At 71.1% G+C, this 114,201-nt stretch carries 97 protein-coding genes, 1 pseudogene and 1 riboswitch (1 of these 99 running past the window's edge); of the genes and pseudogenes, 46 read left to right on the forward strand and 52 right to left on the reverse strand.

Annotated features, from left to right (window positions below; genetic code table 11):
- A protein-coding gene (locus tag AB0I82_RS14800) for a carbon starvation CstA family protein (RefSeq protein WP_363257746.1) crosses the window boundary here: on the reverse strand, nucleotides 1-614 show its start. Its footprint begins 1,429 nt before the window's first position; only the first 614 of its 2,043 coding nucleotides appear in the window; it begins with the start codon at nucleotides 612-614; the stop codon falls past the left edge of the window.
- A gap of 221 nt (nucleotides 615-835) precedes the next feature.
- Nucleotides 836-1,441, reverse strand: coding sequence for a class I SAM-dependent methyltransferase (locus tag AB0I82_RS14805; RefSeq protein ID WP_363257607.1), 606 nt, complete (start codon nucleotides 1,439-1,441; stop codon nucleotides 836-838).
- 172 nt (nucleotides 1,442-1,613) lie between these two features.
- Between AB0I82_RS14805 and AB0I82_RS14810 the strand changes: the two genes are divergently transcribed.
- On the forward strand, nucleotides 1,614-1,829 hold the full coding sequence (locus AB0I82_RS14810) for an EF-hand domain-containing protein (protein ID WP_363257608.1): 216 nt from the start codon (nucleotides 1,614-1,616) through the stop codon (nucleotides 1,827-1,829).
- 167 nt (nucleotides 1,830-1,996) lie between these two features.
- A complete protein-coding gene (locus AB0I82_RS14815) occupies nucleotides 1,997-2,794 on the forward strand; it encodes an IclR family transcriptional regulator (RefSeq protein ID WP_363257609.1) in 798 nt (265 codons plus the stop codon).
- Nucleotides 2,795-2,866: 72 nt separating this feature from the next.
- On the opposite strand, the gene AB0I82_RS14820 is transcribed toward AB0I82_RS14815, so the two are convergent.
- Nucleotides 2,867-3,229, reverse strand: a complete 363-nt coding sequence (locus tag AB0I82_RS14820) for a bifunctional 3-phenylpropionate/cinnamic acid dioxygenase ferredoxin subunit (RefSeq protein WP_363257610.1) — start codon at nucleotides 3,227-3,229, stop codon at nucleotides 2,867-2,869.
- A 308-nt stretch (nucleotides 3,230-3,537) separates the two neighbouring features.
- Between AB0I82_RS14820 and AB0I82_RS14825 the strand changes: the two genes are divergently transcribed.
- The 3 genes from AB0I82_RS14825 to AB0I82_RS14835 all read left to right on the forward strand — a co-directional run bounded on the left by AB0I82_RS14825 (nucleotide 3,538) and on the right by AB0I82_RS14835 (nucleotide 9,455).
- Nucleotides 3,538-4,959 carry an MFS transporter gene (locus AB0I82_RS14825; RefSeq protein WP_363257611.1) on the forward strand — a complete coding sequence of 474 codons (1,422 nt, stop codon included), beginning with the start codon at nucleotides 3,538-3,540 and terminating at the stop codon, nucleotides 4,957-4,959.
- A 142-nt stretch (nucleotides 4,960-5,101) separates the two neighbouring features.
- On the forward strand, nucleotides 5,102-7,873 hold the full coding sequence (locus AB0I82_RS14830; RefSeq protein ID WP_363257612.1) for a SpoIIE family protein phosphatase: 2,772 nt from the start codon (nucleotides 5,102-5,104) through the stop codon (nucleotides 7,871-7,873).
- Nucleotides 7,874-8,072: 199 nt separating this feature from the next.
- Entirely contained in the window at nucleotides 8,073-9,455 is a 1,383-nt protein-coding gene (locus AB0I82_RS14835; protein WP_363257613.1) for an L-serine ammonia-lyase, read from the forward strand.
- A 71-nt stretch (nucleotides 9,456-9,526) separates the two neighbouring features.
- On the opposite strand, the gene AB0I82_RS14840 is transcribed toward AB0I82_RS14835, so the two are convergent.
- The 3 genes from AB0I82_RS14840 to AB0I82_RS14850 form a co-directional block, all read right to left on the reverse strand.
- A complete protein-coding gene (locus AB0I82_RS14840) occupies nucleotides 9,527-10,651 on the reverse strand; it encodes an aromatic ring-hydroxylating dioxygenase subunit alpha (protein ID WP_363257614.1) in 1,125 nt (374 codons plus the stop codon).
- Between the two features lie 63 nt (nucleotides 10,652-10,714).
- Nucleotides 10,715-11,569: a bifunctional methylenetetrahydrofolate dehydrogenase/methenyltetrahydrofolate cyclohydrolase gene (locus AB0I82_RS14845; RefSeq protein ID WP_363257615.1), complete on the reverse strand. Its 855-nt coding sequence runs from the start codon at nucleotides 11,567-11,569 to the stop codon at nucleotides 10,715-10,717.
- Between the two features lie 28 nt (nucleotides 11,570-11,597).
- The gene (locus AB0I82_RS14850) at nucleotides 11,598-14,051 is read right to left on the reverse strand and encodes an FAD-dependent oxidoreductase (protein WP_363257616.1); all 2,454 of its coding nucleotides are present in this window, start codon (nucleotides 14,049-14,051) and stop codon (nucleotides 11,598-11,600) included.
- Between the two features lie 316 nt (nucleotides 14,052-14,367).
- Between AB0I82_RS14850 and purU the strand changes: the two genes are divergently transcribed.
- The gene (gene purU, locus AB0I82_RS14855) at nucleotides 14,368-15,240 is read left to right on the forward strand and encodes a formyltetrahydrofolate deformylase (protein WP_363257617.1); all 873 of its coding nucleotides are present in this window, start codon (nucleotides 14,368-14,370) and stop codon (nucleotides 15,238-15,240) included.
- A gap of 173 nt (nucleotides 15,241-15,413) precedes the next feature.
- On the opposite strand, the gene folP is transcribed toward purU, so the two are convergent.
- The 5 genes from folP to AB0I82_RS14880 form a co-directional block, all read right to left on the reverse strand.
- Nucleotides 15,414-16,244 carry a dihydropteroate synthase gene (gene folP, locus AB0I82_RS14860; protein WP_363257618.1) on the reverse strand — a complete coding sequence of 277 codons (831 nt, stop codon included), beginning with the start codon at nucleotides 16,242-16,244 and terminating at the stop codon, nucleotides 15,414-15,416.
- 77 nt (nucleotides 16,245-16,321) lie between these two features.
- Entirely contained in the window at nucleotides 16,322-17,503 is a 1,182-nt protein-coding gene (locus AB0I82_RS14865) for an FAD-dependent oxidoreductase (protein ID WP_363257619.1), read from the reverse strand.
- Nucleotides 17,500-17,868, reverse strand: a complete 369-nt coding sequence (locus tag AB0I82_RS14870; RefSeq protein WP_363257620.1) for a bifunctional 3-phenylpropionate/cinnamic acid dioxygenase ferredoxin subunit — start codon at nucleotides 17,866-17,868, stop codon at nucleotides 17,500-17,502. The genes AB0I82_RS14865 and AB0I82_RS14870 overlap by 4 nt, the downstream gene beginning before the upstream one ends.
- A gap of 168 nt (nucleotides 17,869-18,036) precedes the next feature.
- Nucleotides 18,037-19,131 (reverse strand): ACR3 family arsenite efflux transporter, encoded by a 1,095-nt coding sequence (gene arsB / locus AB0I82_RS14875; RefSeq protein ID WP_363257622.1) that lies wholly within the window; start codon nucleotides 19,129-19,131, stop codon nucleotides 18,037-18,039.
- Nucleotides 19,131-19,442, reverse strand: coding sequence for a metalloregulator ArsR/SmtB family transcription factor (locus tag AB0I82_RS14880; protein WP_363257623.1), 312 nt, complete (start codon nucleotides 19,440-19,442; stop codon nucleotides 19,131-19,133). Before AB0I82_RS14880 ends, arsB begins: the two co-directional genes overlap by 1 nt.
- A 78-nt stretch (nucleotides 19,443-19,520) precedes the next feature.
- Between AB0I82_RS14880 and AB0I82_RS14885 the strand changes: the two genes are divergently transcribed.
- Nucleotides 19,521-19,940: an arsenate reductase ArsC gene (locus AB0I82_RS14885; RefSeq protein WP_363257625.1), complete on the forward strand. Its 420-nt coding sequence runs from the start codon at nucleotides 19,521-19,523 to the stop codon at nucleotides 19,938-19,940.
- Between the two features lie 25 nt (nucleotides 19,941-19,965).
- Here AB0I82_RS14885 and AB0I82_RS14890 read toward each other — a convergent pair whose 3' ends face one another.
- Nucleotides 19,966-21,486, reverse strand: coding sequence for a SulP family inorganic anion transporter (locus AB0I82_RS14890; RefSeq protein ID WP_363257626.1), 1,521 nt, complete (start codon nucleotides 21,484-21,486; stop codon nucleotides 19,966-19,968).
- A gap of 192 nt (nucleotides 21,487-21,678) precedes the next feature.
- Between AB0I82_RS14890 and AB0I82_RS14895 the strand changes: the two genes are divergently transcribed.
- From AB0I82_RS14895 to fdhD, 3 genes are all read left to right on the forward strand, one after another.
- Nucleotides 21,679-22,608 (forward strand): LysR family transcriptional regulator, encoded by a 930-nt coding sequence (locus tag AB0I82_RS14895; RefSeq protein WP_363257627.1) that lies wholly within the window; start codon nucleotides 21,679-21,681, stop codon nucleotides 22,606-22,608.
- An 83-nt stretch (nucleotides 22,609-22,691) separates the two neighbouring features.
- Nucleotides 22,692-25,001 carry an FdhF/YdeP family oxidoreductase gene (locus AB0I82_RS14900; RefSeq protein ID WP_363257628.1) on the forward strand — a complete coding sequence of 770 codons (2,310 nt, stop codon included), beginning with the start codon at nucleotides 22,692-22,694 and terminating at the stop codon, nucleotides 24,999-25,001.
- A complete protein-coding gene (gene fdhD / locus AB0I82_RS14905) occupies nucleotides 24,989-25,825 on the forward strand; it encodes a formate dehydrogenase accessory sulfurtransferase FdhD (RefSeq protein WP_363257630.1) in 837 nt (278 codons plus the stop codon). The genes AB0I82_RS14900 and fdhD overlap by 13 nt, the downstream gene beginning before the upstream one ends.
- Before the next feature lies 1 nt (nucleotide 25,826).
- Here fdhD and AB0I82_RS14910 read toward each other — a convergent pair whose 3' ends face one another.
- A complete protein-coding gene (locus tag AB0I82_RS14910; RefSeq protein ID WP_363257631.1) occupies nucleotides 25,827-26,729 on the reverse strand; it encodes a LysR family transcriptional regulator in 903 nt (300 codons plus the stop codon).
- Nucleotides 26,730-26,884: 155 nt separating this feature from the next.
- Here AB0I82_RS14910 and AB0I82_RS14915 point away from each other — a divergent pair, with 155 nt between their 5' ends.
- The 6 genes from AB0I82_RS14915 to AB0I82_RS14940 are packed head-to-tail and all read left to right on the forward strand — an operon-like array spanning nucleotide 26,885 to nucleotide 32,878.
- Nucleotides 26,885-27,889 carry a fumarylacetoacetate hydrolase family protein gene (locus tag AB0I82_RS14915; RefSeq protein WP_363257632.1) on the forward strand — a complete coding sequence of 335 codons (1,005 nt, stop codon included), beginning with the start codon at nucleotides 26,885-26,887 and terminating at the stop codon, nucleotides 27,887-27,889.
- A complete protein-coding gene (locus AB0I82_RS14920) occupies nucleotides 27,889-28,845 on the forward strand; it encodes a cyclase family protein (protein ID WP_363257747.1) in 957 nt (318 codons plus the stop codon). The genes AB0I82_RS14915 and AB0I82_RS14920 overlap by 1 nt, the downstream gene beginning before the upstream one ends.
- 33 nt (nucleotides 28,846-28,878) lie before the next feature.
- Nucleotides 28,879-30,009, forward strand: coding sequence for an FAD-dependent oxidoreductase (locus tag AB0I82_RS14925; RefSeq protein WP_363257633.1), 1,131 nt, complete (start codon nucleotides 28,879-28,881; stop codon nucleotides 30,007-30,009).
- Entirely contained in the window at nucleotides 30,006-31,007 is a 1,002-nt protein-coding gene (locus AB0I82_RS14930) for an amidohydrolase family protein (protein ID WP_363257635.1), read from the forward strand. Before AB0I82_RS14925 ends, AB0I82_RS14930 begins: the two co-directional genes overlap by 4 nt.
- Nucleotides 31,008-31,011: 4 nt before the next feature.
- Nucleotides 31,012-31,944: a VOC family protein gene (locus AB0I82_RS14935; protein WP_363257636.1), complete on the forward strand. Its 933-nt coding sequence runs from the start codon at nucleotides 31,012-31,014 to the stop codon at nucleotides 31,942-31,944.
- Between the two features lie 7 nt (nucleotides 31,945-31,951).
- Nucleotides 31,952-32,878, forward strand: coding sequence for a fumarylacetoacetate hydrolase family protein (locus tag AB0I82_RS14940; protein ID WP_363257637.1), 927 nt, complete (start codon nucleotides 31,952-31,954; stop codon nucleotides 32,876-32,878).
- An 18-nt stretch (nucleotides 32,879-32,896) separates the two neighbouring features.
- Here AB0I82_RS14940 and AB0I82_RS14945 read toward each other — a convergent pair whose 3' ends face one another.
- Nucleotides 32,897-33,718, reverse strand: a complete 822-nt coding sequence (locus AB0I82_RS14945) for a DMT family transporter (RefSeq protein ID WP_363257638.1) — start codon at nucleotides 33,716-33,718, stop codon at nucleotides 32,897-32,899.
- Between the two features lie 103 nt (nucleotides 33,719-33,821).
- Between AB0I82_RS14945 and AB0I82_RS14950 the strand changes: the two genes are divergently transcribed.
- Entirely contained in the window at nucleotides 33,822-35,270 is a 1,449-nt protein-coding gene (locus AB0I82_RS14950) for a PLP-dependent aminotransferase family protein (protein WP_363257639.1), read from the forward strand.
- Nucleotides 35,271-35,301: 31 nt separating this feature from the next.
- Here AB0I82_RS14950 and AB0I82_RS14955 read toward each other — a convergent pair whose 3' ends face one another.
- Nucleotides 35,302-37,917, reverse strand: coding sequence for a hypothetical protein (locus tag AB0I82_RS14955; protein ID WP_363257640.1), 2,616 nt, complete (start codon nucleotides 37,915-37,917; stop codon nucleotides 35,302-35,304).
- Nucleotides 37,918-38,188: 271 nt separating this feature from the next.
- Nucleotides 38,189-39,640 (reverse strand): cytosine permease, encoded by a 1,452-nt coding sequence (locus tag AB0I82_RS14960; protein WP_363257748.1) that lies wholly within the window; start codon nucleotides 39,638-39,640, stop codon nucleotides 38,189-38,191.
- Nucleotides 39,641-39,710: 70 nt separating this feature from the next.
- Between AB0I82_RS14960 and AB0I82_RS14965 the strand changes: the two genes are divergently transcribed.
- Both AB0I82_RS14965 and AB0I82_RS14970 read left to right on the forward strand, forming a co-directional pair.
- Nucleotides 39,711-40,355, forward strand: a complete 645-nt coding sequence (locus AB0I82_RS14965; RefSeq protein WP_363257641.1) for a TetR family transcriptional regulator C-terminal domain-containing protein — start codon at nucleotides 39,711-39,713, stop codon at nucleotides 40,353-40,355.
- Nucleotides 40,356-40,375: 20 nt separating this feature from the next.
- Entirely contained in the window at nucleotides 40,376-42,001 is a 1,626-nt protein-coding gene (locus AB0I82_RS14970; RefSeq protein WP_363257642.1) for an amidohydrolase, read from the forward strand.
- A 68-nt stretch (nucleotides 42,002-42,069) separates the two neighbouring features.
- On the opposite strand, the gene AB0I82_RS14975 is transcribed toward AB0I82_RS14970, so the two are convergent.
- A complete protein-coding gene (locus tag AB0I82_RS14975) occupies nucleotides 42,070-42,792 on the reverse strand; it encodes a GntR family transcriptional regulator (RefSeq protein ID WP_363257643.1) in 723 nt (240 codons plus the stop codon).
- A gap of 200 nt (nucleotides 42,793-42,992) precedes the next feature.
- Here AB0I82_RS14975 and manD point away from each other — a divergent pair, with 200 nt between their 5' ends.
- From manD to AB0I82_RS15000, 5 genes are all read left to right on the forward strand, one after another.
- Nucleotides 42,993-44,201 carry a D-mannonate dehydratase ManD gene (manD, locus tag AB0I82_RS14980; RefSeq protein WP_363257644.1) on the forward strand — a complete coding sequence of 403 codons (1,209 nt, stop codon included), beginning with the start codon at nucleotides 42,993-42,995 and terminating at the stop codon, nucleotides 44,199-44,201.
- Nucleotides 44,202-44,206: 5 nt separating this feature from the next.
- Nucleotides 44,207-45,670, forward strand: coding sequence for a mannitol dehydrogenase family protein (locus tag AB0I82_RS14985; RefSeq protein WP_363257645.1), 1,464 nt, complete (start codon nucleotides 44,207-44,209; stop codon nucleotides 45,668-45,670).
- Nucleotides 45,671-45,760: 90 nt separating this feature from the next.
- Nucleotides 45,761-47,158, forward strand: a complete 1,398-nt coding sequence (locus tag AB0I82_RS14990; protein WP_363257646.1) for an MFS transporter — start codon at nucleotides 45,761-45,763, stop codon at nucleotides 47,156-47,158.
- Nucleotides 47,155-48,201: an L-idonate 5-dehydrogenase gene (locus AB0I82_RS14995; RefSeq protein WP_363257647.1), complete on the forward strand. Its 1,047-nt coding sequence runs from the start codon at nucleotides 47,155-47,157 to the stop codon at nucleotides 48,199-48,201. Before AB0I82_RS14990 ends, AB0I82_RS14995 begins: the two co-directional genes overlap by 4 nt.
- Before the next feature lie 75 nt (nucleotides 48,202-48,276).
- The gene (locus AB0I82_RS15000; RefSeq protein WP_363257648.1) at nucleotides 48,277-48,768 is read left to right on the forward strand and encodes an ATP-binding protein; all 492 of its coding nucleotides are present in this window, start codon (nucleotides 48,277-48,279) and stop codon (nucleotides 48,766-48,768) included.
- A gap of 18 nt (nucleotides 48,769-48,786) precedes the next feature.
- On the opposite strand, the gene AB0I82_RS15005 is transcribed toward AB0I82_RS15000, so the two are convergent.
- The 3 genes from AB0I82_RS15005 to AB0I82_RS15015 form a co-directional block, all read right to left on the reverse strand.
- Nucleotides 48,787-49,461: a DUF6766 family protein gene (locus AB0I82_RS15005; RefSeq protein WP_363257649.1), complete on the reverse strand. Its 675-nt coding sequence runs from the start codon at nucleotides 49,459-49,461 to the stop codon at nucleotides 48,787-48,789.
- Nucleotides 49,462-49,605: 144 nt separating this feature from the next.
- A complete protein-coding gene (locus tag AB0I82_RS15010) occupies nucleotides 49,606-50,016 on the reverse strand; it encodes a hypothetical protein (protein WP_363257650.1) in 411 nt (136 codons plus the stop codon).
- Nucleotides 50,017-50,090: 74 nt separating this feature from the next.
- Complete coding sequence (locus AB0I82_RS15015) at nucleotides 50,091-50,846, reverse strand: IclR family transcriptional regulator (RefSeq protein WP_363257651.1); 756 nt, start codon at nucleotides 50,844-50,846, stop codon at nucleotides 50,091-50,093.
- A gap of 98 nt (nucleotides 50,847-50,944) precedes the next feature.
- On the opposite strand from AB0I82_RS15015, the gene AB0I82_RS15020 reads away from it, so the two are divergent.
- From AB0I82_RS15020 to AB0I82_RS15030, 3 genes are read left to right on the forward strand one after another with little or no spacing between them, the layout of a single operon-like run.
- Entirely contained in the window at nucleotides 50,945-51,889 is a 945-nt protein-coding gene (locus AB0I82_RS15020; RefSeq protein WP_363257652.1) for a dioxygenase, read from the forward strand.
- Nucleotides 51,886-52,716 carry a fumarylacetoacetate hydrolase family protein gene (locus AB0I82_RS15025; protein WP_363257654.1) on the forward strand — a complete coding sequence of 277 codons (831 nt, stop codon included), beginning with the start codon at nucleotides 51,886-51,888 and terminating at the stop codon, nucleotides 52,714-52,716. The genes AB0I82_RS15020 and AB0I82_RS15025 overlap by 4 nt, the downstream gene beginning before the upstream one ends.
- Entirely contained in the window at nucleotides 52,713-54,368 is a 1,656-nt protein-coding gene (locus tag AB0I82_RS15030) for an FAD-dependent monooxygenase (protein WP_363257655.1), read from the forward strand. Before AB0I82_RS15025 ends, AB0I82_RS15030 begins: the two co-directional genes overlap by 4 nt.
- Here the strand turns inward: AB0I82_RS15030 and AB0I82_RS15035 are convergent.
- Nucleotides 54,328-55,257 (reverse strand): alpha/beta hydrolase, encoded by a 930-nt coding sequence (locus tag AB0I82_RS15035; protein WP_363257657.1) that lies wholly within the window; start codon nucleotides 55,255-55,257, stop codon nucleotides 54,328-54,330. The genes AB0I82_RS15030 and AB0I82_RS15035 overlap by 41 nt on opposite strands.
- Nucleotides 55,254-55,811, reverse strand: a complete 558-nt coding sequence (locus AB0I82_RS15040) for a quercetin 2,3-dioxygenase (RefSeq protein WP_223731639.1) — start codon at nucleotides 55,809-55,811, stop codon at nucleotides 55,254-55,256. Before AB0I82_RS15040 ends, AB0I82_RS15035 begins: the two co-directional genes overlap by 4 nt.
- A 72-nt stretch (nucleotides 55,812-55,883) precedes the next feature.
- Here AB0I82_RS15040 and AB0I82_RS15045 point away from each other — a divergent pair, with 72 nt between their 5' ends.
- Nucleotides 55,884-56,324, forward strand: coding sequence for a MarR family winged helix-turn-helix transcriptional regulator (locus AB0I82_RS15045; protein WP_363257658.1), 441 nt, complete (start codon nucleotides 55,884-55,886; stop codon nucleotides 56,322-56,324).
- Nucleotides 56,325-56,547: 223 nt separating this feature from the next.
- Here AB0I82_RS15045 and AB0I82_RS15050 read toward each other — a convergent pair whose 3' ends face one another.
- The 17 genes from AB0I82_RS15050 to AB0I82_RS15130 all read right to left on the reverse strand — a co-directional run bounded on the left by AB0I82_RS15050 (nucleotide 56,548) and on the right by AB0I82_RS15130 (nucleotide 76,439).
- Complete coding sequence (locus tag AB0I82_RS15050; RefSeq protein WP_363257659.1) at nucleotides 56,548-58,746, reverse strand: helix-turn-helix transcriptional regulator; 2,199 nt, start codon at nucleotides 58,744-58,746, stop codon at nucleotides 56,548-56,550.
- Nucleotides 58,747-58,814: 68 nt separating this feature from the next.
- Complete coding sequence (locus tag AB0I82_RS15055) at nucleotides 58,815-59,663, reverse strand: alpha/beta hydrolase (protein WP_363257749.1); 849 nt, start codon at nucleotides 59,661-59,663, stop codon at nucleotides 58,815-58,817.
- Between the two features lie 215 nt (nucleotides 59,664-59,878).
- Nucleotides 59,879-61,171: a pectate lyase gene (locus tag AB0I82_RS15060; protein ID WP_363257661.1), complete on the reverse strand. Its 1,293-nt coding sequence runs from the start codon at nucleotides 61,169-61,171 to the stop codon at nucleotides 59,879-59,881.
- Nucleotides 61,168-61,995 carry a rhamnogalacturonan acetylesterase gene (locus AB0I82_RS15065; RefSeq protein ID WP_363257663.1) on the reverse strand — a complete coding sequence of 276 codons (828 nt, stop codon included), beginning with the start codon at nucleotides 61,993-61,995 and terminating at the stop codon, nucleotides 61,168-61,170. Before AB0I82_RS15065 ends, AB0I82_RS15060 begins: the two co-directional genes overlap by 4 nt.
- Nucleotides 61,992-63,341: a sugar ABC transporter substrate-binding protein gene (locus AB0I82_RS15070; RefSeq protein WP_363257664.1), complete on the reverse strand. Its 1,350-nt coding sequence runs from the start codon at nucleotides 63,339-63,341 to the stop codon at nucleotides 61,992-61,994. Before AB0I82_RS15070 ends, AB0I82_RS15065 begins: the two co-directional genes overlap by 4 nt.
- 34 nt (nucleotides 63,342-63,375) lie before the next feature.
- Nucleotides 63,376-65,358: a pectinesterase family protein gene (locus AB0I82_RS15075; protein WP_363257665.1), complete on the reverse strand. Its 1,983-nt coding sequence runs from the start codon at nucleotides 65,356-65,358 to the stop codon at nucleotides 63,376-63,378.
- 37 nt (nucleotides 65,359-65,395) lie between these two features.
- Nucleotides 65,396-66,943, reverse strand: a complete 1,548-nt coding sequence (locus AB0I82_RS15080; protein ID WP_363257666.1) for a family 43 glycosylhydrolase — start codon at nucleotides 66,941-66,943, stop codon at nucleotides 65,396-65,398.
- Nucleotides 66,940-67,794, reverse strand: coding sequence for a PmoA family protein (locus AB0I82_RS15085; RefSeq protein ID WP_363257667.1), 855 nt, complete (start codon nucleotides 67,792-67,794; stop codon nucleotides 66,940-66,942). Before AB0I82_RS15085 ends, AB0I82_RS15080 begins: the two co-directional genes overlap by 4 nt.
- Nucleotides 67,791-68,978 (reverse strand): Gfo/Idh/MocA family oxidoreductase, encoded by a 1,188-nt coding sequence (locus AB0I82_RS15090; RefSeq protein WP_363257669.1) that lies wholly within the window; start codon nucleotides 68,976-68,978, stop codon nucleotides 67,791-67,793. Before AB0I82_RS15090 ends, AB0I82_RS15085 begins: the two co-directional genes overlap by 4 nt.
- Entirely contained in the window at nucleotides 68,975-69,823 is an 849-nt protein-coding gene (locus AB0I82_RS15095; RefSeq protein ID WP_363257670.1) for a carbohydrate ABC transporter permease, read from the reverse strand. The genes AB0I82_RS15090 and AB0I82_RS15095 overlap by 4 nt, the downstream gene beginning before the upstream one ends.
- 26 nt (nucleotides 69,824-69,849) lie before the next feature.
- Nucleotides 69,850-70,788: a sugar ABC transporter permease gene (locus AB0I82_RS15100; protein WP_363257671.1), complete on the reverse strand. Its 939-nt coding sequence runs from the start codon at nucleotides 70,786-70,788 to the stop codon at nucleotides 69,850-69,852.
- A 42-nt stretch (nucleotides 70,789-70,830) separates the two neighbouring features.
- Complete coding sequence (gene araD, locus AB0I82_RS15105; protein WP_363257673.1) at nucleotides 70,831-72,549, reverse strand: L-arabinonate dehydratase; 1,719 nt, start codon at nucleotides 72,547-72,549, stop codon at nucleotides 70,831-70,833.
- Nucleotides 72,546-73,457, reverse strand: a complete 912-nt coding sequence (locus AB0I82_RS15110; protein WP_363257674.1) for a dihydrodipicolinate synthase family protein — start codon at nucleotides 73,455-73,457, stop codon at nucleotides 72,546-72,548. The genes araD and AB0I82_RS15110 overlap by 4 nt, the downstream gene beginning before the upstream one ends.
- Nucleotides 73,454-74,122, reverse strand: a complete 669-nt coding sequence (locus AB0I82_RS15115; protein ID WP_363257675.1) for a GntR family transcriptional regulator — start codon at nucleotides 74,120-74,122, stop codon at nucleotides 73,454-73,456. The genes AB0I82_RS15110 and AB0I82_RS15115 overlap by 4 nt, the downstream gene beginning before the upstream one ends.
- Nucleotides 74,123-74,284: 162 nt before the next feature.
- Nucleotides 74,285-75,097, reverse strand: coding sequence for a pectate lyase (locus tag AB0I82_RS15120; RefSeq protein WP_363257676.1), 813 nt, complete (start codon nucleotides 75,095-75,097; stop codon nucleotides 74,285-74,287).
- A gap of 86 nt (nucleotides 75,098-75,183) precedes the next feature.
- Nucleotides 75,184-75,891: a hypothetical protein gene (locus AB0I82_RS15125; RefSeq protein WP_363257677.1), complete on the reverse strand. Its 708-nt coding sequence runs from the start codon at nucleotides 75,889-75,891 to the stop codon at nucleotides 75,184-75,186.
- Nucleotides 75,888-76,439, reverse strand: coding sequence for a SigE family RNA polymerase sigma factor (locus AB0I82_RS15130; protein WP_363257678.1), 552 nt, complete (start codon nucleotides 76,437-76,439; stop codon nucleotides 75,888-75,890). The genes AB0I82_RS15125 and AB0I82_RS15130 overlap by 4 nt, the downstream gene beginning before the upstream one ends.
- Nucleotides 76,440-76,591: 152 nt before the next feature.
- On the opposite strand from AB0I82_RS15130, the gene AB0I82_RS15135 reads away from it, so the two are divergent.
- A complete protein-coding gene (locus tag AB0I82_RS15135; RefSeq protein ID WP_363257679.1) occupies nucleotides 76,592-78,469 on the forward strand; it encodes a rhamnogalacturonan lyase in 1,878 nt (625 codons plus the stop codon).
- Between the two features lie 2 nt (nucleotides 78,470-78,471).
- Here AB0I82_RS15135 and AB0I82_RS15140 read toward each other — a convergent pair whose 3' ends face one another.
- Complete coding sequence (locus AB0I82_RS15140) at nucleotides 78,472-81,198, reverse strand: Tat pathway signal sequence domain protein (protein WP_363257680.1); 2,727 nt, start codon at nucleotides 81,196-81,198, stop codon at nucleotides 78,472-78,474.
- Between the two features lie 186 nt (nucleotides 81,199-81,384).
- Between AB0I82_RS15140 and AB0I82_RS15145 the strand changes: the two genes are divergently transcribed.
- The 4 genes from AB0I82_RS15145 (at nucleotide 81,385) to AB0I82_RS15160 (ending at nucleotide 87,032) form a co-directional block, all read left to right on the forward strand.
- Entirely contained in the window at nucleotides 81,385-83,616 is a 2,232-nt protein-coding gene (locus AB0I82_RS15145; protein WP_363257681.1) for a prolyl oligopeptidase family serine peptidase, read from the forward strand.
- A gap of 33 nt (nucleotides 83,617-83,649) precedes the next feature.
- The gene (locus tag AB0I82_RS15150) at nucleotides 83,650-84,552 is read left to right on the forward strand and encodes a LysR family transcriptional regulator (RefSeq protein ID WP_363257682.1); all 903 of its coding nucleotides are present in this window, start codon (nucleotides 83,650-83,652) and stop codon (nucleotides 84,550-84,552) included.
- 170 nt (nucleotides 84,553-84,722) lie between these two features.
- Complete coding sequence (locus tag AB0I82_RS15155) at nucleotides 84,723-86,417, forward strand: acyl-CoA dehydrogenase family protein (RefSeq protein ID WP_363257683.1); 1,695 nt, start codon at nucleotides 84,723-84,725, stop codon at nucleotides 86,415-86,417.
- Between the two features lie 111 nt (nucleotides 86,418-86,528).
- A complete protein-coding gene (locus tag AB0I82_RS15160; protein WP_363257684.1) occupies nucleotides 86,529-87,032 on the forward strand; it encodes a Rieske (2Fe-2S) protein in 504 nt (167 codons plus the stop codon).
- 22 nt (nucleotides 87,033-87,054) lie between these two features.
- On the opposite strand, the gene AB0I82_RS15165 is transcribed toward AB0I82_RS15160, so the two are convergent.
- On the reverse strand, nucleotides 87,055-87,726 hold the full coding sequence (locus AB0I82_RS15165; protein ID WP_363257685.1) for an isochorismatase family protein: 672 nt from the start codon (nucleotides 87,724-87,726) through the stop codon (nucleotides 87,055-87,057).
- A gap of 130 nt (nucleotides 87,727-87,856) precedes the next feature.
- On the opposite strand from AB0I82_RS15165, the gene AB0I82_RS15170 reads away from it, so the two are divergent.
- The gene (locus AB0I82_RS15170) at nucleotides 87,857-88,327 is read left to right on the forward strand and encodes a pyridoxamine 5'-phosphate oxidase family protein (RefSeq protein ID WP_363257750.1); all 471 of its coding nucleotides are present in this window, start codon (nucleotides 87,857-87,859) and stop codon (nucleotides 88,325-88,327) included.
- Between the two features lie 9 nt (nucleotides 88,328-88,336).
- Here AB0I82_RS15170 and AB0I82_RS15175 read toward each other — a convergent pair whose 3' ends face one another.
- Nucleotides 88,337-89,047 carry a FadR/GntR family transcriptional regulator gene (locus AB0I82_RS15175; RefSeq protein WP_363257686.1) on the reverse strand — a complete coding sequence of 237 codons (711 nt, stop codon included), beginning with the start codon at nucleotides 89,045-89,047 and terminating at the stop codon, nucleotides 88,337-88,339.
- 208 nt (nucleotides 89,048-89,255) lie between these two features.
- On the opposite strand from AB0I82_RS15175, the gene AB0I82_RS15180 reads away from it, so the two are divergent.
- From AB0I82_RS15180 to AB0I82_RS15190, 3 genes are all read left to right on the forward strand, one after another.
- Nucleotides 89,256-90,548: an SLC13 family permease gene (locus AB0I82_RS15180; RefSeq protein ID WP_363257687.1), complete on the forward strand. Its 1,293-nt coding sequence runs from the start codon at nucleotides 89,256-89,258 to the stop codon at nucleotides 90,546-90,548.
- 101 nt (nucleotides 90,549-90,649) lie between these two features.
- Nucleotides 90,650-92,107 carry an acyl-CoA synthetase gene (locus tag AB0I82_RS15185; RefSeq protein WP_363257688.1) on the forward strand — a complete coding sequence of 486 codons (1,458 nt, stop codon included), beginning with the start codon at nucleotides 90,650-90,652 and terminating at the stop codon, nucleotides 92,105-92,107.
- Between the two features lie 526 nt (nucleotides 92,108-92,633).
- A complete protein-coding gene (locus tag AB0I82_RS15190; RefSeq protein WP_363257689.1) occupies nucleotides 92,634-93,887 on the forward strand; it encodes a carboxyl transferase domain-containing protein in 1,254 nt (417 codons plus the stop codon).
- Between the two features lie 189 nt (nucleotides 93,888-94,076).
- On the opposite strand, the gene AB0I82_RS15195 is transcribed toward AB0I82_RS15190, so the two are convergent.
- Entirely contained in the window at nucleotides 94,077-94,982 is a 906-nt protein-coding gene (locus tag AB0I82_RS15195; protein ID WP_363257690.1) for a LysR family transcriptional regulator, read from the reverse strand.
- 75 nt (nucleotides 94,983-95,057) lie between these two features.
- Here AB0I82_RS15195 and AB0I82_RS15200 point away from each other — a divergent pair, with 75 nt between their 5' ends.
- Entirely contained in the window at nucleotides 95,058-96,053 is a 996-nt protein-coding gene (locus tag AB0I82_RS15200; protein ID WP_363257691.1) for a DMT family transporter, read from the forward strand.
- An 88-nt stretch (nucleotides 96,054-96,141) separates the two neighbouring features.
- Nucleotides 96,142-96,528, forward strand: coding sequence for a DUF4180 domain-containing protein (locus tag AB0I82_RS15205; RefSeq protein WP_363257692.1), 387 nt, complete (start codon nucleotides 96,142-96,144; stop codon nucleotides 96,526-96,528).
- A 95-nt stretch (nucleotides 96,529-96,623) separates the two neighbouring features.
- Here the strand turns inward: AB0I82_RS15205 and AB0I82_RS15210 are convergent, their stop codons facing one another.
- Complete coding sequence (locus tag AB0I82_RS15210) at nucleotides 96,624-97,955, reverse strand: aminotransferase class I/II-fold pyridoxal phosphate-dependent enzyme (RefSeq protein WP_363257693.1); 1,332 nt, start codon at nucleotides 97,953-97,955, stop codon at nucleotides 96,624-96,626.
- Between the two features lie 37 nt (nucleotides 97,956-97,992).
- Between AB0I82_RS15210 and AB0I82_RS15215 the strand changes: the two genes are divergently transcribed.
- Together AB0I82_RS15215 and AB0I82_RS15220 are read left to right on the forward strand one after the other, a co-directional pair.
- Nucleotides 97,993-98,742 (forward strand): pyridoxamine 5'-phosphate oxidase family protein, encoded by a 750-nt coding sequence (locus tag AB0I82_RS15215; RefSeq protein ID WP_363257694.1) that lies wholly within the window; start codon nucleotides 97,993-97,995, stop codon nucleotides 98,740-98,742.
- Nucleotides 98,743-98,750: 8 nt separating this feature from the next.
- Nucleotides 98,751-99,392 (forward strand): FMN-binding negative transcriptional regulator, encoded by a 642-nt coding sequence (locus AB0I82_RS15220; protein ID WP_363257695.1) that lies wholly within the window; start codon nucleotides 98,751-98,753, stop codon nucleotides 99,390-99,392.
- A 120-nt stretch (nucleotides 99,393-99,512) separates the two neighbouring features.
- Here AB0I82_RS15220 and AB0I82_RS15225 read toward each other — a convergent pair whose 3' ends face one another.
- Both AB0I82_RS15225 and AB0I82_RS15230 read right to left on the reverse strand, forming a co-directional pair.
- Nucleotides 99,513-100,550, reverse strand: coding sequence for an EamA family transporter (locus AB0I82_RS15225; protein ID WP_363257696.1), 1,038 nt, complete (start codon nucleotides 100,548-100,550; stop codon nucleotides 99,513-99,515).
- Nucleotides 100,551-100,708: 158 nt separating this feature from the next.
- Complete coding sequence (locus AB0I82_RS15230; protein WP_363257697.1) at nucleotides 100,709-101,257, reverse strand: Clp protease N-terminal domain-containing protein; 549 nt, start codon at nucleotides 101,255-101,257, stop codon at nucleotides 100,709-100,711.
- Between the two features lie 362 nt (nucleotides 101,258-101,619).
- On the opposite strand from AB0I82_RS15230, the gene AB0I82_RS15235 reads away from it, so the two are divergent.
- Nucleotides 101,620-102,048, forward strand: coding sequence for an SRPBCC family protein (locus AB0I82_RS15235; protein ID WP_363257698.1), 429 nt, complete (start codon nucleotides 101,620-101,622; stop codon nucleotides 102,046-102,048).
- 104 nt (nucleotides 102,049-102,152) lie between these two features.
- Here AB0I82_RS15235 and AB0I82_RS15240 read toward each other — a convergent pair whose 3' ends face one another.
- Nucleotides 102,153-102,746, reverse strand: a complete 594-nt coding sequence (locus AB0I82_RS15240; protein WP_363257699.1) for a PadR family transcriptional regulator — start codon at nucleotides 102,744-102,746, stop codon at nucleotides 102,153-102,155.
- A gap of 267 nt (nucleotides 102,747-103,013) precedes the next feature.
- On the opposite strand from AB0I82_RS15240, the gene AB0I82_RS15245 reads away from it, so the two are divergent.
- Entirely contained in the window at nucleotides 103,014-103,847 is an 834-nt protein-coding gene (locus tag AB0I82_RS15245; protein ID WP_363257700.1) for a PhzF family phenazine biosynthesis protein, read from the forward strand.
- A gap of 135 nt (nucleotides 103,848-103,982) precedes the next feature.
- Here AB0I82_RS15245 and AB0I82_RS15250 read toward each other — a convergent pair whose 3' ends face one another.
- Both AB0I82_RS15250 and AB0I82_RS15255 read right to left on the reverse strand, forming a co-directional pair.
- On the reverse strand, nucleotides 103,983-104,777 hold the full coding sequence (locus tag AB0I82_RS15250; protein ID WP_363257701.1) for a CPBP family intramembrane glutamic endopeptidase: 795 nt from the start codon (nucleotides 104,775-104,777) through the stop codon (nucleotides 103,983-103,985).
- Nucleotides 104,778-104,963: 186 nt separating this feature from the next.
- Entirely contained in the window at nucleotides 104,964-106,466 is a 1,503-nt protein-coding gene (locus AB0I82_RS15255) for a glutamate-cysteine ligase family protein (protein ID WP_363257702.1), read from the reverse strand.
- A gap of 534 nt (nucleotides 106,467-107,000) precedes the next feature.
- Between AB0I82_RS15255 and AB0I82_RS15260 the strand changes: the two genes are divergently transcribed.
- A complete protein-coding gene (locus AB0I82_RS15260; protein ID WP_363257703.1) occupies nucleotides 107,001-107,585 on the forward strand; it encodes a hypothetical protein in 585 nt (194 codons plus the stop codon).
- A gap of 371 nt (nucleotides 107,586-107,956) precedes the next feature.
- Nucleotides 107,957-108,163: a DUF5999 family protein gene (locus tag AB0I82_RS15265; protein ID WP_030263889.1), complete on the forward strand. Its 207-nt coding sequence runs from the start codon at nucleotides 107,957-107,959 to the stop codon at nucleotides 108,161-108,163.
- A 157-nt stretch (nucleotides 108,164-108,320) separates the two neighbouring features.
- Here the strand turns inward: AB0I82_RS15265 and gcvP are convergent, their stop codons facing one another.
- Entirely contained in the window at nucleotides 108,321-111,206 is a 2,886-nt protein-coding gene (gene gcvP / locus AB0I82_RS15270; protein WP_363257704.1) for an aminomethyl-transferring glycine dehydrogenase, read from the reverse strand.
- A gap of 187 nt (nucleotides 111,207-111,393) precedes the next feature.
- A riboswitch (glycine riboswitch) is annotated at nucleotides 111,394-111,491 on the reverse strand.
- A 113-nt stretch (nucleotides 111,492-111,604) separates the two neighbouring features.
- Here gcvP and AB0I82_RS15275 point away from each other — a divergent pair.
- Nucleotides 111,605-111,913: pseudogene (locus AB0I82_RS15275) on the forward strand (PRC-barrel domain-containing protein); the annotation flags it as partial.
- On the opposite strand, the gene AB0I82_RS15280 reads toward AB0I82_RS15275, so the two are convergent.
- Complete coding sequence (locus AB0I82_RS15280) at nucleotides 111,898-113,454, reverse strand: DNA polymerase IV (protein ID WP_363257705.1); 1,557 nt, start codon at nucleotides 113,452-113,454, stop codon at nucleotides 111,898-111,900. The pseudogene AB0I82_RS15275 and the gene AB0I82_RS15280 overlap by 16 nt on opposite strands.
- 90 nt (nucleotides 113,455-113,544) lie before the next feature.
- Nucleotides 113,545-114,162, reverse strand: coding sequence for a MerR family transcriptional regulator (locus AB0I82_RS15285; protein WP_363257706.1), 618 nt, complete (start codon nucleotides 114,160-114,162; stop codon nucleotides 113,545-113,547).
- Nucleotides 114,163-114,201 lie beyond the last annotated feature (39 nt).

The following is a 114,201-nucleotide window of genomic DNA, read 5'->3' on the forward strand; positions in this document are numbered from 1 at the left end:
ACGACACCGATGACACTGGTCTCGATGACGCGTCCCGGGCGCAGATAGCGCAGGTAGAAGCCCATGAACAGGGCTATCGGTATGGTCATCGTCACCGAGAAGGTGCCCCAGGGCGAGTGGGCCAGGGCGTTGACGACGACGAGCGCGAGCACGGCCAGCAGGATGACCATGATGGCGAGGACGGCGATCAGTGCCGCGACGCCGCCCACCTTGCCGATCTCGTCACGCGCCATTTGGCCGAGGCTCTTGCCGTCCCGCCGCATGGAGAGGAAGAGGACCACCATGTCCTGGACCGCGCCGGCGAAGATCACGCCGACGACGATCCAGATGGTGCCCGGAAGGTAACCCATCTGTGCGGCCAGGACCGGGCCGACGAGCGGGCCGGCGCCCGCGATGGCGGCGAAGTGGTGGCCGAACAGGACCCGCCGGTCGGTGGGTTGGAAGTCAATGCCGTCGTCCAGCCGCTCAGCGGGGGTGGCACGGCGGTCGTCGAGTTCGAGGACGCGGCGGGCGATGAAGCGCGAGTAGAAGCGGTAGGCGATCGCATACGAACCGAGTGCCGCCGCGACCAGCCAGACAGCGGAGATCTCCTCGCCCCGGGCCAGCGCGATCATCCCCCAGGCGACTGCGCCCGCCAAGGCAACACATGTCCAGATCAGGATCGTTTTCGGACTGCTCACGCTGCGAGGAGTGTGACGTGGCACGGTGACTCCAGTTCCTTGGGAAGCGGTTCACCGAAGGGTTGCCCACACTCGCGTTTCGGTTGACAGCAAGTTGCGGGCAACGGAGATGTGCAACGTGGGCGGCACTCAGGGCGGCGGGAGCCGAGCGGTCCTCAGCGGCGGTGGACGCTGACGGCGTAGCCGCCGTTGTCGTACGGGTCGGCGTCCCAGGTGGCGAAGCGGTCGACGAGGGTGAGGCCGGCCGCGGCGCAGTAGTCGTCGTATTCCGGCAGTGTGATGCTGGGCGGCACCGGCAGGTGGGCCGCGTCCAGGCCGAAGCCGGCGACCAGCAGACCGCCCGGTCGCAAGGCGGCGGCCAGGCGCTCGACCACCGTGGCCTCGGTGCCGGCGGCGAGCAGCGGGAAAATGTTGCCTGCGGCGACCACGAGGTCGAAGTCCGCTGCGATGCCGAGCCGGTCCGGCTCGAACTCGGTCAAATCGACCTGGTACCAGGGCAGGTCCGGCGCCTGCTCCCGCGCCACTGCCAACATCGACGCGTCGAGATCCACTCCGACGCAGTCGTACCCGAGCTCCGTCAGCCGGATCATGACCCGGCCGGTACCGCACCCGGCGTCCAGCACCCGCGCTCCGGCAGGCACGAGAGCCGCGCAGAACCGCGCCTCACCGTGCACATCCTTCCCACTGCGGGCCAGCGCCGCGAACCGCGCGGCATAGTCGTTTCCGGACTTCTCTCCGGTCAGATCTTTCCAACGGCTCATGAGATCAACTATAGGTCGCCGGGGTGTCGCCGGCCGGGTCACAACTGATCACGTACGCCACCCACTCCGGCCGATTCGGGCAGGTGGGACAGCACACCCACCGCGCTCCGGACGGTCGGCGGCGGACGTATAGCCTGGGCACGTCAGTGAAGATCACAGAAGGGTGCAGCACATGGCAGACATCGTGGAGACGGCGGCGCGCAAGGTCTTCGGGCGCTACGACCTCGACGGGGACGGCCTGGTCAGCGCGGACGAATACCGCAAGATCGTGTCGGAGTTGGGTTCGCAGATAACCGAGGCGGAGGCCCGGGAACTGATCGACTCGGTCGACACCGACGGCGACCGCCAGATGTCCTTCGAGGAGTTCTGGGCAGCCCTGAATGGCTGACACCGCCGGGTCCGGCACGTGAGCGTGCCGGACCCGCCCCTCATCGCACCGGTGCCGCAACACGGCAACACCGGATACGCGCGTGAGGTTGCAGTACACGCAACATCCACATCAATGCTGCAACACAGCCCTATGGCGGCGTTGGTTACTGTGCGTATAGTTTCACCATGAGCAACTACCGTCCGGAGAATGAAGCGACAGGTTCGCCGGCCGGCGGCGTGCAGTCCGTCGACCGTGCCATCACCGTGCTGGAGGTGCTGGCACAGCGCGACGAGGCCGGGGTCAGCGAGGTGGCCGCCGAGCTCGATGTGCACAAGTCCACCGCGTTCCGGCTGCTCGGCGCCCTGGAGGCGCGCGGCATGGTGGAGCAGGCGGGCGAGCGCGGCAAGTACCGGCTCGGCTTCGGCATCGTACGCCTGGCCGGCGCGGTCACCGGACGCATCGACATCACCCAGCAGGGCCGCCCGGTCTGCCAGCGGCTCGCCGAGGAAATCGGCGAGACCGTCAACATCGCTGTGATGCAGGAGCACTACGCGATCAACTTGTACCAGGTGCGCGGCCCGGGAGCCATCACCGCGCACAACTGGGTCGGCCAGCTGACCCCCTTGCACGCCACCTCCAGCGGCAAGATCCTGCTCGCCCACATGCCCGCCGAGGAGCGCGCCGCGCTGCTGTCCGAGGCCGGCATGCGGAAGGTGACCCCGCACACGCTGACCGCGAAGACCAAGCTCGAGAAGGACCTCACCGAGGCGCGCAAGCGTGGCTACTCCATGACCCTGGAAGAGTTCGAACTGGGTCTCCACGCCATGGCCGCGCCGGTCTGGGACCGAGACGGTGAGGTCATCGCGGCGCTCAGCGCCTCCGGTCCCGGATACCGGTTCACCGAGGAGCGCATGCAGGAGCTCGCCCCGATGCTGCTCAAGGGCGCGGAAGAGATCAGCTACCGGATGGGCTATCTGGGCTGAGCAACACCACTGAGTGGCACCACCTCTACACCCCCTCCTGTACGTCTCCTCCGGTACGCCCCCTCGCGCTGATCACGCAGAGCGTGCGGTGAGACGGGCCGCAACGCAGGGCGGCAGGTTGGGAGCTTCCGTGGACGGCTGGACGTAGATCATGCCGTCCGCGACGAGGACCTCGTGCGTACGGACCGGACGCCTGGCCGGTGGAGCGTCGACGGCTCCGGTCCGCAGGTCGAACTTCGAAGAATGCAGCGGGCATTCCACCTCGCAGCCCTCCAGCCAGCCGTCGGCGAGCGAGGCGTCCTGGTGCGTGCAGGTGTCGTCGATGGCGAAGATCTCGCCGTCCTCCGTGTGGAACACGGAGATGGGCGGATCGTTGTCGAGCCGGTAGGCCTCGCCTCGCGGTAGATCCGCGAGATGGATTGCGGGAATCATCATGACACCCCGGTGCGTATAGCGAAACGGATTGCGACGCGCGCAACAGCGCAACGTCAGTTTGCGGGTGCCCCAAATCGCTGTCAAGACACCCGGAACTCGGACTTTCCATGCCTCTTTTGGTGCGTAGTACGCAACGAGGTGCGCTTGGAGAGATCTTCGGTGACCGGTCTTGACGTGAACGGCCTCTCAAGGTTCCGTTGCGTCTGCAGAAACCTGTGCCCTTATACGCAACACAACGCCTCCCCAGCGTGATCCACCGGCTGCACCACGGCCCGCACGGCCCCCCGTCCCCTGTCCCAGGAGGTCACATGTCCATCCGTGCCATCGACGAGGCGCCGCTGAACGCGTTCCACCGAAAACTCACCTGGGCCTGCGCCGGCGGCCCGTTCCTGGACGGTTACCTGCTCAGCATCATCGGCGTCTCGCTGATCGGTATGAGCAACGAACTGCACCTGACCACGTCGGAAGAGAGCCTCATCGGCGCCGCCGCCCTGGTCGGCATCTTCATCGGGGGTCTGTGCTTCGGCGCCGTCACCGACAAGCTCGGCCGCGAGGCGATGTACACCATCGACCTGGCGGTACTGGTCGGCGGATCGGTGCTGTCGGTGTTCGCCGACGAGACCTGGCAGATCGTCATCCTGCGATTCATACTCGGCGTTGCCATCGGAGCCGACTACCCCATTGCCACGTCCCTGCTGGCCGAGTGGGTGCCGAACAAGCACCGCGGCCGGCTGCTCGGCATCCTCATCCTCGCCTGGTACATCGGCGCGGCGGCCGCGTACGTGGTCGGATATGTGATGGCCGAGATCGGCGGCAACGGCACCTGGCGCTGGATGCTCGCCTCCTCCGCCGTACTGAGCGCACTGATCCTGCTGATGCGTATCGGCACGCCCGAATCACCACTGTGGCTGGTGAACAAGGGCCGCACCGAGGACGCCCAGAAGGCCATCAAACGTGCCCTCGGCCGCACCGTTTCGACCAACGAGCTGCTCTCCGCCGCGGCCACCGAGCAGGCACTGCAGCAGCACCGGTTCCGCGATCTGTTCCAAGGCACGTATCTGCGGCGGACGTTGTTCTGCGGTCTGTTCTACATGTGTCAGATCACGCCGATGTTCGCCTTGCTCACCTTCGGACCCTCCATCCTGGGCTCCTTCGGCCTCGACAAGGGCAACGCCGGCAACCTCGGATCGGCCCTGATCAGCATCGTGTTCGTACTGGGCTGCATCCCCGCGCTGCGGATGGTGGACCGGATCGGACGCCGCCCGGTCATCGTCTGGTCGTTCGCCCTGATGGCGGTCCCGCTGGTGGTCCTCGGCGGCGGCTCCGCGGTGCCGTTCGCGGTGGTCATCGCCTGCTTCTGCGCCTACGCCCTGTTCTCCGGCGGGCCCACGGTGCTTGAGTGGACCTACCCCAACGAGCTGTTCCCCACCAGCATCCGGGCAACGGCGGGCGGCGTGGCCACCTCCATCAGCCGCGTCGGGGCCGCTGCGGGCACCTACCTGCTGCCGATCTCCCTCAGCCGGCTGGGCATCGGCCCGACCATGCTCATCGGCGCCGGCATCACGCTGGTGGGCTGGCTGGTCTCCGTGCTCTGGGCCGAGGAGACCCGCGGCCGGACCCTGGCGGAGACCAGCTCCCTCCCCGCCACCTCCAAGCAGCGCTCGCCGGCCGGTGAAGAGCGCCGCGAGGAAGTCGTCCGGGAACGGGAAGGGGAACTGGAAGGCCACTGACTGAGCAACGCACGACGCGGCAGGCAGCCGGCCGGTCTCTGGAGAGGCCGGCCGGCTGCCTGCCGGACCCATTCGCCTCGCCACGGCGCCGTCCACCTCGTGGCGCACCGGCCCCCTCAGCCCCGCCGAGCATACTGGATGTATGGATATGTCCAAGTTCCGACTGTCCTCCGCCAGACGGGACGGACGGCGCCGGTCGTCGCCGGGCGGGCGGTTGCGCTCCCTGGTGAGTCCGCGGACCGTCGCCGGCCAGGTGTTTCTGCTGCACCTGGTCGTCGTGCTGCTGCTCGTCTGCGCGGCCGTGACGGCCCTCGTACTGCAGGCCCGGGGCTCGAGTCTGCAGGAGGCCCGGGACCGCTCGCGCGTCGGCGCCGAGACCTTCGCGCACGCTCCGGGGACGCTGAGCGCCATGAAATCCGCCGACCCCAGCGCACTGCTGCAGCCGCGTGCCGAGGAAGCCCGGAAGCAGTCCAAGGTCAACTACATCATCGCGTTCAATACGTCCGGCATCCGCTGGACCCACCCCGACCCGGACCGGATCGGCAAACACGTCGTCGGCAGCTATGCCGAAGCGCTGCGCGGCAAGGTGCACCAGACCACCTCCTACACGCCCGGGGTCGGCCGCGCCGTGGACACGATGGTTCCCGTCCGCGACACCGACGGGAAGGTGGTCGGGCTGGTGTCCGTCGGCATCACCGTCGAGAGCGTGAACGCGAAGGTGATGGACCAGCTGCCGCTGCTGTTCGGCTCCGCGGCAGGCGCGCTGGTGCTGCTCACCGGCGGGTCGGCGTGGGTGAGCCAGCGGCTGCGGCGGCAGACGCACGGCCTGGAACCGGCCGAGATGACGCGGATGTACGAGCACCACGATGCGGTGCTGCACTCGGTCCGGGAAGGCGTACTCGTCATCAGCGGTGAGGGCCGGCTGCTGCTGGCCAACGACGAGGCGCAGCGCCTGCTGGAGCTGCCCGCGGACGCGGAGCTGCGACAGGTCTCCGAGCTGGGACTGGAAGCAGCCACCTCCGAGCTGCTGACATCGGGCCGGACGGCCACCGACGAGGTGCATCTGGCCGGGGACCGGCTGCTGGCGGTCAACCTGCGGCCCGTCGACGATCACGGCGGCCGGGCCGGCAGCGTGGCCACACTGCGCGACACCACCGAACTCCGGGCGCTGGCGGGCCGTGCCGAGGTGGCCAGGGAGCGACTGCAACTGCTCTACGACGCCGGGGCGCGGATCGGCACCACGTTGGATGTGGTGCGTACCGCGGAGGAGCTGGCGGAGGTCGCGGTCCCCCGGTTCGCCGATTTCGCCACCGTCGAGCTGCTGGAGGCCGTCGCGCGCGGGGAGGAGCCGGACGGCACGGACACCGAGATGCGCCGGACGGTGATCCGCGGCATCCGTGACGACCAGCCCCTCATTCCGGTCGGCGAGCTGATCAGTTTTGTACCCACGCACCCGATCGCCACCGCCGTGGCGAGTGGTCACGCCGTAGTGGAGCCGGACCTGGCCGCTTCCGAAGGCTGGCGCGCCCAGCACCCGGAGCTCGCCCAGCAGGTCCTGGACTACGGCATTCATTCGCTGATTTCGGTACCGCTGCGGGCGCGCGGGGTGCTGTTGGGTACGGCCAATTTCTGGCGCTCGGAGAACGGCCCCTTCGAGCCGGAGGAACTGTCCTTCGCCGAGGAGCTGGCCGCCCGCGCCGCGGTGTCCATCGACAACGCCCGCCGTTACACCCGCGAGCACACCATGGCGGTCACACTGCAGCGCAGCCTGCTGCCGCACGGACTGCCCGAGCATTCCGGCATCGAGGTGGCGCATCGCTATCTGCCGGCACACGCGGGGGTGGGCGGCGACTGGTTCGATGTCATCCCGCTGCCCGGTGCCCGAGTGGCGCTGGTGGTGGGGGACGTGGTCGGGCACGGGCTGCACGCCGCGGCCACGATGGGCCGACTGCGCACCGCGGTACACAACTTCTCGACGTTGGATCTGCCGCCCGATGAGCTGCTGAGTCACCTGGACGAGCTGGTCACCCGCATCGACCAGGACGAGAACCCCAATGGTGCCGACGCCGGGGTGACGGGCGCGACCTGTCTGTACGCGATCTACGACCCGGTCTCCGGAAAGTGCTCACTGGCCAGGGCCGGCCATCCGGGACCGGCGCTGGTGCACCCGGACGGCACCGTGGAGTACCCGGAGGTACCGGTCTCCCCGCCGCTGGGCCTGGGCGGCAGCCTGCCCTTCGAAACAGCCGAACTGCACCTGTCTGAAGGTTCCCAACTGGCCCTGTACACCGACGGACTCATCGAGGACCGCGACCGCGACATCGACACCGGCCTCGCTCTCCTGCGTACCGCACTGGCCCACCCGGGCCGGGACCCCGAGCAGACCTGTCAGGCCGTCTTCGACGCGATGCTGCCTGCCCGGCCCCGGGACGACGTGGCGCTGCTCATCGCCCGCACCCGGCTGCTGAACCCGGACGACGTTGCCGAGTGGGACGTACCGAGCGACCCCGCCGCCGTCCCCCGGGTCCGCGCCGACGCCACTCGTCGGCTGGAAGCCTGGGGGCTGGACGAAGTGGCGTACACGACCGAGCTGTTGATCAGCGAGCTGGTCACCAACGCCGTCCGCTACGGCGCCGACCCCATCCGGCTCCGGCTGCTCCACGACGACGACAGCCTGATCTGCGAGGTCGCCGACGGCAGTAACACCTCCCCGCATCTGCGCCGCGCGAAGACCGGCGACGAGGGCGGGCGCGGCCTCTTCCTGGTCGCACAGTTCGCCCAACGCTGGGGCACCCGCTACACCGCCCGCGGCAAGGTCATCTGGACCGAACAGTCGCTGAGCGGCCCGGCGGCCGAACCCGGTGAAGACACGGACGAAGCGCTGCTGGCTCAGTGGGACGACTCGGCGTTCTGACGGCGAACCGAGGGACGCAGCGCAGCGGCTGGTAGCGCGCCATCCCCCTTGACAACCCATGACCCGCAAGAAAAGCTGTTGCGCATAAAGATAATAGTTGCGTAGTCCGAAACAGTGTGGCCGACACGGCGATCTCACATCCCCGGCCTGCGGGCGCCCGCGGCCACACCCACCCACGCACAGACAAGGGAGCCCGCCCGTGGCCATCTCTGTGTTCGACCTCTTCTCCATCGGCATCGGCCCGTCCAGCTCGCACACCGTGGGCCCGATGCGAGCCGCCCACATGTTCGTCGGCCGCCTGAAGGAAGAGGGACTGCTGGCCCGAACGACATCGGTACGAGCCGAGCTCTTCGGCTCCCTCGGCGCCACCGGCCACGGCCACGGCACCCCCAAGGCCGTACTGCTCGGCCTGGAGGGCAATGAGCCGCACACGGTCGATGTCGCCGAGGCCGAGCGGGACGTCGAGCGGATCACAACGACCGGACGACTGCGGCTGTTGGGCCGCGACCTCGGCGACGCCCACGAGATCGGCTTTTCCGCGGACAGCCACCTGGTCCTGCACCGCCGCCGTTCCCTGCCGTACCACGCCAACGGCATGACGCTGTCCGCGTACGACGAGCACAGCGCACCGCTGCTGGAGAAGACGTACTACTCGGTCGGCGGCGGATTCGTCGTCGACGAGGAGGCGGTCGGCGAGGACCGCATCAAGCCGGACGACACGGTGCTCAAGTACCCCTTCAGCAGCGGTGACGAACTGCTGCGCCTGACCCGCGAGACGGGGCTGTCGATCTCGGCCCTGATGCTGGAGAACGAGACGGCCTGGCGCACCGAGGCCGAGGTCCGCGCCGGCCTGCTGGAGATCTGGCGGGTGATGCAGGAGTGTGTGGCCCGCGGCCTGGCCAGCGAGGGGATACTGCCGGGCGGCCTCAAGGTCCGCCGCCGGGCCACCGCGGCGGCCAAGGCGCTGCGCGCCGAGGGCGACCCGCAGGCACGCGCCATGGAGTGGGTCACGCTCTACGCAATGGCCGTCAACGAGGAGAACGCGGCAGGCGGCCGCGTCGTCACCGCACCCACCAACGGCGCGGCCGGCATCATCCCCGCCGTCCTGCACTACTACCTCAACTTCGTCCCCGGCGCCGATGACGACGGCATCGTCCGCTTCCTCCTCGCCGCCGGCGCCATCGGACTGCTCTTCAAGGAGAACGCCTCCATCTCCGGCGCCGAGGTCGGCTGCCAGGGCGAGGTCGGCTCCGCCTGCTCCATGGCCTCCGGCGGCCTCGCCGAGGTACTCGGCGGCTCCCCCGAACAGGTGGAGAACGCCGCCGAGATCGGCATGGAACACAACCTCGGCCTGACCTGCGACCCGGTCGGCGGCCTGGTCCAGATCCCCTGCATCGAACGCAACGGCATGGCAGCGGTCAAGGCCGTCACCGCCGCCCGCATGGCCCGCCGCGGCGACGGCCGCCACCACGTCTCCCTCGACAAGGTCATCAAGACCATGAAGGAGACGGGCGCCGACATGAAGGTCAAGTACAAGGAGACGGCGCGGGGCGGCCTCGCGGTGAACGTCATCGAGTGCTGAACGTCGGATGCCGGGTGGTGAGCAGACTCTGCTCACCACCCGGCATCCGCTTATCAGAGGCGATGACCGGCTCAGTAGGTGCCGAGGCGCCCCTGGACCCAGTCGTGGAATTCGCCGATGTGGTGTTCGCTCGGGACCAGGACGCCGCCCTTGGCGTACAGGCGCGAGCTCATTGCCGGCTGGCAGCGTTCGCAGGCGTCGAAGTCCTGGCGGTTGACGCGGTCGAAGAGTTCCACCGAGCGGCTGACGTCCTTGCCGCTCTCGATGACGTGCGGCAGGTACAGCCAGTCGCATTCGACGATTGTGCGGTCGGCTGCCACGGGGTACATGCGGTGGAAGATGACGTGGTCGGGGACCAGGTTGATGAAGACCTGCGGGCGCACCGTGATCGCGTAGTACCGGCGGTCCTGGTCCTCCGAGACCCCCGGAATGCGGTCCAGGCCCTCCGAGCCGTCAACGGTGAAGCCCTTGACGTCCTCGCCGAACTCCGCACCGTGGCCCACGTAGTACTGCGCCGCGAAGCCGTCGGCGAACTCCGGGAGTACTTCGGTCAGTTCGGGGTGGATCGTGGCGCAGTGGTAGCACTCCATGAAGTTCTCGATGATGAGCTTCCAGTTCGCCTGCACGTCGTAGACGATCCGCTTGCCGAGCTCCAGGTTCTCGATGTCGTACGCGCTGATCGACTCGGCGTCGCCCAGGCGTGCCACCACGTCCTGGATCACCGACTCCTCGAACGAGGGCGGGTTCTCGGCCAGGCACACCCACACATAGCCCAGCCACTCGCGCACCGCCACGTTCGCCAGGCCGTACTCGGTCCGGCCGATGTCCGGCATCTTCGTCAGGTTCGGGGCCGCGACGAGCTTGCCCGTGAGGTCGTACGTCCAGGCGTGGTACGGGCATTGGAACGCCCGCTTCACCTCGCCGGACTCCTCCGTGCAGAGCTTGGCGCCCCGGTGCCGGCACACGTTGAAGAAGGCCCGGACGGAGTTGTCCCGCGACCGGGTCAGCAGGACGCTCTCGCGCCCGACATCCACGGTTTTGAACGCACCGGGCTTGGCCAGGTCCGCGGAGCGGGCCGCGCAGAACCACATCGTTTCGAAGATGCGTTCCTGCTCCAGGCGGAAGATCTCCGGGTCCGTGTAGTGGTCACCGGGGAGAGTCGCGATCAGGCTCTCCGGAAGTCCGGTCGTGGTCATGGTTCACCTCGAAGAGAAGTGCCTTGGAAAGGCAAGGAGGTAGGTAAATTCGGGGCTTGCTCGTCAGAGGCCGGCGGTGCGTTCGGCCGCCTCGACGACGTTGGCGAGCAGCATTGCCCGCGTCATGGGGCCGACGCCGCCGGGCATCGGTGCCAGCCACCCGGCGACCCCCGCGACGTCCGGATGCACGTCGCCGAGCAGGCCCTCTTCCGTGCGGGTGATGCCGACATCGAGGACGGCGGCGCCGGGGCGGACCATGTCCGGAGTGATCAGGCCCGGTGAACCGGCCGCCGCGACGACGACATCCGCCTCGCGGACGTGCCAGGGCAGGCCCTTGGTGCCGGTGTGGCAGAGCGTCACCGTTGCGTTCTCGGATCTGCGGGTGAGCAGCAGGCCGATGGGGCGGCCGACCGTGACACCGCGGCCGATCACGCAGACCCGGGCGCCGGCGAGCGGCACGTCGTGGCGCCGCAGCAGTTCGACGATGCCGCGCGGGGTGCAGGGCAGCGGGCTCTCGACACCGAGGACCAGGCGCCCCAGGCTGACCGGGTGCAGGCCGTCGGCGTCCTTCGCCGGGTCCATCCGCTCCAGTACGGCGTTGGCGTCGAGCCCGCGCGGGAGGGGCAGTTGGACGATGTAACCGGTGCACGCGGGGTCGGCGTTGAGTTCGTCGATGACTGCCTCGACCTGCTCCTGCGTGGCGTCGGCCGGCAGCTCGCGGCGGATGGAGGCGATGCCGACCTGCGCGCAGTCGCGGTGCTTGCCGCCCACGTACGCGTGGCTGCCGGGGTCGTCACCGACCAGTACGGTGCCGAGGCCGGGTACGACGCCGTACTCGGCCAACTTCTTTACACGTACGGTGAGTTCGGCACGGATGGCGGCCGCGGTGCGACGGCCGTCAAGAATGTTCGCGCTCATTTTTCTCCCCTGTGTGGATGGACCCGGCTCAGCCGCGAAGGCGCTGCATCTTGGGGTCGAACAGTGGTTCCTCGGTGACGACCGCCGGGATGGCCCGGTCGAAGTAGCCGATGTGCAGGGTGCGGCCGGGAGTGGCCAGTTCCGCGGGCAGCCAGGCGTAGGCGATGGCCTTGCCGATCGTGTATCCGTACGCGGCGCTGGTGACATAGCCGACGGCACAGTCCCCGTCGTGGACCGGCTCCTTGCCCATGACCACGGCAGTGGGGTCGTCGATGGTCAGGCACGCCAGGCGGCGGGTGACGTCGGCGGCGCGGCGCTGCAGCGCTTCGCGGCCGAGGAAGTCGCCCTTGTCCATCTTGACCGCGAATCCCACGCCGGCCTCGTACGGGTCGTGCTCGTACGTCATGTCGGTGCCGAAGGACCGGTAACCCTTCTCCAGCCGGAGGCTGTTGAACGCGCCCCGGCCGGCCGCGATGCCGCCGTACGGCCGGGCCGCCTCCCAGAGCGTGTCCCAGAGCTTCAGGCCCATGTCGGCGGTGGTGTACAGCTCCCAGCCGAGCTCACCGACGTACGACAGTCGCATCGCGGTGACGGGGACGGAGCCGATGTACGCCTCCTTCGCGCGGAAGAACTTCAGGCCCGCGTTGGAGAAGTCCTGGCTGGTCAGCGGCTGGAGCACGTCCCGTGCCTTCGGCCCCCACAGGCCGATGCAGCAGGTGCCCGCGGTGATGTCACGCACCTGCACCGAGCCGTCCACGGGCAGGTGCCGGTGGAACCAGTCCAGGTCCAGGTTGCCGTTCGCGCCGACCTGGAAGCGGTCACGCGCCAGTCGGGCCACCGTCACATCGCTGCGGATCCCGCCGTCCACGTCCAGCAGCAGCGTGTACGTGACCGAACCCACCGACTTGTCGATGTTCCCCGTCGTCAGGTGCTGCAGGAAGGCCGCGGCGCCGCGGCCTGTGACCTCCAGCCGCTTCAGTGCGGTCATGTCGTACAGTGCGACGCTCTCGCGGGTCGCCTGGGCCTCGGCGCCCACGATCGGCGACCAGTAGCGGGCCGCCCAGTCGTTCGGTGTGGGGATCTCCCGCCCCGCCAGCAGGTGCTCATTGGCCGCGTACCACTGGGGCCGCTCAAAGCCCGATGCTTCCAGGAAGTACGCGCCGAGCGCCTGCTGGCGGGGGTGGAAGGGGCTGGTGCGCAGGGGTCGTGGCGCACCAGCCGGCTGGAGGGGGTGGAGGATGTCGTAGACCTCGTCGAAGTTCTGGCAGTCCCGCGCCAGGACGTACTCGGGGGCCAGCTGGTGCGGTTCGAAGCGGTTGACGTCGCACTCGTGCAGATCGAACGAGGAGCAGTACCCGTCGACCAGCCACTCGGCGACGGCCCGGCCCACGCCCGCGGAGTGGGTCACCCACACCGCTTCCGCCACCCAGAAGCCCTTCACCTGCGGCGACTCGCCCAGCAGTGGCATTCCGTCGGTGGTGAAGGAGAACAGTCCGTTGATGCCTTCTTCGACCTTGGCGTCCTGCGTCGCCGGGAGCAGCGACTGCGTCTCGGTCCAGGCGTCGGCGAAGTCCTCGGGGGTGAAGCGCAGGACGGACGGCATCTCTTCGGCTTCGTTCACCGAGACGATGTCATCGGCCGACACCGGCATCGCGCGGTGCCCGTAGTAGCCGATGCCCAGCCGGTCGTAGCGGTCCCGGTAGTAGAGATCGGCGTCCTGGTGCCGCAGGATCGGGCGTACGGCCTCCTCGTCCTGACCCGCCAGCGCCGGCACCGGTCCGGTCCAGGCCAGCTGGTGGGCGAGCGGGGTCAGGGGGAGGTCCATGCCCACCATGCGGGCGACCTTCGGGCCCCAGATGCCGGCACAGCACACGACGATGTCCGCCGCGATCTCGCCCTGGTCGGTGACCACGGAGGTCACCCGGTCGCCGCCGGTGCCGTCGTCCTCGGTGCGGACGTCCAGGACCTCGCGGTCGCCCAGGAGGCGTACTCCACGGTCCTCGGCCGCCTTCAGCTGCGCCTCGACGGCCAGTACCGCCTTCGCCAGGCCGTCGGTCGGGATCAGCATGCCGCCCAGTACCCGCTCGGCGTTCACCAGCGGATGCAGCCGGACACACTCCTCCGGACCCAACAGCCGCGCCTCGACACCCCACGACGTCACCCAACCGTGCCGGCGCTGCAACTCCGCCAGCCGTTCCGGTGTCGTGGCGATCTCCAGTCCGCCCACCGGCAGGAAGCACGGCTCCCCGGCCACCTGCAGCGAGGAGAACTTCTCCACCGTGTAGCGGGCCATCTCCGTCAGGGCTTTCGAGGCGTTGGTCTGGAAGACCAGGCCCGGAGCGTGTGACGACGAGCCGCCGGTGGCCGGCAGGGGCCCCTGGTCGACCACCGTCACCTCGGTCCAGCCCCGGACGGACAGCTCATCGGCCAGCGCCGCCCCCACGACACCCGCACCGATGATGACCACGCGCGGTCCCGCCATCGTCACACCCTCCCATCGAAAAGTTACTTATCGAAAAGTCGCCGCATGAAAGTTGCTTCATGCGCAACGCGCATCGGGTTGCGCAACACACAGTGCAGTCCGTCCAGACCCGTGTCAAGAGGTGATCCGAGAGCATCGAGAGCACGTCGCCCGGCGGGCCGGAGAGTGGGCGCCCGGCGGGATCGGCCGTGCAACTCCCTGATCAGCAAGGTCGATCAGAGCCCTTGACCGCAGGCCGTCACGTACGGACTATGTTGCGTATCAAACACGCTGTTGCGTAATGCGCACTCACTTGCGCACCCCTTGGGAGGTCTCCGTGTCCGCTCGACCGCAGCCCGATCGCGAGTTCGTCCTCACCGTCTCGTGCCCCGACACCCCCGGCCTGGTGCACGCCGTCACCGGCTTCGTCGTCCAGTACTCCGGAAACATCCAGGAGAGCCAGCAGTTCGACGACCGGCTGCAGGGCCACTTCTTCCTGCGCATGCGCTTCGACGTCCCGGATCCCGACATCTCGCTGGACGACCTGCGCTCCGGCTTCGCGCCGGTGGCGGAGGCGTACCGGATCTCCTGGAACCTGTACGACGCGTCGACTCCGACCCGTACGCTGATCATGGTGTCGAAGTTCGGCCACTGCCTGAACGACCTGCTCTTCCGACGCAGCACCGGCGCGCTCAACATCGAGGTGCCGGCGATCGTCTCCAACCACCGGGACTTCGAACCGCTCGCGGAGAGCCACGGGATTCCGTTCCACCACATCCCCGTGACGCGGGACACCAAGCCCGAGGCGGAGGCGCGGCTGCTGGAACTGGTCGACGAACTCGACATCGACCTGGTGGTACTCGCCCGCTACATGCAGATCCTGTCGAACGATCTGTGCAAGCAGCTCGAAGGCCGGGCGATCAACATTCACCACTCGTTCCTGCCGAGCTTCAAGGGCGCCCGGCCGTACAACCAGGCGCACGAGCGCGGGGTCAAGCTCGTGGGCGCCACGGCGCACTACGTGACCCCGGATCTCGACGAGGGTCCCATCATCGAGCAGGGCGTCGTCCGCGTGGACCACTCGCAGAGCCCCGACCAGCTGGTCACCCTCGGCCGGGACGTCGAGGCGCAGGTCCTCGCCCGGGCCGTGGAGTGGCACAGCGAGAGCCGGATCATGGTCAATGGGAACCGGACGGTGGTTCTTCGCTGACGGGGGTGCGTCGCCGCTTCCGGACGCCCGGCGGGGTCCGGAAGCCGGGCGGCGGACGCCACGCGCGCAGGGTTGCCGGACGCCATCCACGCAGGGTTGTCGGACGCCCTGCGCGCACGGCTGAGAGCCGCCCGGCAGGAGCGCCGTGGTCGACGGCGCTCGTGGGGCGGCTCTCAGATCAGCGAAGCGTGCAGCGGCGCGGCAGTTGCTTCGAGGCCCCAACGGGCCGTCACCCGCACCGCGTCCGCCGTCGAGGCGACATCGTGCACACGCACGCACCAGGCCCCCTGCGTGGCAGCCAGGACGGACACCGCGGAGGTGGCCGCGTCCCGCTGGTCCGCCGGACGGGGCAGGCCTGTCAGCGGGTCCGCGAGCAGCTGCCCCAGGAATGACTTACGGGCAGCACCCACGAGTACCGGATGGCCGAGCGCGGCGACCTCCCCCAGCCGCCCCAGCAACTGCCAATTGTGTTCAGGGGACTTGGCGAATCCCAGCCCCGGATCGAGGATCAGGCACTCCGGCCGGATGCCTGCATGCAACGCCGCCTCGACCCGCAACCGCAACTCGTCCACCACATCGCCGACCACATCGTCGTACACGGCGTTGGCCTGCATGCCGGCGGAGTGCCCGCGCCAGTGCATGGCCACGTACGGCATGCCGGTACGGGCCATCAGTGGCAGCATCGCGGGGTCGGCGAGACCGCCGGAGACATCGTTGACCAGCGTCGCACCGGCCTCGATGGCGCGAGCGGCCACCTCGGCCCGCATGGTGTCCACACTGACGGGCGCGCCTGCGGCGGCGAGCTCGCGGACGACGGGCAGTACGCGGCGCAGCTCCTCCTCCGGTGACGGACGCGTCGCACCGGGACGGGTCGACTCACCGCCCACGTCCAGGATGTCCGCGCCCTCGTCGAGCAGCGCGAGGCCGTGCGCGACGGCCTGCTCGGAGCCGTACCAACGCCCGCCGTCGGAGAACGAGTCGGGCGTGACGTTCACAATGCCCATGACCAGCGTCCGCGCCGGTCGGGGAAGCCCTCGCGGATACAGCGCGGGGGCTCCCTGGTTCGGTTGTGTTGCGGTGCTCATCCGGTACCGCCCGGTGCCACCGCGGTGGCGAGCTGCCGGCGCCAGCGGGTGAAGAGCTTGGTGCGGTCCACGCCCAGTACGGCAACCGGCTCTCCGGCGCGGCGGTACACCGCGAGGAAGCTACGGTCGGCCGGGCTGCCGTCCTCGACGGTCACACTGTCGGCCCGCGCCGCGTGCCCGACGAACTGGATCTTCACTCCGTACTGATCGGACCAGAAGTACGGCGGGCGGGACGGGCCGGAGGGCGCGGTGCCACCGGACAGCAGGGCGGCCACGGCCGCCGCCGGGCGCTCCTTGGCGCCGGTCCAGTGCTCGATACGGCGATGGGTACCGAAAGCCGGGTCGTACCAGGCGGCGCAGTCGCCGACCGCGACGACGCCGGGGACGCTCGTGATGCCGTCGGTCCCGCAGCGCACACCACCGTTGTCGAGCGCGACGCCCGACCCCTCCAGCCAGTCGGTGCAGGGGTTCGCGCCGATGCCCACCACGACGATGTCGGCGGGCAGGCTGCGGCCGTCGTCGAGCACGACCGCCTCTACCCGCTGCTTGCCCGCCACCCCTCGCACGCCGGTGCCGCACACCAGGCGAACGCCGTGATCGGCGTGCAACTCCGAGACGGCGGCCGCCATTTCGGGCCCCAACGGACCGGCGAGCGGCGTGGGCCCGGACACAACAAACGTCACGTCCAAGCCCATCACAGCGGCAGTCGAGGCCACTTCGGCACCGACGAAGCCGCCACCGATGACGACCAGCCGGCCACCGTGCGCCAGGTCGTCCCGAAGCGCTCGGGCATCATCGAGCGTGCGCAGTACGTGCACACCGCTCAAGCCCTCGCTACCGGGCAACCTCCGCGCCGCGGCCCCCGTGGCAATCACCACACCGTCCGCGCGCACGGCTCTCCCATCGGCGAGCCGCACCGAGCGCTCCTGCGTCTCCAGCCCGACGGCTCGCGTCCCGAGAACCCACTCGGCGGCGAGCTCCTCACCCTCCGCCTCAAGGGCGAGCTCGCCCTCCTCCACCTTCCCGGTGAGGAACTCCTTCGACAGCGGTGGTCTGTCGTAGGGCCGGTGGGTCTCCTCACCGATGAGGACGAGGCGTCCGTCATAGCCCTGCTTGCGCAGGGCGCGGGCGGCGAAGAGTCCGGCGAGCGAGGCACCGACGACGGCCACGGTCTTCATGCCACCACACCTCCTGCCAGGCGAGCCGCGACGCAGGAGGGCGGCAGGTTCGGCGGGGCGTCGGACAGTGCGACGTAGACCATGCCGTCCTCGATGAGCACCTGGTGCGTACGTACGGGGAGCCTGGCCGGCGGGGCGTCCACGGTGCCGGTACGCAGGTTGAACTTCGAGGCGTGCAGCGGACACTCGACCTCGCACCCCTCCAGCCAGCCGTCGGCCAACGAGGCGTCCTGATGGGTGCAGGTGTCGTCGATCGCATAGACCTCGCCGTCCTCGGTGTGGAACACCGCGACGGGCGGGTCGATCTCGAGCCGGTAGGACTCGCCTCGCGGGATGTCGGTGAGACGACACGCGGGAATCATCATGGCACCTCGTTGCGTATAAAGAAACGGGCTGCGCCTTGCGCAACGAGTCTGCGGCCGCCCTGAACGCGTGTCAAGGCGCTCAAACGAACAACGGATCACCTTTCTTGAGTTGCGCATCACGCAACGCGAATCACTATGCGAAGCACGGGGTCACGGGGTGGACGTGCGTCACCGCGCAGCCGTGAACTTCTTGCGCCAGGCCAGTGCGACGTACACCAGCGCCACCAGCACCGGGACCTCGATCAGCGGGCCCACGACGCCGGACAGGGCCTGGCCGGAGGTGACGCCGAAGGTGGCGATGGCGACGGCGATGGCCAGCTCGAAGTTGTTGCCGGCGGCGGTGAAGGCGAGGGTGGCGGTGCGGTCGTACGCCAGGCCGATGCCCTTGCCGAGGAGGAACGTGCCGAAGAACATCACGGCGAAGTAGACCAGCAGCGGCAGTGCGATCCGGGCGACGTCCAGCGGCTGCGTGGTGATCGTCTTTCCCTGCAGGGCGAAGAGGATGACGATCGTGAAGAGCAGGCCGTACAGGGCCCAGGGGCCGATCTTCGGCAGGAAGTTCGACTCGTAGCGCTCGCGGCCGAGCTTGTTCTCGCCGATGCGGCGGGTGAGGAAGCCGGCGAGCAGCGGGATGCCGAGGAAGACGATCACGTTGAGAGCGATGTGCCAGACCGGGACGTCCAGGCCCTGCCCGTTCCCGAGGCCCAGCCACTGCGGCAGCAGGTCGAGGTAGAACCAGCCGAGCAGGCCGAACGCGATGACCTGGAAGACCGAGTTCAGGGCGACGAGGACGGCGGCGGCCTCGCGGTGGCCGCAGGCCAGGTCGTTCCAGATGATCACCATGGCGATGCAGCGGGCGAGGCCGACGATGATCAGGCCGGTGCGGTACTCGGGCAGGTCGGGCAGGAAGACCCAGGCCAGCGCGAACATGACCGCCGGGCCGACGAGCCAGTTGATGACCAGGGAGGAGAGCATCAGCTTGCGGTCGCCGGTGACGGCGTCCAGCTTGTCGTAACGGACCTTGGCGAGGACCGGGTACATCATGATCAGCAGGCCGAGGGCGATCGGGAGGGAGATGCCGCCGATCTCGACCTTGCTGAGCACGTCACCCAGGCCCGGGATGGCCCGGCCGAGGCCGAGGCCCGCGGCCATGGCCACCAGGATCCAGACCGCCAGGAAGCGGTCGAGCGTGGAGAGCTTGGCGACGATCGAGGCATCCTCACCACTTGGGGGTGCGGTGGTGCCGGGTTCGGTCGCGGTCATCAGCAGGCTCGCTTTCGGTCGGTCTTGATCGTCGTACGTGCAGTGGCGGCCAGCTCACCGAACATCGCCCCCAGCGACTCCAACGCCGCGGGGCGGAGCTTGTAGTAGGTGAAGCGGCCGCACGGCTCGGTCTCCACCACGCCCGCCTCGCGCAGGACGCGGAGGTGGTTGGAGAGATTCGTCTGCCGGGCTCCGGTCTCTGCCACCAGGTGCGTCGTGCACAGGGTCTCGTGAGCGAGGAGGGACACGATCTGAAGCCTGAGCGGGTCGGCGAGGACCCGGATCAGATCAGTATTGGCTGACGTCATCATGGGCTGATACTGTCACATCAGTTACCGCTGACGCCACTGGCTGCTGATATCAACGGCCACTGATGAGAGAGTTCACCGATGCCCGAGCCCGCCAAGCCCTCCGTCCTGTTCGTGTGTGTCCACAACGCCGGGCGCTCTCAGATGGCCGCCGCGTGGCTGTCCCACCTGGCCGGGGACCGGGTCGAGGTACGCTCCGCCGGCTCCGCCCCCGCCGACCGGGTCAACCCGGCCGCCGTCGAGGCCATGCGCGAGGTCGGTATCGACATGTCGGCACAGCAGCCGAAGGTACTGACCGTGGAGGCGGTCCAGGAGTCGGACGTGTGCATCACCATGGGCTGCGGCGACGCCTGCCCCGTCTTTCCCGGCAAGCGCTACCTGGACTGGCAGCTGGACGACCCGGCGGGGCAGGGCGTCGAAGCCGTGCGTCCGATCCGCGATGAGATCAAGCGCCGGGTGGAGAGCCTGATCGCGGAGATCGCCCCGGAGGGGCAGAAGTAGGCGACGCGCGTACCCGGGGGGCGGGTCAGTGGCTGTCCGCCAGCTCCCCGCTCAGCGTCTTGTGCAGGCGGGCGCTGGGCTCGTTCAGGCCGACGATCTCGACGGTCTTGCCGCGCTGGGTGTACTTGGTCTCGATCGCGTCCAGTGCGGCGACGGAGGACGCGTCCCAGACGTGGGCGGCGGTCAGGTCGATGACGACCTTGTCCGGGTCGCCGGCGTAGTCGAACTGCGTGACCAGGTCGTTGGAAGAGGCGAAGAAGAGCTCGCCGGTGACGGAGTAGACGACCTGACCACCATCGGGGTCGGTGACCGCGGTGACGTTCGCCAGATGGGCGACGCGGCGGGCGAAGATGACCATCGCGGTGACCGTGCCGACGACCACGCCGATGGAGAGGTTGTCCGTGGCCACCACCACGATGACCGTGATCACCATGACGGCGGTCTCGCCGACCGGCATCCGCTTGAGCGTGGCGGGCTTGACCGAGTGCCAGTCGAAGGTGCCGACCGAGACCAGGACCATCACCGCGACCAGCGCGGCCATCGGGATCTTCGATACGACCGGGCCGAGGACGATGCAGAGGATCAGGAGGAAGAAGCCGGCCAGGAACGTCGACAGACGAGTACGGGCGCCGTTCTTCACGTTGATCATCGTCTGGCCGATCATCGCGCAGCCGCCCATGCCGCCGAAGAAGCCGGCGGTGATGTTGGCGATGCCCTGGCCGATGGACTCACGCGTCTTGTTGGAGCGGGTGTCGGTGATCTCGTCCACCAGCTTCGCCGTCATCAGCGACTCCATGAGCCCCACCAGGGCCATCGCCAGCGCGTAGGGGGCGATGACGGTGAGGGTGTGCACGCTGAACGGCACGTCCGGCAGGCCCGGGACGGGCAGTGAGGACGGCAGCTTGCCCTTGTCGCCGACGGTGGGGACCGCGATGCCGGCCGCCACGGTGATGACCGTGAGGATGACGATGGAGACCAGCGGCGCGGGCACGGCCTTGGTGACCCTCGGGAAGAGGATCATCAGGACGAGACCCGCGATGACCAGCGGGTAGACCGCCCACGGTACGTCGCGGAGGTTGGGGATCTGGGCGGTGAAGAGCAGGATGCCCAGCGCGTTGACGAAGCCGACCATCACCGAGCGCGGCACGAACCGCATCAGCTTGGCGACCCCCAGCGCACCGAGGGCGATCTGGAAGACGCCGGCGAGGACGGCGGTGGCGAGCAGATAACCCAGCCCGTGCTCGCGGGCGACGGGCGCGACGACCAGGGCGACGGCACCGGTGGACGCGGAAATCATGGCCGGGCGACCGCCGACGAAGGCGATCACCATCGCCATGACACAGGCGGCGAAGAGTCCCACCGTCGGATCGACCCCGGCGATCACCGAGAAGGAGATCGCCTCGGGGATCAGGGCCAGACCGACGACCAGACCGGCCAGGACTTCGGTACGGAAGACCTTGGGCGAGGACAACCAGGCGGGGCGGCCGGCGGCCTGCAGCCGCGCACGGGCGGACGGAAGTGAAGACAACAACGCAGAACCTGTCATGCTCGGGCACGCCCGCTCGGCAGTCGGGAGGGCGTACGAAAGGGGAAACTCTACCCTCCGAGGAATTCGCCGCCACGCTCCGCGCTCGCCTCGAACACAACACGTCGGTCGCTCGGCCCTGAGCCGAGCCCGGCCGGACGCCGTACGCAACGCCGACTGGCGCTCCGGCGGTCCGTCGGGTAGACCCTTGACGTGCTGTTTCGCCAACTCGAATATCTGGTGGCGCTCTCCCGGGAGCGCCATTTCGCGCGTGCCGCCCAGGCGTGCTACGTCTCCCAGCCCGCCCTCTCGGAGGCGATCCGGAAGCTGGAGGAGGAGCTGGATGTACCGCTGGTCCGGCGCGGGCGTACGTATGAGGGGCTCACGCCGGAGGGCGAGCGCATCGTGGTGTGGGCGCAGCGGATCCTCGCCGACCGTGACGCCCTCAAGGACGAGGTCGGCGCGCTGCGCACCGGACTGAGCGGACGGATAAGGATCGGCGCCGTCCCGACGGCGACCGGTGCCGTCTCCCTGCTCATCGACCCGTTCTGCGCGGCGCACCCGCTGGTCACCGTGGACGTCCAGGCGGACCTCCGGTCGGAGGACATTCTCCGGCGGCTGCAGAATTTCGAAATCGATGCCGCCATCAGTTATCTGCGCGAGGGCATTTCCGAGAGTTTCCGGACGGTTCCGCTGTACCAGGAACGGTATGTACTGCTGACCTCGACCGCCGACAATCTGGGCCGTCGGACGACGGCGACCTGGGCGGAGGCGTCGCGGCTGCCGCTGTGTCTGCTGACGGGGACCATGCAGGGCCGCAGGGTACTGGACGAGCTGTTCGCCGAGGCCGGGGTGCGGCCCACGCCCCGCGTGGAGACCGACTCGGTGGCCGCGCTCTTCGCGCACGTCAGGACGGGCCGATGGGCCAGCATCGTGCCGCACGCCTGGTTGCATGTCTTCGGCATCCCGCCCGGCATGCGCGCCGTACCGCTGGTCGAACCCGCCCGGACGGTCCCCATCGGGCTGGTGATGACCGCCCGGGAGCCGGGCTCCGTCATGGCCCGCGCCCTGACGGAGATCGCCCGCCGAACCGACCTCGCCACCGCACTGGAACGACTCCCCGGCGATCCCGTATCGCAATAACCTGTCCCCAATAAGCGGCGCCTATCAAGCAATCGGAAACCCCTCTTTGACTCGTCTCCGTGGATTACCGGAAGGTGATTCGCATGAGCCGCACCGAGATCGAGGATCCCAGCGACGACCTGTCGGTCACCCCGCCGAAGACCTGGGCGACCGGTCTGCCCGCCGTGACGCACGCGCTGGAGTACTCGCTGGGCCAGACGTCCGTGCGGCGCACCGCGTTGACTCTGCTGAACATCAATCAGCCCAAGGGCATCGACTGCCCGGGTTGCGCCTGGCCCGAGCCCGCGCCGGGCGAGCGGCACATGAACGAGTACTGCGAGAACGGCGCCAAGCACATCAACGACGAGGCCACCTCGCGCCGCGTCACCCGGGACTTCTTCCACGAGCACTCGATCGCCGAGCTGGACACCAAGTCCGACTACTGGCTCAACCAGCAGGGCCGGCTGACCGAGCCGATGGTCAAGCGGCCCGGTGCGACGCACTACGAGCCGATCGGCTGGGACGAGGCGTTCGGCCTGCTCGCCGAGGAACTCAAGGCACTGGCCTCCCCCGACGAGGCGCTCTTCTACGTATCGGGTCGGCTCAGCAACGAGGCCGCGTTCCTCCTCCAGCTCTTCGCCCGCGCGTACGGCACCAACAACCTGCCGGACTGCTCCAACATGTGCCACGAGTCCAGCGGATTCGCGATGACGGAGACGTTGGGTATCGGCAAGGGCACCGTCTCGCTGGACGACCTCCACCACTCCGACCTGGTCTTCGTCGTGGGGCAGAACCCGGGTACCAACCACCCGCGGATGCTCTCCGCGCTGGAGGAGACCAAGCGCAACGGCGGTCGGGTCATCGCGGTCAACACACTGCCCGAGGCCGGGCTGATGCGCTTCAAGCACCCGCAGAAGGCGCGCGGTGTGATCGGTCGCGGCACACCGATCGCCGACCAGTTCCTGCACATCCGCGCCGGTGGCGACCTCGCCCTCTTCCAGGCCCTGAACAGGCTGCTGCTGGAGGCCGAGGACGCGGCGCCCGGCACCGTGCTCGACCACGACTTCATCCAGGAACACACCATCGGCAGCGCCGAGTTCGCCGAGCATGTGCGGAAGGTGTCCTGGGAGCACGTCCTCGAAGCGACCGGGCTCACGCGCGAGGAGATCGAGCGCGTGCACGCCCAGGTGCTGAAGAGCAAGAAGATCATCGTGTGCTGGGCGATGGGCCTGACCCAGCACAAGCACGGGGTGCCCACCATCCGCGAGGTCATCAACTTCCTGCTGCTGCGCGGCAACATCGGCAAGCCCGGCGCGGGCGCGTGCCCGGTGCGCGGCCACAGCAACGTCCAGGGCGACCGCACCATGGGCGTGTGGGAGAAGATGCCGCAGAAGTTCCTCGATGCCCTGGAGAAGGAGTTCGGCTTCACGCCGCCCGCCCACCACGGCGTGGACGCGGTGAACGGCATCCACGCGATGTACGAAGGCCGCGCCAAGGTCTTCCTCGGTGTCGCGGGCAACTTCGTACGGGCCACCCCCGACAGCGCGGTCACCGAGGAGGCGATGCGCAAGTGCCGGCTCACCGCGCACATCTCCACCAAGCTCAACCGCTCGCACACGGTCTGCGGTGACACCGCGCTGATCCTGCCCACGCTGGGCCGCAGCGACAAGGACTTCCAGAACGGCGTCGAGCAGTTCATCACCGTCGAGGACTCGATGAGTGATGTCCACGCCTCGCGGGGGAAGCTGCCGCCCGCCTCCCCGCACCTGCTCAGCGAGGTCGCGATCATCAGCAGGCTGGCGCACCGGACCCTGGGGGACGACCCGTTCATTCCCTGGGAGCAGTTCGAGGGCGACTACGGCACCATCCGCGACCGGATATCCCGTGTCGTACCGGGCTTCGAGGACTTCAACGCCCGGGTGGCGAAGCCCGGCGGCTTCCATCTGCCCAACCCGGCCAGCGAGCGGGTCTTCCGCACCCCGAGCGGCAAAGCAGTGTTCACCTCCAACGAATTCACGATGCCGCACGTCCCCGAGGGACATCTGCTGCTGCAGACCCTGCGCTCGCACGACCAGTGGAACACCGTCTGGTACGCCCCCAACGACCGCTACCGCGGCATTCACAACGCCCGCCGGGTCGTACTCGTCAACCCCGCCGATCTGACGGAACTAGGCATCGCCGACCGCGAGTTGGTGGATCTGGTGAGCGTCTGGCACGACGGGAAGGAACGCCGCGCGGAGGACTTCCGCGTCGTCGCTTACCCCGCCAGCCGCGGCTCCGCAGCGGCCTACTACCCGGAAACCAACGTCCTGGTCCCGCTGGACAGCGTCGCCGACTTCAGCAACTGCCCCACCTCCAAGGGCGTGGTGGTCCGCCTGGAGCGCAAGGAGGGGAGCGCGGCGTGGGACGCGTGACCGCACGGCGGCGGGTGCTGCGCATTCGGGACGGGGTGCCCTCGTACCGCCCGGACACGCTGGCCGCCGAGGAGCCGATGGAGATCCGGGTCGGCGGCCGGCCGCTCACCGTGACCATGCGCACCCCGGGCGACGACTTCGACCTCGCAGCCGGTTTCCTGGTCAGCGAGGGGGTGGTGCACGCCGCCGATGACGTTGCAGGCATCCGTTACTGCGCGGGCGCCACGGATGGGGGATCCAACACGTACAACGTGGTCGATGTCGTCCTGGGCCAGGGGGTGGCAGCGCCGGACGCCTCACTGGAGCGCAATTTCTACACCACGTCCTCGTGCGGGCTGTGCGGCAAGGCCAGCCTGGACGCGGTACGTACCTCGGCGGCGTGGTCCGTGGCCGAGGATCCGCTGTGCGTCGGGGCGGAGGTGCTGACCACTCTCCCTGACCAACTGCGGGACGCCCAGCGGGTGTTCGACGTCACGGGCGGGCTGCATGCCGCCGGACTCTTCTCGGCCGACGGCGAGTTGCTTTGTCTGCGTGAAGACGTAGGCCGCCACAACGCCGTCGACAAGGTGCTCGGGCACGCCCTGCGGTCGGGGCTGCTGCCGCTGCGCGGGACGGTACTGATGGTCAGCGGCCGGGCCTCCTTCGAGCTCGTGCAGAAAGCCGTCATGGCCGGCATCCCGATGCTGGCGGCCGTCTCGGCGCCGTCCTCGCTCGCCGTGGACCTGGCGGCGGAGAGCGGGCTGACGCTCGTCGGCTTCCTCCGAGGTACGTCGATGAACGTCTACACCGGGTCCGAGCGCCTGCAACTCCAGCCGGTGGGCTGACTCACGGGAGGCGCGAAGCGACCTCCTGGGCCTTTTCCCGGAGCCAGACATGCGCGGCGTCGTGCGTGTGGACGGGGTGCCACCACAACGCCTCCTGGAGTGGGACCGCCTCGTAAGGGCACTCCATGACCCGGAAGGGTGCGACGCCGCGCAGCAGCTCGGCGAGGCGTTCCTGGACCAGTGCGATGCGGCGGGTGCCCGCCACCAGGTGCGGAATCGCCTGGAAGCTGTCGACGGAGACATCCACCCTGGGCTCGATGCCGAGCATCCCGAGCTGGCGGACGGCGGGCGCGTCGTAGGTGCGTTGGTACGTCACCCACGGCAGCCGGACCAGGTCTTCTCCCCGCAGCCGGTCGCCCACCTCCGGATTGTCCGCGGAGACGAGGAAGACCCACCGGTCACCGTACAGATCCGTCGCGGGGAAGTCGCTGATGATGCCGTGCGGCATGAACAGCCCGTCGACACCGCTCAGCAGGGGGCCGGTGCGCTCGACGATGTCCATGGGGGTCTGCCGGAAGCTGAGGCGCACGTGCGGGGCCTCGCGGTGGACGGTCCGGGCGAGTTCGGCGCCGAAGACGGCGAGCGCGTAGTCGGACGCGATGAAGGTGAAGGTGTGTTCTTCCGTGGCCGGGTCGAAGTCGGCGCGGCTGGTGAAGAGCCGGTCGAGCAGATCGCAGACGGTCGCGGTGCGGTCGAGGAGTACCTGCCCCAGCGCCGTCAGCTCGTACTGACCGCCGGAGCGCGCGAGCAGGTCGTCATCGAAGTGGCGGCGCAGTCGGGCGAGGGCCGCGCTCATGGCGGGCTGGCTCAGGCCGATCCGGCGGCCGGCGTTGGTGACGTTGCGTTCCTCCAGCAAGGCGCGGAGCGCCACCACGAGGTTGAGGTCCAGGCTCGCGAGGTTCATTTTCTGCCTCCGTTTTTATGTGGCTTATGCGCCGTCGTGGTCCGCGCTCACCTGCGGTAATTTACCTGCTGGATGTAGTGCATCCAGGAAATCGATTTCCCGGATCCTGCTGGTCGGGGCCAGATTGGCCGTACGACTTCGGGAGGACATCCAACGTGACAGCCGTAAGCGGTTCGGCCCTGTTCGACGGGCCCTTTGCTCTTGCCACCCTCTCGGCCGCCGACGACTCGGCCGGTGGCCCCTTTCCCGCCCTGGTGACCCCGGACGGCCGGGCGCTGGACCTGCGTGCGGCGCTCGGCGAGCCGGGGCTGACGGTGCGTTCGCTGCTGGAGCGCTGGGACGCGGTACTGCCGCGGCTGACCTCGCTCGCCCATGAACGGGCGGGCGCCTGGCGGCCGTTGGCGGGGCTCCGCGTGCACGCGCCCGTCGAACCGCGGCAGGTCTTCCAGTCCGGTGCGAACTACCGGCAGCACGTCATCGACCTGGAGGCGGCGCACCGGCCCGCGGACGATCCCCGTACGGAGGCCGAGGCCCGCGCCGAGATCGCCGGGCAGATGGACCGACGGGCCGCGGAGGACCTGCCGTACGTGTTCATCGGACTGCCGAGCGCGCTCACCGGCCCGTACGAGGATGTCGTCCTCCCGGCGGGGTGCGCGCAGCCGGACTGGGAGCTGGAGCTGGCCGTGGTGATCTCCCGGCCCGCGTACCGGGTCCCGCTGGAGCGGGCCATGGAGCACGTCGCGGGCTACACCATCGCCAATGATCTGACGGATCGGTCGACGGTCTTCCGCCGGGACATGCCCGCCATCGGCACCGACTGGCTGGCCTGCAAGAACGCCCCGGGCTTCACGCCACTCGGCCCCTGGCTGGTGCCCGCAGGTACCGTCGGCGACCCGGGCGACCTCCAGGTCACACTGAAGCTGAACGGCGAGACCATGCAGGACGAGTCGACCAAGGACATGCTCTTCGGCGTGGCGCGGCTGGTCTCGTACATCTCGCAACGCGCGCGGCTGCTGCCGGGCGACCTGGTGCTGACGGGCAGCCCGGCCGGGAACGGCATGCACTGGGGGCGGCTGCTGCGCGACGGCGATGTCATGGAGGGTTCGGTCACCGGGCTGGGCAGCCAGCGCACCCGTTGCGTGGCGGAGGGCGCCGCGTGATCGACCGTACCGACCCCGAGGGCGCCATAGCCCGCGCCGCCGAGGCGTACTCGAACTGGGGCCGCTGGGGCGCGGACGACGTGCTCGGCACCCTGAACTTCCTCGACGAGGCCAAACGGCGCGAGGGCGCGGCGCTCGTCCGACGCGGCGTCAGCTTTTCGCTGTCGCAGCGGTTCGACATGGACGGCCCGCAGCGGGGCTGGCGGCGCCGCACCAATCCGGTGCACACGATGCTCGACACCGGTACCGACGCGGCCCTCGGCCACCAGGGCTTCCCGCACGGCCTCGGCGGTGCCGACGATGTGATCGCCATGCCGTTGCAGTGCTCCACGCAGTGGGACGGGCTGGGCCACATCTTCGACCACGGCAAGGCGTGGAACGGCCGGGACGCCGCCAAAACCGTCACCTCGGACGGCGATCTGGTCACCGGGATCGAACACATGGCGCCGTACGTGGCCGGGCGCGGCGTCCTTCTCGACGTCGGCCGGGTCGTGGGCACGGACGGTGAACTCCCGGACGGATTCGCCATCTTGGAGGAGCACTTGGTGCGCACCGCCGAGGCGCACGGCGTCCGGGTCGGGCGGGGTGACCTCGTACTCGTACGGACCGGACAGCTGAGCCGCGCGCGCCGCGACGGCTGGGGCGACTACGCGGGCGGCCCGGCCCCCGGCCTGTCCTTCACCACGGCCGGCTGGCTGCATCGCACGGAGATCGCCGCGATCGCCACCGACACCTGGGGCTTCGAGGTCCGGCCCAACGAGTTCGACCATGCCTTCCAGCCGCTGCACCAGGTGACCATCCCCAACATGGGCCTGCTGATCGGCGAGATGTGGGACGCGGATGCGCTCGCCGCGGACTGCGCGGCGGACGGGGTGTACGAGTTCTGGCTCACCGCCGCTCCCCTGCCGATCACCGGAGCCGTCGGGTCGCCCGTCAACCCGATCGCCGTCAAGTAGCCCACGCGGCCCGACCAGGGGAGGAACCCCGCTATGACCCCCACCCGTTCCGTCCTCGTCATCGGCGGCGGAGTCGCCGGCAACGGCATCACCGTACTGCTGCGCCGCGCCGGAATCGACGTCGATCTGATCGAGGCCAAGGCCGACTGGAACGCCACCAAGGGCTCCGGCATCACCCTCCAGGGCACCGCCCTGCGCGTCCTGCGCGAGATCGGCGTCTGGGAGCGCGTACATGAACTGGGCTATGCCTTCGACGACTTGGGGTTCATCGCCCCCGACGGTACGGTGCTCCGCGCCCAGCAGGACATCCGGACCGGCGGTGACGATCTGCCCGCCACGGTCGGCATGCAACGCCCGCAACTGCAACAGATCCTCATCGATGCCGTACGTGCCTCCGGCGCCACCGTGCGCCTCGGTGTCACCGCCACCGCGCTGGACCAGGACGCCGACGGCGTGTCGGTCACCTTCAGCGACGGCACGACCGGCCGTTATGACGTGGTGGTCGCCGCCGACGGCATCGGCTCCGCCACCCGCACACTGATCGGTATCGAGGACAAGCCCGAGCCCACCGGCATGGCCATCTGGCGTGCCGCGGCGCCCCGTCCGGCCCGGGTGACCCGGACCGAGATCGCCTACGGCGGCGCCTGCTTCATCGCCGGTTACTGCCCCACGGGCGAGGACACGCTCTACGCGTACCTGGCCGAGCGCAACCGCGACCGGTCGTCGATCGACCCCGCGTCGTACGCCGAGGAAATGCGCGGGCTCGCCGAGCACTACGGCGGCGCCTGGGACGAGATCCGCGCGTCGCTCACCGACCCGGATCAGGTCAACTACACCTGGTTCGACCGGCACTTGGTCGAAGGCCCCTGGCACCGCGGCCGGGTCGTCCTGATCGGCGACGCCGCCCACGCCTGCCCGCCGACCCTCGCCCAGGGAGCCGCAATGTCGCTGGAGGACGCGCAGGTCCTCGCCGAGCTGCTGACCACCCGTGCCGAGTGGGACGACCGGCTGTTCCGCGACTACCGCGACCGGCGCTTTCCCCGCGTCCGGACGGTCGTCGACGCCTCCGTGCAGATCGGCCAGTGGCAGCTGGACGGCGTACGCGACGCCGACATGCCCGGCCTCATCGGCCGCACCCTGACCACCCTCCGGGAGGCCCCGTGAGCACCACACCCACCGTCGACGTCCATGCCCACGTCCTCCTCCCCCAGGTGGAAGCGGCGGTCGCCGGCCACCCCGGCCTCGCCGAAGCGCGCGCCCTGGACGCCCGCCGCAACGGCCCCGAGGCCCTGGCCGTCAACGGCCCGATGGTCCGCGACCGCATCCCCCGGCTGACGGACGCCACGGCCCGCCTCGCGGCCATGGACGCAGCCGGCGTGGACATCCAGCTCGTCTCGCCGTCCCCCTCGCACTACCACTACTGGGCCGACGAGCAGCTCGCCGAGAAGGTGTGCCGACTCGCCAACGAGGCAACGGCGGCACACTGTTCGGCCGCCCCCGACCGGCTGCACGGCCTCGGACTCGTACCGCTCCAGCACCCGACGCTCGCCGTCGACGTACTTCAACACGCGCTGTCCCAGGGCCTGCTGGGCGTGGAGATCTCCTCCCACGCGCCCGGCCGGGAGCTGTCCGACCCCGCGTACGAACCCTTCTGGTCACACGCCGAGGAGACCGGGGCACTCCTCTTCCTGCACCCCTTCGGCTGCACCCTCGACGCGCGGCTGGACCGCTGGTACCTGTCCAACACGGTCGGCCAGCCCACGGAGAACGCCGTCGCGCTCTCCCACCTGATCTTCTCGGGGGTGCTCGACCGCCACCCGGGGCTGAAGATCATCGCCGCACACGGCGGCGGCTATCTGCCCACCCACATCGGCCGCAGCGATCACGCCTGGCGGGCCCGCCCCGACGCGCGTCGCGGCTGCGCCCGCGAACCCAGCAGCTATCTGCGGCAGTTGCATTTCGATTCCCTCGTCCACGACCCGTACGTACTCCGTGAGCTGATCCGTGTCGCGGGCCCCGGCCGGGTTCTCCTCGGCTCCGACTTCCCCTTCGACATGGGGACCGAGGACCCGCTCGGCGCCCTGCGCGCCGCCCGGCTACCGGACGCCGACTTCCACGCCGTACGCGGCGGCAACGCCATCGCCCTCCTCCGGAAGGACTGACACCATGCGCCCGCTCACCCACCTCCGACACGTCGATCTCGCCGTCCCCGACTACGACAAGCAGCTCGACTTCTACGCCGGCATCTGGGGCCTGACCAAGGTCGCCGAGGACTCCGGCATCTCCTTCCTGGCCGCGGAGGGGTCACCCGAACAGTACGTCGTGCGGCTGCGGAAGGCCGACGAGAAGCGCCTCGACCTCGTCTCGTACGGGGCGGCGAGCGCGGCCGACGTGGACACGCTGGCCGAGCAACTGCTCGCAGGGGGCGCGCAGTTGATAACGCGACCCGGCACTGTCGACACTCCTGGCGGCGGTTACGGTTTCCGCTTCTTCGACATCGACGGACGCACCATCGAGGTCTCCGCCGATGTCGAGGTCCGACAGCACCGCAAGATCGAGGAGAAGGAAGCGATCCCGGTCAAGCTGTCGCACGTCGTCCTCAACTCCCCCGACCTCAACCGCACCCGGGAGTGGTACGAGCGCCACCTCGGCTTCCGGCTCTCCGACACGCTCTCCTCACCCCACATGGGCGAGGTCATGCACTTCATGCGGATCAGCAACCAGCACCACTCCATGGCCATCGCCCAGGGCCCGCACACCGCCCTGCACCACGTCTCGTTCGAGATGCGCGGCATCGACGAGTACATGCGCGGCTCCGGCCGGGTGATGCGCGCGGGCCACCGCAAGATCTGGGGCCCCGGGCGGCACATGGCGGGTGACAACACCTTCACGTACTTCCTCGACCCGCACGGCAACACCGTCGAGTACACGACGGAGTTGGAGCTGCTGGACGAGGACACCTGGCATCCGCACATCTACGACTTCTCGCAGCCCGAGGTCACCGACCAGTGGGGCACGGCGAACCCGATGAACGAGCTGATCGCCAAGGAGTCCTTCAACGATGTCGACCGCGGCGTGTTCGTCGCCCCGCCGGTGTGAGGCACCCATGCGCATAGCCAGCTACCTCCACCAGGGCCGCCGTCGGTGCGGCGTCGTCGAGGACACCGTCGTACGTGCCCTGCCGGACGGCATCGCGCCGGTCGACGCCGTCGGGGTGCGGCCGGTGGGCCCCGCCGTCCCGCTGGCCGACGTACGACTGTTGCCGCCCGTCCAGCCGCCCACCGTCCGGGACTTCGTCACGTTCGAGGAACACGTCGAGGGCGTCCGACGGTCGGTCGACGGGGCCTCCGGCGTGCCGGACGCCTGGTACGAGGCCCCCGTCTTCTACTTCACCAACCCCTACGCGGTCATCGGTCCGTACGATGACGTCCCCATGCCGCCGGGATCACGGCTGTTCGACTTCGAGCTGGAGGTGGCCGCCGTCATCGGGCGCGCGGGCCGCGACCTCACGCCGGAGCAGGCTCGCGAGCACATCGTCGGCTACACCGTCCTCAACGACTGGTCGGCGCGTGACCTCCAGTCCGCCGAGATGAAGGTCGGCCTCGGGCCCTGCAAGGGCAAGGACACCGCCACGACGCTGGGCCCGTACCTGGTGACGGCGGACGAGCTGGAGCCGTACCGCGATGCCGACGGATTCTTCCGCCTCGCCCTGACCGCCGCCGTCAACGGCGAGGTCGTCGGCAGGGACCTGCTGTCCCACATGAGCTGGACCTTCGAGGAGATGGCCGCCTACGCGTCGCGCGGCACGTATGTCATGCCCGGCGATGTGCTCGGCTCCGGGACCTGCGGCAACGGCGGCTGCCTCGCCGAGCTGTGGGGCCGGCGAGGCGACCGTACGCCACCACCACTGCAGCCCGGCGACACCGTCACCCTCACCGTCGAGGGTCTCGGCAGTGTGTCCAACACGGTGGTGGCAGGGGCCGCCCCAGTACCCCTGCCCACCGCCCGCAGGCGCCCCAGGACCCGGCCGTGACCGACTCCCGACAGTGCGTCAGCTGCGGGCGCGTTGGGTGGCCGCGATGCAGCCGAGCACGATCAGGGCGGTGACGGCGGCGAGGGGAGCGAGCTGCTCCCCCATGAACAGGACCGACCAGACCAGGGTCAACAGGGGCTGGGCGAGCTGGATCTGGCTCGCCCTGGGCACCCCGATGACGGCCATCCCGCGATACCACGCGACGAACCCACCGAACTGGGAGATGAGGGCGATGTAGGCCATGCCGACGACCGCCTTGCCGGTCAGCTGCACCGGCTCCGCGGGCAGGGCGAAGGCGGTGACCAGGGCGGATACGGGGAGCGCTGCGACGACGCCCCAGGCGATGACCTGCCAGCCGGGCATGTGGGAGGCGAGCCGGCCGCCCTGCGCGTACCCGGCGGCGCACACCAGCAGGGCGCCGAAGAGGTAGAGGTCGCCGAGGGTCGGCAGGCCGTGGTTCTGCTGGAGGGTGAAGGCGGCCACGGCAACGGCGCCGAGCACGGCGGCCGTCCAGAACACGCGCGACGGCCGTCGGCCGGTCAGTACCGCGGAGACGGCGGCGGTGGCCAGCGGCAGCATGCCGATCACGACGGCGGAGTGCGCGGTGGTGGAGGTCTGCAGGGCGAGCGTGGACAGCAACGGGAAGCCGATGGCGCAGCCGCCGGCCACCGTGAGCAGGGCGGGCCAGTGCTGCCGCGCGGGCACCGGCACCCGGGCCCCGTACAGGCAGGCCGCGGCGAGCAGCCCCGCCAGCAGACCTCGTACGCCGGTCGCCGTCCACGGGCCGAAGCCGTCCAGGGCCCACACGGTGGCCGGGAAACTGAAGGAGAAAGAAACCACGCCGAGAGCGGCCAGCAGAGTACCGCTGCGGGCACTTCCGTTCCGGGGAGTAGCGCTCCCGACCGCTATCGCCGAAGACTGAGTAGCGCTATCTTGTACTGTCATGAATGAGAGTAGCAGTGTCGCTCAATTGGCCGCGACCTTGCGGAATGAGCTGAACCGCTATCCGGAAGGGGAGAAGCTCCCGTCGAGCCGGGCATTGGTCACGCAGTACCAGGTCAGTCCGGTGACCGTCTCCCGGGCCATCGCGACCCTCGCCGCCGAGGGGCTCGTCACCTCCCGGCCCGGCGCCGGTGTCTTCAAGGCCACCGCGCGCCGCGTCGCGGGCGCGCTCGGCGATGTCTCCTGGCAGGAGGTGGCGCTGAGCGCGGATCCCCCGCACTCCACCGTCGACGCGGGGCCCCGCAACATGGACGCCGCCGGTGTCCTGGCCACCCTCACCACCCCACCGCCCGAGGTCATCGACCTCAACGGCGGCTATCTGCACGCCACGCTCCAGCCGGAACGTGCGCTGGCCGCCGCGCTGGCCCGGGCCGGCCGCAGGCCCGGGACGTGGTCGCGTCCCCCGGTGGAGGGCCTGACCGAGCTGCGGGAGTGGTTCGCGCGCGACATCAGCGGGCCGGGCGGCTCGCTCAACTCCTCGGACGTGCTGATCACCGCCGGGGGCCAGAGCTCCCTCACCACTGCGCTGCGGGCCCTGGCCGCGCCCGGCTCTCCGGTCCTGGTCGAGTCGCCCACCTATCCCGGCATACTCGCCGTCGCCCGCGCCGCCGGGCTGCGGCCCGTACCGGTACCGGTCGACGCCGACGGGGTACGCACCGACCTGCTCGCCGACGCATTCGAGGCCACCCGCGCCCGGGTCTTCGTCTGCCAGCCCCTCTTCCACAACCCCACCGGCACCGTCCTCTCCCCCCAACGGCGCACCGAGGTACTCGACATCGCCCGGGCTGCCGGTGCCTTCGTCATCGAGGACGACTTCGCCCGCCGCCTGGTGCACGCCGACTCCCCGCCACTGCCACTCCCCCTTGCCGCCGACGACTCGGACGGCGTCGTCGTCCACGTACGCTCGCTCACCAAGGCGGCCTCCCCCAGCCTGCGCATCGGAGCCCTCTCCGCCCGCGGCCCGGCACTGGAACGGCTGCGCGCCATCCAGGTCGTCGACAGCTTCTTCGTCCCCCGCCCGTTGCAGGAAACCGCCCTCGAACTGGTCGGCTCCCCCGCCTGGACCAGCCACCTGCGCGCACTCGCCACCGCCCTGCGCGAGCGCCGCACCGCCCTGCTCACCGCGCTCGCCGACACACTGCCCGCACTCGTACCGCCCCGGCCTCCGCACGGCGGCTACCACCTGTGGCTGCGCCTCCCCGACGGCACCGACGAACACACCGTCGCCGCAACCGCCCTCCGCCACGGCGTAGCAGTCACCCCCGGCACCCCGTACTTCACCGCCGAACCCCCGGCCCCCCACCTCCGCCTGAGCTACGTCAGCACCCCGGGCCCGGCCCAACTCAAGGAGGGCGTACAACGCCTCAGCGAGGCCCTGCCCGGGGTGTGAGGGGGGAGCGGGGACCCCAGCCCGCGGCGCGTTAGCCGTTGCGTTGCTTCAGTGTGGCCTTCAAAGCGTACACGTCGCTGTAGTTGGACGGGCCCGTGCGGGTGTCGTTGTAGTGGGCGTTGGCGGAGAAGTAGCTCATGTTCACGGCCAGCGGGTGCTGGACGAGTTCGAGGCGGTACCTCGTGTCCTTCTGCAGGCGCGCCTTGGCGTAGGTCGAGCCGCGTACGGACTGCCAACTGCCGGTGTTCGGCATGGCGATGACCTGCTCGGTGACGAGACGCCCTGTGGTGTCGTCGAGGACGCGGAGCATCTTCATGCCGCTCGCCACACCGGTGTTGAGGGGGCCGCCGACCGCGGCGTCCGCCTGGAGGAGGTACTCGCCGTCGGCCTCGGGCGTGATGCGGGCCGTGATCCGGTCACCGGGAGCGGTGCCCCAGTCCGCGTAGTACACGCCGTGCTCGCCCGTGGTGCGATGGCCGCCCGTGACATCGAACTGGTCGGCCGTGACCTTGGTGACGCGGTCGTCGTCCGGACCCCAGTAACACCGCGGCTTCGCGTGCTGGGAGGTGTTGCCACTGGAGGTGTACCGCAGCCGGACGCTGTAGCAGTGCGAGACATCCTCCAAGTCCGTGGACGAGGGGTCGGTCCAGGTTCCCTGCCCAGCCGCCGTGACGGGCCGGTCCTCGGCGATCACCCGGCCGTCGCGGAGGACGTCCATGGTGACGTTTTCCGGGTTCTCGTCGCCGATGTCGACCGACAGCTGGAGCCTGCCGTCCTTGGGGGCGATGCCGCGTACGGTCGGGGTGGTCGGGCCGTACAGCGCCTCCTTCGAGGTGATGTCCACCGGCTTGGGGGCGGGGTCGGTGGAACCGGCGGCCGGCGGGCCGAGTTCGACGACGAGCTTTCCGCGCCCACCGCCCTCGCCGAGCATTTCCTCGGTGATCGGGGTACCGGCGGGCAGCCGCTTGCCGTTCAGCCGCAGCGACCTGACCTTGAAAGCTCCCTCGTCCTCCGCCCCGTTGGCCCGGCTCTTGGGAAGGTCCAGTGCGATGTCGAGCGCGTGGCCGCGGTAGTTCAAGTTCTGAAGAGTTGCCTGGTTGCTGTCGCGGAAGTACGTGTCGCGCAGCCGGGCCGGGAGGAACGGCTCGATGTGCAGGCCGTCCGGGCGTGCGTCGACGCCGAAGAGGCTCTGCTGCACCATCGACAGCAGTCCCGAGATGCTCCACAGCTGCCGGTCGGAGTTGATCTCGGTCTTGGTGCCGCCGTCCAGGAGGTTGATGTTCTCCTTGTTGGTGCCGAACAGCGCCGCACCCCGCACGAGCGACCGCGCCTGGAGGTCCGCCACGGCGGCGTTCCCGGTCCTGGCCGCCGCGCGCATCATGTAGGAGGTGACGAAGGGCCAGATCCCGTTGTTGTGGTACGACGGCACGCCCTGCTGCTGGGGCCAGAGCACGGACGGGCCGTACGGGGTCTGCGGGTAGTTCGCGACGGCCTGCCGCGCCTGCTGCGGCGTGGCGACGCCGGTGAGGACGGCCAGCGAGGTGCCCAGCGCGTCGTAGCGGTCCGCCGGTGCCGTGTCGAGTTCCGTGGTGAGCATCTGGGAGAACTGGCCCCGCTCCGGCAGCCAGAACTTCGTGCGGATCGCCGACGCCAACTGGTCCGCCCAGTCGCGGTACTTGGCGGCTGACGTTGCGTCACCGGCGCCGCGCGCGAGGCGTGCCGCCGCGTCGATCGCCGCCCAGTGGACGACGTTGGTGGACAGCGAGCGTGAGGTGGCGATGGTCGCCACGTCGTCCTTCGTCCAGTCCGGGTAGCTCTGTTCGCGCCAGTCCAGGAAGGAGTGTTCGCCCTTGTACAGGCCGTCGCCGCGGTCGAAGACGACCTTGCGGTCGTGCTCGACGGTGTTGCGGATCGCGTCGTACGCCGTGGCCGCGAACGCCGCCCGCTCGCCGTCCGGCAGCCAGTCCAGGATCTCGCTCGCGCCCAGCGCCCACACCACGCGGTCGGTGGAACTGGGGTAGCTGCCGCCGGTGCCGGTGTCCTGGATGATCTGGGTGTCGCCGGAACCGTCGCGCCGGTCGCTGAGCTTGAAGGCAAGGGTGTTGCGCATCCGCTCGGGGTCCGCTGCGGTCAGCCCGAGGTCCGCGGAGTAGGCCACGTCCCGGGTCCAGACGTACGTCCAGGACTTGCCGGTGATGTAGCAGCCGCCCGGACACGGCACCGGCTTTCCGCCGTTGTACGAGCCGTCGGTGAGCCGGTCGGCCGCGTTCTGCTTCGCCTCGTCGTGGGCCATCGCGTACAGCCCGTCCAGCAGCACCGACCCCGAACGCAACGTCGGCCGGTCCGCGCTCTCGGCGAAGGTCCGCTCGCCGGTCACCGAGCTGACCAGCTTGTACGTCCGCAGGCAGGCGTCGCTGACGTGGGTGACGGTGAGCGTGGCCGAGCCGGTCCCGTCCGCGAAGCGGCCGGTGCCACCGGGTGAGCCACAGCCCGCGGAGCGGTCACCGGACGCGGCTCCGGACGCGGCTCCGGGCTCCGCCGCGCCGGCCGTCGTGGAGGCCGCGCCCGCCACCATCGCAAGCACCACGGCCAGCGCCCCGCCGCCGAGAAGCCGCCCTGCTCTCCTGCGCCGTCGTCCACCGATCATGTATTCACCTTGTGAAGAGAGAGATGGATCCAGCAGGCGGAGTGCCTACAAGAGTTGCGGTGAAGTTAGGCGCGTGTTGCGAGCACGTCAAGGGTTACCCGCGGTTTTCACGAACCCGGGCCGACGGAAGTGCGGGGCCCCCTAACGCCCTTGCCGCCCCTGCACCGCCCGCCGCAGCAGAGCGAGGAACTGTTCGCGTTCCTCGGGATCCGCGTCGGCGCAGGCGGTCCAGGAGCGGTGCCGCGGTCGACTTCGTGGAGAACTGGGCGGATTACGGGTTCTGAGCACCCGCGCGAGCAGTCTCGCGGCGCATCAGGAGTGCGTAGGTCGCCGAGGCCACGACCATGCCGACGGGCAGGGCGAGGTCGATGCCGCCGAAGGCTGTGGCGATCGGGCCGGTGTAGAGGGTGTTGACGCAGAGGGCGGACGCGGTGACACCGGCCGCGAGGGCGAGGGCGCCCGACCAGTTGACGCCGCCGGTGTACCAGAAGGGGCTGTTGCGGGACTCGTCCGTGAGCGCGAGGCCGTCGTAGCGGTTGCGACGCAGCAGGATGTCGGTGGCGTACAGGGCCATGCTCGGGCCGAGCAGGACGACGGTCAGCTGCAGGACGTTGCTGACGGTGTCGAGGAAGTTGGAGACGAGCAGCGCGTACAGGGTCAGCGCGACGGAGGCGGCGCCGTCGGCGAGGACGCTGACGGAGCGGCGGATGCGGATGCCGACCGCCTGGATGGCCAGGCCTGCGCTGTAGGCGGTCAGCGCGTTGATGGCGATCGTGCCGAGGACCAGCGCGAGCAGGAAGACCGGGGTGAACCAGCCGGGCAGAATCTTCTCCAGCCCGCTCTGCGGGTCGGTCATGTCGACGACGGTCGCGGCGAAGGCACCCAGGGAGCAGACGATCATGCTGGGCAGGAAGGCGCCGAACGCCGTCCATCCCACGATCGCCTTCTTGGACGTCGTACGCGGCAGATAGCGGGAGAAGTCCGCGCTGGTGGTGTACGACAGCGGGCCCGAGGCGACGAGGGTGACGCCGGCGAGGACGGTCGCCCACAGGTCGATGCCGGTCAGTGGTGCCTCGGGGGTGTACGAGAAGTCGGCGTGCCCGACGACGCTGACGGCGACTACTGCGAAGACGGCGGCGAGGACCAGGGTGATCGGCAGGTACAGCTTCATGATCAGCGCGTGCCCGTAGACGCTGATGGTCAGCGTGAGTGCGGCGATGACCACGATGACAACGACCTTGACGGTGGTGGTCGTCGTGATGCCGACCTTCTCGACCAGGGAGAAGGCGGCGACCGCCGCGGCGGAGAGGTTCAGCGCGAAGTAGCAGACGGAGATCAGCCAGCCGACGACCGCGTTGTTCACGCGGTTGCCGAGCACGCCGTACATGGCCCGGGTGACCACCTCGCTCGGGGCGCCCGCGGCCGGGCCGGAGACGGCGAGGAATCCGGTGAGTATCCAGAAGAGGTTGCCCACCGCGAGTACCGCGAGGGCCTGCCACAGCGTGAGGCCCATGAGGACGAGAGCGCCGCCGACCACGAGGCTGAGGTAGTTGACGTTCGCCGCCGCCCATACGGAGAACAGCCGGCGTGCCTTGCCGTGGCGTTCCGCGTCGGGAATGTGGTCGATGCCGTGGGCCTCGATGCGGCCCGCCCGGTCGGAGGCGGGCGGCACATCGCCCGCTCTGTGGGTGTCCGGCTGCGGATCGGGAAGCGTGGACGCCATGGAGCCCTCCGGGGTGCTGGTCATGCCCGCCTGCTTGCTTATTGGTCGGACACTCAATAGCATCCGGGATATGCCGTCAAGCGTTCAGCGCAAGCGAATTCGGAAATCACCGGCCGACCGACGTGCGGAAATCGTCGAGGCGGCAGCCGCCGTCGCCCTGACCGAGGGGCTGGAGTGCCTCACCCTGCGGCGGATCGCCGAGCAGCTCGCTGTTCGTCCGGGGTTGATCAGTCACTACTTCCCCGCGGTGGAGGACCTCGTGGCCGAGGCGTTCGGCAGCGCGGCGAGCGCCGAACTCGACCGGCTCATCCCGGCCGAGCGGCCCGACGGGACACCTACACAGCACCTCGCCCGGTTCTTCGCACAGGCGTCGGGCGAGGCGTACGACGACATCAGCCGGCTCTGGCTCAACGCCCGGCACCTGAGCCGCTACCGGCCCGTCCTGCGCGACCGCGTCAACGTGCAGGAGGCCGCGTGGCGGGAGCGCCTGACGGGCCTGATCCAGGCAGGCGTCGAGCGCGACGAATTCCGTACGGACGACCCGTTCATGACGGCCATTCAGATCCTGGTGGTGATCGACGGCCTCGGGGCCCACGTCAACACCCACGCCCACACCGTCAACCGTCCGCCCGCGGTGGCCGGGATGGCCGTCGCCACCGCGGAACGCGAACTCGGCCTGCCGAGCGGCACCCTCGCCCGGACCACCCCCAACTGACCACCCCGCAAGGAGCCGCTGTGCGCCCCCGTCTCGTCCTGCTCTCCGCCCGACTGCTCGATCCGGCGACCGGCGCGTTCCTGCCGGAGACCGCCCTCGCCGTGTCCGAGGACGGGCGGATCGCCGCCCTGGGCGACGACCGTGCGATACGCGCGCTCGTCGGGCCCTCGACCACGGTGATTGATCTGAAGGGCGCCGTGGTGACCCCGGGCCTGGTCGACGGGCACATCCACCCGGTGTCCGGCGCCGAACTCACCCAGGGGCTGGACCTGTCGGGCTGCGCCGACCTGGCGGCCGTACGCGAGGCACTGGCCCGCGAGGTCCGCACGCTCGCGCCCGGCGCATGGCTGCACGCGTGGGGCCTGGACCCGAACGTCTTCGGCGACCGCCCCGTCGAGTCCGCCGCGCTCGCCCCCGTACTGGACGGCATCCCGGCCCTCCTGCTGCTCTTCGACGCCCACTCCATGTTGGCCAGCCCCCGCGCGCTCGAACTCGCGGGCGTGGCCGGGCCGCGCACCTTCGCGCAGGCCGCCGAGGTCGTCTGCGACGACGCGGGGCGCCCCACCGGTCTGCTGCTGGAGGACGCCGCCTGCGAGCTCGTCGAGCGCGCGGCGCCCCGGCCCACCCGGTCGGAGCGCCGCGACCAACTCGCCGCCGTACTGCGGAAGATGGCCGCCACCGGACTGACCGGCGGGCACGCGATGGACGCCAATGGGGACAGCCTCGACCTGTACGCGGAACTGGACGCGGCCGGTGAACTGCCGCTGCGGCTGCGGGTCGCGCCCTGGTGCCAGCCCGGCACCGACGACGACGCGCTGCGGGCGCTGATCGAGCAGCAGGGCACCGGCGGCCGGCTCTGGCGGACCGCGGGCGTCAAGCTCTTCATGGACGGCACCATCGACAACGGCACCGCCTGGCTGGAGCGCCCCGACTGCCACGGCGAGTCCACGCACGCCTTCTGGCCCGACCCGGCCGCGTACACCCAGGTCATCGGCGAGCTGCACCGCGCGGGCATACCCACCGCCACCCACGCCATCGGCGACGCGGCCGTACGCCATGCCCTCGACGCCGTCGAGAAGGCCCGCACCGCGGGTGCCGGGCCGGTCCGGCACCGTATCGAGCACATCGAGACCGTGCCCGACGACACCGTGCGCCGCTTCGCCGAGCTGGACGTCATTGCGTCGATGCAGCCCACCCACTGCTGCGACTTCACCCGGGCCGATCACACCGACAACTGGTCCCGGCGGCTCGGCGAGGAGCGGGCCGGGCGCGCCTGGCGCTGCCGCGATCTGTGGGACGCCGGCACCACGGTCGTCCTCGGCTCGGACTGGCCGATCGCGCCGTACCCGCCGCTGACCGTCATGGCCGGGGCCCGCCACCGCCGCCCCACCCGCGATCTCACCCAGCCCGCGCACGGCGCCGGCCAGGCGCTGACCGCACTGGAAGCCCTCCAGGCCGTGACCGTCAACGCGGCTTACGCGGCGGGCGAGGAGCGGGCGGCCGGCCGCCTCGCCGTCGGTCACCGCGCCGACCTCACGGCCTTCGCGGACAGCCCGCTCACCACCCCGGCCGCCGACCTCGCCGGCCTCCCGGTCGTCCTCACGGTCCTCGACGGCCGCCCGACCCACCGCGCCGCGAGCCTCTGACGCACCCTCATACAACGGCCCCCGTTCCTCCTGACGCGGAGGAACGGGGGCCGTAGTGCTGGTGCGGCCTACTCCCACACCACAACGTTGCGGCGGACCGGGACCGAGCCCGTGTCCTTGGCGAAGAGTTCGGGCGAGCGGGCGCGGACGCGCTCGACGTCGTCGAAGACCGCCCTGAGGTGGGTACGCATGGCCGAGCGGGCGAGCGCTGCGTCGCCGCCGAGCACCGCTTCGAAGATCTCGACGTGCTGGGCGGCGAAGCCCGTCGGGGTGGCGGTGTCGTAGAGGCCGAGGCGGCGGGCACGGTCGAGGTGGCCCTTGGCCGAGACCACGGTCGCCCAGGCGCTGCCGTGTCCGCTGAGCCGCAGCAGGGCGTGGTGGAACGCCTCGTCGAGCTCGAAGAAGTCCTCCAGGTCCAGGCCCGGGCGCTGCTGCTCGGCGAGGTTGCTCCGCAGCTCCTCGACGAGGTCCGCGTCGAGCTCGGCGGGGAGGCCCGGGAGGTCGTCCAGGGCCGCCAGCTCCACCGCCTCGCGGAGGAACTGCGCGTCGGCGACCTTGGCCGGGTCGACGCGCGAGACGAACGAGCCGACCTGCGGGAAGATCTGCACCAGGCCCTCCTGCGACAGCAGGATGAGGCTCTCCCGTACCGGCGTACGGCTCACCCCGAGAGCGGCTGCGAGCTCGTTCTCGGACAGCGCGGCGCCCGGGGGGAGTTCGAGGGTCAGAACCTTGCGGCGCAGCGTCTCGTAGACGGCGCGGCGGCTGGTTCGCTGCCGGTTCGATCGGGCCATGCGCTCATCGTATCGGGGCCCGCGGGCTTCCCGTCCACGCTGGTCGTTCGGTGTTCCAAGCGACGTTTCCAAAGTATTGCGCACCTGCTCGACCAATGCTTGTATACCAGTGCCGGTCGGCCAGTGGTCGGACCAGGCGAGCTGCCGCACCCGTCGACGCGGCGCCACCATCCCCGAGGTCTCCGAAGGAGCAGGAACCTGTGAGCAAGATCGAGCGTGTCGAGGTGTTCGTCGCCTCGCCGGGGCGGACCTTCGTCACCCTGCGCATCACGACCTCGGACGGCGTGACCGGCCTGGGCGACGCCACGCTGAACGGCCGCGAGCTCGCCGTGGCGAGCTACCTGAAGGACCACCTCGTACCGCTGCTGATCGGCAAGGACCCGGCGCGCATCGAGGACATGTGGCAGTACCTCTACCGGGGCGCTTACTGGCGCGGCGGGCCGGTCACGATGACCGCGATCTCCGCCGTCGACACGGCCCTGTGGGACATCAAGGGCAAGGTCGCGGGCCTGCCCGTCTACCAGCTGCTCGGCGGCCGCTCGCGGGACGGCGTCATGGTCTACGCACACGCCAGCGGCACGGACACCGCGTCCCTGATCGACGACGTGGAGCGGTTCCTCGGCCTCGGCTACAAGGCCGTGCGCGCCCAGGCCGCGGTCCCGGACGTCGGCGGTACGTACGGAGTGCGCAAGGGCAAGGTCTACGAGCCGGCCGCCACCTCGCTCCCCGACGAGCAGCCCTGGGACACCGAGGCGTACCTCCGCTTCGCACCCACCTACCTGGAGGCGGTCCGCGAGCGCTGCGGCTTCGGCTTCCACCTCCTGCACGACGTGCACCACCGGCTCACCCCGATCGAGGCGGCCCGCTTCGGCAAGCAGGTCGAGGACTGCCGGCTGTTCTGGATGGAGGACCCGACGCCGGCCGAGAACCAGGAAGCGTTCCGGCTCATCCGGCAGCACACGACGACGCCGGTCGCGGTCGGGGAAGTACTGACCTCGATCTGGGACGTGCAGCGCCTGATCACCGAGCAGCTCATCGACTACGTGCGCACGAGCGTCGTGCACGCGGGTGGCCTCACGCATCTGCGGCGGATCTTCGACCTGGCAGCGTTGTACCAGGTCAGGACCGGTTCACACGGGGCGACGGACCTCTCCCCCGTCACCCTCGCCGCCGCCGTCCACCTCGACACCGCGGTGCCGAACTTCGGCATCCAGGAGTACATGGCGCACGCGGACGAGACGGCGGAGGTCTTCCGCAGCGGCGTCACCTTCGCCGACGGCATGCTGCATGTGTCGGAGGAGCCGGGGCTCGGCGTCGAGTACGACGAGAAGGCCGCCGAGCGCTTCCCCTACCAGGCGCGCTATCTCCCCGTGGCACGGCGCCTGGACGGCTCGGTGCACGACTGGTGAGCGCCGTGACCACGCCCTCTTTGAACCTGGCCGCGCTCGGCCGGATCGCGCCGGAGCTGCGTCCGGCCGTCGACCCCCGCGAGCTGCGCCCCCGTGTCGTCCACTTCGGCCTCGGCGCCTTCCACCGCGCCCACCAGGCCGTCTACACCGAGAACGCCGCCGCCCGCTCCGGTGAGCCGTGGGGCATCGCCGTCGTGGCGCCGCGCTCGGCCCGGACCGCGGCAGCGCTGCGGGCCCAGGACTGCCTGTACTCGCTGACCGAGCTGCGCCCGGCGGAGACCGTCACCCGCGCCGTCGGGTCGGTCGTCGAAGCGCTGGCGATGCGCCCGGACGCCGCACGGGTCGACGCGCTGCTCGCCGACCCCGAGGTCACCGTGGTGACCCTGACGATCACCGAGAAGGGCTACTACCGCAGCCCCGACACGGGCGCGCTGGACACCTCGGCGCCGGAGATCGCCGCCGACCTCGCGGCCGCGGCCACGGGCGCGCTCACCACCGTCGTCGGGCGGCTCGCCGCCGGGCTCGCCGCGCGGATGCGCGCGGGCGGTGCCCCCGTCACCGTCGTCTCCTGCGACAACATGGCCGCCAACGGCGCCGCGCTCGGCCGCGTCGTACGCGACTTCGTGGCGGCCGCGCCGTGGCCGGACCGGCAGGCCGTACTGGACTGGATGGCGGCCTCGGTCGCCTTCCCCGCGACCATCGTGGACCGCATCGTGCCCGCGACCACCGAAGCGGATCTGCGCGCGGCTCACGCCGCGCTCGGCGTGCACGACGGGCTGCCGGTCGTCGGCGAGCCGTACCGGCAGTGGGTCCTGGAGGACTCCTTCGCCGGGCCGCGGCCGCCGTGGGAGCTGGACGGCGCGCTGTTCGTACCGGACGTCGTGCCGTACCAGCTCACCAAGTTGCGGTTGCTCAACGGCTCGCACTCGGCGCTGGCCTACCTCGGCGCGGCTGCGGGGTGCACGACGATCGCGGACGCGCTGGCGACCGGCTGGGGCGAGCGCCTCGTCCGCGCCCTGTGCGCCGAGGTCACCCCGACGCTGCCCGCGGGCGGCCCCGATCCGGCGGCCTACGCGGACGACCTGGTCGAACGGTTCCGCAACCCCGGTGTGCGGCACCTGCTCCGGCAGATCGGCTCCGACGGGTCCCTGAAGATCCCGGAGCGGTGGCTCGACGCGCTGCGCACGCTGCGTACCGCGTCCGCCGCCACGCCGGTCCTCGAACTGGCGCTGGCGGCCTGGGCGAACGCCACCCGCCCGGACGCCGACGGCGGCCAGCTGTTCGGTACGACGGACCCCGCGGCCCCGGCCCTGGCGCGCTGCTGGCACGAGGGCGCGGGCCCCGAGGACACGGTCCGCCGGCTGCTCCGGGCCCTCGGCGCGGCGGACCTGGCCGCTGGGGACGGGGCGCTCGTCGCCGCCGTCGCCGCCCGGCTCCCCGCGCTGCGGGCCGGCCGCATCGAGCTCTGACCCGCCCCCGCAAGCCCTCAAGCCCGTAAATCCCGCAGTCCCGCAAGTCCCGCAAGTCCCGAAGTGCAGTAAGAACAACGGAGTTCACCCATGACGGACACCACCCAGGCGGAGCCGGACGGCACCGTCGGAAGAACGACGCGCGATCTCACCAGAGCGGCCGTCTCCGGCTGGCTCGGCACGGCCATGGAGTTCATGGACTTCCAGCTCTACTCGCTGGCGGCCGCCATCGTCTTCAACAAGATCTTCTTCCCCGATGTCAGCCCCGCGATCGGGCTGATCGCCGCCATGGCGACCTACGGGGTCGGCTACGTCGCCCGGCTCGCCGGCGCCCTCTACTTCGGGCGGATGGGCGACCGCATCGGCCGCAAGAAGGTCCTCTTCCTCACCATCCTCCTGATGGGCGCGTCCACCACGCTGATCGGCGTGCTGCCGCCGTACAGCATGATCGGCATCCTCGCGCCGATCCTGCTCGTCGCCCTGCGGCTCATCCAGGGCTTCGGCGCGGGCGCCGAGATCGCCGGGGCCACGGTCATGCTCGCCGAGTACGCGCCCGTGAAGCGCCGCGGCCTGATCTCCTCGCTGGTCTCCCTCGGCACCAACTCCGGCACGCTGGCCGCCTCCGGCCTGTGGGCGATACTCCTCGCCGTCCTGAGCGAGGAACAACTGATCACCTGGGGCTGGCGACTGCCCTTCCTGCTGAGCTTCGGCCTGATGATCTTCGCGGTCTGGCTGCGCCGGAACCTCAAGGAGAGCCCGGTCTTCGAGGAGCGGCCCGATGTCGTGGACGGGGTCGCGATGTCCCGTACCGAAGCCGCCGCGGCGGTGGCGGACAAGGCCGTCGAGCCGGAGCGCGAGAGCGTCATCGAGGCCGGTCTGCGGCAGCGCAAGGGCAAGGCGTTCTTCCTCGCGCTCGGCCTGCGGTTCGGACAGGCCGGCAACTCCGGCCTCGTACAGACCTTCCTCGTCGGCTACATCGCCACCACGCTGGGCGCCGACCGGTCCGTCCCGACCGACGCCATCGTGTACGGCTCGCTGATCGGCTTCGCCACCGTGCCGCTGGTCGGCCTGCTCGGCGACCGCTTCGGGCGCCGCCCGGTCTACCTCGCCCTCACCGTGCTGACCATCCGGCTCGCCTTCCCGGTGATGTTCCTCATCGCCTCGGGCACCACGGCCGGGGTGACGGTCGGCATGATCGTCGGCCTCAATGTCGGCGTCCTCGGCCTCTTCTCGCTGGAGAGCGTCACGATGGCCGAACTGTTCGGCGCGCGGACCCGGTTCACCCAGCTCGCGCTGGCCAAGGAGATCGGCGGCATCCTCGCCACCGCCATCGGCCCGGTCGTCGCGGCCACCCTCACCGCCGTCACCGGCAGCTGGTGGCCGATCGCGGCGATGCTGGTCGGCTACTCGCTCATCACCCTGGTGTTCGTCGTCCTCGCCCCCGAATCGCGCGGGCGTGACCTGGTGCGTCTGGAGGACGCGGTATGAAGTCGGTTGTCGTGCACGGTCCCGGTGACCTCCGGATCGACGAACGCCCCGACCCGGTGCCGGGTCCGGGAGAGGTACTCCTCGCCATGGAGTGGGGCGGCATCTGCGGCTCCGACGTGGCCTACTGGAAGCACGGCGGGTCCGGTACCGCAGTACTCAAGGACCCACTCGTCCTCGGGCACGAGGTCGCGGGGCGGATCGCCGCGCTCGGCAAGGGCGTCACCGGGCTGACGGAGGGTCAGCCGGTCACCGTCCACCCGGCCGAGCCGGTCGGCGACGACCCGCTGCCCGACCGGCTCGCCGGCCGTACGAACCTCTACCCGCGCATACGTTACTTCGGCTCCGCCGCCTTCCATCCGCACACGGACGGCGGGTTCAGCGAGTACCGCGTGGTCCGCGCGGACCGGATCCGGCCGCTCCCGGAGAACGTCACCACCGAACACGGCGCCCTCGCCGAGCCGCTCGCGGTGGCGATGCACGCCGTGCACCGGGCCGGGGACATACGCGGGAAGACGGTACTGGTCAATGGCGCGGGCCCGATCGGGGCCCTGGTGGTGGCCGCCGCGAAACACCGCGGGGCCGGCGGGGTGATCGCCGCCGACCTCTCCGCCACGTCGCTCTCCGTCGCCCGGGCCATGGGCGCGGACGCAACGGTCGATCTCGCCCAAGGCGAGGCGCTGCCCGAGGACATCGAGCTGGTCTTCGAGGCGTCGGGCGCCGCGGCCGCGCTCGGCCCGGTCCTCCGGGCGACCGCGCGCGGCGGCACCGTCGTCCAGGTCGGCAACCTCCCCGGCACGGCCGTCCCCGCGGCCCTCGGTGACCTCGTCACACGGGAGATCACCTGGATCGGCTCGTACCGCTTCGTCGAGGAGATCGACGAAGCGCTCCTCGCCATGCACCAGGGCCTCGACGTGTCACCGGTCATCACCCACCGCTTCGGCATCGACCGGGCGGCCGAGGCCCTGGCCGTCGCCGCCGACCGGACGAGCGGCAGCAGCAAGGTCATGCTGCGACTGGCCGCGACACCGCCCGGCGCCGCGTAATGGCCCCGGCCGTCCGGCACCATGAAAGTGCCGGACGGTCCGGGACGAAGCGTGACGTGAGGAGGTGCACAGCGGATGCCGCCACACAGTATGGGACCGGTGCTGTCCGTGCTCGTCGGGCTGCAGGCGTCCGGGAAGACCACCTTCTACGAGCAGCACCTCGCCGGCCGGCACGCCCTGGTGAGCAAGGACCGCTTTCCCCGCTCGGCCCGGAACAAGCAGGCGCGGCAGATGCGGCTGGTCGCGGAGGCGCTGGCCGCCGGGCGGCCGGTGGCGGTCGACAACACCAATCCGACGCCGGAGGAGTGGGGTCCGCTGGTGGCCATGGGCCATGCGTACGGAGTGCCGGTGACGGCGTACTGGTTCCCCCCGGACCTCGCTGGCTCGCTGCGCCGCAACGCCGCGCGGGAGGGCCGGGAGCGGGTGCCCGATGTCGGTGTCCGGGCCACCTGGCGGCGGCTGCGCAGGCCGTCGCCGGCGGACGGGTTCGACACCGTACTGGAGGTGCGGTTCGACGGGCGCGGCGGATTCACGGTACGACCGGCCGACGGCACCCGGCACTCGTAAAACCGAGCGCCCGACCGGTCAGCCCTCCACCCCGGTCGCACAGTGGGGCGCGCCGACGGGCTTCGATTCCGGTGAGCCGCGTTGGCGCAAGTAGACGGAGAGAATGGCCATCGAGGCGACGGCGAGGAATTCGGACTGCCAGTTCTGGAAAGTACGGTCCCAGAATTCCGCCGAGCCCACATACCCGGCCCAGTCGACGGGCGCTTCCAGCCGGCGCAGCTGCTGTTCGTTGTAGGCGGCCGCGCCGGCGACGGACTGGGCGTACCAGGACAGCAGGAAGAGGGCGCTCATGACCAGGCCGAGGGAGCGTGAGAAGAGCGCGTGGCGCAGGCCGCCCGCGCTCGCCGAGCGTGGGGAGTCGGCGTTCGCGTATTGGCCCACGCGCTGGTCCTTGTCCGACTCGGTCCCGCTTTTGCCGGGTGGTTTCGACTCCGGAGAGCCTCGTTGGACCAGCCAGACGGTCGCGAAGACGTAGAGGAAGAACTGCAGGTACTCCGATTGCCAGTTCTCCGCCACGTCGACCGCGAAGTCCGAAGAGGCCAGGTAGGAGAGGAAATCGACGTGGGCCAGCCCGTCGGCGGTCATTTGGTTGTTGAATTCCGCATGTCCTGCCACCGCCTGGCCGACGAGGGCGAGCAGGAAAGCTCCGAGGAAAGCCCAGGTCAGACCGTTACTGCGGAAGAATTCACGCATCGAGCCTCCTTCGGCCACCGACTCGTTCCGCCGACTCGCCCGACGACTCTCCCGGTCACCGCTGCATCAGTCCCACCGCGATGAAGTAGCCCAGGCCCGCCACGACGACGGCCAGGAGCAGTGTGAACGTCGTGCGCACGAGCGTCAGCCTCCCTTGACCGTGCAGTCGTACGGCTTGCCCGCGCGAGCCGTGCATCCGGCGGCGACGACTTTCCAGCCGCCGGGGAACCGGGAGAGGAACACGGTGTCGCCGCTCAGGACCGCCCGGGCCTGACGGCCGTGGACATCGAACCCGCGGGCCACCGCTCCCGTGGGAAGGCGCTGGTCCGGAAGTGCCTCCGGGCACGGCATCCGTTCGGAGTCCTCCAGCTCGCTCCGCGTCTCCGGCGCCAGCAGCCCGCAGGCCCGTTCCGCGTCACCCGTTCTCAGCGCGCGCTCGAAATCCGCCACCGAGGCGGCGACATCCGTCACCCGCTCGCCGGCGCCGCCGCACCCGGCCAGGAGCGTCCCCGCGCACAGGACCTGCAGTCCGTACAGCCATCGCCGTCTTCCCACAGCGCCTCCGCTCCACGCTCCGCGGTCGGCCGGATGAATGCATTCATCATGAAGTCTCCGGACATCACGGGATGTCAGACACACCGGGAGATCGCCATGGCGGTGGCCCTGACCACCTGCTCGTAGGCGCGCGCCCGGCGGGCGTTCGCGGGGACCACGATCGAGACCGCCGCGACGACCTGCTCGCCCCGGCCCCGGATCGGTACGGCCACGGAGGAGACGGGTGCCGGCTGCTCCCGCTCGAACAGGGCGACGCCGGTGTTCCGTACCTCCGCCAGCCGCCGGCGGAGCCGCAGCGCGGCCGACGGCGACTCGGCGCGGGCGATCCGCCCGGCGCGCACGTCCGGATCGGCCGCGGCGAGCAGTACCAGCCCGACACCGGTCTCGTGCAGCGGCATCCGGCCGCCCACCCGGTAGGCGGTCTCCACAGCGCCGTGGGCGGAGAGCCGCTCCACGAGCAGGGCTTCGGCGCCGTCCCGCACCGCGAGCAGCACGTGCTGGCGCGTGATCTCGTGCAGGTCCTCCAGATAGGGCAGGGCGATCTCGCGGAGCCCGTGGCTGCGCGGCGCCAGCGAGGCCACCTCGAAGAGCCGCAGCCCGATGACGTAACGGCCCTGGTCGTCGCGTTCCAGCGCGCCCCACTCGTGCAGTCGGGCGGCGAGCCGGGAGGCCGTACTGGTCGGGAGGCCCGCCCGGCGGGCGAGTGCGTTGAGTCCCAGTGCGCGGTGTTCGGAGCCGAAGGCGGCGAGCAGGGACAGCGCACGGTCGACGACCGGATCTCCGCTCGGGGGACGCTTGCCGCGCCCGGTCGCGCCATTGCCTTGATCCATCCGAGGAGTGTGACCGACCGTCCCGGTCAATGGAACGCCTGCTGACGCGAAGGGGCCCGCTTCGCATGCTGAGAGCGCCCCGACCCTTTGGAGGAAACATGCCGCAGCAGCCACCTGCCCCGGAAGCCCCGGAAGCCGAACTCGACCGCCTGCGTACAGAGGTACTGGCGCAGGTCAAGGCGGCGGACCCGCGGCTGGCCGAGGTCGTCCGCGCGGCCGTGACGCATCTGCACGCCTTCGTGCGCGAGGTACGGCCCACCGAGGAGGAGTGGCTGGCAGGCCTGGACTTCCTCGTCCGTACTGGGCACGCGTGCACGGCCACCCGCAACGAGTTCATCCTGCTGTCCGACATGCTCGGGCTGACCTCCGCGGTCGACGAGGTCAACCACGCCGGGCCCGCGGAGGCCACGCCCTCGTCAGTGGAGGGCCCCTTCCACTCCCCCGCGCCGCCGCGCCCGCTCGGTGCGTGGATCGCCGAGGGTCCGGAGCGCGAGCGGGGCCGCCCGATGGCCGTACACGGCCGGGTGACCGACTGCGCGGGGCGGCCGTTGGCGGGCGCGACGGTGGATGTGTGGCAGGCCGATGACGCCGGGCGCTACGACACGCAGGACGCGGCGCAGCCGCCGGGGAACCTGCGGGCCCTGCTCACCACCGCGGAGGACGGGTCGTACTGGTTCCGCAGCGTGCTGCCGAGCAGCTATCCCGTACCCACCGACGGCCCGGTCGGCGATCTTCTGACGGCGCTGGGCCGGCACCCGATGCGCCCGGCCCACATCCACCTGCGGGTGGCGGCTCCGGGACACCGCCCCGTCACCACCCATGTGTTCGTCGCCGGTGACCCGTATCTCGACTCCGACGCGGCCTTCGCCGTGAAGGACGCGCTGGTCGTCACTCCGGAGGCCGTCGACGATCCGGCCGCGGCCGAGCGGTGGTCGCTGAGCGCGCCCTTCCTCGACTTCGCATTCGACGTCCGGCTCGTCGCCCGGCCTGACGGCACCGAGGACGCGGCGGCGAAGACCGGGGCGGCGGAGGTGGCGCGGTGAAGTTCATCGGTCTGTTGGACGGCCACGACACGGTCGTCGGGGTAGTGGTCGAGGACCGGGTCACGCCGCTGGCCGAGGTCCGGGACTTCTACGCGGCGCTGCCGAAGTGGACCGCGCAAGCGGCCACGGTGACCCTCGGCGAGCGGCCGCTCGCCGAGGTGCGGCAGGCCCCGCCGGTCCCGCCGACGGCCCGGGTGCTCTGCCTCGGCCTCAACTACCGCGCGCACGCGGAGGAAGGGGTGTACGGCGTGCCGGACCATCCGACCCTCTTCGGCCGGTGGACGGCCTCGCTGTCCGTGGGCGACGTACCGGTACCGGTACCCGCGAACGAGCCGGGGCTGGACTGGGAGGGCGAGGTCGCCGCCGTCGTCGGGTCCTCGCTGGCGGACGCCGACCCCGTGACCGCGGAGTCCGCCGTGCTCGGGTACGCGGTGTTCAACGATCTCACCGCCCGTACCGCCCAGAAGCTCACCGCGCAGTGGACGCTCGGCAAGAACGCCGACCGCAGCGGCCCGATGGGACCGCTCGTCACCGCCGACGAAGTCGGGCCGCTGTCCGCCGGTTTGCGGCTCACCACCCGGGTGAACGGCGAAGTCGTACAGGACGGCAGCACCCGCGACCTGATCTTCCCCGTCGGCGAGGTGTTGTCCCTGGCCAGCCGCACCTTCACGCTCCACCCCGGGGACGTCCTGGTCACCGGAACGCCCGAAGGCGTCGGATACACCCGCACCCCACCGCGCTTCCTGCACCCGGGCGACGTGGTCGAGGTGACGGTCGACCGCCTGGGCACGCTGCGCACGCCGATCGTCGGAGCGGAGCAGCGGTGACCGGGGCGGCGAGCAGCGAGTACTACCCCGTACTGATCGCCGGCGGCGGGCCGAGCGGGCTCGCGGTCGCGATCGAGCTGGGCCGGGCGGGCATCCCCTGCTGCGTGCTGGAACCACGGCGGACCGTGGCCACCGACCGCCCCCGCGCCAAGACCACCAGCGCGCGGACCATGGAGCTGTTCCGGCGCTGGGGCCTGGCCGACCGGGTGCGGGCCGCCGCGCCGCTGCCGGTGTCGTACGCCCAGGACGTGGTGTTCTGCACGGGGCTGACCGGCCGCGAGATCACCCGCTTCCCGAACGCCTTCGCGCTGCATCGGGAGCGCCGCGAGGAGTTCGCCGAGTGCGGCCAGCAGATCCCGCAGCCGGCCGTCGAGGCGGTGCTGCGGGAGGCGGTGGCCGAGCTGCCGAGCGTCGCCTTCCTGGCCGGTCACCGGCTCCTGGCGGCCGATGACGGGCCGGACGGGGTACGTGCGCGGGTCGCCGGGCCCGACGGCCGGACCCGTACGATCGCCGCAGACTATCTGGCCGGGTGCGACGGCGCGGGCGGCGTGAGCCGTGCCGCCATCGGGGCGCGCTACGCGGGCAGCAGCGGCGAACTCCCCAACCTCAACATCACCTTCACTGCTCCCGGGCTGACCGAACAGGCCCTGTGCGCCCGCGCGGTGCACTACTGGGTGCTGGGCGCGGCGGCGGGCGGCATCGTCGGCCGGATGGATTTGGACGGCACCTGGTGGGCCATCGCACACGGCGTGGACGTACGCACCGGTACCGTCGAACCAGCGTCACTCGTCCGGCAGTTGATCGGCGCCGACCTGGACGTCCGCGTGCACGCCACCGATCCCTGGTCCGCGCGCATGCTGCTGGCCGACCGCTACCGCGGCGAGCGGGTCTTCCTGGTCGGCGACGCGGCGCACCTCAACCCGCCCTGGGGCGGCCACGGTTACAACACCTGCGTCGGCGATGCGGTGAACCTGGGCTGGAAACTCGCCGCCGTACTGCAGGGCTGGGCGGGGCCGGCGCTGCTGGACAGCTACGAACCGGAGCGGCGTCCGGTCGCCGAGCGCACCATCGCCGACGCGGCCGCCCAGGAAGCCCATTTGGCCCACGCCTTCGCCCATGGCGACATCAACGAGGACACGCCGGCCGGGGCCGCGCGCCGTACCGCCGTGGCGCGTGCTCTGGAGGTCAAGCGCGGCGAGTTCCACAGCCTCGGCCTGGTGCTCGGCTACCACTACGCCGGCTCCCCCGCCGTCGTGGACGACGGCTCCCCGGTACCCGCGCACCAGCCCCTCACCTACCACGGCTCGGCCCGCCCCGGCACCCGACTCCCGCACCGCTGGCTGCCCGACGGCTCCTCGCTGTACGACCACCTCGGCCCCGGCTTCACCCTGGTACGCCTCGACGAAGCCGCCGACCCGGCGCCGTTCCTGGCAGCCGCGGCCGCCCGCCGCCTTCCCCTCACCGTGCTGGACCTGCCCCGTTTCCCCGACGCCGCCGCCTACGGAGCCGGACTGCTCCTGGTACGCCCCGACCAGCACATCGCCTGGCGCGGTCCGGACGCCCACGACGGCGCCGCGGTCCTGGACACGGCACGCGGCGCCGCGGCTCGGCTCAGCGCACCAGTCGCTCGACGAAGCCCAGCGAGCGGGTGAAGATCTCCGTCACCTGCTCGTCGGAGGCCCCGTACCAGCCGTGGTCCGCGCCGGGCACCGTCCAGAGGTCGGCCGACGCACCGGCCGCCTCCAGCCGGGCGGCGAGGGCGTGGCTGTGGGTACTGGACACCATCGTGTCCGCGTCGCCGTGCACCAGCAGGAAGGGCGGGGCGCCCGCGTGTGCGTGCATCACGGGGCTGGCCGCGCGGGCGAGGTCGGGCACGGTGGCGGGCGCCGCGCCCAGAAGCGCGGCTTCGGGCGTGGCCGCGTCCCACGGGTCCCAACCGCCACGCGCGGTGGTCAGGTCGCTCGGCCCGTACCAGATGACGGCGCCGGCCGGGGAAGGTCCGGTGTGTCCCGGGGCCGACCCGGTGAGGGCCAGGAGGGAGGCGAGGTGGCCGCCTGCGGACTCGCCCCACACCACCGTCCGCGCGGTGTCGATGCCCAGCTCGGCGGAGCGCAGCGCGAGCCAGCGCAGCGCGGCGCGCAGATCGTCCAGGGGTGCGGGGAAGTGTGCCTCGCCGGAGAGGCGGTAGTCGACGCAGGCGACCGCGATACCGGCGGCGGCGATCCGCGCGAAGGGGCCGGGCTCCCAGTCGCGCAGCCGCATCCCCATGTCGTCCCGCCGCCCGATGCGCCAGGCGCCGCCGTGCACGTACAGCACGAGCGGCACGGGACCGCCGACCGTCCCTCCGGCCGTCCCTCCGGCCGTCCCCTCGGTCGCCTCTCCGGGCAGCCACAGGTCCAGCTCCAGGGGGCGGCTGCCGTCCGGTACGGCGTACGGGACGCCGCGCAGCAACCGGACGCCGGGGGCGCAGTGCGCGGCGGGCGGCAGCGGGGCGACCTCGGGCGCGGGCGCCGCGATCAGTGAACGCAGCGCGGCGCTCACCGAGTACGCCACTGGTGGTCGGGCAGGAACCGTACGTCGAACTCCTGCGGTACGGTGCCGAACTTCTCCGGCGCGGGGATCACGGGCTCGTGCGGCAGGCCCAGCTGCTCGGCGGGCGCGCCGAGGTTCTCGAAGAACCGCTCGAACGTGCCGCCGGGACCGGCCGCGACGCCGACGACCTGGCTGTGGTGGCGCTCCATGCGGTAGGCGTGCGCGCAGTTCTTCGGTACGAAGCCGAAGTCGCCGGTGGTCAGCAGCTTCTCCTGCTGCTCACCCTCGGTGTCCTCGACGAACAGCCGGACGGCACCCGCGGTGATGTAGAAGACCTCGTGGGTGTCGGCGTGCACATGGGCCGGGATGATGTCGCCCTTGGGGCCCTCGACCGTGAAGAAGTTGAAGGTGTTCTCGGTCTGCTCGCCGCCCGTGTAGATGGTGATCAGGTCGCCGAACAGGTGAGCGCGGTCGCCCTCGCCCTTTTCGATGAAGTAGGGCTTGCCCGGCTCGGCGGGGATGCGCGAGGCGCGCCGGTAGCGGGTGGCGTACTCAAAGGTCATCGGCTCTCCAGCGGGTGTACGGCGCCCATGTCAGGCAGCCTGACATTTATTACGTCAGGTAGCCTGACACTGATGGACGTCAACCGCAACCTCCCCCAGCTGCTCGGCGAGGCCCGCAACTGGTTCGACCAGGCGCTCCTGGCGGCCATGGGCGAAACCGACGGCGGCGCCCCGCCGGTCTCCCCCACCCAGCTCCAGCTCTTCGCCGTACTGGATGAAGACGGCACGACCGTGTCCGAGCTGGCGCGCCGGATGGGCGTCACGCGGCAGACCGCCCACCAGGCGGTGCACAGCCTGGTCGCCGCGGGCCTGCTGGAGCAGGCCCGCCACCCCACCTCCGCCCGGCAACGCCTGATCCGCCGCACACCGGAGGGCGCCCGCGCACACGGCAGGGCACTCCTCGTACTAGAGCGACTGGAGCAGGAACTGGCCGACCGAATCGGCCGCGAAACGGTCGACGCGCTCCGGGCCGCGCTGGAAATGCCCTGGGGAGACCCGCCTGCTACTCGGTGAGCCGGATCACCCGATACCAGAGGGAATACCGGACAGGCCCGGGTTGCTGTGACAGGTGCGGGTATTGGTGGAACTGTGTCCCCGGGCCCACCATATTGCCCGTGGGGAAGATCGTTCGGCTGAAGCCCCACGGAGCCTTTCGCCGCGAGGCGACCGCCATCAGTATCCGCACTCCAGCCGCCCCGACCGGCCTCCCCCGACCGGTCGGGGCACCTATGTGTGGCTACATGGGCGCGGCGGGCTGTTCCGCGCGGTCGACCAGGCGGGCCAGTTCCAGGCGGGAGCGTACGCCCAGGGCCGCGAAGATGTTGCGGAGATGGTGGTCGACGGTGCGGGGGCTCACAGACAGGCGGAGTGCGATCTCCCGGTTGGTGGCGCCCTCGGCCACGCAGTGCGCGATGCGCAGCTGCTGCGGGGTGAGGTCGGCGAGCGGTGCCGGGCGTCCGGCGGCGGGGGCTTCGCCGGTGGCGCGCAGTTCGGCGCGGGCCTGTTCGGTCCAGGCGCGCGCCCCGCATCCCTCGAAGGCGACCAGCGCGTCCCGCAGCAGCCCTCTGGCGGGGCCGGGCCGTCGTCTGCGTCGCAGCCATTTGCCGTGCAGGAGCAGGGTGCGGGCGCGCTCGAAGTCGTTGGTGGTGTCGTCGTGGTGCGCGCGGGCCGCCTCGAAGTAGGCGTCGGCCGCGGCCTCGTCGCGGTTCCCGGCCCCGGCCCCGGCTGCGGCATTGGCTCTCGCTTCGGCTCCAGCTCCCGCTCCGGTTCCTGCTCCCGCGCCGGCCAGTAGTGCGCGGCAGCGGGCCAGTTGGGCCGGTGCCGCGGGGTCGGCGCCGAGGGCGGCCCAGACCGCGAATTCCTCGACGGCGGTGCGTGCCGCGTCGGGTGTGCCCGCCTGCACCACCGCCTCGGTGTAACAGGGCACGGCCAGCATGCGTACGGCGAAGTGGCCCTGGCGGGGTCCGGGCCGCACCAGCGGGCCGAGCCGGGCGGCGGCCTCGTCGACGCGGCCTGCGCCCAGGTCGGCGCGGGCCAGCGCCCAGCGGGTGAGCGTGGACACCTGAACCAGCCCGTGCGCGCCGGCGACGGCACCGGCCGCCGCCGCGTGGGCGGTCAGCGCGTCCGTGTCGCCCTCGACGGAGGCGACGAGGGCGAGGATCGCGTGCTGGTGCGCCGCGATGTTGCGCTGGCCGGTGAGGTGCGCGATGCGCAGCCCTTCCTCGGCGTGCACGCGGGCCCGTGGGTGCCGGCCGGCGCGCAACTCCCCGTACGCCAGGTGCTCCAGGGCCTGCGGTACGAGCGTGGTGCGGCCCAGCGCGCGGGCGGCCGCGAGGGCACGCGCGTTGACCCGGCAGGCCGCCGCGAGGTCGCCGACGACCAGCGCGGCGACCCCGGCCCGCAACAGCACCTCGGGTTCCTCGGCACGCCCGGTACGCACGAGCAGCCGCCGCAGCGGCCCGACACCCGCATCGAGCCGGCCGCTGAGCACAGCGGCCATACCGACGCGGTACTCGTCGAGGGCATCGAAGCCCGTACCTTCGGACGTCGCCTCACCCCCGATCGCCTCCACATACGCCGCCGCGTCCCCCATCGCCCAAGCAGCCTCCATCGCCGCGAGTCGGGCGGTCAAAGACGCCGCGGCGTCGTGCGGGTCGAGCAGGCCGGCTGCGAGGAGGAGTTCTTCGCGGGCGTCGGCGACCGGGCCGTCGCGCAACGTCAGGAGGCCGTGGACGAGTTCGGCCCGGCCGCGGAGCGGCGCCGGGCCCGGGAGTGCGCGGACGGGGGCGAGCAGGGCGCGCGCCCGGTCGGGTCGGCCGGCGAGGCGGGCGTGGTCGGCCGCCGCGGTCAGCCAGGTGGCGCGGTCGGTGGCGCGGCCGGTGCCGTGCCCGGTGAGGCGGGCCGCGACGGACAGGGCCACCGCGCGCTCCTCGTGGGAGACGTGCGGTCCGGCGGTCCGCGCCGCGGCGGCCAGCCGCCCGGCGAGGCGGGGATCGGGCCCGTCGGCCGCCAGGGCACGGTGCAGGAGGCCCGCCAGCGGGTCCCGGTCGTCCCGGTCGGGGTCGCTCACCGATGCCAGCAGCGCGTGGGCCGCCCGGCGCCGGGCGAGCGGTACGGCCTCGTACAGGGCCCGCCGCAGTGGCGCGCTGTCGAAATGGATCCGCTCCCCCGCGGTGCGGACCAGGCCCGCCGTCTCCGCCGGTTCGAGCGCTGCCGCTCCGAGCCCGGCGGCCGCTGCGGCCCGCAGTACGAGGGCCGCGTCGGCGCCGGGCCCGTCGGGATGCTGTTCCTGCGCGGCGGCGGCCAGCAGCAGGAGCCGACGGGTGCCCTCGGGGAGGTCGTCGGGCAGGCCGACCGCGGCAAGCCTGCCCAACGGGCCGAGCGTCACCCGCCGGTGCGGGGGATTCGTTCCGGGCACGGTCTTCGGTCCGGTCACAACCGTCACGTTACTGTCGCGTAAACGGTCACGGAACCCCTCCGTCCCCGGTGCCCCACAGGGCGGGGTCAGGACGTGTGCGGGCAGTTGCCCCGGTACTCCTCGATCGTCGTACTCGGCCGCGGCAGCGGGCAGAGGAACTGCTCGTAGCGGGTGTCGTTGTCGATGAACCGCTTGAGCCACGAAATGCTGTACTTCGCGATCGTGGTGTTGGAGGTGTTCGGGGTGAAGTGCGTCGCGTTGTTCAGCTCCAGGTACGCCTTGTCGAGCGAGCCGGGCAGGCTCTCGTAGAACGGTTCGGAGTGCGTCGCGACCGGCGCGATGGTGTCACCGTCGGCACCGACGACGAGTGTCGGGGTCTGGATCTCCGGCCAGGTCTTGTCGAGGTTCCAGCCGGTCAGCGGGATCGCGGCCTGCAGGGACGGACGGCTCTTGGCGGCCTCCAACGAACCACCGCCGCCCATCGAGTGACCCATGACGCCGAGCCGGCTGCCGTCGATCCGGTCGCGCACGGTGCTGCGCTGCGTCAAGTAGTCGAGTGCCGCGAGGAGTTGACGGCCCCGACTGTCCGGCTGGTCGAGCGTGGTGTTGGTGTCGATGGTGAACACGACGAAGCCCTGCGAGGCCAGCCGCGGGCCGAGCCAGGCGATGGACGACTGGTACGCGGTGTAGCCGGGCGAGATGGCGACGGCGCCGAAGGTCCCGTCGCTGGTCGAGGTCGGGTAGTAGATGGTGCCGCCGCCGAAGCCGGTGACACTCAGGGAGGAAACACTGGTCTCGGAGACGGCGTACGGGCCGCGCGACGCCTCGATGCTGGAGACGGTGGGCGCGGGGCCGCGCTCGTACGGATTGTCCGCGGCCCCGGCCGGCCCGGCCTGCGCGGTGAGCAGGGTGCCGGCGGCCAGGAGCCCGGCCAGCCCCCACCGCGTCAGCCGGGTTCTGAGCCGCCCCGTCCCCTGCCGTTCCGGAATGCGTACGGACACGCTGCTGTGCTGCTGCACGACGGTTCCTCTCGGTAACGATGACCAACGGTCACTGACGACCGCCACTCTCGTGCCGTGCAGCTCCTGCACACATCGGCAGAATCACCGGTCTCGGCGACCAGCGGGAACCGGCGAGAACCAGTGAAGCGTCAGCGCAGCCGACCCGCCCCCGCCCGGTGCCCGACGACGCCCGGGACGGCGCGCGCATCGTCCACCCGCGTCCGCAGGACGGGCGTCCACCCGGCGCCGGACCGCAGGGGCTCTTCCGGTACCTCCGCGTTGTGCACGGCGATCAGATCCACCGGGCGGCCGTTGACGCGGTTGCCGGCCGCGGTGACCGGCGCGTCCTTCCACTTCTTCAGGACGCGCCCGGCGCCGGTGCCGCGGGGCAGGGTGAAGGCGTTGTGTTCGGCGACCAGTTGGGACTCGATGCCGATGCCGAAGCTGTAGGCGTACGGCGCGCCCGGCCGGACCAGGTAGTGGTTGTTGTACGCGTCGACCTTGCCGAACCGGACGCGCGGCGCGCGCTCGACGACGTCGCGGAAGAGGTTGTGGTGCAGGGTGACGCGGAGCCTGCCGCGGTCGGTGGCGGCCGCGCCGTCGCTGTTGCCGATCATCAGGGTCTTGTCGTGGTCGGCGAAGACGTTCCAGGAAGCGGTGACGAGGTCGGCGCCGCGCACGATGTCCAGCTCGCCGTCGTGCCGCTGGTACAGCTCGCCGTAGTACTCCGGCAACGAGCTGTCGGGGTGGGCGCCGTCGGTGAAGGTGTTGTGGTCGAGCCAGACGTGGGTGGCGCCGGAGACGACCACGCTGTCGTATTCGGAGTTCCAGGCACCGGTCGCGCCGTCCGTCGGGTCCCACTGCGGGAAGCAGTCCAGCGGGCTCTCGGCGGTGAGGTTGCGGACGATGACGTTGTCGACGTTCCGGATCTGGAGACTGCCGCCGACGATACGGGCGTCCGCACCGACGCCGATGAGGGTGGTGTCCGCCGGGACGTACGCCGTGACGGCCGCGCCCTGGTTCCGCTGCGAGGCGGCGCGCAGGTCCTCCTGCTCGCCGCTGACCGGGCGGTCGCGGCCCCACACGGCGGGGTCGTAGTCGGCGAGGTAGCGGGCGAAGTCGTAGCCGTCGGCGGCGAAGGCGGCACAACCGTCGCCGGTCGCGTCCAGGGTGCCCTTGACCTTGACGATTCTCGGGGTGCCGGGGTCGTCGGCGAGCGCGGCCCGCAGCTCCGCCCAGGTGGTGACCGTGTAGGTGTGCGCGGCGTCGGCGCCCGCGCCGCCGGTGGTGCCGCCATCAGCGGACGCCCAGCCGTCGTGCGCGGGCAGCACGTCATGGGACGGTGGCACATCGCGGGGCGGCGCCGCGTGGGCCGGGCCCACCGCGGTGAGGGCGAGCGCGGCGCAGCCCGCAAGCGCGAGGAGGGTGGTGCGATTGGTCATGCTCCGTCCCCTTCCGGCCAAGTGATCCAGGACGTCGGGATGTCGTCGTCGAGGCGGCGGGTGTCGGCGGGCGCCAGCAGTTGCGTGGCCCGCAGTCCGGCCGCGACCAGGCGGGCGACGGCGATCGCGCCGGGCGGGTTGAAGTGCGTGTTGTCCTGCTCGGCCGGGGTCCAGTTGAAGTAGGTCTTCGTCTCCTCGGGACCGAGCTTCTGCCACAGGGCGAGGGAGTGCTGCTGGATGTCGAGCAGCGGGACGCCGGCCTCGGCGGCCAGGGCCCGCATCGCGGCGGGGTATGCGCCATGGGTGGGCAGGGCGTTGCCTCCGGCGTCGAACTTCCGGCGCTCCACGGAGGTGAGCAGCACCGGCCGCGCGCCGCGCGCCCGCGCCCCCGTCACGTACTGGCGCAGGTACTCCTGGTACGTCGTCCAGGGCTCGGTGTACCGGGCGGGGTCCTCGGCCTTCTCGTCATTGTGGCCGAACTGGACGAGGAGGAGGTCGCCGGGGCGGAGGACGGCGAGGACGGCGGTCAGCCGTCCCTCGTCGATGAAACTCTTCGAACTGCGGCCGTTGACAGCGTGGTTGGCGACCGGCAGGTCGCGGTGGAGGAAGAAGGGGAGGGCCATTCCCCAGCCGGTTTCGGGTGCGGCGTCGGCGTACTTCTGCGCGGCGGTGGAGTCGCCGGCGAGGTGGAGAGTGGGCATCGGGCGGTGGCCTCCTGGGCCGGCGAGAGCAGCCGGGGCTGCGGCGAGGGCGGCCGGAGCCGCGGCGAGCGCGAGCGGGAGGCCCGCGAGCGCCGCGGCCGCCCGGCGACGCGTGACACTCACTTGTTCTGTTGCTTCCACTCGGCCTGGGCCGCGTCGAGCTGGTCGGCGAGGGAGGCCAGGAAGTCCTTCGGTGTGGTCTTGCCGAGCAGCACCTTCTGGAAGGCGGGCTCGTTGTCGGCCTTGGAGAGGGTGTTCCAGTCGGGCAGGTAGTACGGCAGGTCGACGATCTTCGTCTTGCTGCTGTTCAGCGCTTCGGCGCCGAGCCTGGTGGTCTCGGACTTCTGCAGCCAGTCGTCCTTCGCCGCGTCCAGGTTGGACGGGATGGTGCCGGCCGACTCGCTCCACTTGCTGTTGGATTCGTGCGATGCCGCGAATTCGATGAACTTCCAGGCCGCGGCCTTGTTCTTGCCGGACTTGAAGAGGCCGAGGCCGTCGACCGGGTTGGACACCATCACCCGGGTGCCGTCGTCCAGCATCGGGTTGGGTATGCCGCGGAACTTCTTCGTGCCGAGCGCCTTCACATGGTCCTGGTAGGAGCCCATGTTGTGGTTGAGCATGCCGATCTCGCCGCTGTCCCACTGCGCGACCATCTTGGTGAAGTCGTTGTTGATGTCGGCGGCGGGAGTGTTCTTCTTGTAGAGCGCGACGTACTTCTCCAGCGCCGCGACGTTCTTCGGGTCGTCGACGGTGGTGTGCAGGCCGTCCCGCTCCCAGAAGCTGGTGATGCCGGACTGGCCGTACATCGCGTCCAGCGCCTGCGCGAGGGAGCCGGCGCCGCCGCGGATGGTGTAGCCGAACTTGTTGGCCCGCTTGTCGGTGAGCTTCTCGGCCGCCTCGTAGAACGCCGACCAGGTGGTGGGCGCGGGCAGCCGCGCGGCCTTGAACAGGTCGGTGCGGTAGTACAGCACGCCGTTGGTGGCGTGCATCGGGACGGTGTAGAGCTGCTTGCCGCCCGCCGCCGAGCGGACGCTCCGCACCATGCGCGTGTTGAGCTTCCCGTCGAGCGCGCTGTCCTTCAGGCGTCCGTCCAGCGGCTCCAGGGCGCCCTGGGCGCTGATGCCGGCGAGCATCGCGGCACCGATGCCGCCGACGTCCGGCAGACCGCCGCCCTGGATGGCGGTGTCGTACTTGGACTGCGCCTCGGTGGCGGCGATCCCGACGTAGTCGACGTCGATGTCGGGGTACTTCTGCTCGAAGTCCTTGATGATCTCCTTCCAGACGTCGGTGCGTACCCCGCCGTTGTTGTCCCAGAAGGTGATCGTGCCCTTGCCGGAGCCCTCGGCACCGGACTCGCCCGCGACACCGCTGCCGTCGTCGCCGCAGGCGGTGGCGGTGAGCGCGAGGACTGCGGTGAGGGCGAGGGCGGCGGTGGCGCGCGGCCTGCCGGGCTTGCGGAAGATGGTCATGGTCGGCTCTTTTCTGTTCATGGACAGGGGGAAGTCAGCGGCGGTACGGGGCCCAGCCGTCGGTGCCGCGGAGGTAGTCGGCGACCTCGTGGCGGGCGGCATCGGCGTCGCTCATCTGCGGCCGGTCGGCGGTCACCGTGGCGCCCGGCCCGGTGTTCCGGTACTCGCTGAAGCGGGCGTCCCGCCAGGAGAAGCCGCCCATGTCGGTCCAGGGTGAGGACTTGATCGCGGCGGGCAGCTCGGTGTCGCGGATGAGGATCTGGCCGATCGCGTCCGGCTCGCCGCCCGGGTGCCAGGGGCGTCCGAGGTGGAAGGTACCGGCGGGCGCGTCGCTGATGACGCGGGAGCCGGTGATGAGGAAGCCGTACGGGTTGCCCTTCCAGGTGGACGGGGCGGTGAGGTAGCCGTTGTTGGTGTCCGAGCCGCGGCTGAGCGCCTTGATCACGGAGTCTTCGATGACGGTGGTGGCGCGCCCGTAGATGAAGTCGACGTCGCCCTCGACGTAGGAGTCCCGGACGTAGACCCGGCTGATGGTGTCCAGCTTCGGGCTGTCGGTCATCAGGGTGTCCTGGTTGCCCTTGAAGGCGGTGTCCTCGAAGACGATCCGGTCGCCGGTCGTCTTCATGGCAAGGGCCTGTTCGCTGTTCAGGTCGTGCGCGGCCTCGTCGAAGTCGTTGACGAAGGTGAGGTGGCGGGCGGTGGTGTCGTTCGCAGCGAGCAGCACGGTGGCGCTGCCGGAGGAACCGCCGTACTCGTTCGGCGTGTCGTACACGATCACGGTGTCCGCGCGGTCCTCGCCGGTGCCCAGGAAGGTGATGCGCGGCTTGGTGGCCGGTACTCTGACCTGCTCGCGGTAGGTGCCCGGTGCGAGGGCCAGGGTGACCGCGCCGTCGTTGCCGGCGGGCACCGCGTCCACCGCGGCCTGCACGGTCGGGTAGTCGGCCGGTACGTGGAGGACGGTGTCGGTGCCGAGGGTGCGCTGCGGGCCGGAGAACTTCTTCACCAGGGCGGGCACGGCGGCGGCCGGGTCGAGCCGGTAGGGGTAGAAGGCGTGCGGGTCGAAGGCGGTGCCGCGGGTGTCGTGCCGCCCCGTGGTGTCCTTCAGGACGGAGCCGCGCTGCACCAACTCGGCGGTGTCATCGGCCTGGTAGGGGTGCTGGACGCCGTCGTAGTAGCTGTTCTCGATCACCATCTTCGTGCGGCCGCGCGCGTAGTTCCCGTACGACCACACCGGATCGCCGTCGTCGACCTGCGCGGAGAGGTAGTTGTTGTAGAGGTGCGCGTACGCGCAGTTGTCGGCGGACGGGTTGCGCTGTTTGGTGTTGCCGAACCAGTTGTGGTCGATGGTGATCTTCGTTTGGACGTTCGGGGTCCAGCCGATGCCGAAGGTCTTGTTGTTGTTCTTGAACTGGTTGTGGGAGACGGTGATGTAGTCGCTGTCCTTGCGGATGTCGAGCTGGCCGTCGCAGATGTTCGAGAAGCGGTTGTGGTCGATCCACACGTGATCGGCGGTGTCCAGCTGGATGCCGTCGAAGTCGGTGTCCTTGCAGTCCCAGTTGCCCTCGACCGCCGAGTCGCGGATCGTGAGATTGCGGATGATGACGTTGCGGGTGCCGGGATTCAAGTGCAGCTCTCCGTGGACGAGTTCGCCCTTGGTGCCCACGCCGACGATCGTCTTGTCCGACGCGACGACGATGTTCGCGCCGAACGGTGCCACGTCGATGGCGGTGGCGACGCGAATGATGTACGGCTCATCGGCGGCGGCGTACTTGGCCAGGTCGGCCTGGGTGCGGACGGTGACGACCCGGCCGCCGGCGCCGCCGGTGGTGCCGCCCGCGAGGGAGGCGAAGCCGTGCGGGCGGTCGGCCGGTGTCGAGGCGTGGGCGGCGGTGTCCGGTGGGCGGGGTGGTTCGGCGGCCCCGGCAGGGGCCTGCGCTCCCAGGCCCAGCGCCGCCGCGAGGGCGGTGGCTGCGGCCAGAGCTCTGGCCAGTAAGCGCTTGCTACGGAGGTGTGTCATGGCGGCTCCCAACAGGCGTACGGGTGATGGAGGTGCCTCAGTCGGCCGAGGCGGGGGCGATGCGGAAGTGCGTGAAGAGCGCGGCGCCGGGGCTGCCCGCCTCGGCGGGCGCGGTGGCGAACAGGCCGAGCAGGGCGCCGACCCAACGCCACGGTGTGGCGGCGAAGACCTGCCCGTACGGTGTCCAGCCGGCGCCCGTGTCGGCCGTGAAACGGCAGCGGGCGCCCGCCCCGACGGTGATCCGCAGCCGGGCCCGGCCGTCCGGCGCGAGTTGCGAATGCGCGGCGTCCCGCTCCGCCTCGGCCACGGCCTCCGCGAACCGGTGGACCAGCCGTACGGTGCCGTCCGCCGCGCGCTCCAGCCCGATCCAGCCGAAGGCGTCACCGAGCACGGCGAGCCCGGCCTTGGCGCCCGGCTCCGTGCTCTCCAGCCGCAGTTCGACCTCGGCGGTGGCGGGGCGTGCGGGCAGCCGCTGGGTGAGGATGTTCGGCAGTAGGCGCAGGTCGTGCGCGTCGGGGGTGCGGACGCAGGTGAGGCGCAGGCCGTCGCCGCTGTGTGCGGGCGCCCAGCCGGTCGCCGGGTTGGCGGTCCACTGCCACTGGGGGCCGAACCGCCCACCGGGGAAGTCGTCGTCGGTGGCGGGCGCGGTGGGAGGCTGCGGCGGGAGCGCCGGCTTGCGGTGGACGCGTACCGGCGCGCCGTCCGCGCCCATGACCGGCCATCCTTCCTCGTCCCAGCGCATCGGCTGCAGGTGCACGAGGCGCCCGTACGCGCCCTGCTCCTGGAAGTGCACGAACCAGTCCTCGCCTGCCGGGGTGCGCACCCAGCCGCCCTGGTGCGGGCCGTTGATGTCGGTGTCCCCCTGCGCGAGGACGACGCGCTCCTCGTACGGACCGAAGAAGCCGCGCGAGCGGAAAGCACCCTGCCAGCCGGTCGTCACTCCCCCGGCGGGCGCGAAGATCCAGAACCAGCCGTTGTGCCGGTACAGCTTGGGACCTTCGAGGGTGAACCAGCCGGGGATGCGGTCACCGTCGATCAGGGTGCTGCCCTCGTCGAGCAGGCCGGTGGCGTCGGTCCGCATCCGGTGGCCGGTGAGCCGGTTCTTGATGCCGGAGCGGGACCTGGCCCAGGCGTGCACGAGGTACGCGTCGCCGGTCTCCGCGTCCCACAGCGGGCAGGGGTCGATCAGGCCCTGGCCCGCCTTGAGGAGGTGCGGCCGGGTCCAGGGCCCGCGCGGGTCCGCGGCGTTGACCTGGAAGATGCCGTGATCGGGGTCGCCCCAGAAGATCCAGAAGCGGCCGTCGTGGTGCCGGATCGAGGGGGCCCATACGCCGCAGTCGTGGCGCGGTACCGCGTAGGCAGCGGCCGGTTCGAGGCGGTCCAGGGCGTGCCCGATCAGGGTCCAGTTGACCAGGTCGCGGGAGTGCAGCAGCGGCAGCCCCGGGACGCGGCCGAAGCTGGAGGCGGTCAGGTAGTAGTCGTCGCCGACCCGGACGAGGTCGGGGTCGGACCAGTCGGCGGCGAGGACGGGGTTGCGGTAGGTGCCGTCGCCGCGGTCGGCAGAGAAGGGCGCGGCGGCCGTCATGCCGTCACCGCCTTCCGGGCCAGTGCCGCGGCCTCGGCGCGCGGCAGGCGGCCGTCGGCGACGACGGTGACGATCCGGCGGACGACGGTGTCACCCGGCGCGATCGGCAGCCGCTCCCCGTACGCCAACGACGAGCCGACACCCGGGTAGTCGGCGGTGCGCACGAACCAGGGGTCGCGGCGGGTCGCTTCGGTGGCGCCCGCGAAGACCAGCGTCCACTCCGCCCCGCCGAGCGCGAGCCAGTCGGTGCGGCTCTCGTGCACGGCGGCCTCCCCTTCGGCATCGGCGGTGTACACCTCGGGCTCCTCGGCCTCCTCGGGCGCGCGCCAGAAGAAGCCGCCGTACGCGGCGCCGGGGCGGCCGTTGGTCGCGGGGCTGCCCAGGGACAGCGGGCCGGGGGTGGTGTTGGTCAGCGAGAAGGTGAAGTCCAGCGCCCAGGCGGTGTCGGTCAGTTCGGTGGCCGCGACGGTGCGGCGCTCGCGCAGCAGCTCGTGTTCGCCCGCGCGCCAGCTCAGCTCCTGCACGAAGCCGTCCGGATCGCACAGGTTGAAGCCCACGTGCCGCTGCACGCCGTGATTGTCGAGCGCGGTCGGGCCCCGGTCGCGTACGTACGTCCGGCCGCCCCAGAAGTTGTGCCCCGCCACGTCCGGGACCGCGACGCCCACGCCGAGGTGGTGCGGGTGGTCGGCGGGCATCAGCGCGGTGACGGGCGTGCCGCGCAGGGTGGTCACGGGGTGCAGGTAGGGGCGCGGGGCGAGCCGGGCGGGGAGGCCGGGCCGGTAGGCGTACCGGGCGACGGGCCGGCCGGCGCAGCGCAGGGCCAGCGTCGGGGTGTGGTCGGTGGCGGTCATCGGGAGCGCGCCTCCTCCGGGAGCGCCCAGGCGGCGCCCAGTTCGGAATAGAGGGACAGGGTGTCGGCAGCGGCGGCGACGAGGCCGTCGATGCCGGGGACGACGCGGCGGAGGGCGGTACCGCCGGCCGTCGTGCCGGTGCCGGGGGCGGTGTGCCAGGCGTCCGGCGGCAGCGCCACCGGGTCCGGGGCACGGCGGATCGCGTCGAGTACCCGCATGAAGGCACCGGTGGCGGCGGGCGGTACGAGGAGCGGTGTGCCGCAGGTGAGGTGGTCGACCAGGTTCTCCAGCAGGTCGGTGCGGCCGTGCACGGTCTCCTCGGGACGGTGTCCGGTGCGCTGTACCAGGACGCGGTCCTGCTTGTACCAGAAGGTGATCCGGCCGTGGGTGCCGTGCACGGCGACGTACGGTTCGGCGGCCGTCTCGGCGCACAGGGTGGCGGCGACCGTGACGCGGCTGCCGTGTGCGGTGGTGACGCGGACGCAGGAGGTGTCGTCGGACTCGATGGCGTGGGCGCGGAACAGCTCGGTCTGCACGTCCGCGATGTCGTCGGCGGCGGTGCTGCCGTCGAGTGCGAGGGCGGTGGCGACGGCGTGCGCGAGCGGGTTGGTGAGTACGCCGTCGAGCACGTCGGTGCCGTGCAGCCTGCGGCGCCCGGCCCAGGGCGCGCGGCGGAAGTACGCCTCGTCGCGCACCCAGGCCCCGGCCGCGCCGATACCGGCCGGTTCGCCGATCGCGCCCTCGCGCAGCAGGTCGCGGATGGCGGCGAGGGCGTGCGAGCCGAGCGACTGGAAGCCGATGTTGCAGGCCACGCCGGCCGCCGCGATGCCGTCCGCCATCCGCCGGTACTCCGCGTAGGAGGGGGCCGGCGGCTTCTCGACGAGCAGGTGGACGCCGCGCCGGGCGGCGGTCAGCGCGAGGTCGGCATGGGTGGGGATGGGCGTACAGAGGACGGCGATACGGGCGCCGGTGACGGCGAGCAGGACCTCGAAGTCGTCCGACTGGGCGACGGGCCCGAAGCCGTCGAGGTCGGCGGCGGGCAGTGGGGTCAGGTCGCAGACGCCGGCGAGGCGGACGCGCCCCTGTCCGGCCAGTCGGCGGAGGTTGGCGAGGTGCCAGTGGCCGTGGCCGCGTGCGCCCACGAGGACGACCGGCAGCGGCTCTTCCGTACCGGCGCCGCTCATCCCTTCACCGCCCCCGCGCTGAAGCCGGTGATCAGCCACTTCTGGATGTACGCGAAGACGATCACCACGGGCACGGCCGCGATGACGCCACCGGCGGCCAGTGCGCCGAGGTCGACGCTGTCCGCGCCCATCAGGGTGTTCAGGCCGACGGGGATGGTCTGCTTCTCCTGGTTGCTGAGGAACATCAGCGCGAAGAGGAAGTGGTTCCAGGCGTGCACGAAGGCGAAGGAGCCGACGGCGACCAGGCCGGGGCGCAGCAGTGGCAGCACGACCGTGCGGAAGGCCCGGAAGCGGTCGCAGCCGTCGACCCAGGCGGCCTCCTCCAGGGAGTACGGCACGTTCCTGATGAAGCCGCTGATCAGGATCATCGACAGCGGCAGCTGGAAGACGGTCTCGGCAATGATGACACTGCCCAGCGAGTTGATCATCCGGAGCTCGGCGAAGATCTGGAACAGCGGCACGAGCAGCAGCGCACCGGGCACGAACTGGGAGCACAGCAGGGCCAGCATGAAGCCCTTCTTGGCACGGAAGTCGAAGCGGGCGAGCGCGTAGCCGCCGGCCAGCGCGACGACCGTGGTGAGTACGAGGGTGGCCACGGCGATGAGCACGCTGTTCTGGAAGTACGTCGCGAAGCTGCGCTCGGTCCACACCTTCGCGAAGTGCTCGAAGGTGATGGGCCAGGGCACCAGCGAGGTGGAGCCTGCCGGGCGGAGCGCGAAGAGCAGGATCCAGTAGAAGGGGACGAGCGTGAAGAGGAGGTAGAGCGCGAGCGGCAGGTGGATCTGCCAGCGCGGGGCCTGGTCCCAGGCGCGGCGGCGCTTGACGGTCGGCTGCGTGGTACTCACGTGGGTGGTCCTCAGTTCTGCGGTACTCACTTGTCGCCCCCTCCGAACTTGCTCAGCCGCAGATAGACCATCGAGCAGCAGAGCAGGATGACGAATGCGACGGTGGTCAGCGCGGACGCGTAGCCGAAGTTGTGGGCGTCGACGGAGGTGTTGGCGATGTAGAGCGGCAGGGTGGTGGTCTCGCCCGCCGGCCCGCCGCCGGTCAGGGTGTAGAGCAGGTCGACGTTGTTGAACTCCCACACCGCGCGCAGCAGCGTGGAGAGGACGATCGCGTCCTTCAGGTGCGGCAGGGTGATGTGGAAGAACTGCCGCAGCCGGCTCGCGCCGTCCACCTCGGCCGCCTCGTAGAGGTCCTTGGAGACGGACTGCAGGTCGGCGAGGATGAGGATGGCGAAGAAGGGCACCCCGCGCCAGAGGTCGGCGACGACCACGGCGGGGAAGACGGTGGCGGTGTCGGAGAGCCAGGAGGTGCCGTACTCCCCGATGCCCGCGTCGGCGAGGTAACGGCTCAGGCCGGTCTGGGAGTTGTAGAGCAGTACCCAGATCGCGGAGGTGAGGACGCCGGAGACGGCCCACGGCGAGAAGACCAGCGCGCGGGCGAGCGCCCGGCCCGCGAAGGTCTGGTTGACGATGAGCGCCAGGGCCAGCCCGAACAGCAGCTGCAGCCCGACCTCGACGACGACCCACTTGAGGCTGAAGGTCAGCGTGCCCCAGAACTGCGGGTCGCTGGTGAAGATCTCGGTGAAGTTGGCCAGTCCGGCGAAGCCGTTCCGCCAGGGCTTGGTCGGGTTGTCGTGCTGCAGCGCGGTCCAGAAGACGCTGAGCACGGGGTAGGCGATGAAGCCCAGCATCAGCAGCCCGGCGGGCGCGATCAGCAGGTACGGCAGCCGGCGCGGGTGCGCTCCGGTGCCGCGGCGGCGGCTGGCTCTGGGCGGTGACTCGGCCACGGCTGCGGCTTGGGCCATGACTCTTCTCCGTTCTCGGGAACGTTCGGCGGCCGGCGCGTTTCAGCCCGCGTACGGGTCCGGGACCTCGCCGGGGCGCGCGAGGAAGGCGAAGTCGCAGCCGGTGTCGGCCTGGGTGATCTGCTCGGCGTAGAGCGCGCCGTAGCCGCGCGCGTACCGCTCGGGCGGCGGCGTCCAAGCGGCGCGGCGGCGCGCCAGCTCCGCGTCCGGTACCTCGAGCCGCAGCATGCGCGCCGCGACGTCGAGGGTGATCGGGTCGCCGGTGCGTACCAGGGCGAGCGGTCCGCCGATGTAGGACTCGGGGGCGATGTGGAGCACGCAGGTGCCGTAACTGGTGCCGCTCATCCGGGCGTCGGAGATCCGCACCATGTCGCGCACGCCCTGCTTGAGCAGGTGGTCGGGGATCGGCAGCATGCCGTACTCGGGCATGCCGGGGCCGCCCTTGGGCCCGGCGTTGCGCAGTACGAGCACGTGGTCCGCGGTGATGCCGAGCGCCGGGTCGTTGATGCTCCGCTGCATCGTCCGGTAGTCGTCGAAGACGACCGCGGGACCGGTGTGTTTCAGGAGATGCGGCTCGGCGGCGATGTGCTTGATGACCGCGCCGTCGGGGCAGAGGTTGCCGCGCAGGACGGCGACACCGCCCTCGGCCGCGACGGGGTTGTCCCGGGTGCGGATCACGTCGTCGTTGTGCACGGCGGCGTGCTCGACCTGCTCGCCGAACCGCCCGTTGACGGTGGGCCGGTCCAGGTGGAGCAGGTCGGTGATCCGGGAGAGGAAGCCGGGCAGGCCGCCCGCGAAGTGGAAGTCCTCCATGAGGTACGGACCGCCGCCGGGGCGGATGTTGGCGAGCACCGGCACCGTTCGGGCGATCCGGTCGAAGTCGTCCAGGGTCAGCGGTACCCCCGCGCGCCCGGCCATCGCGATCAGGTGGATCACGGCGTTGGTGGAGCCGCCGAGCCCGAGGACGGTGGTGACGGCGTCCTCGAACGCGTCGGCCGTGAGGATCCTCGACAGCCGGACGTCCCGACGGACGAGATCGACGATCCGGAGACCGGAGGCCGCGGCCATCCGGTCGTGCCCGGAGTCCACGGCGGGGATGCTCGACGCGCCCGGCACCGTCACGCCCAGCGCCTCGGCGGCGGCCGTCAGCGTGGCCGCCGTCCCCATGGTCATGCAGTGCCCCGGCGAACGGGCGAGCCCGCTCTCCAGCTCGGCCAGTTCGCAGTCGCCGATGAGGCCCGCGCGCTTGTCGTCCCAGTACTTCCACATGTCGGTGCCGGAGCCCAGCGTCTCGCCGCGCCAGTGCCCGGGCAGCATCGGCCCGGCGGGCACGAAGACGGCGGGCAGGTCGGCGCTGGCGGCGCCCATCAGCAGCGCGGGCGTGGACTTGTCGCAGCCGCCGAGCAGCACCGCGCCGTCCACCGGGTACGAGCGCAGCAGCTCCTCGGTCTCCATCGCCAGCATGTTGCGGTAGAGCATCGGCGTCGGCTTCTGGAAGGTCTCGCTCAGCGTGGCGACGGGAAATTCGAGCGGGAAGCCGCCCGCCTGCCACACGCCGCGCTTGACGGCCTGCGCGCGGTCGCGCAGGTGGGAGTGGCAGGGGTTGATGTCGGACCAGGTGTTGAGGATCGCGATGACCGGCTTGCCGAGGTGTTCCTCGGGCAGATAGCCGAGCTGCCGGGTGCGGGCGCGGTGACTGAAGGAGCGCAGCCCGTCCGTGCCGTACCACTGGTGGCTCCGGTACTCCTCCGGGCGTCTCATACCGGCCACCCGGCGGCCATGGCGGCGACCTCGGCCCGCGCGACCTCGGGCAGCGGCCTGCTCGGCGGGCGCACGTCGCGGCGGCAGAGGCCGAGTGCGGCCAGGGCTTCCTTGACGACGGTGACGTTGTCGGCGGAGCCGTTCGCGCCGCGCAGCTCTTCGAAGCGGCGGATCTGCTCCCAGACCTTCATGGCGGCCGGGTAGTCGCCGGCCCTGAGTGCTTCGAGCATGTTCAGGGAGACGGCCGGGGCGACGTTGACGAGCCCGGAGGTGAAGCCGGTCGCGCCGGCCGAGAAGTACGAGGGCGCGTACGGCTCGGCGAGGCCGGCGATCCACACGAAGCGGTCCAGCCCGGCGTCCCGCGCGAAGGCGGCGAACCGCGCCGCGTCCGGGACGGCGTACTTCACACCGATGACGTTCGGGCAGGCGTCGGCGAGTTCGGCGAGCCGGCGGCCGCTCAGCGCCGCGTTGCGGAGGTACGGGACGACGCCCAGCTCGGGCACGGCCTCGGCGATCGCCCGGTGGTAGTCGACCCAGCCGCCCGCCGAGACGTAGGGGTGGACGGGCTGATGCACCATCACCAGCTGCGCGCCGACGTCACGGGCGTGCCGGGCGGAGGCGACGGCGGTCGGTATGTCGTGGCCGATCCCGGCCAGAACGGTGGCCCGCTCCCCCGCCTCCTCGACGGTCAGCTCGGTGACGGCGCGCCGCTCGTCGGGGGTCAGGGCGTAGAACTCGCCGGTGTTGCCGTTGGGCGTCAGGGTCCGTACACCGCCGTCGAGCAGCCGGCGGAGCAGCGTGCGGTGGGCGTCGGTGTCGAGGGCGCCGCCCGCCGTGAACGGGGTCACGGGGATGGCCACGACGTCGGCCAGCGCCGCCCGCTGGGTCTCGCATGCGGCCGCTGTCATGACTGCGCTCCTTCTCTTAAGGGGGCCTCGTCCGTCTCGGGAAAGGCCCGGGCGACGAACGAGGCGATGTGGTCGTGCACGGCGCGGGCCGCGCCGTCGGCGTCCCCCGCCGTGACCAGCCGGAGGATCTCCTCGTGCTCGGCGGCCTCGCGCTCCCAGGACGGCACGGCCGCCCAGGCGACGGTCGAGACGAGCGCTGCCTGGTCGCGGACTTCGTCGAGCATCCGGGAGAGCAGCGGGTTGCCGCACGGCAGGTACAGCGCGCGGTGGAAGTCGCGGTTGGCGAGCGACCGGTCCGCCGGGTCGGCGGCCTCGGCGGCCCGGGTCAGCGCCGTACGGGCGTCCTCGACGGCGGCGCCGCCGCGCACGGTGCGGCGGACCGCCTCCGGCTCCAGCAGCAGCCGCACGTCGTAGACCTCGCGCGCCATGGTCGCGTCGACCATCCGCACGGTGACGCCCTTGTACTGGCTCATGACCACGAGTCCGGTGCCGGCGAGGGTCTTCAGCGCCTCGCGCACGGGCGTCTTGGACACCCCGTACTGGGCGGCGAGTTCGGTCTCGACCAGCGACTGGCCGGGGCTCAACTGCCCGGTGAGAATGCGGTGTTTGACCGCTTCGAGCACGTACTGCGTGCGGGAAGGAATCGGGGCGGGGGCGAAAGTCATGGCGGCCGCTCTCAGTCTCGTATCTCGCGCATCACGTCTCATATACGACGTATGAAGTACGACGCGATGAAGCTAGAACCCCTCGGGGTGCCCGTCAACGCTTCTGACACGAAAACAACGAAGAGAACGGCCGCCACACGACCAACTCGCTTTGTGAGAGGGTCAGTTGTACGAGATGTCGGACGCCGAGTACCGGCAGTACGTGCCGTCCGGGCCGCTGCCCGTCTCGATCGGCTCGTCACCGCTGTCATTGCCCGTGTAGCGCACGCACGGCTTGATCTTCTTGCCGCTGTCGCCGTGGATGCGGATGCTCTTCAGCGTCGCGGTGTCCCCGTAGTTGGTGTTGATGCCGACCAGGGACGTGCCCGGCGCGGTCACATCCACGTCGTTGACACTGATGGTGCGCTTGTACTGGGTCGAGCAGTTGCCGCAACTGCGCACGAGCTTGCCGAAGTCGGCGACCTGGAAGCCACTGATGCTCAGCTTGCCCGCGCCGTTGAACTGGAAGACCTTGTCGTCGGCCTTCCTTGCACCGCCGCCGGTGACCGTGTATGTCGCGCCGGACGAGGTGCCCTTGAAGGTGGCGGCGTCCTCGCCGACATCCTCCCACCACACGTTCTGCAGCGTGCAGCTGCCCGAGCAGTGCACGCCGTCGGCGGCCGGCGAGCCGATGACCACGTTCTTGAGCACGGCACCGTCCTTCAGCTTGAAGATCGGGTCCTGCCCTTCCTCCTGGCCGTCGCCGCCCAGATCGCCGCTGCCGTAGAAGCGCTTGAGGCCACCGTCGTACGTACCGGACACCTCGATGGTCTTGGAGACCGCCTGGCTGCCGCCGGGAGTCGGCCAGTCGGCGGCGGCGTTCGCCGTGCCCGTGAGCGTCGTGGCGAGGAGGGCGGCGCCGGCCAGGCCGCCCGCGGCGACACCGCCGAGTACCGCCCGGCGGCGGCCGGCGGGCCGCTGTGCTGCTGATGTCATGTCCCGTCTCCTTGGGTGGGGTGAGACTGTGCGACGTCTGGTCGCCACCGGGTACGGGAGGGGTTGCCGGGCCGGGAGAGGTTTTTTCAGCGACTGCGCCGAGCGAAGTCACCACGTACTACGGCCGGTTCACCACCCGATCGCGCGGACGCCGTGTACGTGTCGGCGCCCGCGTCCCGGCCGCCGCGGGCGTGGTCGTACTGCCCGGCGAAGACATGCGTGCCCGCGGGTACCGTGCGTCCGCGTTTCAGCCGCCAGCGGTACACGAGGAAGCCGTCCTCGTACTCGGTGGTGAAGACGAATTCGTCCGGCGGCAGGGTGCGCCACGCACCGGTCGGCCGCACCCCCTCCGTACGCGCGATGCGCAGCTCCACGACGAGCGAGGTGAGCGAATCCGCCGCCTTGAGGGTCACATTGCTCTGCGCCCAGAAGTCGTTGCTGTGCGGGTCGACCGAGCCGTCGCTCCAGAGCGGGCCGTCCTCGGTACGCGGGCCGTCTTCGGTACGTGGACCGTTCGGCGGAGTGCTGTGCACGGGCGGGGCGGCGCTGACCTGACGGCCCTGGCCGTCGTCCAGTACCGCGGACGCCCCGTATCCGGCGGCCGCCAGGACCGCCGCGACGGCCGCGGTGGCGCCCGCGACGCGCAGCCACGGCGCCGCCCGGCCGGGGTGCCGCGGTACCGGCGTCCTCCCGGCCGCCGTCATGCCGCGCTCGACCCGGGCGAGCATCCGCTCCCGGTCCGGCCGGTGCGCCGCGGCGGCCTGCCGCAGCCGCCGACGCAGCTCGTCGCTCACGTACGCCCGCCGATCAGTTCCGTAGTGGTACGAGGACCCAGCAGCCGTTCCAGCTGCGCCATCCCCTTGGACGTCTGGCTCTTCACCGTACCGACCGAGATGCCGAGGGCAAGCGCGGTCTCCCGCTCGGACAGGTCGAAGGCGTGCCGCAGCACGACACAGGCCCGCTTACGGAACGGCAGGGTGCGCAGCGCCTGTTGGACGTCCACCACGGCGGGTACGTCCGGCGCTTCGGTGTGCTCGGAGCACTGCGCCCAGAACAGGGTGATCCGGCGGCGCTCGCGGATCGCGCTGCGGATGTGACTGCGGGCCAGATTGGCCACGACGCCCCGGGCGTACGCGGCGGGATGGTCGGCAGCCCGGACTCGGTCCCAGCGGCGCCAGAGCGCGACCAGGGCGTCCGCCGCCAGGTCATCCGCCCCCTCTGCGTCACCGGTCAATAGCCTTGCGAGCCGGGCGAGTTCGGCATAGTGGCACTCGAAAAACGCACGGAACTCGGCCGCGGCGTCGGCGCGCCCGGCAGCCGTTGGGTTCACGGTCCCGGTCACTCACCCTCCGTCGCGTTCGAGATTTCGACCATCGCCCGGCAGGGCGAACACAGGCTAGGCGGGCCTCCCCTACCTGGCAAGCGGGCGGCAACCCTTGAGGGCCCGGCGCCCACCACGGTGCAACGGACCACACCCGTACTGCAGGAGGCACCATGCAACACCCGCACCTCGTCCCCCGCCGGCGCAGACTCCGCCGCGCCCTGGCAACCACCGTGGTGACCGGCGCGCTCGCCGCCACCGTGCTCGCCGCGCTGCCCGACACCTCGTCCGCCGCCACCGCCCGCCAGGCGGAGAAGCTGGACCGCGGCGTGGTCAGCGTCCACACCAGTGGCGGCAACCTGATCAGCTGGCGGTGGCTGGGCACCGACCCGGACAATGTTTCCTTCAACGTCTACCGGGCCGGTACCAAGGTCAACTCCACCCCGGTCACCGGCTCGACCAACTATTTCCACTCCGGCGCCCCCGAACAGGCCGACTACACCGTCCGCGCGATCGTCGACGGCACGGAACAGGGCGACTCCGTGCACGCCGTACAGTTCCGCGCCGGGTACAAGGACGTGCCGATCACACCCCCGGCGGGCGGCACCACCCCGGACGGCGTGGCGTACACCTACGAGGCCAACGACGCGTCGGTGGGCGACCTCGACGGCGACGGCGCGCTGGACTTCGTACTGAAATGGCAGCCCACCAACGCCAAGGACAACTCGCAGTCCGGCTACACCGGCAACACGATCGTCGACGGCATCACACTCGACGGCACCCGACTGTGGCGCGTCGACCTCGGCCGCAACATCCGCTCGGGGGCCCACTACACCCAGTTCCAGGTGTACGACTACGACGGTGACGGCAAGGCCGAGGTCGCCATGAAGACCGCGGACGGCACGGTCGACGGGCAGGGCAAGGTGATCGGCAGCGCGTCCGCCGACCACCGCAACGGCAGCGGGTACGTGCTGTCCGGGCCCGAGTATCTGACGATGTTCAACGGCCGGACGGGCGCCGCAATGGGCACCACCGACTACGTGCCCCCGCGCGGCAACGTCGCCTCCTGGGGCGACAGTTACGGCAACCGCGCGGACCGCTTCCTGGCCGGAACCGCGTACCTGGACGGCTCCCGGCCCTCCCTGATCATGGCGCGCGGCTACTACACCCGCAGCGTGCTCGCCGCCTGGGACTGGCGCAACGGCGCCTTCACCCGCCGCTGGACCTTCGACACCGACTCCACCACCAACAAGGGCAAGGGCTACGACGGGCAGGGCTCGCACAGCCTGTCCGTCGGTGATGTGGACGGTGACGGCAAGGACGAGGTGGTCTACGGCTCGATGGCGGTGGACGACAACGGCTCCGGGCTGTGGACCGCGAAGACCGGGCACGGCGACGCCCAGCACCTCGGCGACCTCGACCCGGGCACGCCGGGCCTGGAGTACTTCAAGGTCTCCGAGTCCAGCAGTCAGCCCGCCGAGGTGTATCTCGACCCCGCGAACGGCGCCGTCCGCTGGAAGCTCGCCGCCTGCTGCGACAACGGGCGCGGCGTGGCCGGCGACATCTGGTCCGGCAACGCCGGTGCCGAGGTGTGGTCCGCCTCGGACACCTCCGTACGGGACGAGTCCGGTGCCGCCAAGGGCCGCGAGCCGTCCTCGGCCAACTTCCTCAGCTGGTGGGACGGTGACACCAGCCGCGAACTCCTCGACGGCACCCGCATCGACAAGTACGGCCCGGACGGCGACACCCGCCTGCTGACCGGTACGTCGGTGGCCTCGAACAACGGCACCAAGGCCACCCCCGTACTCGCCGGCGACCTCCTCGGCGACTGGCGCGAGGAGGTCGTCTGGCGCACCTCCGACAACCGCAACCTGCGGATCTACTCCACGCCCCACGAGACCGGCACGAAGATCACCACACTGCTGCACGACACCATGTACCGCACCGGCCTGGCCTGGCAGAACTCCGGCTACAACCAACCTCCGCACCCCAGCTTCCACCTGGGCAGCGGCATGGCAACGCCGCCGCGTCCGCGGATCACGACTCCCTGACCTCAGCCCGGTATCCGGTCGCCCAGTAGCGCCAGGTTCTCGATGGCGGCGAGGCCGTACAGCGCGGTGTCGTTGGTGAACACCCAGTCGGCCTCGCTGCCGGGGACGAGCGCGACCGGCCCGGTGACCTGCTCCGTCTTCCAGGGCGCGGACTCCTTGTAGCCGTCCGACCGGTAGAACTTCTCCCACGCGCGCCGGGCGAGCTTGTCGTCGTCCGTGCGGTGCGCGGCGTAGGCGTCGAGGCGCGAGTGGCCCTGGAAGAGGTTCAGGCTGCCGAAGTCGGTGCCGTAGCGGGCCTTCTGCTCGGCCTTGGTGGCGTTGTAGTACCGGCAGTAGTCGAGGTACGCCCGCTCGAACTTGTCGTTGTCGACCAGGTCGATCAGCTCGGCGCACAGTTCGTTGAGGCCGAAGACGGCGGAGAGGTGGGAGACGCTGACGACGGCCTTGTCGGCAACCGCGAACTTCCCCGTGTCCAGGTCGTACAGGCCGCTGCCCTGCACGAAGCCGTTGGGCTGGGCCGCGATGGTTTCCATCGTGGACAGCACCCGGGCCCTTGCCTTCTCCCACTTGGGGCCGCGGCGCTCCCACTCGGTCAGCCAGGCCGAGACCAGGCCCGACCAGTCGGTGCCGAAGCCGATGGAGAGGGCGTGCGGGTCGGGCTTGTAGTCGGGGTCGGGGCGGACCTTGCGTTGCGGGTCGAGGACGAGGAACGTCTCGTCGGAATCGACGTTGGCATGCATCAGGTCGCCGACCCGTTCGTCGGCGGTGAGGAAGTAGTAGAAGCGGCGGTAGGTGGTGTTGGCGATGCGTTGCTGCTTGGCGCTGTCGGCGTAGTGCTGGACGCCGTGCCGGGTGCCGAGCCCCGCCCACTTGCCGAGGTGGTAGACGTCGACCTCGCCGGTGTGCCGGGTCATGGCCTCGGCGAAGCGGAAGATGTCGGCGCGGCCGGAGCGCAGATAGGCGTACCAGAGCCAGAGGTCGGGCGAGAGTTCGGAGTTGTCCCAGGCGTAGCCGCCCACGTCATAACGCCATTGGTGGCGGGCCGGGTCGTAGGAGTGCATCACGTCGCCGTAGTCCCAGAAGCCGTACCAACGCCGCTGCTCCACCTGGTCCTTGTAGTAGGTGAAGAGGAAGTCGAGGTGGTCCTCGATCTTCGCCTTGGCGGGCGTGGAGCGGTCGGGCTCGGAGTAGAGGCCGGGGCCGAAGACGCCCGCGGTAATGAACTGCCGTGGTGGCGCGGTCAGTTGGGGCGGCGTGCGGACGGTCTCCACCTGGCGCGCCAGCGCCTCGGCGGTGGGCGTGGCGTCGTGGGCCCAGAAGAGGAGTTCGCTGGTGCGGGCGATGCCGTACGGGGTGCCGAACTCCGGCTCGTAGTCCTCGTACGTGATCTCCAGCCCGTCGAGCTGCTTCTCGTACGTGTCCTGACCCATGCCGTCGTGGTAGAAGCGCAGGTCCATGGGCTGGGCCTCGGGCGACCAGAGCCAGAGGGTGACCTCGGCCTCGTCGGTCGCCGCGCCCCGGATGTCGAGCCCTGCCGGGTGCTTCTCCCAGAAGTCGCGCAGCCCGAAGGCGAGCCCGCCGCTCGCGCCGCCGACGTAACCGAAGCCCGAGGCGCGGCGTCCGCCGCCGGCCGCGATCCAGCCGTGCCCCTTCTTGGTGCGCTTGCGCACCGTGAAGCCATCGGCGGAGAGCTGGGAGAGCGTGTAGTCACCCCACTCGGGGATGAGATGCAGCCGACTGGTGACCCGCTGGTCCCAAGTGGCCGGGTCGGGCAGCTTCTTGCCCTCGAACTGGGCGGCCTGCACGGCGGCGCCCGGGTCACGGCGGAGCCCCGTGATGCCCTTGACCGCCTCGCGCAGCAGTCCGGTGCCGTCGCCGCCGATGCGCACATGCCGGTCGTACGTCTCGTCACGCATCGGCACCGTGAAGCGCACCCCGAGCCCGCGGATGAAGTCCCCGCTCGCCTTGCCGGGCTCCTGGGTCCCGTCGTACGTGATCGTGTGCACCATGCGGAAGGACTCGGCGCCCGCGTAGAAGTACAGCCGGATCGAGAAGGGCAGCCAGGAGCGGTGGCCGCGGCGGTGCGTGCCGTCGATGCGGACGACCGCCCGGACCGGGCCGTCCTGCTCGACCGTCACCTTGCCGATGGCGCTCTCGAAGCGCTCGTACCGCTGGGCGCCCTGGTCGCCGTCCTCTAGCTCGCCCTGGCGCAGGAGTACGAGGCGGCCGTCCTTGGCGATTTCGGTGGCGCCTCTGCGGACGGACTTCACGAGTGTGGCACCGCTCGTGCCGATGCTGGCGGTGAGGACGCCGGTGGCGACCTCGACGGTGCCGCCCTTGCGCTCGACGGTGACCTTCTTGGCGGAGGCGGCGGGCCTCCCGGCCTTCAGGGTGTACTTCTCGGCAGCGGACTGCGGGCCGATGGCGTGCGCGGTCCACTTGAGTGAGCCGTCGGGCCAGTACGCGAGGGGCCAGGTCTGGACGGGGACCTCCTTGCCCGCGCCGTCGGTCAGCGCGAACGTCTGATCCTTGGGATACGCGCCCTTGGGCCAGGGCACGCCGAGCGTCGAGCCCGGTGCCGCGCCAAGGCCGCCGTCCTCCAGCCAGGTCAGCTCGACGGGGCCGTCGGCGGCGCGCGCCTGGGCACTGCCGAGTACCCAGCTGAACTGGGCGGCGGCACCGGCGACGGCGGCCGCTTTCAGGAGGGATCTGCGGGGGATGGGGGACATTATCGTTCCTCTCGCCGGTACCGCTGATATCGAATGAATCGTTTGAGGAAAGCGCTTGCTGGGCAAGAGGACAAGCTAGGGGTGGATTGATGCGTGGTCAACGGAGCGGACTGAATCGATTCACAAGATGTGCCACCCAGAACTATTCGCTGTCCAAGGTCGCCGCACAGCCGATAGGACTCCTCCATGGATTCCACCAACACTTCCGAAAGCGCCGCCTTCCCCCGCCAGTTCGCCCGCACCCGCCGCTTCTCACTGGGCGTGCCGCGGAACTTCACCGTCTCCCCCGACGGTCAGCGCGTCCTGTTCACCCGCACCAGGGGCGGCCGGGATCCGATCGGCCGGCTCTGGCTGCTGGCGGACGGCGCCGAGCGGCTGCTCGCCGACCCGACGGCGCTGGTGGGCGGCGGGGACGAGGTACCGGAGGAGGAACGGCTGCGCCGGGAACGGGCTCGCGAGCGTTCCGCCGGAGTGGTGGCGTACGCGACCGACCGCGCGGCGCGCCTCGCGGTCTTCGCGCTGGGCGGCGCGCTGTGGGCGGTGCGCACGGACGGTGGGGAGCCGTTCCCGGTATCGGCAGCGGGGCCTGTCGTCGACCCGCGCCCTTCACCCGACGGCCGCCACATCGCGTATGTGACGGGCCGTTCGCTGCACGTGGCGGAGGTACCGGATACGGCCGACGGATCGGTTGCCGGGAGTGGAGACCGCCAACTGGCCACCGCCGAGGGGCCGGAGATCAGTTACGGGCTCGCCGAGTACACCGCGGCGGAGTCCATGGGCCGGCTGCGCGGCCACTGGTGGTCGCCGGACGGCGCGCGGCTGCTCGTCGCGCGGGTGGACACCATGCGTGTTCACCGGCGTTGGATCAGCGACCCGGCACACCCCGACCGGCCGCCGCGCGCGATCCGGTACCCGCTGACGGGTACGGACAACGCGGACGTGAGCCTGTGGGTGTACGGCCTGGACGGCAGTCGTACGGAGGTGGCGTGGGACCGGACGGCGTACGAGTATCTGGTCACCGTCGGCTGGGACGCGCGCGGCCCGCTCATCGGGGTGCAGTCCCGGAACCAGCGCTCGCTACGTACCCTCGCCGTGGATCCGGACACCGGTGCGACCTCGCTCCTCGACGAGCGGACCGACCCCGCCTGGGTGGAGCTGGTGCCCGGCGCGCCCGCCAGGACCGAGTCCGGCGCACTGGTACTCACCCACGACGTGGCCGGCACCCGGCACCTCGCGGTCGGCGGCGAGGTGGTCACGCCGGCCGGCCTCCAGGTGCGCGAGGTGTTGAGCACGGAGGGCGAGCGGGTGTACTTCACCGCCTCCGACGACCCCGTGGAGACGCACGTGTGGTGCCACGATCCGGAGGCGGGCGCGCCGGTGCGGCTGAGCGAGGGGCCCGGTACGCACGGGGCCGTGTTCGGGGGCGGCACGGCGGTGTTCCACGGTCTGACGCCGGAGGGGCCGTACGCGGAGGTCCGCAGGACGGGCGGCACTGCGGCAGGCAGTACTGCAACAGGCGGTACTGCGGCACCGTCCTCACCCACCGTGGCCGCCCGCGTCACCGCCCTCGCCTCGCTCGTCGAGACGCCCGTCGTCACCCCGCGCCCACGCCATCTCGTGCTCGGCAAGCGGCAGTTGCGCGCCGTGCTGTACCTGCCCTCGTGGTACGAGCCGGGTACGGGGCCGCTGCCCGTACTGCTCGACCCGTACGCCGGGCCCGGCATGCAGCTGGCGGTCGCAGCCCGCGGCTGGACCGCCTGCGTCTCGCAGTGGTTCGCCGAGCAGGGTTTCGCCGTGCTGGTCGCCGACGGGCGGGGCACGCCGGGGCGCGGCCCGGAGTGGGAGAAGGCGGTCCACGGCGACCAGCTGACGCCCGCGCTGGAGGACCAGGTCGACGCGCTGCACGCGGCCGCCGAGCAGGTTCCGGACCTCGACCTCACCCGGGTGGCGATCCGCGGCTGGTCCTTCAGCGGGTTCCTGGCGGCCGCCGCGGTACTGCTCCGCCCGGAGGTCTTCCACGTGGCGGTGGCCGGCGCCGCGCCGACCGACCAGCGGCTGTACGACACGTACTGGAAAGAGCGGTTCCTCGGCCACCCCGCCGAGCGGCCGGAGAACTACGAACGGTCCTCGCTCGTCGGCCGCGGCCATCTGCTGAGCCGCCCGCTGCTGCTGATCCACGGCCTCGCGGACGACAACGTCACGGTCGCCAACATGCTGCGGTTCTCGGCCGAACTGCTCGCCGCCGGCCGCCCGCACACGGTCCTGCCCCTGCCCGGCGCCACCCACGCCCCCGCCGACGACCGGGTGAACGAGAACCTCCTGCTGTTCCAGCGCGACTTCCTCCTGGACGCGCTCGGGGCTGGCCGGAACCCCGCCGGAACCCGGCCGCCCGGTCCGGCGCCCGTGCACGGCGCTTGAGTGGCGGTCGCGCGCCCTGAAAGGGTGCGGCGCGTGGAACTGCGCCATCTCACCGGGTTCGTGGCCGTCGCCGAGGAACTGCACTTCGGCCGGGCCGCGGAACGCCTGCACATCGCCCAGTCCCCGCTCAGCCAGCAGATCCGGCTGCTGGAGCGGGACCTGGGCGCCGCCCTCTTCGACCGCACGACCCGCTCGGTACGGCTCACCGCGGCCGGCCAGGCCCTGCTGGAGCCGGCCCGCAACCTCCTCGCCGACGCGGCCGCCGTGCGCCGTACGGTGCAGTCGGTCAGCCTCGGCGAGGCGGGCCGGGTCACCGTGGGCTACGCGGGCGCCAGCAGCTACGCGGCGCTGCCTCCGCTGGCCCGCGCTGTCACCTCCGAATACCCCGGTATCGAGCTGTCGTTGCAGGGCCAGGTCTACTCCGGCGAGGCGCTCGGCCGGATCACCGACGGCACCCTGGACCTCGGTTTCGTCTCGCTCCCCGTGCGGCGCGGCATCGTCTCCCGGGTCGTCCGCGTCGAGCGGCTGGTCCTGGCGCTGCCGGACACCCATCCGCTGGCCGCGCGGGAGGCGGTCGACGTCGCCGCGCTGGCGCGGGAGCGCTTCGTGACCTTCCCCGCCGCGCGCGGCTCGGCGGTGCGGGACGCGCTGGTGCACGCCTGTCACGCCGCGGGCTTCTCGCCGCGCGTCGCCCAGGAGGCGCCGGACTCCTACAACCTGCTGGCGCTGGTCGGGGCCGGGGTGGGGGTGGCGCTGGTGGTGGAGTCGGCGCGCAACATCCGGCTGGAGCATGTGGTCTTCCGCCCGCTGGCCGGCGAGGTGGCTCCGCTGGCGATCGCCCTCGCCTGGCGTGCGGGCAACGAGTCGGCGGCCCTGCACAACGTACTGAAGGTCGCGGAACGGGTGCTGCCCACGCCGGAGGAGTACGTGCCGTAACAACGCTGGTGGCGGGCGATTGTCCTCGATCGCGTCTCAGTGGGGTGGCGAATACATCTTGGACAGCGCTCACCGGCTCCTGCGAAGGTGATCCACGTCTCGAACGTCTCGACCTGCCGCGCGGATCACTACAAGGCACCGCTGATCGTTCCAAGGCACAGGAGACCCGTATGCCGCTGCCGAACTTCGCCGACCAGGATCCCGCCCTCCGCCCGCTCCTGGACCGGGTACTGTCCGCCGACGACCGCACCCGTATCGAGCCCCTGCTCACGGAGCTCGGGGCGCTCGCCGCCGGTGAGATCGACCGGCAGGCGGCGCTCGCCGACGCGAACCCGCCACGGCTGCGCTCCTATGCACCCGACGGCGAACGCATCGACGAGATCGAGTACCACCCCGCCCACGACCGGCTCGCCGAGATCGCGTACGAGCGCTTCGGCCTCGCCGCGATGTCGCACCGCCCCGGCGTCCACGGCCGCCCAGACCGCACCCCGCACACCGTCAAGTACGCACTGTCCTACCTCTATGTGCAGTCCGAGTTCGGCATGGCCTGCCCGCTGTCCATGACCGACTCCGCGGCGCGCGTGCTGCGCCTCTTCGACCCCGAGCGGTACGCCGCCGAGATCGCCGCGCTCACCTCCACCGACCCCGCGACGCGCGCCACCGGCGCGATGTTCATGACCGAGAAGCAGGGCGGTACGGACGTGGGGCGCACCGAGACCGTGGCCAGTGATCAGGGCGCGCACTGGACCCTCACCGGAAAGAAATGGTTCGCCTCCAACCCCGGCGCGGATGTGATCCTCACGCTCGCGCGGGTGCCGGGGCAGGGCGAGGGCACGCGCGGCCTTGGCATGTTCCTCGTACCGCGGCTGCGCCCGGACGGCACTCGTAACGCGGTCCGCATCGACCGCCTCAAGGACAAGCTCGGCTCGCGCTCCATCGCCAGCGGCGAGGTCACGCTGGACGGCGCGTACGCCACCCCGGTCGGCGACCTCACCCGCGGCTTCCGGCAGATGGCAGAAATGCTCAACGTCTCCCGGCTGTCCAACGCGATGCGCTCCGCCGCCCTGATGCGCCGCGCGGTCCGCGAGTCGGTCGCCCACGCCCGGGAGCGGGTGGTCTTCGGTACGCCGCTGTTCGAGCAGCCCCTGATGCGTATGACGCTGCTGCCGATGATCCTCGACGCGGAGGCGGCGCTCGCCCTGGTCCTGGAGGCCGCGGCCCGGCTCGACGAGGCCGACGCGGGCGACGCGGCCGCCCGGGACCTCGTACGCGTCCTCACCCCGCTCGCCAAGTACACGGTCTGCAAGCGCGCCCGTACCGTCACGGGCGAGGCGATGGAGATCCGCGGCGGCAACGGCTACATCGAGGACTGGGTGAATCCCCGGCTGCTGCGCGACGCCCACCTCGGCTCCATCTGGGAGGGCTCGTCCAATGTCATCGCCCTGGACGTGCTCCGCTGCCTGCGTCGATACGCGGCGCACCACACCCTCGCGCGGGCGTACGGGGACCGGGCACGCGCCCTGTCCCCGTACGCCGGGAAGCGGCTGGCCGTCCGCTGGGAGGAGCTGGCGGCGCGCGGCGACCGGCTGTTGGCGGGCCCGGCGGCGGAGCAGGAGATGCGCGCCGGACGGTACGCGGAGGAGCTGACGCGCACCGTGATGGGGACGCTGCTGCTGGAACAGGCGGCGTACGAATGCGCGGCGCCCGCGCCGAACGGGCGGGCCCTGCTGGCCGCGCACGCGTACCTCGCCCTGCTCACCGACCCGGACGCACTCCCGCGCGCGGCTCTGGAGCACCTGGACGCGCTGGCCGACGGGGGCGAGGTGCCGATCGCGGTCGCGGAGGCGGCGGCGGACGCCGAGTAGGCCTGCAACGATCACCCTTTCGGCCGACCCGTTGAACACCGGAGGCCTCCGGTCCGTATGGAACCTTCACAAGGCGAAGGACATACCGGGACCGGGACCTCTGGAGACACCATGAGCTCACCATCACAGGAACGTGCCGGCGCCGCCCGGCGTACGGTCGTCGCCGCGGCGGGCGCGGCGGGCCTGACCGCGGCGCTCGCCGCGTGCGGGGGCGACGGGGGCGGCGGGGGCGGGTACGGCTCGCAGCCGTCCGAGTCGGGCGAGCCGTCCGGTGGTTCCCCGTCGACCGGCGGCTCGGCGACACCGTCCAAAAGCGGCGGCGGCGCCGACAAGGCGCTGGCCAAGACCTCGGAGATCCCCGCCGGCGGCGGAAAGATCTTCAAGGCCCAGAAGGTCGTGGTGACCCAGCCCGAGAAGGGCGACTTCAAGGCGTTCTCGGCGATCTGCCGGCACGCGGGCTGCATCGTGGGGGACGTCAGCGACGGCACGATCAACTGCCACTGCCACGGCAGCAAGTACGCCATCGCGGACGGCAGCGTGCGGCACGGCCCGGCGACCAAGGGCCTGCCGGCCGTACCGCTGAAGGTCCGGGGCGGCGAGATCGAACTCTCCTGAGCCCCCTCTCACCCAGCACCTCTCACCGCAGCCGCGGTGACCGCTTCCAGCAGGTCAGTACCGCGTCCGTGGAGGTGACGGTGGCGACCAGGGCGAGCGTGTTCCGTACCATCGCCGGGGTGTACTCGGCCGGCACTCCGGCGATGGCGTCGGCGGGCACCACCGCCGTGTAGCCGAGGTTGACCGCGTCGAAGACCGCGTTCGGTATCGCCACGTTCGCCGAGACGCCGACGACCACCACGTTGCAAACGCCGAGGTTGCGCAGCAGCGCGTCCACCTCCGTACCGGCGATCGGCGACAGTCCGTGCAGCCGCCGGACGACCAGGTCCTCGTCGGACACCGGGATCGGGTCGGCGATCCGTACCGCGGTCGTCCCCGTGAGCTGCTGTACGGGCAGTTGCCCGGCCGCGCGGAAGAGGCGGGCGTTGTGGTTGGAGCCGCGGCCGTCGGGCCGGCGCTCGGCGACCGCGTGCAGGACCTGGACGCCGGCCTCGTGCGCGGCGGCGGTCAGCCGCGCCACCTTGGCGAGCGCGCCGGACGTACGGGCGGCCTCGGCCAGTTCGGGCAGCGCGCTGTCGGGGCCGACGACACCGTTCTGGCACTCGACGGTGAGCAGCGCGGTGGTCGCGGGGTCCAGCTGGTCGACGAGGTGGGCGGTTTGGGCGGACTGCGGGGTCTGGGCGTCCGTGGGCATGGGAGTGCCTCCTGAGGCGAGCGGGTCTCGCGCGGGGATGATCCGGTGTCCATTGCGTTCGTCGGGCGGAGGGCTCATGATTCCTGACACGTGGTCAGGTGGCCAGGGAGCGACCGGGGAGGTGGCCGCGATGGCGGCAGCGGCAGGGCAGCGCAGGGGACGCCGGATCATGATGAGCCCGGAGGAGCTGGACGCCTTTCTGGCGCGGCAGCGGACCTGCCGGATCGCCACGGTCGGGCCGGACGGCGCACCGCACGTCGGCGCGCTGTGGTTCGTCTGGGACGGCACCGCGCTGTGGCTGTACTCCCTCACCCGCAGCAGGCGCTGGGCCCACCTCGTGAAGGACCAACGGGTGGCGGTCGTGGTCGACGACGGCCACGAGTACGGCGAACTGCGCGGCGCCGAACTGTCGGGCAGCGTCACGTTCGTCGGCGAGGCACCGCGGCACGGCGAGCCCTGCCCGGAGCTGGCGGCGCCCGAAAAGCTCTTCGCGGCGAAGTACTTCGGCCTGGAGACGCTGCCGCACGACGGCCGGCACGCGTGGCTGCGGCTCACGCCGGACGCGGTGGCTTCTTGGGACTTCCGGAAGATCCCTGGATGACCCGGCTCCTCAGCCTTCCTCCTCCGGCGTCCACGTGAGCAGCCGCACCTCGGCGACCGTACGGACGTGCTCGCGCATCGCCGCCGCGGCCGCTTCCGGGTCGCCGTCGCGTACCGCCTCGAGGATGCGCCGGTGCTGGGCCAGTGAGCCCTGCGGGCGGCCCGGCTGGCGCAGCGATTCGTTGCGGCTCTCGCCGATCTGCTCGGCGATGGAGCGCATGAACTCGGCGAGCAGCGCGCTGTGCGCGGCCGCGGTGACGGCGGCGTGGAAGCGGCGGTCGCCCTCGACGCCCGGACCGCCGTCCTCGACCTCCTTCGCCATGTGCGCCAGGGCGTCGTCGAGCGCCGCGAGGTCGGCGTCCGTACGGCGGCGGGCCGCCAGTTCGGCGAGCTTGGTCTCCATGGCCTCGCGCGCTTCCAGGACGTCCGGCAGCCGGCGGCGGCGCTCGACCAGGCGCTCGACCGGCTCCGCCGCGTCGAGGGTGTCGCGCACCAGGTAGGTGCCGCCGCCGTGCCGCACCTCGACCAGCCCCTGCACCTCCAGCACGACGATCGCCTGCTTCACGGACGCCCGGCTGACGCCGAGCCGCTGTGCCAGCTCGCGCTCGGCCGGCAGGCGGTCGCCCGCGCCCAGCCCGTCTTCGGCGGCGTACTGCCGCAGCCGCTCGACCACCTGCTCGTAGAGCCGTGGCCGGGACATCGGGCGCAGTGCCTCGGACATCGGTTGGCCCCCCTCGATCATTTCCTGGCGACCAGCGTCGCTGAAGAGTCGTGACAAGAGTATTGACGCACCTCGTCGATCACCAGCAAAGTGGCTCAGCCACTTGGCCAATGTGCCACACCCCGGCCGATGCCCCCACCCGGCCCCTGCGCACCCCCGGCCTTTGTCCTCCACTGTCCTCCACTGTCCTCCACGAACGGAGCCGCAGATGTCTCCCGAAGTGCTCTCGATACTCGTGCTCGCGGTGATCTTCGTACTGGCCACGACCCGCTCCATCAACATGGGCGCGCTGGCGTTCGCGGCCGCCTTCGGCGTGGGCACGCTGGTCGCGGGCATGGACGCGGAGGAGATCTTCGCGGGCTTCCCCGGCGATCTGTTCGTGGTCCTGGTCGGCGTGACGTACCTCTTCGCCATCGCCCGCGCCAACGGCACCACCGACTGGCTGGTGCACGCCTCCGTGCGGCTCGTCGGCGGGCGGGTCGCGCTGATCCCCTGGGTGATGTTCGCGGTCACCGGCGCGCTCACCGCGATCGGCGCGGTCAGCCCGGCGGCGGTGGCGATCGTCGCGCCGCTCGCGCTCGGCTTCGCGGCGCAGTACGGCATCAAACCGCTGCTCATGGGCGCGCTGGTGGTGCACGGCGCGCAGGCCGGCGGCTTCTCGCCGATCAGCATCTACGGGTCGACGGTCAACGGCATCGTCGCCCGCGAGGACCTTCCCGGCAGCCCGCTCGCCCTCTTCGCCGCGAGCCTGGTCGTCAATCTCCTCATCGCGGCGGTCCTGTTCGTCGCCCTGGGCGGCCTCCGGCTCCCTCGTACGGGTGGCGGGGGCCGCGCGCAGCGCACTCCCGACGAGGGAAGCGCCCCCGAGGAGGGAAGAGCGGAGTCCCCGGCGAGTTCCCTCGCCCTCACGCCCGCCCGCGCCGCCACCCTGCTCGCCCTCCTGGCCCTCGTCTTGGCGGTGCTCGTCCTCGACCTGGACGCCGGCCTCACCGCGATCACCCTCGCCGTCGTCCTCAGCGCCGTCTGGCCGCAGGACAGCAAGGCCGCCGTCGCGGAGATCACCTGGCCCACCGTGCTGCTGATCTGCGGCGTCCTCACCTACGTCGGCGTCCTGGACCAGATGGGCACCATCACCTGGGCGGGCGAGGCCGTCGGCGGCATCGGCATCCCGCTGCTGGCCGCCCTGCTGCTGTGCTACATCGGCGCGCTGGTCTCCGCCTTCGCCTCCTCCGTCGGCATCATCGGGGCGCTGATCCCGCTGGCCGTGCCGTTCCTGGCGCAGGGGTCGATCGGGGCGGTGGGCATGGTCGCGGCGCTCGCGGTCTCCGCCACCGTCGTCGATGTGAGCCCGTTCTCGACGAACGGCGCACTGGTGCTGGCGAACGCCAAGAATGTCGACCGGGACGGTTTCTTCAAGCAGTTGATGGTGTACGGAGCCCTCGTGGTCGCGGCCGTACCGGCGCTGGTCTGGCTGGCGCTGGTGGTCCCGGGCTTCGGCTGAGGACGACCACACGTGCCGAAGTCGCCTCGGATACCCCTACCTCGGGTATCCAGGAACGAGTACCGCGGGTACCCGAACAGCAAGAGAACGAAGGAGTTTCGGTGAACGAGCTTTTCCCGGCGCTGCGTACAGCGTCCTCCCGTACCGCACTGCGTTTCCAGGACCGCGCGCTGACTTACGGGCAGCTCGCCGCGGCCGCCGGCGCGCTCGCGGAACGGATCGGCGCCGAGCGGCGGGTGGCGGTATGGGCCACGCCCACGCTGGAGACGTCGGTCGCGGTGGTCGCGGCGCTGCTCGCGGGGGTACCGGCGGTACCGGTCAACCCCAAGATCGGCGAGAGCGAGCTGGCACACATCGTGTCCGACAGCACGCCCACCCTCGTCCTGGCCGAACCGGACGCCGAACTCCCCGGCGCACTCGCCGCACTCCCCCGCATCGACGTGGCTCCGTACGAGTCGGGGGCGTCCGAAGGGGTGGGCTCGGAGGTCGTGCTGCCTCCGGAGCCGGGTGCCGAGGCCCCCGCCGTGATCGTGTACACCTCCGGCACCACGGGCCGCCCCAAGGGCGTGGTCATCCCCCGGCGCGCCATCGCCGCCACGCTCGACGCCCTCGAAGACGCCTGGCAGTGGACCGCGGACGACGTACTCGTCCACGGCCTGCCGCTGTTCCACGTCCACGGTCTGATTCTCGGCATCCTCGGCCCGCTGCGCCGCGGCGGCACCGTGCACCACCTCGGCCGTTTCTCCACCGAAGGGGTGGCGCGCGAGCTGGGCGGCCCGGGCACGATGCTGTTCGGCGTGCCGACGATGTACCACCGGCTGGCCGCCGAGGCGGGCGAGAACCCGGCGCTCGCCAAGGCGCTGGGCGGCGCCCGGCTGCTGGTCTCCGGCTCGGCGGCGCTGCCGCTGACGGACCACCAGAAGATCAAGGCGGCGACCGGCGCACGGGTCGTCGAGCGCTACGGCATGACCGAGACGCTGATGAACACCGCGGTACGGGCCGACGACACCTCCGCTCCGGGCACGGTCGGCGTCCCGCTGCCGGGCGTACAGGCACGTCTGGTGGACGAGTCCGGCAAGGTCCTCGAAGCGAGCGACGGCGAGACGGTCGGCGAGATCCAGGTCCGCGGCCCGAACCTCTTCGTCGAGTACCTGAACCGGCCGGACGCGACGGCCGAGGCGTTCGACGGGGGCTGGTTCCGTACGGGCGACATGGCCACCCGGGACGCGGCGGGCCGCTACCGCATCGTCGGCCGCAAGGCCACCGACCTCATCAAGAGCGGCGGTTACAAGATCGGCGCGGGCGAGATCGAGAACGCGCTGCTGGAGCACCCCGGCGTCGCCGAGGCCGCGGTGACGGGCGAGCCGGACGAGGACCTCGGCGAACGCATCGTCGCCTGGATCGTCCCGGCGTCGGACGACCGCCCCACCCCCACGGAACTCGCCGACCACGTAGCCGCCCAACTCGCCCCGCACAAGCGCCCCCGCGTCGTCCACTACCTCGACGCCCTCCCCCGCAACGACATGGGCAAGATCCTCAAGCGGGGCCTCCATGCGTGAGGACCCGACGCCTGCGAGGCGGGCTACGCCTGCGGGACCGCCTGCGGGGCGGGCCGCGCAGCCGCCTGCGGGGCGGGCCGAGAGCTCGCCTGCGGGTCTTCCCACTCGGCTCTCCGCCCGGGAGGTGCTCGCGCAGCTGACGGACGCGGACACCTTCGAGCCATTCCCGGGCTCGGAACCTGCCGGGGCCCCGGGGGCGGGAGAGCACCGGCCCGAAGGGGCTGCGGAGATCGGGGCCGAGGGGGCGGCGGGGTCCCGGCCTGAAGGGACAGCGGAGCACGGGCCCGGAGGAACAGCGGAGGGGTCCGAGCGGACGGCGGAGCCCCGGCCCGAAGGGGCGGGCGAGCCTGGACCCGAAGGGGCGGCGGGGCCCGGGCCCGAAGGGACAGCCGAGCACGGGCCCGGGCGGGCAGCAGAGTCCCGGCCCGAAGGGGCGGCCGGGGCGGCCGAGAGGCCGGCGTCGGCCCCCGCCGAGGGCACGGCCGAGGCCCCGGATGCGCCGGCCACCGCGCCGGCACCCGCCCCCGTGCCACTGGACGACGGCCCCCTCCGCTGGGACGGCTACGGCGCCGCACGCGCCCGAGCCACGGAGTCGACCGGCGAACGCGAGTCCGTCATCTGCGGCACCGCTACCATCGGCGGCACCCGCACCGTCGTGATCTCCTTCGAGTTCCGCTACCTGGGCGGCTCCCTCGGCCGCCACACCGGCGACCGCCTGGAAGCCGCGTACACCCGGGCCCGCGAACTCCGCCTCCCCGTCGTCTCCTTGATCGCCACCGGCGGCAGCCGCATGCAGGAGGGCATGCTCGCCCTCACCCAACTGCAACGCATCGCCGGCCAGTCCACCCTCAACCGCGCCGCCGGGCTCCCCCAGCTCGCCGTCCTGCGCGACCCTACGACCGGCGGCGGCTGGGCGACGCTCGGCGCCGGCGCGGACGTCGTCCTGGCGCTGCCCGGCGCCCAGGTAGGCTTCGCCGGCTCCCGCGTACGCCCCGCCGACGCCGACCCGTCCGCGTACACCGCCGAAGGCCAGCTCGCCACCGGGCACATCGACGCCGTCGTACTGCCCGAACGGCTGCCCGGCACGCTCGCCCGCTGGCTGCGGCTGCTGACCACCCCGGACGAGGAACCGGCCCCGGTACCGGCCGCGCAGGGCGCGGGCGACCCGCCGGACTCCGGCTGGAGCGCCGTACAACGCACCCGCTCCCCCGAACGCCCCCGCGCCGACGCGTACTTGGACACGTACTTCGACTGGCGCGAGGACATCAGCGGCGACCGCTGCGGGGGCGTGGACGACGGCATGCGGTGCGGATTCGGCCACCGCGCCGGCCGTACGGTCGCGTACGCGGCCCAGTGCGGCACGGCCACCCGCCCGGCCGGCTTCCGCACCGCCGCCCGCCTCGTACGCCTCGCCGACCGCCTCGGCATCCCCGTCCTCACCCTCGTCGACACCCCGGGCGCGGCCAACGACGCCGCGGCCGAACGCTCCGGCGCGGGTGCCGCCATCGCGGACCTCTTCGCCGCCATGGCCGCCGCGCGCACGCCGCTGACCTCGCTGCTCATCGGCGAGGGCGGTTCAGGCGGAGCCCTGGCACTGGCCGCACCGGGCCGCCTGTGGGCGACCCCGGACAGCTATTTCTCCGTCATCGCCCCCGAACTGGCCACCGCCATCCTCAAACGCCCCCCGTCCGAAGTCCCCCACATCGCCGACCAACTCCACCTCCGCCCTCAGGACCTAATGTCCCTCGGCCTGATCCGCGGCATCGTCCCAGCCAACTGACCCTTCCCCCGCGTCCCCACTTCCCCCGGGCGTCGGCCACCGCATGGTGCGCCGGCGCCCGGCCTCACAGCGCCTGTCCCCCCCCCTGGCCCGCTGTCACGCTCTCCCCCATCCGCCCCCTCACGTCTCCCTACCGTCCGCCCTCTCACGTCCCCCTCCCGTCCGCTCCCTCACGTCGCCATCCCCTTCTCACGTCGCCATCCCTCCGCCCACCTCGCGCAACGCCGCGACCGCCGCGCGGATCGACGGGCGACGGTCCGCGTCCGCGCGCCAGATCGCGTACACATGCCGCCGCATCGGATGCCGTACGGGCACCACGCTCACCCCCTCCGGTACCGGCCCCCTCCCGAGCCGCGGCGCGACTGCCACGCCGAGCCCCCGCGCGATCAGGGCGAGCTGCGTGCCGTGCTCCTCGGCCATGTGCGCGATCCGCGGCTCGATCCCCTTGCTGCGCAGCGTGAACATCAACCAGTCGTGGCAGAACTCCCCCTGCGGCCAGGAGATCCACGCATCCTCCGCGAAGTCCTCCAGCTCCACCGTGCGCCGCCCCGCCAGCCGATGGTCCGACGGCATCGCGACATCCGCCGGATCGTCCAGCAGCGGCGCCTTCGCCAACCCCTCCGGCAACGACAACGGACGGTTGTACCAGTCCAGTACGACCCCCAGGTCGATGTCGCCGCGCACCACCGCCCGTACCGAATCACCCGGCTCCATCTCCCACAGCCGCGCGCGCAACTGCGGGTGATCGACGACCAGCGCGGCGAGGGCGTCGGGGAACAGCCCGCGCGCCGCCGTGGGGAACGCCCCCATCCGCAGCTCGCCCACCGCCTGCCCCCGGTGCGCCTCCAGCTCGGCCTCGGCCAGCTCGACCTGCGAGAGGATGCGCGCGGCGTGCCCGGCGAGCAACCGGCCCGCATCGGTCAGCCGCACCCCCCGGCCGTTCTTGGCCAGCAGTTGCTGCCCCGTCTCCCGCTCCAGCTTCGCCAGTTGCTGCGAGACGGCGGAGGTGGTGACGTGCAGCCCCTCGGCGGCCGCCCGTACCGACCCGTGCCGCGCCACCGCACTGAGCGTCCGCAGCCGATCCATGTTCAACATATAAGCAATGCTAAGCAATGCCTCCCACAAATTCTCACTTGCGCTACGCGATACAGACGGACGATCGTGTACGCCATGAGCTCCACCGCCGCCACCTCCTCATCCCGTTCCACCACGACACCCACCCCCGCAACACCACCTGCCACCCACACCCCTCCCACTTCGCCCGCCCCGCCGGCCGCGCCGCGGTCCGCCGTCGACTGGCGTATCCGATTCGCCGTCCTGGCGCTGATCTGGGGATTCAGCTTTCTGTTCATCAAGGTCGGCACGCAGGGCTACGCCCCGCTGCACGTCACGCTCGGCCGCATGATCTTCGGAACGGCCGTACTGGCCGCCGTACTCGTCGCCAAGCGGGACCGGCTGCCCCGTACCCTCCGGACCTGGGCTCACCTGGCGGTGGCCGCCCTGCTCCTCAACGCCCTCCCCTTCTCACTCTTCGCGTACTCCGAACTGACCATCCCCTCCACCCTGGCCGGCATCTGCAACGCCACCTCCCCGCTGTGGGGCATGGCCCTGTCCGTGGCGGCACTGTCCGAGGACCGCCCCACCCGCCGCCGCGTCGCGGGACTCGGCCTAGGGTTCCTCGGCGTACTGACCGTCCTCGGCGCCTGGCAGGGCTTCGCCGGCACGGACCCGCTGGGCACGTTCATGGCGCTGGGCGCCGCGCTCTGCTACCCGATCGGCTGGATCTACGTCCGCCGCACCCTCGCGGGGAGCAGCAACTCCAGCCTCTCCATGTCCAGCGCCCAGCTGATGCTGGCCACGCTGCAACTGGCCGTGGTGACCCCGTTCTTCACCTCCCTCCCGACCTCGTTCCCCGTCGTCCCCCTGCTGGCGATCATCGCCCTCGGCGCCCTCGGCACCGGCTTCGCCTTCCTCCTCCAGTACGGTCTGGTCGCCGAAGTCGGCCCCACTACCGCGCAGATGGTCACGTACTTCATCCCGGTCATCGCCACCGCCGCCGGCGTCGCCGTCCTGGACGAACACCTCTCCTGGAACACCCCCGTCGGCGCCCTGATCGTCCTGGCCGGCGCCGCCCTCACCCAGAGCCGCCCCCGCTCGACCGCATGACCTGGGGCTGCCAGCGGTCGGCGGCCAGCCGCCATCGCCCGGACAATTACGTCGACCACACCCCCATCCCCCGTTAATCTCACCCTCCATGACCACTCTGACCCTGCAGACGATCCATGACGTGCCCGTCCTGATCTACGCCTCCGAGGACGGGGCCTCCGGGGACGGGCATGTCATCGCCGACGAACGCGATGTCCTGGATCTCATCGGCAACGCCTCCTACCAGGGCGCCCAGTGGGTTGTCATCCCCGCCGAGCGGCTCGACGAGCGGTTCTTCCAACTGCGCACCCGCGTCGCCGGCGAGATCGTCCAGAAGTTCGTCAACTACCGCATGGGACTCGTCGTCCTCGGCGACATCTCCCGTCATACAGCGGCCAGTTCAGCCCTGCAGGACTTCGTCCGGGAATGCAACCGCGGACACCAGACCTGGTTCCTCACCACCCTCGACGAACTCCAACAGCGACTGAAGAACTAGACGCTCCGGCGGTGCGGCCGAAGAGCCGGGCACACGGGCCGCCGCACCGACCCACCGCACCGGCTCGCCATACCGTCCAGCCGACACCGATCAGTTCAGTCGTACCGGCGAGCCTCCCCCGGCAGGCAGGCGGTCGCTATGGCCTCGGCCAGTGGCTCGATGTCGCCGTGGGAGAGAGTGGACACGGTGACGCGTATGCCGGGCGGGGAGTCCATTCGGAACCGGGCTCCGGGCGCCACCGCCCAGCCGGCGTGCAGCAGCCGCGACACCGCGCCCGTCTCCTCGGGGACCGGTACCCAGACATTCATCCCGCTGCGGCCCTGCGCCGCGACGCCCCGGTCGGCCAGGGCCCGTATGAGATCGTCGCGGCGGCGCCCATAGGATGCGGCGACCTCGCTCGGGTCCACTGCATCCGTCTGCCAGAGATGGATCAACGTGTCCTGCAGCAGATGGCTGACCCAGCCGGGGCCCAGGCGCTGCCGCCCCCGCACCCGGTCCACCGTGACGGCATCGCCCGTGAGGAACGCCAGCCGCAGGTCCGGCCCGTACGCCTTGGCCGTCGACCGCACCATGACCCAGTGATCGGTCACCCCGGCCAGCGGATGCAGCGGGACATCGACGATGTGATGGCCGTGGTCGTCCTCGATCAGCAGCACGGTCGGATACTCGGCCAGCAGCGACCGCAGCTCCTCGGCGCGCGCGGCGCCCACCGCCGCTCCGGTCGGATTCTGCGCCCGGTCCGTGACGATCGCCGCCCGCACCCCGAGCGCCAACGCCCGCTCCAGCTCCGTCGGCAGCGGGCCGTCCTCATCCATCCCCACCGGAACAGGGCGCAGCCCCAGCGCCGGAATGAGATCGAGCAGACTCCCCCACCCAGGATCCTCGACCGCCACCGCATCGCCGGGCCGGAGATGCGCGGCGAGCACCCGCTCAATGGCATCGAGCGAGCCGGAAGTCACGGCGACCGGACCGGCCGGCACGCCGTCGGCGTCCAGCGAAGCCCGCGCCCGGTCGGCCAGCTCCTCGTCGATCAAGGGCGCGCCGTACAGCGTCGGGCGCGCCGTGGCACGGTCGGCCGCCGCGGCGAGCGCCGGCCCGAGCGCGGGGAGCAACGCGGTGTCGGGATTGCCATCGGACACATTCCGCACGCCCGGCGGCACCTCGACCCGCAGCGCCTCGCGCGGCGTACTCGTCGGCCGTGGACGCACCCGGGTGCCGCGCCGCCCCGCGGTTTCGACCACTCCGCGGTCACGCAGCGTCCGATACGCGGACGCGACCGTATTGGGATTCACCTCTAGATAGACGGCCAACTCCCGCATGGGGGGCAGAACTTCGCCTGGTTGGAGCTCGCCCGCACCGACGGCTCGCTCGACGCTGGCGGCAATTTCCGATGCGCGCCGCCCTTCGATCCGATAGTCTCCTAGCACAAACTTGATTATGCACTAGTGCAATGGAGTTGGCAAGATGCCCGAGCCCGTATCTCCCGCAACGTCCGACACCGGCCCCGAGTTCTCCGCCGTCGCCGAGACCGGTGCCGGTGCCCGTGCCGGTGACGGCTCGCCCGCCGTCTACGCCCCGAGCGAGCGCACGGTCCCGACGCGGTCCGCCGACCGTGCCGCGTACGACCACGACACCGTCCACTCCATCCTCGACGCCGGATACGTCTGCCACCTCGGCTTCGTGCGCGACGGCGCCCCGGTCGTACTGCCCACGCTCTACGGCCGCGTCGGCAGCCGCCTCTACCTCCACGGCTCTACGGGCTCGCGGCCGCTGCGCCAGGCCCGCTGGACGGACCCCGGCCTGGCGGTGTGCGTGACCGTCACCCACGTCGACGGCCTGGTCCTCGCCCGCTCCGCCTTCCACCACTCCCTCAACTACCGCAGCGTCGTGGTGCACGGCATCGCGCACCAGGTCACCGATCCCGAGGAGAAGAACGCGGCGCTCGACGCGCTGGTGGACCAGGTACTGCCCGGCCGCGCCGCCGACTCCCGCCCCGGAAACGCCAAGGAGCTGGCCGCCACGGCCGTCATCCGGCTCGACCTGACCGAGGTCTCCGCCAAGATCCGTACCGGCGGGCCGAACGACGAGCCCGAGGACCTCGCCCTCCCCCACTGGAGCGGCGTCGTCCCCGTGACGCCCACATACGGCGCCCCCATACCGTCCGACGACCTGGCCCCCGGCATCCCCCTGCCCGCCTACCTCAAGAACCTCTGAGGTCCGCCGTGCTGATCCACCCCTGGGACGCACCATCCGACGACACCGAGTGGCAGACCTGGCTGGCGAGACACGACTTCGGCCAGCTCGCGGGCAACGGCCTGCCCGGCGATCCGCCATGGGTCCAGCCGCTGCACTTCACGTACGACGCCGACCGCCGCGAGGCCGTCACCCACCTCGCCCGCCCGAATCCTCTGTGGCCGGCGCTGGAGGCCGATGCTTCCGTCGTGCTCAGCGTCGTCGACGACTACACCTTCATACCCGGCCCCTGGCAGGCCGCCGAGGACGCCCCGCCCGAGCACGGCGTGCCCACGAGCTTCTATGCGGCGGTCCAGCTCCGCTGTACGGCGCACGTCGTGGACGACCCGGAGAAGAAGGCAGAGCTGCTACGTCGCCAGATGGCGCACTTCCAGCCCGCGGGCGGGTCGGCCCCGGTCACGGCCGGCGACCCGCCGTACGGCCGCATGCTCGCGGGCATCCGCGCGCTGCGCCTCGAAGTGACGGAGGTGCGCGCCAAATTCAAGTACGCCGGCAAGAAGAGCAGGGAGGTACAGGAACGCATCGCACAGCGACTGGCGGACCGCGACGGCCCCCGGGACACCGCGGCCCGCTCTCATCAGCTGCGCCGCATGGCGGTGAAGGACTGCTGACGGGGCGGGCGGCGCGGCGCAGGCCGGGCGAGGGGCGGATCGTTGGCGACGACCGATGGCCGATGCCGATAGTCACTCGCCGGATGACCGCGACCTGGAGCCAGGGGGACGATCAGCCTCTCAGGAGCCGGGCGTCCCCGCCGTGCCGGCCGGCAACGCAGGGTCCGGGTGCGCGGCTTCCGGGCGCGCATCGTCACCGTGTTGGGACGCCACGTCCCGGGGTGCCTTGGGCGTGGTGGACTGTGCGATGAATGCGCCGATCAGTACCACCGCGCCGCCGATGATCTGCGGTGCGGACAGGTGCTCGCCGAGCAGTACCCAGGCGAGGACGGTGGCGATCACCGCCTCCAGGCAGGCGACGACGCCTGCAACCTGCGGCGAGAGCCGACGGATGGAGATCACGCCGGTGAGGTAGGCGAGCACCGTAGCCATCAGTACGAGCCACGCGAGGAGCAGCACCGCGGGGACGCTCGTGCCGTCCATGTCCGCGGCGCCGACGAGCACCGACCAGTCCATGTTCCAGGGGCGCGCGACCACGGTCAGTACGAGTGCGCCGAAGATCAGGCCGTACGCGATCACGCCGAGCGGGTGGGTGGCGTCGTCCCCGTCGCCGCCGTGGTCGGAGAGAACGAAGTACCCCACCTGGCAGCAGGCCGCGCCCAGCGCGAGCAGCAGCCCGAATATGTCGAAGCTCAGTCCGGCCCATACCTCCACGACACAGGCGAGACCACCGACTGCGAGCACGGCACCGGCCGCGGCGGCGCGGCTGACGGGCCGGCGCTGCACGAAGCGCACCCAGCCCAGGACCAGGGCGGGCGCCAGATACTCGATGAGCAGCGCGACGCCGACCGGAATCCGGGACAGCGCGGCGAAATAACACGCCTGGACGCCCGCGACGGCGAGCAGCCCGAAGCCCGCCAACAGCGCGGGGCGTCGACGCAACAGGTCGCGGTGGCGCCAGGCGAGGGGCAGCATGACGAGCGCGGCGCCCGCGCTCCGCAACCAGGTGACGTGCAAGGGGTCCAGACCGGCTGCGATCAGCGGTTTGGCAGCCACGCCCGATCCGCCGAAGGCCAACGCCGACAGCAGGGCCAGGCCGAGGCCAAAGCCTCTCCCGCTGCCCCTCTGACTCGATTCCGTCTCCACAGTCGCGTGCATCCGGCCATGATGGCAGGGCAGGTCAGCAGCGTCACCACCAATACCCCTGTCGGGAGGCAGGGGCAGCGGGGCGGTGGGCGGCGCACGGGCTTCGGAGGACGGTGCAGTGACGATGCGGTAAGGGGAAGATGCGGCGAAGGTGAGATGCGGTGCGGGAGTTACCGCTCGTCCTCCATCATCGCGTCCAGCGTCTGCTGGTCCAGACGTACCGCGAGCTGCATCGTGTCGATCGAGGCCCGGCGCAGTACCTCGACGGCGCGGCATTCCGCGTCGTCGACGAGCGCGGCCAGCAGATCCAGGCATTCGGCACGGACGGCGTAGCGGGCGTGTGCGCGGTCCCGCGCGCCGTCCATGGCAGCCGCAGCAGCCGGCGACCAGCCCGGTACGCCGCCCTCGGTCACGATCGGCACTGCCCCCGAATCCTCCACCGTGCCGTGCCATTGCCGTCCGTAACCGATGCTGCGCTGGACGAGGTACCCGAGGAGGCGCGCGATCCTACCGCCTTCGGGATCGACCATCTCCCGTACGGCAGGGTCGGATTCGAGGAGGCCGTGCAGGAGGTGGGCGGTGTCCACCTGCCGGTCCCCATCGCGCGTGGCCCGCCTACGGGCAGCCGACAGCACCGACGCGAGCTCGTCGGTCAGCCAAGCGTCGAGATCCTCCGGCGACGGACCCGCTCCGCTGTTGTACGCAGTACGGTTTTGCACAGAACCCACCCCACCAGCCTCTTGCTACCGGAACATCCCCGGGAGGGAGCATTTGCGCATCCGACCATGGTTGGGTACGCGAGAACGAAATCTCATCCCTATGGAGGATATGCCTGGCGCAGAGGCGGCGATCAATGATGCGGCAGAGGCGCAGACGCGCGCCCCGCGCCACACCAGTACGCCCCCGAAGCACTGGACGGCAGTACACCTTCGGAGCACCTGGCGGCCGTACACCTCCGGAGCACCTGACGGCCGTACACCTTAGGAGAACCTGACGGCCCATCAGTATTGAACCTTGCAGCTCCGGCGGCTACCTTCCGCGGCACCACTCAGCCGCCATAAGCCGCCATAAGGGGTGCCGCATGGCCGATGTCACCGCCCAGGCCCGTATAGAAGCACCGGCAGAGAAGATATGGGGCCGTCTGACTGATTTCGACGGCTATGGCCAGTGGAACGCCACCCACACCAGCTTCCCCGCAGGGGGTCCCACGACGCTGGAGCCCGGGGCCACTTACGCGGAGAACATGAAGCTCATGGGCTTTCCGGCCGAGGTGACCTGGACGGTACGGGCCGCGGAGCCCGTCCGCCTGCTCGACCTCCGGGGCAAGGGCCCGATGGGCGTGACCCTCGGCATGCGGTATTCGCTGGTACCGGAGAGTGAGGCGACGACCGTACGGATCGACGGTTCGTTCACCGGCGCGGCAGTGTCGCTGATGGCGGGCAAGCTCAGGGACTCGGCGACGTCCGCACTCGAGGAGTCGCTCGGCAAGCTCGCGCGCCTGGTCGCCTGAAGCGCAACCGGCCGCCTGAACGCGAGGGCCGTGGCCGGTCTGTGCACCGGCCACGGCCTCATCTGCCCGCTTATTGCTCCGCACTCCGTCACTCGCCGCTTCGCTCACTCGTCCTCGGCGAGGATCAGATAGAGCTCCTTCCGCGCCCGGTTGACGACAGTGATCGCCTTCTCGCGCTGCTCGGGCGTCCCGGTCGCCCATACCTGCCGGAACGCCTCGACCAGGCCGCCGCCCGCTTTGCGTACCTCGTTCATCGCCTCCCAGTCCACGCCGCGGCCGGCTTCTTCCCAGGGGGCGTCCGAGCCGCTCTCCGCAGCCGTACGCCCCTCTTCGGTGAGTTCGAACAGCTTCTTGCCGCCCTCGCTCCGGCTGGCGATCAGGCCCTCGTCCTCCAGCAGCTGCAGGGTCGGATACACGGAGCCGGGGCTCGGCTTCCATGTGCCGCCGCTGCGCTCGGCGATCTCCTGGATCATCTCGTAACCGTGCATCGGACGGTCCTTGAGAAGCGCCAGGATCGAGGCGCGCACGTCACCACGGCGCGCCCGGCCGCGCGGGCCTCCACGACCCCGGCCGCCACCGAACGGAGGCCCACCGAAGGGCGGCCCGAACGGCCCGAAGGCGGCACGCCGCCCCTCGTACTCACTCCGGCCGCCGCCATGGCGCCCGGATCCCCAGTGTTCGTGTCCATGTGAACGCATGTTTACGCCACTCCCATCGTTGATCTGTCACGATGCTTCAACGATATATCGGAAGCGTTCGGTCGGCAAGGATCGTCAAGGATTCCGCTGGCGAGTTTCCGCCGGAGTGCCGCCGACGAGGTGCCGGAATCCCCCGGACTCCGGGGCATGTTCAGCGCGCAGTACGAAAACTGGCTCGCAGATGGCAGTCCATTAGTGTTCTGGAGCGGTCCAATTTTTCGAGATTGGCCCTCGCTGGCCGTGATCTCGGGTGCCTACGCTCGCGCCATGAGAATCCGAATCGTCAACGCCTTCACCGACCGGCCCTTCGGCGGCAATCCGGCGGGAGTCGTACTGCTGGACGGCCCCTCCTTCCCCGACCAGCACTGGCTGCAGCAGGTCGCGGCCCAGGTCAACCTCTCCGAGACCGCGTTCGCGCTGCCGCTGCCGGATAGCGACGAGGCCGACTGGGCGCTGCGCTGGCTCACCCCCGCCACGGAGGTCGACATGTGCGGCCACGCCACGCTCGCCACCGCGCACGTACTGCACTCCACCGGGACGGCCACCGGAACGGTCCGCTTCGCGACCCGCAGCGGCGTGCTGATCACCACGGCATCGACCGACGGTTCCCTCACCATGGACTTCCCGACCGCTCCGCTCACCGCGGTACCCGTACCGGCCGGGCTGGCCGCCGCGCTCGGTACCGAGCCGGTCTCCACGCATGAGACGGGGTCACAGGTCGGGGACCTGCTCGTGGAGGTGGCGGACGAGCGGACCGTACGCGAACTGTCTCCCGATCTCGCGGCGCTGACCCGGTTCAGCAGTCGGGGCGTGATCGCGACGGCGCGCGCCGAGGACCCGGACGGCGGCTACGACTTCGCCACGCGCTGCTTCTTCCCGGGCGTCGGCATCGACGAGGATCCCGTGACGGGGAGCGCGCACACCGCGCTCGCGCCCTTCTGGTCGGAGCGACTGGGCCGCAATGAACTGACCGGCCTGCAGGGCTCCACCCGTACCGGAATCGTGCGCACCGCGCTGCGCGGCGACCGCACGCTGCTGACCGGCCGCGCGGTGACGGTCATCGACGGCGAACTGACGGAGGCGGCGCGGGCTGGGGGGTGAGGGGGCGAACGGGGGCGGGGGCGGGGCAAAAGCGGGGGGTGGAGCGGGGGTGAGGCCGGGGGCGGGGGCGGGGGCGGGGGAATTTTTCTCGGCGGCCTCTGGGGGGGCTCCCCCACCCCCCCACCCCACCTCCCCTCACCCCGTTGGCAGCCACCCCACTCTCCCCGCCAGGAGGGCGTAGCCGGCGAACGCGATGATGTCGATGATGGCATGGGCGGCGACGAGGGGGGCGATTCGTCCACAGCGGCGGTAGATAAGTACGAAGATTGTGCCCATCACCATGTTCCCGATGAAGCCGCCGATGCCCTGGTACAGGTGGTACGAACCGCGGAGGACCGAGCTCGCCACGAGTGCGGCCATCGGTGACCAGCCCAACTGGCCGAGGCGGCGCAGCAGGTAGCCGAGGACGATCACTTCTTCCAGTACGGAGTTCTGCAGGGCGGAGGCGATCAGTACCGGGAACTTCCACCACACGTCGGGCAGTGATTCCGGTACGACGGTGAGGTTGGCCCCGGCTGCCCTGGCGCCCAGGTAGAGCAGCAGGCCGCTGCCTCCGATGCCGGCCGCCACGACGAGTCCCCAGCCGAGGTCGAAGCCGGGGCGCCGGCGGTCGAAGCCGAGGGCGCGCAGACCGCCCGCGCGTTCCCTGAGCAGCAGGTGGGCGACGAGCACTACGGGTACCAGCGCGGTGGCGATCCCGAAGAGCTGCCAGGCGAGATCCAGCCATGGGCGGCCGGGCGCCTGCGAGCTGTTGAGGTTCGCCGCCTGGTCCTTCAGGCCGCCGGGCTCGGTGAGTGATCCCGTGAAGCTGATGAGGGCGGATACCGCGCTGGCGCCGACGGAGAGGGCGAGCACGATCAGCGTCTCGCTTCTCAGTGTGGTGCGTGCGAGGCCGCCGGGCGGGCCCCCTTCGGGGAGAGATTCAGCCACGGGGTGCACTTCGGACTGCACGCCTGCCTCCAGTTCCGCGATAGCGCCGGTACGCCTCCACTACCCCGCCAGCTTGCCCGAAGGGCCGGAGGCCGCCGGCACGGGGGCCGTGCCCAGGACGGCCAGAAGTGGGGGCGTACGGCCAGCCTCGTACGCCCCCACCTCACTCCAAGACGACCACCAGCCCTACACAACCCCCTCCAACGGCCACTCATGCACCGGCCGTCCCTCATGCATCAGTTCGCTGTACCGCCGGGTCATCGCGGCCAGCGCCTCCTCGCGGTCCAGGCCGCCCTGCAGGGCACGGTGGAAGGCGGCGGCCTGCCAGGAGGCGCCGTTGACGCGGCGTCGGCAGCGGGCCTCGATGACGCCGAGGTAGTGGTCCCGGTCGGCCGGTGCCACGCCCCAGCCGTCCAGTCCGGCGGCGGCCATCGGCAGCAGCTCCTGGAGGACGAGGCGTACGGCGGGGATCTGGGCGATGCCACCGGAGCGGCCGGGGCGTGGCCACTGGAGGGCGGCGTCGATGCCGTAGCGGCAGGCGGTGTCGAAGTTCTCGGCGGCGGCGGCGAACGGCAGCCGGGTCCAGATGGGCCGGGGTTCGTCGGCCAGGGCCCGTACGAGGCCGTAGTAGAAGGCGGTGTTCGCGATGACGTCGGTGACGGTGGGGCCGGCGGGCAGCACGCGGTTCTCGACGCGGAGGTGGGGGACACCCTCGGCGACGGCGTAGACGGGGCGGTTCCAGCGGTAGACCGTGCCGTTGTGCAGGACGAGTTCGGAGAGTTCCGGCACGCCGCCCTTCTCCAGTACGGCGAGCGGGTCCTCCTCGCCGCACATGGGGAGCAGCGGGGGGAAGTAGCGGACGTTCTCCTCGAAGAGGTCGTGTGCGGATTCGATCCAGCGCTCGCCGAACCAGGTGCGGGGGCGGACGCCCTGGGTCTGGAGTTCGGGCGGGCGGGTGTCGGTGGACTGCTGGAAGACGGGGGGCCGGGACTCGCGCCACAGTTCGCGGCCGAAGAGGAAGGGCGAGTTGGCGCCGATCGCGACCTGGACGGCGGTGAGTGCCTGGGCGGCGTTCCATACGGCGGCGAAGCGGTTCGGGGTGACCTGGAGGTGCAGTTGTACGGAGGTGCAGGCGGCTTCGGGGGCGATGGAGGGTGAGGTGGCGGTGAGCCGTTCCACCCCTTCGATGTCGATCTCGAAGTCTTCGCCGCGTGCGGCGCGCATCTCGTTGTTGAGGAGCATGTAGCGGTCGGCCTCGGAGAGGTTCGACGAGACCAGGTCCTCGGCGGTGAGCGTGGGCAGAATGCCGATCATTACGATACGGGCTGCGACCTCGCGGGCCTTGCGGTCGGCGTAGGCGAGGCCGGTGCGCAGTTCTTCGGCGAGCTGGTCCAGCACGCGCCCGGAGAGGCGGTGCGGCAGGATATTGACTTCAAGATTGAACTGGGCGAGCTCGGTCTGGAAATCCCTGCTGGCGATGCGTTCCAGCACCTCGGAGTTCATCATCCTGGGCATGCCGTCGGCGCTGGCAAGATTCAATTCTATCTCTATGCCCATGAGGTTCTTCGGGCGGTCGAAGCGCTTCTCGTCCAGTAGCCTCGCCAAACCCTCCAGGCACTCGCTCAGTCTTCTTCGATAACGCTGGCGGTCGTCGTGGCCAATTCCACCGGCCGTGACCTTCTCCCCCATCGAAGCGTCCCTCCAGACGTGGCCGGCCCGCGGCCGCGGGCCCGTGCGGTCGATGATGCCCGGCAATCGGTTCGATAACGCCTCGGGGAGCCGGGTGCCCCCGATAGGCTGGGGAGGGCGAGCCGAATGGCACATTCCGAGGGCATACCGAGGGGGCTCGGGCCCCGCGCATTGGCCCTGTTCCAAAGCACGATGACATCAGGCCGACCGCGTCGCCGGGGTAATCCGAGGTCCGCGGACCAGCGGGGTGCATAATTGCATCGAAAAGACCGTGGAGAACGGGCCGTAATGCGACTTGCCAAAAATCTCCGTGAGCGGTAGTCGAAACAAGCACTGAACACCTGTCGTATAAACTTCGTGGACGAGGCAGAGAGTTGGCGCCCAGCTAGCGGGGCATTTCCGAGGCTGAGGCACAGCGGCTGACACCCCCGCCGGGCCATGGCCCCGGTCGGCCACGCTCTGCTCCCGCCTGCTGACAGCGCCGTCCGCACTTGCCCAGCACCACCGTGTCTCCCAAGTGAGAGGCGACCCACCATGCCGCTGCATGTACCCCCTGCTCCCGCTCCCGCCCTGCGCAGCGTCCTCACCGCCCTCGGTTCTCCTACCGCCGTACGTGAGGCCCCGACCCCCGCCCTCCGTGTCCACCAGGGGCCCCTGCGTCCTGAACGCCCCCTGCCCGTCCATGTACTCGACGACGTCTCCCGTCGCGGCACCCCGCGTACCCGCCTGACCGGCTGGCGATTCCTCATCCGCGGCGGCGAGCATGCGCTGGCCACCGCGGACGCCATGCTCACGCCGGACGGCTGGGCGTTCTCGCACTTCGGCGAGGGCCCGTACGTGTCCGCGATCGAACGGGCCCTGCACCAGGCCGAATCCGTGCCCACCGCCTACCAGCCACGGCTGCTGTCCGTACCGGAGCTGTACATGCTCACGCTGTGGCTGCACGAGGACATCACGGCGGACGGTGCCGAAGGCTGCCCGGGGGCGGGGGACCTGCTGGTCCCACTCGCCCCGGCGCCCCCCGGCATCGCCGCTCACCGGCCGCACCATGTCGCCGAGCTCCTGTCCCGTCTCACGCTCCGCCTCACGCCCGCGTCCCTTCTGGGCTCGCCGGCCTAGTAGGGACCCGGGACGCGGCGTCCCTCGAAGCGCCGTGTGCCGGATGGGTTCCGATTCACCGGAGTGCGCCCCGCGGTTCTCCTCGCCGCGGGGCGCACTGCTGTGCGCGTACTCCTCCGAACGCACCGTTCCGCCGGGTGACTAGCCCACAATGACCAGTCGAGACCCCCCAGAGGTGCGGTACGAGACGCGGCAACCGCCCGCATGGGTGATGCGTCTTCATCCAGTAAGTACCGCTGCTGCGAAATCCCTGCGGAATCACGCCCGTAGGGCAACACTGGGAGCGAACTACCGAACGGGGGGCGGCCATGAACGCCACATCGAGCCGCAGGAAGACGTCCACCACCACACCGCAGCGAAAGACAGCATCCATGTGCCAGCACCAGCCACCGTGTCCGTCAGCAGAGTCCGCCGACCGGGAGGCCGCCCATCTTGTGGCGCACCACCCGGAGCAGGGCTGGAGCCTGTTGTGCAACGGCGTCCTCCTCTTCGAGGACACCGGTGAGCTCCTGCCGGACGGGCAGGTCATCGACCCGCACCGGCCGATGGGCACCGGGCAGGTCGTCACCGCAGCCTGACGCGGTGAGCGGGAAGTACGAGCAGGGCCCCCGGCGGAGATCGCCGAGGGCCCTTTGACGTGCCGGGACGCTTCAGAAAGCGCCGCCGGCCGCCACCAGCTCAGAGCCGCGACAGGAAGCGCGCCCGCCGAGTCGGCTCAGGAAGCGCCGACCGCCGTCAGCCGTCGTAGTCCTCCAGCGGTGGGCAGGAGCACACGAGGTTGCGGTCACCGTAGGCGCCGTCGATGCGGCGCACCGGCGGCCAGTACTTGGCCGCGGCGTCCACGCCGGCGGGGTGCACGGCTTCCTCACGGGTGTACGGGTGGGTCCACTCGCCGGTGAGGGAGGCGGCGGTGTGCGGGGCGTTGCGCAGCGGGTTGTCTTCCTTGTCCCACTCGCCCGTGCCGACCTTCTCGATCTCCGCGCGGATGGCGATCATCGCGTCGCAGAAACGGTCCAGTTCGGCGAGGTCCTCGCTCTCGGTCGGCTCGATCATGAGCGTGCCTGCCACGGGGAAGGACATCGTCGGGGCGTGGAAGCCGTAGTCGATCAGGCGCTTGGCGACGTCGTCGATGCTGACGCCGGTGGCCTTGGTCAGCGGCCGTACGTCGATGATGCACTCGTGCGCGACGAGGCCGCCGGGACCGGTGTAGAGCACCGGGTAGTGCGGCTCCAGGCGCTTGGCGATGTAGTTGGCGGAGAGCACCGCGACCTGGGTGGCGCGCTTGAGGCCCTCGCCGCCCATGAGGCGGACGTACGCCCAGGAGATCGGCAGGATGCCGGCCGAGCCCCAGGGGGCGGCGGAGATCGGGCCGACGCCGGTCTCGGGGCCCGCGGTGGGCTGCAGCGGGTGGTTGGGGAGGTACGGCGCGAGGTGCGCGCGCACGCCGACCGGGCCGACGCCCGGACCGCCGCCGCCGTGCGGGATGCAGAAGGTCTTGTGCAGGTTCAGGTGCGAGACGTCGCCGCCGAACTTGCCCGGCTCGGCGACGCCGACCAGCGCGTTCAGGTTGGCGCCGTCGACGTAGACCTGGCCGCCCGCGTCGTGCACGGCCGCGCAGATCTGGGTGATGTGCTCCTCGAACACGCCGTGCGTCGACGGGTAGGTGACCATCAGGACGGCCAGCTCGTCGCGGTACTGCTCGATCTTGGCGTGCAGGTCGTCGGCGTCGACCTCGCCGTCCTCGCCGGTCTTGACGACGACGACCTTCATGCCGGCCATCACGGCGCTGGCGGCGTTGGTGCCGTGCGCGGAGGACGGGATGAGGCAGACGGTGCGCTGCTCGTCGCCGTTGGCGCGGTGGTACGCGCGGACCGCCAGCAGGCCCGCGAGCTCGCCCTGTGAACCGGCGTTGGGCTGCAGGGAGACCTTGTCGTAGCCGGTGACGACGGCGAGGCGCTCCTCCAGCTCCTGGATGAGGGTGAGGTAGCCCTGCGCCTGGTCCACGGGCGCGAAGGGGTGCAGCGCGCCGAACTGCGGCCAGGTCACCGGCTCCATCTCGGTGGTCGCGTTCAGCTTCATCGTGCAGGAGCCGAGCGGGATCATGCCGCGGTCCAGCGCGTAGTCACGGTCGGCGAGGGTGCGCAGGTAACGCAGCATCGCGGTCTCGGAGCGGTACTGGTGGAAGACCGGGTGGGCGAGGTAGTCGTCGGTGCGCAGCAGGGACTCGGGCAGCACGTCGGCGGCGGCCGCGTCCAGCTGCTCGATGTCGGCCTGGGCACCGAAGGCGCCGAGGACGGCGGTGAGCTGGGCGCGTCCGGTGGTCTCGTCGCAGGCGATGCCGACCAGGTCGGCGTCGATGTGGCGGAGGTTGACGCCGGCCTCGCGGGCGGCGGCGACGATCTCGGCGGCACGGCCGGGGACCCGCGCGGTGAGGGTGTCGAAGTACGTGCCGTGCACGACCTCGATGCCGCCGGCGCGCAGGCCCTCGGCGAGGACGGTGGCGTAGCGGTGCGTACGGCGGGCGATGGCGGCCAGGCCCTCGGGGCCGTGGTAGACGGCGTACATGCCGGCCATGACGGCGAGGAGGACCTGCGCGGTGCAGATGTTGCTGGTGGCCTTCTCGCGGCGGATGTGCTGCTCGCGGGTCTGCAGGGCCAGGCGGTACGCCTTGTTGCCGTCGGCGTCGACGGAGACGCCGACCAGGCGGCCGGGGAGGCTGCGGGCGAACTTCTCACGGACGGCCATGAAGCCGGCGTGCGGGCCGCCGAAGCCCATCGGCACACCGAAACGCTGCGTCGTACCGACGGCGATGTCGGCGCCGAGCTCGCCGGGCGAGGTGAGGAGGGTCAGGGCCAGGAGGTCGGCGGCGACGGTCACGATCGCGCCAAGTTCGTGAGCCTGTTCGATGAGCGCGCGGGGGTCGCGGACCGCGCCGGAGGCGCCCGGGTACTGCAGCAGCACACCGAAGACACCGCGCTCGGCGATCTCGGCGGGAATGCCGTCGCTCAGGTCGGCGACGACGACCTCGACGCCGGTGGGCTCGGCACGGGTCTCTATGACGGCGACGGTCTGCGGCAGACAGTCGGCGTCGACGAGGAAGACGCCCTTCTTGACCTTGCCCATGCGGCGGGAGAGCGCCATGGCCTCCGCGGCCGCGGTGCCCTCGTCCAGCAGCGAGGCGCCCGAGGTGGGCAGCCCGGTGAGGTCGGCGACCATGGTCTGGAAGTTCAGCAGGGCCTCCAGGCGGCCCTGCGAGATCTCCGGCTGGTACGGGGTGTACGCGGTGTACCAGGCGGGGTTCTCCATGACGTTGCGCAGGATGACCGGCGGCGTGAACGTGCCGTAGTACCCCAGGCCGATCATGGAGGACAGCACGTGGTTGCGGTCCGCGAGGCCCCGCAGCTCGTCCAGGACCTCCGCTTCGGTGCGGCCCTGTGGCAGGTCCAGCGCCTCGGCGCTCTTGATCACGTCGGGGACGGCGGCCGCGGTCAGTTCGTCCAGCGAGCCGAAGCCGATGTGCGCGAGCATCTTCGCCTGGGCCGCCTGGTCGGGGCCGATGTGGCGCTGCTCGAACGGGGTGCCGCGCTCCAGCTCGGTCAACGAGATGCGGTTGGTGGTCATCTGCGGGGGCCTCCTGGTCTCTGGGACCTACGAGGGGCACCACGGCGCTGGTGCCCGGACGGCCTCCCCCTCTGTCATCTCAACCTGAGAGCTTCACCGGAACGCACGCAGCGTCCGGTTTTCACCGTCGGTGAGGAGGGGCTCCGGTACTGCACTGTCCGTGGCCCACCCTGCTTTCCAGAGTGATCTCGTCCGCGCGGTACGTGTGCCTGAGAGATTCCGGGGAGGAGTTGCTCCTTCGGCGCCTCCGGCCCGGGGGTCGGAGAGCTCTCCCGCACGGGGTCATCGATCGCTGACCAGCCTACCAGCGCGACTGCTCGGCATCCCTCGAGTGGCCAGGGCGGGAAATGTGCCGTTTCGTAGGGTGCAGAGGACAGTTCCAGCAGGTAGGAGGAACCGTGCAGACCGATATCGATCCCCGCAGTCTGATCGGCCGCAAGGCGTTCGACCGGCACGGCACCAAGATCGGCACCGTCGACGAGGTGTACCTGGACGACGCGACCGGCGAGCCGGAGTGGGCGGCGGTCCGTACCGGACTCTTCAGCCGGGACGCGTTCGTGCCCCTGGAGCCGAGCCGGCTGGTCGACGACGCGCTGCACGTGCCGTACGAGCGCAAGCTGATCAAGGACGCGCCGGACTTCGGAGTGGGCCGCCACCTCTCGCCGGAGCAGGAACTGCAGCTCTACCACCACTACCGGCTGGATATCTCCGCCACGGACGCGGAGCTCGCCGGGGAGGACGCGGTCGGCCGTCCGGCCGCCGGGTCCGCCGACCGGGAATTCGGACGGATAGCGGGCTCGCCGGAGGACTGAGCGGCAGCTGCCGGCGGGGCGGGTATGGGCGGATGCGCCCCGTCCTCGGCCGCCGGCGGACCGTCCGGACCGCCGCCCACCAGGGGCAGCGCCTCCCCCGGCGTCAGCGCCGGGTCGTCGACCAGGAACGTCCGCACCCGCCCCGGCGCGGACCAGGGCTGCTCGAACCGTACGGTGACCCGCCCCAGGCCGCTTCCCTGGACCCATCCGGGGCCGTACTCGGTGTGGACCACGTCCAGGCCCGGCAGCCACTTCCTGGGCCGCTCAGCGGCCTCCTCGGCCTCTTCCGTCCCGCTCTCCCCTGCCGCCCCTTCCGTCGCTCCGGCCTCCTCGACGAGCCGGGCCTCCTCGGCCGCCCGCTCCGTCGCCGCCTGCGCGAAGAGGTCCTCCTGCGTGAAGTCGGCGAGGCCGGTCACCCCCACGCCGAGCAGCCGCACCCCGCCCGTCGTGTCGATCAGATCCAGCAGCCGCCCCGCCGCCTCCCGCACCACCGCGGGGTCGTCCGTCGGCCCGCGCTGGGTCTCGGACCGGGTCAGCGTGGAGAAGTCGTAGTTGCGCACCTTCAGCACGACCGTACGGCCCGAGCGTCCGGCAGCACGCAGCCGCTGCACGCACCGGTCCGCCAGCCGCATCACCTCGGCGCGCACCCTCGTACGGTCGGTGAGGTCCACCTCGAAGGTGTCCTCGACGGAGACCGACTTGGCGTCCCGCTCCGCGACCACGGGCCGGTCGTCCCGGCCCAGCGCCATCGCGTACAGCCCCGTGCCGTGCGCGCGCCCCAGCAGCCGCACCAGCTCCGCCTCGCCGGCCTCGGCGGTCTCCGCGACCGTGTGGATCCCGGCCTTGCGCAGCGCCTCGGCCGTGGCCGGGCCGACGCCCGGCAGCGTCCGCACGGTCATCGGCCCGAGCAGCTCGCGCTCGGTGCCCGGCTCGATCAGCACCAGGCCGTCCGGCTTGGCCTGCTCGGATGCGATCTTCGCGAGCATCTTGGCACCCGCGAGGCCCACCGAGCCGGTCAGTCCCGTGACCGCCAGGATGTCGCGGCGCAGCTGCTCCCCCACCGCACGGGCCGATGCGGCGTCGTCGGCGACCCCGCCGGCCTCCAGGTCCACGAACGCCTCGTCCAGGCTCAGCGGCTCCACCAGCGGCGACAGCTCGTGCAGCAGCGCCATGACTTTTTCACTGACCTGGCGGTACACGTGGAAGCGGGGCGTGAGGTATGCGGCGTTGGGGCAGAGGCGGCGGGCCTGGGCAGTGGGCATGGCCGAGCGGACGCCGAAGACGCGGGCCTCGTACGACGCGGTGGAGACGACGCCGCGCCCGCCGATGCCGCCCACCACCACGGGCTTTCCGCGCAGGCTGGGCTTGGCCGCCTGCTCGGCGGCCGCGAAGAACGCATCCATGTCCAGATGCAGGATCGTCGGCGCACGTCTCACGTCACTGATGGTGCCGTACACCACTGACAATCGGCCGCGCGGCGGGTGCTTCCGCGCCGCGCGTCGTACCGTGCGCCTGCACGGGCCGTTCTAGACCGCGCGATTCCTGCGGCGGGCCAGCTCGTCGTGGGGATTGTGGCCGATGAGGGTCTCGCCGGTGTCCACGCGCTCTCCGTGCAGCTGGGACAGCCCGGCCTCCACGTCCCGCCAGACCACGCCGACGGCGATGCCGAAAACGCCCTGACCACCCTGGAGCAGATCGACGACCTCATCGGGCGAGGTGCACTCGTACACCGTCGCGCCATCGCTCATCAGCGTCATCTGGGCCAGATCGGGCAGTTCGCGGGAGGCGAGGTGCTGCACGGCCGTGCGGATGTTCTGCAGCGAGACGCCGGTGTCCAGCAGCCGCTTGACGATCTTCAGGACGACGACGTCCCGGAAGCTGTAGAGCCGCTGGGTGCCCGAGCCGTACGCCGGCCGCACGCTGGGCTCGACCAGTCCCGTACGCGCCCAGTAGTCCAGCTGCCGGTAAGTGATCCCCGCGGCGGCACATGCCGTCGGTCCTCGGTATCCGACCGTCTCGCCGACCGGGCCGGCCGGCTTCCCGGCGGCCTGTGCCGGGGCACGGTTTACGGGGGCACGATTCGCCGCGCCAGTGTGAAGCGGCAATGCCCCTCCCGCCGCCGTACCGTCGCCGGTGATTGCCACGCCGACCTCCGTCCTTCACGTCCCGGACGGGACCTGCCT

This window comes from Streptomyces sp. NPDC050315, from assembly GCF_040655775.1.
In the GTDB taxonomy this organism is placed as follows: domain Bacteria; phylum Actinomycetota; class Actinomycetes; order Streptomycetales; family Streptomycetaceae; genus Streptomyces.

Bases quoted from the DNA above. Each gene is read 5' to 3' on its own strand.
- AB0I82_RS15155 (WP_363257683.1), top strand. From the start codon at position 84,723: ATGCCGCTGCCGAACTTCGCCGACCAGGATCCCGCCCTCCGCCCGCTC.
- AB0I82_RS15045 (WP_363257658.1), top strand. From the start codon at position 55,884: ATGGACGTCAACCGCAACCTCCCCCAGCTGCTCGGCGAGGCCCGCAAC.
- AB0I82_RS14825 (WP_363257611.1), top strand. From the start codon at position 3,538: ATGTCCATCCGTGCCATCGACGAGGCGCCGCTGAACGCGTTCCACCGA.
- AB0I82_RS14885 (WP_363257625.1), top strand. From the start codon at position 19,521: ATGCCCGAGCCCGCCAAGCCCTCCGTCCTGTTCGTGTGTGTCCACAAC.
- AB0I82_RS14900 (WP_363257628.1), top strand. From the start codon at position 22,692: ATGAGCCGCACCGAGATCGAGGATCCCAGCGACGACCTGTCGGTCACC.
- AB0I82_RS15015 (WP_363257651.1), bottom strand. From the start codon at position 50,846: ATGGATCAAGGCAATGGCGCGACCGGGCGCGGCAAGCGTCCCCCGAGC.
- AB0I82_RS15020 (WP_363257652.1), top strand. From the start codon at position 50,945: ATGCCGCAGCAGCCACCTGCCCCGGAAGCCCCGGAAGCCGAACTCGAC.
- AB0I82_RS15120 (WP_363257676.1), bottom strand. From the start codon at position 75,097: ATGACATCAGCAGCACAGCGGCCCGCCGGCCGCCGCCGGGCGGTACTC.
- AB0I82_RS15145 (WP_363257681.1), top strand. From the start codon at position 81,385: ATGGATTCCACCAACACTTCCGAAAGCGCCGCCTTCCCCCGCCAGTTC.
- AB0I82_RS14815 (WP_363257609.1), top strand. From the start codon at position 1,997: ATGAGCAACTACCGTCCGGAGAATGAAGCGACAGGTTCGCCGGCCGGC.
- AB0I82_RS15175 (WP_363257686.1), bottom strand. From the start codon at position 89,047: ATGTCCGAGGCACTGCGCCCGATGTCCCGGCCACGGCTCTACGAGCAG.
- arsB (WP_363257622.1), bottom strand. From the start codon at position 19,131: ATGACCGCGACCGAACCCGGCACCACCGCACCCCCAAGTGGTGAGGAT.
- AB0I82_RS15170 (WP_363257750.1), top strand. From the start codon at position 87,857: ATGGCGGCAGCGGCAGGGCAGCGCAGGGGACGCCGGATCATGATGAGC.
- AB0I82_RS14820 (WP_363257610.1), bottom strand. From the start codon at position 3,229: ATGATGATTCCCGCAATCCATCTCGCGGATCTACCGCGAGGCGAGGCC.
- AB0I82_RS14840 (WP_363257614.1), bottom strand. From the start codon at position 10,651: ATGACCACGACCGGACTTCCGGAGAGCCTGATCGCGACTCTCCCCGGT.
- AB0I82_RS15110 (WP_363257674.1), bottom strand. From the start codon at position 73,457: ATGACAGCGGCCGCATGCGAGACCCAGCGGGCGGCGCTGGCCGACGTC.
- AB0I82_RS14995 (WP_363257647.1), top strand. From the start codon at position 47,155: ATGAAGTCGGTTGTCGTGCACGGTCCCGGTGACCTCCGGATCGACGAA.
- AB0I82_RS15265 (WP_030263889.1), top strand. From the start codon at position 107,957: ATGTGCCAGCACCAGCCACCGTGTCCGTCAGCAGAGTCCGCCGACCGG.
- AB0I82_RS15140 (WP_363257680.1), bottom strand. From the start codon at position 81,198: ATGTCCCCCATCCCCCGCAGATCCCTCCTGAAAGCGGCCGCCGTCGCC.
- AB0I82_RS15090 (WP_363257669.1), bottom strand. From the start codon at position 68,978: ATGAGCGGCGCCGGTACGGAAGAGCCGCTGCCGGTCGTCCTCGTGGGC.
- AB0I82_RS14965 (WP_363257641.1), top strand. From the start codon at position 39,711: ATGCCGTCAAGCGTTCAGCGCAAGCGAATTCGGAAATCACCGGCCGAC.
- AB0I82_RS14810 (WP_363257608.1), top strand. From the start codon at position 1,614: ATGGCAGACATCGTGGAGACGGCGGCGCGCAAGGTCTTCGGGCGCTAC.
- AB0I82_RS15060 (WP_363257661.1), bottom strand. From the start codon at position 61,171: ATGACCAATCGCACCACCCTCCTCGCGCTTGCGGGCTGCGCCGCGCTC.
- AB0I82_RS14940 (WP_363257637.1), top strand. From the start codon at position 31,952: ATGCGCATAGCCAGCTACCTCCACCAGGGCCGCCGTCGGTGCGGCGTC.
- AB0I82_RS14865 (WP_363257619.1), bottom strand. From the start codon at position 17,503: ATGAAGACCGTGGCCGTCGTCGGTGCCTCGCTCGCCGGACTCTTCGCC.
- AB0I82_RS14925 (WP_363257633.1), top strand. From the start codon at position 28,879: ATGACCCCCACCCGTTCCGTCCTCGTCATCGGCGGCGGAGTCGCCGGC.
- AB0I82_RS15080 (WP_363257666.1), bottom strand. From the start codon at position 66,943: ATGACGGCCGCCGCGCCCTTCTCTGCCGACCGCGGCGACGGCACCTAC.
- AB0I82_RS15115 (WP_363257675.1), bottom strand. From the start codon at position 74,122: ATGACTTTCGCCCCCGCCCCGATTCCTTCCCGCACGCAGTACGTGCTC.
- AB0I82_RS15205 (WP_363257692.1), top strand. From the start codon at position 96,142: ATGACCACTCTGACCCTGCAGACGATCCATGACGTGCCCGTCCTGATC.
- AB0I82_RS14850 (WP_363257616.1), bottom strand. From the start codon at position 14,051: ATGGCGGGACCGCGCGTGGTCATCATCGGTGCGGGTGTCGTGGGGGCG.
- araD (WP_363257673.1), bottom strand. From the start codon at position 72,549: ATGAGACGCCCGGAGGAGTACCGGAGCCACCAGTGGTACGGCACGGAC.
- AB0I82_RS14830 (WP_363257612.1), top strand. From the start codon at position 5,102: ATGGATATGTCCAAGTTCCGACTGTCCTCCGCCAGACGGGACGGACGG.
- AB0I82_RS15225 (WP_363257696.1), bottom strand. From the start codon at position 100,550: ATGCACGCGACTGTGGAGACGGAATCGAGTCAGAGGGGCAGCGGGAGA.
- AB0I82_RS14870 (WP_363257620.1), bottom strand. From the start codon at position 17,868: ATGATGATTCCCGCGTGTCGTCTCACCGACATCCCGCGAGGCGAGTCC.
- AB0I82_RS14880 (WP_363257623.1), bottom strand. From the start codon at position 19,442: ATGATGACGTCAGCCAATACTGATCTGATCCGGGTCCTCGCCGACCCG.
- AB0I82_RS15040 (WP_223731639.1), bottom strand. From the start codon at position 55,811: ATGACCTTTGAGTACGCCACCCGCTACCGGCGCGCCTCGCGCATCCCC.
- AB0I82_RS15100 (WP_363257671.1), bottom strand. From the start codon at position 70,788: ATGGCCCAAGCCGCAGCCGTGGCCGAGTCACCGCCCAGAGCCAGCCGC.
- AB0I82_RS14890 (WP_363257626.1), bottom strand. From the start codon at position 21,486: ATGACAGGTTCTGCGTTGTTGTCTTCACTTCCGTCCGCCCGTGCGCGG.
- AB0I82_RS15240 (WP_363257699.1), bottom strand. From the start codon at position 102,746: ATGCGTTCACATGGACACGAACACTGGGGATCCGGGCGCCATGGCGGC.
- AB0I82_RS15005 (WP_363257649.1), bottom strand. From the start codon at position 49,461: ATGCGTGAATTCTTCCGCAGTAACGGTCTGACCTGGGCTTTCCTCGGA.
- AB0I82_RS15160 (WP_363257684.1), top strand. From the start codon at position 86,529: ATGAGCTCACCATCACAGGAACGTGCCGGCGCCGCCCGGCGTACGGTC.
- AB0I82_RS15255 (WP_363257702.1), bottom strand. From the start codon at position 106,466: ATGGGGGAGAAGGTCACGGCCGGTGGAATTGGCCACGACGACCGCCAG.
- gcvP (WP_363257704.1), bottom strand. From the start codon at position 111,206: ATGACCACCAACCGCATCTCGTTGACCGAGCTGGAGCGCGGCACCCCG.
- AB0I82_RS15085 (WP_363257667.1), bottom strand. From the start codon at position 67,794: ATGACCGCCACCGACCACACCCCGACGCTGGCCCTGCGCTGCGCCGGC.
- AB0I82_RS14960 (WP_363257748.1), bottom strand. From the start codon at position 39,640: ATGGCGTCCACGCTTCCCGATCCGCAGCCGGACACCCACAGAGCGGGC.
- AB0I82_RS15235 (WP_363257698.1), top strand. From the start codon at position 101,620: ATGGCCGATGTCACCGCCCAGGCCCGTATAGAAGCACCGGCAGAGAAG.
- AB0I82_RS14990 (WP_363257646.1), top strand. From the start codon at position 45,761: ATGACGGACACCACCCAGGCGGAGCCGGACGGCACCGTCGGAAGAACG.
- AB0I82_RS14935 (WP_363257636.1), top strand. From the start codon at position 31,012: ATGCGCCCGCTCACCCACCTCCGACACGTCGATCTCGCCGTCCCCGAC.
- AB0I82_RS15180 (WP_363257687.1), top strand. From the start codon at position 89,256: ATGTCTCCCGAAGTGCTCTCGATACTCGTGCTCGCGGTGATCTTCGTA.
- AB0I82_RS15245 (WP_363257700.1), top strand. From the start codon at position 103,014: ATGAGAATCCGAATCGTCAACGCCTTCACCGACCGGCCCTTCGGCGGC.
- AB0I82_RS14845 (WP_363257615.1), bottom strand. From the start codon at position 11,569: ATGAGCGCGAACATTCTTGACGGCCGTCGCACCGCGGCCGCCATCCGT.
- AB0I82_RS14975 (WP_363257643.1), bottom strand. From the start codon at position 42,792: ATGGCCCGATCGAACCGGCAGCGAACCAGCCGCCGCGCCGTCTACGAG.
- folP (WP_363257618.1), bottom strand. From the start codon at position 16,244: ATGGGCATTGTGAACGTCACGCCCGACTCGTTCTCCGACGGCGGGCGT.
- AB0I82_RS15200 (WP_363257691.1), top strand. From the start codon at position 95,058: ATGAGCTCCACCGCCGCCACCTCCTCATCCCGTTCCACCACGACACCC.
- AB0I82_RS15070 (WP_363257664.1), bottom strand. From the start codon at position 63,341: ATGACCATCTTCCGCAAGCCCGGCAGGCCGCGCGCCACCGCCGCCCTC.
- AB0I82_RS15075 (WP_363257665.1), bottom strand. From the start codon at position 65,358: ATGACACACCTCCGTAGCAAGCGCTTACTGGCCAGAGCTCTGGCCGCA.
- AB0I82_RS14910 (WP_363257631.1), bottom strand. From the start codon at position 26,729: ATGAACCTCGCGAGCCTGGACCTCAACCTCGTGGTGGCGCTCCGCGCC.
- AB0I82_RS15000 (WP_363257648.1), top strand. From the start codon at position 48,277: ATGCCGCCACACAGTATGGGACCGGTGCTGTCCGTGCTCGTCGGGCTG.
- AB0I82_RS15165 (WP_363257685.1), bottom strand. From the start codon at position 87,726: ATGCCCACGGACGCCCAGACCCCGCAGTCCGCCCAAACCGCCCACCTC.
- AB0I82_RS15215 (WP_363257694.1), top strand. From the start codon at position 97,993: ATGCCCGAGCCCGTATCTCCCGCAACGTCCGACACCGGCCCCGAGTTC.
- AB0I82_RS15260 (WP_363257703.1), top strand. From the start codon at position 107,001: ATGCCGCTGCATGTACCCCCTGCTCCCGCTCCCGCCCTGCGCAGCGTC.
- AB0I82_RS14950 (WP_363257639.1), top strand. From the start codon at position 33,822: ATGAATGAGAGTAGCAGTGTCGCTCAATTGGCCGCGACCTTGCGGAAT.
- AB0I82_RS14805 (WP_363257607.1), bottom strand. From the start codon at position 1,441: ATGAGCCGTTGGAAAGATCTGACCGGAGAGAAGTCCGGAAACGACTAT.
- AB0I82_RS15135 (WP_363257679.1), top strand. From the start codon at position 76,592: ATGCAACACCCGCACCTCGTCCCCCGCCGGCGCAGACTCCGCCGCGCC.
- AB0I82_RS14955 (WP_363257640.1), bottom strand. From the start codon at position 37,917: ATGATCGGTGGACGACGGCGCAGGAGAGCAGGGCGGCTTCTCGGCGGC.
- AB0I82_RS15195 (WP_363257690.1), bottom strand. From the start codon at position 94,982: ATGTTGAACATGGATCGGCTGCGGACGCTCAGTGCGGTGGCGCGGCAC.